Genomic DNA, 111,197 nt, shown 5'->3' on the forward strand with positions numbered 1-111,197 from the left:
AATCGATGTTGAAATGCTGGGCTACCTTTCGAAAACCATCACTGCCCTCTAGATAGGCAGTGATGGCTGCCAGCTTGAACTGTTCGGTGTACTTCATAACTCCCCCAAGGGTTGGATTAGTCTCCAATTTCTTGGGGGCAGTCCAGGGACCGTGTCGACAGGACCTTTTCAGATCCCGCCGGGCGAATCCAGCACCTGGCGAATCTTGCGCGCCAGGTCATGGGGCAGGTACGGCTTGGAAATCACCTCGAATTCCGACCCGCCGATATCCGTGCGCTCGATGGAGTTCTCGGCATAGCCGGTGGTCAGCAGCACCTTGATCGCCGGGTGACTGCGCCGCACCTCCCGGGCCAGCATCACGCCGTTCATGCCCCCGGGCATGATCAGGTCGGTGAACAGCAGGTCATAGCGCTCGCCACCTTCGAAACGCTTCAGCGCCTCGCGGGCGTTGAGTACCAGGTCGGCCTGGTAGCCGTAGTCCTCCAGCACCATCTTCGCCAGTTCGGCGACATCCGGGCGGTCTTCGACGATGAGTACGCGCTCGTGCCCGTTCTTCGCCTCGGCGGTCTGGCGCCGCTCCAGCGGCAGCACGGCGCCGCTGTCCATCGGGAAGTACAGGCGCAGGGTGGTGCCGATACCTTCCTCGGTATAGATCCGCGCCGTGCCCCCGGATTGCTTGGCAAAGCCATAGACCATCGATAGCCCGAGCCCGGACCCCTTGCCTTCTTCCTTGGTGGTGAAAAAGGGGTCCATGACCCGGTCGCGGATGCTCGCCGGCATGCCGATACCGTTGTCGGTGATCGCCAGGCTGACGTAATGCCCCGGCAGCAGCCCGTCGTAGGAGGTAGTGGCGAGGTCGCGCACGGTGACGTTGCGGGTTTCGATGAAGATTCGCGGCTTTTCCCGGCCGATCAAGGCATCCCGCGAGTTGATGAAGATGTTCAGCAGGGCGACTTCCGCCTGGGTCGGGTCGATGCGGCAGTTCTTCAGGCTGTGTTCGAGGTCGTATTCCACCTGCACGCCAGCGCCGAAGGTGCGGGTGACCAGCGGGCGCACGGTGTCCACCAGCTGGTTGAGGTTGAGCACCCGGCCTTGCAGCTTCTGCTTGCGCGAGAACGCCAGCAATTGCTTGGTCAGGGTGCTGGCCTTGTCAACTGCCGAGCGGGCGTGGAAGGTGCTGCGGCGGATGCGCTCCATGTCCGGCGCGGGCTTTTCCGCGGCGGTGCGGATCAGGTCGATATAGCCGCCCATGACCTGCAGCAGATTGTTGAAATCATGGGCGATGCCGCCGGTCAACTGGCCCAGGGCTTCCATCTTCTGCGACTGGTGCAGCGCGTCCTCGGCATCCCGGCGGCGGCTGACATCCAGTTGCGAGGCGAAGAAATAGATCAGTTCGCCTTTCTCGTTGAAGATCGGCGAGATGAACAGCGCGTTCCAGAACGAGCTGCCGTCCTTGCGGTAATTGAGGATCTCGGTGGAAAAATCGTAGCGTCCCTCGACGGCGTCGCGGATGGCATCGACCACTTCCGGATCGGTGTCCGGCCCCTGGAGAAAGCGGCAATTGCGCCCGACGATCTCTGCCGAGACATAGCCGGTCATGTCGAGGAAGGCCTGGTTGGCGAAGATGATCGGATTGTCCGGAGCATTGGGGTCGGTGACGATCATCGGCATGCGCGTGGTTTCCACCGCTGCGAAGAAGATGTCCTTGGGATGGCCGGAGATGTCTGCGGTCGAGGAATCGTCGACGCGGGTGGGGGTGTTGGGCACGGGGTGGTCCTTGTGTAAGCCTGCTCTTGAATGCAGACAGCGGCGATGGCGCTTTGGTTGCTTGCTGGTGTCGGACTTGTTGTGCACAGGTGCGCAATGGCCATTTCCAGCCATCCCCAGGTCCGTCCCAACCGGTCTGTCTCGCGGCTTCTACGCTAGAATCGCGCTCTTTTTGCCAAGGAAACCTCCATGACTGTCATCGGCCCCCGGGCCGCCACCGCCTGTGGCCTGCTTGCCATCCTGCTGTGGAGCACCGCCTCCGGCCTGATCCGCAGCATCAGCCAGATGTTCGGCCCGCTGGGTGGCGCGGCCCTGATCTATTCCTTGGGCACCGTGTTACTGGTCCTGTTGCTGGGGCGTCCGCGCCTGCGTTCAGTGCCGCGGCTGTACCTGTGGCTCGGCACTGCGCTGTTCGTCGCCTACGAAATCTGCCTGTCCCTGGCCCTGGGGTTTGCCAGCGACGCCAACCAGGCCATTGAAGTGGGCATGCTCAACTACCTGTGGCCCTGCCTGACCGTTGTTCTGGCGATCTTCATGAACGGCCAGCGCGCACGCTGGCTGATCGTGCCGGGCAGCGTGCTGGCCTTGACCGGGGTGGTCTGGGTGGTCAGCGGCAATGGTCTCTCCGTGGCGCGAATCCTCGCCAATGTCGGCAGCAACCCGTTGAGTTATGGCCTGGCCCTGAGCTGCGCGATCACCTTCGCCCTGTACTGCAACATCACCCGCCGCTATGCCAACGGGCAGAACCTGGTGGTGCTGTTCTTCTTCCTGACGGCCTGCCTGCTGTGGATCAAGTACGCCTTCAGCAGCGAGCATCTGCCGGCGTTCACGCTCGGCAACAGCGTCGAGCTGTTCGCTGCCGGCGTGGCCATGGCCGGTGGCTATGCGTTGTGGAACCTGGGCATCCTGCGCGGCAACCTGACCTTGCTGGCCACCGCGTCGTACTTCTCCCCGGTGCTGTCCTCGGCTTTTGCCGCCGTGTGGCTGGGGGCGCAACTGAGCGGGCAGTTCTGGCAGGGCGCGGTGCTGGTGGTGATCGGCTCGCTGCTGTGCTGGCAGGCGACGCGGCAGGTACACTGAGGGTCCTTTTTCCTGGTTGTTGCCCGCCATGCTCCGTACCGTCACCGACCTTGATCTGCGCCTGCTGCGCATCTTCACCACCGTGGTGCGCTGCGGCGGTTTCACCGCAGCACAGGCCGAGCTGAACATGAGCCAGTCGAATATCAGCATGCAGATCGGCAGCCTGGAGCAGCGCCTGGGTTATCGCCTGTGCGAACGCGGCAAGGGCGGCTTTCGCCTGACGGCCAAGGGCAAGCGCATCCTCGAGGCGTCGCAGACCATGTTCGAGGCCATCGGGCTGTTTCGCGACGAGGCCCAGGGGCTGTCGGGCAACCTGGTGGGGGATCTGTACGTGGGCATGGCGGACAACGTCGCGACCTTGCCCGAGGCACGCTTCGGCGAAGCATTGGCGCGCTTTCACGGGCGTGAGCAGGACGTGCAGTTGAACCTGTACGTCAACTCGCCGACCGAGCTGGAGCTGGCGGTGATCGACGGGCAACTGGACCTGGCGGTGTCCTATTTCAGTCGCTCGCGGCCGAGCCTGGAGTACCTGCCGCTGTATACCGAGGAGATCGGGGTGTTCTGTGGTGACCGGCATCCACTGTTCAACGAGGCCGAGCCGGACCTGCAACGGATCGCCGCGTGCAACTGGATCAGCCACGGCTTCCTGCCGGAAAGCCAGGAACTGCCGCTGCGCCCCGAACGCAGCCGGGCCACGGCCTTCCATATGGAGGCGGTGGCCCATGCGGTGCTGGCGGGGACGCACCTGGGCTATCTGCCGACCCACTATGCGCAGATCTGGATCGAACGCGGGCGGATGCGCGCGTTGCAGCCGCAGCGGCTGAAGTATGAGGTGGTGCACAGCATGATCACCTACAACGGCCGGCCCAGGAGCGAGGCGGCGCGGGCGTTTGTCGAGGATCTGCTGGCGGTGCATGGAGTAGAAGGATAAGGAGGGAAGTTCTTCAGCGTTTTCCCGGGCCTCATCGCTGGCAAGCCAGCTCCCACAGGTACAGCGGTGCTCTCAAGAACACTGGTGAACCTGTGGGAGCTGGCTTGCCAGCGATGAGGCCGGTAGCAGCACTGCAAATCTATTTTAGAAACCCACCCACCGCATTCCGATAGATCCGCGCATAGTCCGAAGCCCCCAGCGCCAGCGCATTGGTCTCCGACGACGAGATATCCGCCACCGCCAGCTCACCTATCAACGCTGCATCCTCGCCACTCAACCCCAGCTCGGCCAAAGTCGCCGGAATCCCCACCCGCGCCCGCAACTCCAGCACCCAGGCCAGCAATCCATCGAAGCTGCTGTCCTCAAGCTCCAGATACCGCGCCAGCCGCGCTGCATCCGCTTCGATGGCACTGCGATTGGCCACCAGCACATACGGGAGCAACACCGCATTCAGAAGCCCGTGATGCAGGTGATGCCGCGCCCCCAGCGGATGGGCGAGGGCATGCACGCCTCCCAGGCCTTTCTGGAAAGCCACGGCCGCACTGGCCGAGGCAATTAGCATGCCTTCCCGGGCAACCAGGTCATTGCCATCACGCACGGCATTCTCCAGATGCAAGCGAACCAGCCGCACACCTTCCACCGCAATCCCCGCCGACATCGGATGGCACAGCGGCGAGAACAGCGCTTCAAGGTGGTGGGTGAGGGCGTCCATGCCGGTGGCCGCGGTAAGTTTCGCCGGCAGGCCAGCGGTCAGGCGCGGGTCGAGGATCACGCTACGGGCCAGCAATTCGCGGTGCCCGATCACCTTCTTCACGCCTTGCGCGGTATCGGTCAGGACCGCCTCGCGGCCCAGCTCCGAGCCGGTACCGGCAGTGGTGGGAATGGCGATCAGCGGCGGCAGGTCCAGGGCCGGGTAATCGGCCAGGGTCGGATAATGCTCCAGCATCTGCGCCCATTCGAAACGCTCGAGCCCCTGCGGATCGCGGCTGAGCAGGTCGATACCCTTGGCCGCGTCGAGGGCGCTGCCGCCCCCCAGGGCAATCAGCGAGTCATGCTTGCCCGCCGCGAAAACCTCGGCCCCGGCGCGGACTTGCTCCAGGCTCGGGTTGCCCGACAACCCATGGAACAGCGCGTAATCGACGCCCGCTGCCTGCAGATGCTCACGCACCGCCCGCAGCGGTGGCAGCTCCAGCATGCCGGGATCGGTCACCAGCAACGGCCGGCGCATCCCGGCCAGGGCGCAACGCTCGGCCAGCACGCTCAGCGCATCGACGCCGCAGAAGATTTCGGTGGGGTAGTTCCAGTAGTGAATCATGCTCAATTCCTGTTTTCAGGCATGCCTCGTCCCGCCGGCCAGCACACCGGTGACGGGACAAGGAAGGGAAGGGGATCAGTCGACGGCGCGACCGGCAAAGCTGAGGCTGGTGGCGATCCGCCGATGAGGCTTGGCGATTGCCAGGTAGCCCAGGCCGAACAGGGCCAGCGCCGAGAACACCAGCACCACCGCCCAGACCTGGAACCACGGCGCGCCGGGCGGCGCCAGCAATTCCCGCGGCCAGGCCACGTTGATCGCTTCGAAGAGCAGCCAGACCACAGCGAAACAGTTGATCGCCAGGCCCTTGCGCCCCAACTGCAAGGCGCCCTTGGCCGGATCCCAGCGCCCGCTGAGACGGGCATACAGGGCGCTGACGGTAACGATCAGGAAGACGAAGAAGAAGCCGCCGCTGCCAAAGGCGATCAGGGTGCCCACTGCGGTGGCGTTCAGGCCAAGGGCCAGGCCGAGACTGGCCAGCAGGGTGCTGCCGATCATCGCGGCCATCGGTACCTTGCGCTTGTCGACCCGGCGCAGCAGCCCCGACGCCGGCAGGATGCCGTCCCGGGCCATGCCGAAGATCGCCCGGCCGATATAGGTCTGTACCGAGACCACGCAGGCGACGAAGGCGATCAGCACGATGGCGACGAAAGGCCGCTCGGCCCAGGCGCCGAAGGCATCGGTCACTGCCGGAGTGACCGGGTCGATGATCTGCCCGCTGACCACGGCGGCCGGGTCCTTGAACGACAGGGTCACGGCAAACGCGGTGAGCATCACGGTCAGGCCCACCACCAGCATCGAGCGCAGGATCGCCCGTGGTGTGGACACCCGGGCATCGGTGGTTTCTTCGGACAGTTGCGAGCAGGCATCGAAGCCGAGGAAGGCCCAGCCGCACACGGCCATGGCGGTCAGCAACCCGCTGAAATACGAGCCCCCGGAGGCACTTTCCGCGCCCATGCTGGTGAACAGCAGCTCGAACGAGTGATTGCGGAAGAACAGCAGCAACAGCACGCCGATGCCGATGGAGGCGATGGCCTCGGCGAAGATCCCGGCGTTGACGAAGTACTTCAGCGGGTTGATGCCCAGCAGGTTCACCCCCAGGCCCAGCGCCAGCAACGCCGCCCCGCAGGCCACCTGGGCATTGGCCGAGGGCGGTTCGTCGAACAGCAGCAGGCCGAGCCAGAAGCCGCCGAGGTAGGCCACGGTGGTCAGCGAGGCCAGCGCCGCTGCCAGGTAGAGGAAACCGGTGAACCAGGCCAGGCGGTCACCCACCAGGCGGCGCACCCACTGGTAGCAGCCGCCGGCCAGGGGAAACTGCGAGGACAGCTCGGCATACACCAGGGCCACGCTCAGTTGCAGCAGCAGGCACAGCGGCACGATCCACACCCAGGACGGCCCGACGCTGATGGCGCCGAGGGACATCACCGAATAGATGCCGACAACGGGGGAGATGGTGGCGAAGCCCACGGAAAACGACGACCACAGGCTCAGGCCGCGATCCAGCTCCTGGCGGTAGCCATGGCTGGCGAGCAGGTGCTCGTCGGGATTGGACGGAACGGACATGGGGGATCCTCGGCAGGTATTGGAATTGTTATCGAGATCCGGTGCCTCTGGGGGCACTCGAGGTTCCGGCACAGGGTATGCCGGGCTTGGGTCAGGAAAAATTCATGATTGCTGCGGCCAGCATCAAGGTTTCTTGATGTTCTGCAGATGACGACTAAAGGCTGGCGGCTGTCGTTCGTGCTACTGGGAGGGACGCTGCAGCCCGGCAATACCGGGAGTCTCAGCTAACCTTTGAACTGTTCGTCGATGGCGGGCCTCGAAACCTTCGTCCCGCCGTCGAGCCATGCGCCTTGCGTGCACAAGGGCGGGCAGTCGGTCCAACGGGCAGGGAACTCAAGCCAATCACACCGAGGCTCGCCTCGTGGGAGAAGAGATGAATAACGGGATCAAATGGCGAGGTGCGCTGGTCGGCTTCGCGCTGGCATGCAGCTTCACCAGCGTCCAGGCCGCCGAGCCAAAGAAAGTCGATGTATTGCTGGTGGGCGGCGGGATCATGAGCTCGACCCTGGCCATCTGGCTCAACGAGCTGGAGCCGGGCTGGTCGATGGAAATGGTCGAGCGCCTGGACAAGGTCGCCGAGGAAAGCTCCAACGGCTGGAACAACGCCGGTACCGGGCACTCGGCCCTGGCCGAACTGAACTACACCCCGGAGAAGGACGGCAAGATCGACATCACCAAGGCGGTGGAGATCAACGAGTCGTTCCAGATCACCCGCCAGTTCCTCGCCTGGCAGGTGAAGAACGGCGTGCTCAACAACCCGCGCTCGTTCATCAACACCACGCCGCACATGAGCTTCGTCTGGGGCGATGACAACATCAGCTTCCTCAAGCGCCGCTACGAAGCCCTGCAGAAGAGCCCGCTGTTCCGCCCCATGCAGTATTCGGAAGACCCGGCGCAGATCGCCAAATGGGTACCGCTGATGATGGAAGGCCGCGATCCGCAGCAGAAGCTGGCGGTGACCTGGACGCCGATCGGCACCGACGTCAACTTCGGCGAGATCACCCGGCAATACGTGGGCTACCTGCAGAAACAGCAGAACTTCAGCCTCAAGCTCAACAGCGAGGTCGAGGACATCACCCGCAACGCCGACGGCTCCTGGCGGGTCGAGTACAAGAACCTCAAGGACGGCAGCAAGACCAGCACCGACGCCAAGTTCCTGTTCATCGGCGCCGGTGGTGCGGCCTTGCCGCTGCTGCAGAAATCCGGCATTCCCGAGGCCAAGGACTATGCCGGCTTCCCGGTGGGCGGCTCGTTCCTGGTCACCGACAACCAGGACATCGCCCTCAAGCACATGGCCAAGGCCTACGGCATCGCCTCCACCGGTGCGCCGCCCATGTCGGTGCCGCACCTGGACACCCGGGTGCTGGATGGCAAGCGGGTGATCCTGTTCGGGCCGTTCGCCACCTTCTCTACCAAGTTCCTCAAGGAGGGCTCGCTGCTCGACCTGTTCGCCAGCATGTCGCTGCATAACACCTGGCCGATGGTGCGGGTCGGGGTGCGCGAGTTCGACCTGGTCAAGTACCTGATCGGCCAGCTGATGCAGAGCGACGACGACCGCTTCGCCGCCTTGCAGACCTACTTCCCTCATGCGAAGAAGGAAGACTGGCGCCTGTGGCAGGCCGGGCAGCGGGTGCAGATCATCAAGAAGGATGAGCAACTGGGTGGCGTCCTCAAGCTCGGTACCGAGGTGGTGACTTCCAAGGACGGCACTATTGCTGGCCTGCTCGGCGCCTCGCCAGGTGCCTCGACCGCGCCGCCGATCATGCTCGACCTGATGCAGAAGGTCTTCAAGGACCGGCTGGCGTCGTCGGCCTGGCAGGAAAAGCTCAAGCAGATCATTCCCAGCTACGGCACGCACCTGAACGACGATCCGGCGGCGGTGGAGCGGGAATGGGCCTATACCAGCGAAGTGCTGCAACTGGCCCCGGCGCCGGGTATCGACCAGCGCCAGGACCCGGGCAATCCGCAGAACATCGACCCGCTCGGGCAGAAGAGCGGCAATGCCGATCCGGATATCAACCCGGACGGGGAGGAGTAGAGGGACAACCGAAGGCCGCTGATGCGGCCTTCGGGCTTTTTGGGGATCAGATATTGCTTGTCACCGACTGGCATGGGTATCTACATATCTTTTCCGACGATCAGTGCTGACCCCGGGTCGTTTGTCGAGAGACCGCATGATGGCCACAAGGCGCAAGCCGACAGATCTCCAGCGTTCTCCAGATCGAGCGCCGCCCGCGCGGCGCATCGCCGGCAACGCCGGCTCCCACATTTGTTGCAACGCGCCATGGCCTGTGAGATCTCCTTTGCCAGCCTTTGGATGTTCGGCGATGTATCGCGGGGAGGCTGTTGGGTACGACGCGGTATCGCGTCGTACAAACAAGGCGATCACTATGGCCTGTCAGGCATAGGTACGTTGCAACAAATGTGGGAGCCGGCGTTGCCGGCGATGCGCCGCGCGGGCGGCGCTCGATCTCAAGGGCGCTGGAAAAGTCATGACAAGCACCTGTCAGCCCTGATGCAGTCTACTGAAGGGCCTTCTCGCATCAAAAGATGTGTAGATACCCATACACCGATAGGGCTCTGGAATGCGGCTGTGAAAGACTTTCGGGGCCTAAGCTAATGACCGCTTCGGGTGTCCGCCTGTCGCCCGGATTGAACAGCGGGGACCTTTCGCTCATCAGTGTTCAGGTAGACCTTTGGAGTAACGCGCAACCTCCGGCCAACGAGGACACGCATGCAATCAGGGAAGACATCCACCCCCGCAAGCCGCAGCCGCTTGACCCGGCAACTGATCTTCGGTTTTTCCGGAGCCATCCTGCTGATCCTCGCCGTCGGCCTGGCGTCTCTGTACCGCATCGTGGTCTCCCTCGACGAGCGCGAGGCGTTGCGCAGTGCCTTTCTCGCCAGCTCGGTCCAGCAGAGCCTGGAAAAATCGCAGAACAGCTACCTGCTCTCCAACGCCTTCTGGCAGGCGGCCTACGACGAGCTGGGCGTCGGCAACAACCACCAGTGGGCCTACGCCGAGGACAATGTCGGCCCGACGCTGTACAGCAACGATGGCTTCGCCGGGGTCTTCGTCATCGACGAGAACACCACCAGCTACGCCATGCTCGACGGCCAGCTCAGTGATCAGCCGCTGGAGGCCCTCAGCCCGGCCAGGCAACGGATCCTCGGCGAAGCGCGCAAGGCGCTGCGCGATGATAAGGCCGCTTCAGGCTATATCCGTTTTCGCGATGCCCCCGCGTTGTTCAGCGCCGCCGTCATTCGTCCCCCACAGTTGCCCCATCACGTGCCCGGCCCGCAGCGGGTACTGGTGTTCATCCGCCCGCTGACGCCGGCAGTGCTGGAACCCATGGCCGCCAGCGTCGGCCTGGCCTCGTTCGCGGTCACTTCGCGGGGTGACGACCTGCCCGGGCAAGGCCGCATGCGCATGGACGACAGCGGCTATTGGCTGGCCTGGCCGGTGGAGCGTCCCGGCAGCGAGCTGGCGCTGACCGTGATGCCCCCGCTGGCCCTGGCGACCCTGTTGATTCTCCTGGCCATGGTCGCCTTCGCTCGTCAGGCCCTCAACGTCAGCGCGCGCAACGACCGCAATTACCACGAGCTGGTGGAGTCCCGCGAAGCCCTGCAGATCAGCAAGGAGCGCTTCAAGGCCGTGGCTGAAGCTGCCTCGGACTGGATCTGGGAAACCGATTCGCGGCTGAAGCTCACCTACCTGTCCGGGCGTTTTGCCGAGTTGACCGGTTATCCGGTGGAAGACTGGCTGGGCCGGCCCTTCACCCATCTGATGAGCTGTGACACCGGGCATCTGGAGCACTGGCTGGCGCAACTGGCGAACACCAACGGCACCGGTAGCCTGCGCTGCCAGTACCGTGATCATCTCGGCCAGCAGCGCATCTGCCGGCTTTCCGCGCGGCCGGTGTTTCATCACGACCAGCTCCAGGGCTATCGCGGCACCAGTTTCGATATCACCGACGAGGTCGCGGCCCACGCGCGCATCCAGCACCTGTCCCAGCACGACGCCCTGACCGGCCTGCCCAACCGCAACAAGCTGTTCGCCTTTCTCGAACAGACATTGCTGGACGGTGCGACGGAACTGGCGGTGCTGCTCCTCGACCTCGACAATTTCAAGCCGATCAACGACCACCTTGGCCATCCGGCCGGTGACGCGGTACTGATCGAAGTCGGCCGGCGCCTGGGGCGCATCACCCGGGACAGCGACCTGGTGGCCCGGCTCGGGGGTGACGAGTTCGTCCTGGTGGTCGCGCGGCCGGGCGCGCGGGAGGAGGTGGATGCCCTGTGCGAGCGGATCGTCGAGGCCCTGCGCCGCCCCATCGAGCATGATGGTCAGCACCTGCATATCGACGCCAGCCTGGGCGTGGTGCTGTCCCGCGAGCACGGCGGACAGCCCACGGACCTGATCAAGTACGCCGACATCGCCCTGTACAACGCCAAGGCCGCCGGCAAGGGCACCTGGCTGTATTTCTCGGCGCAGATGAATGATGCCTTGCAGGGCAAGCGCACCCTGGAGCGGGAGCTGGCCGTGGGTATCGAACGGGGGCAACTGGTCCTGCATTTCCAGCCGCGCTTCCTGATCGACGGGGTCACCGTGGCCTCGGTGGAAGCGTTGGTGCGCTGGCAGCATCCGCAGCGTGGGCTGCTGGCGCCGGACGAATTCATCCCGCTGGCGGAGGAGTCGGGGCTGATCGTGCAACTGGGCAACTGGGTCCTGCGCGAGGCTTGCAGCACGGCCAAGCGCTGGCCGCAGCCGGTGATGGTCTCGGTGAACATGTCGCCGGTCCAGTTCACCCGCAGCAACGTGGTCCGCGATGTGCGCGAGGCCTTGCTCGACAGCGGCCTGCCGGCCCATCGGCTGGAGCTGGAGATCACCGAGAACGTGATGCTCAACGATATCGAGAATGCCCTGGCGACGATGACGGCGCTCAAGGAACTGGGCGTGCGCCTGAACATGGATGACTTCGGCACGGGTTATTCATCGCTGGGGTATCTGCGCACCTACCCGTTCGACAGCATCAAGATCGACAAGCGCTTCGTCCAGGCCCTGGGCAAGAGCGACAGCGACCGCAGCGTGGTGCAGGCGATCATCAACCTGGGCAACGCCATGGGCATGACGGTCACGGCGGAAGGGGTGGAAACCGAGCGGCAACTGGATCTGCTGAGTGCCGACCAGTGTCATGAGGTGCAGGGGTATCTGCTGAGCCGGCCGGTGGAGAATGGGGTATTGGTGGGGATGATGAAGACCGAATGAGGGCATCCAGACTTGCACAGACCCTGTGGGAGCTGGCTTGCCAGCGATGAGGCCGGCTTGGGCAATGATGTTGCCAGGTAGGGCCAAATCGCTGGCAAGCCAGCTCCCACAGGGGTTTGTGCAAGCCGCAGATGCTCATAGACTGACCGCCCTCGTTTGCACTTCAGCCAGTGGCACCGCCCGCCCCGGCATATCCTCCAGCAACCGCCGCGTATACTCGCTCCCCGGCCGCCCGAACACCTCTTCGGTGGCCCCCTGATCCACCAGCCGACCCTGGCTCATCACCAGCACCTGGTCACTGATCCCGCGCACCGTCGCCAGGTCATGGGAGATGAACAGGTAGGTCAGCCCCAGCTCCCGCTGCAAGCGCTGCAACAAGTCCAGCACCTGGGCCTGCACCGGCGCATCCAGTGCCGACAGCGGTTCATCCAGCACCAGCAACTCCGGCTCCACCGCCAGCGCCCGGGCGATTGCCACCCGCTGTCGTTGCCCGCCAGAGAGCTGGGCAGGGCGCCGGTGCAGCAACTCCGCCGGCAAGCCGACCCGCTCCAGCAACGCCAGCACCCGCGCCCGGTCATCCTGCCGCTGACCTATGCCGAACGCTTGCAACGGCTCGCTGACGATCGCCAGCAGATCCAGCCGGGGATCCAGCGCCGCATAGGGATTCTGGTAAACCAGCTGCACCCGCCGCCGATAGCCGCGCAGATCGCGCCGGCTGGCCCCCAGCACCTCCAGTCCGTCGAAACGCACGCTGCCGGCACTGGCCTGCTCCAGCGCGAGAATGATCCGCGCCGTAGTGGATTTACCCGAGCCCGATTCACCCACTAGGCTGGTGGTCGTGCCTCGTTGCAGGCTGAAACTGACGTCATCCACCGCCGCCGGCCCTTGCCTGTCGAAGCGCCGGTGCAGGCTGGTGACCTGCAACAGCGGCAGCTCCCGGCTCACCGCTGGCGCCACCCGACGCTGCTGCAAACGGGCCAGCGGCGACGCCTGGAGCAACTGGCGGGTGTAGGGATGCTCCGGCGTATGCCACAGCTGCGCCGCGGTGCCGCTTTCCAGTAGGCGACCATGGCGCATCACCAGGATCCGGTCGGCACGGTCCAGCGCCACCGCCAGATCATGGGTGATCAGCAACAGGCTGCTGCCACGCTCGCGCACCAGTTGCTGCAAGCGATCGAGGATCTGCCGCTGCACGCTGACGTCCAGCGCGCTGGTCGGTTCGTCGGCGATCAGCAGCGGCGGGTCGTTGGCCAGGGCGATGGCGATCAACACCCGCTGGCACATGCCGCCAGACAGTTGATGAGGGTAGCGGCTGAGCAGGGTTTGCGCTGCCTTCAGGCCGACTTCCCGCAGCAGTTTCAACGCCCGCGGACGGGCTTCGGCCAAGGGCACACCATGCACGGTCATGGCCTCGACCACTTGCGCGCCGATGGTCTTCACCGGGTCCAGCGATGTTCCCGGGTCCTGCGGCACGAAGCCCACCAGCCGACCCCGGCGCTGGCGCCAGGCGCGTTCGTCGAGGCTGTCCAGGGCCTGGCCCTGCAACCACAGCTGTCCTTGCTGACGTGCCGACTCCGGCAGCAACCCGGCCAGCGCCGCCGCCGTGGTCGACTTGCCGGAACCGGACTCACCGACCAGGCAGACGATCTCGCCCGCCGCGATCTCCAGGTCCAGCTCTGCCACAGCGGGTTGTGTCGCCCCCGGATACTCGACGCCAAACTGACGGATACGAACCAGCGGCGCACTCATGAGCGTTCTCCCTGAAGACGTTGCAGACCGCGGCCAAGCTGCTGGGTCGCCAGCACCACGCCCGCCACCACCAGGCCCGGCAGGGTGGTGTACCACCAGGCGGCGACCATGTAGTTGCGCCCCTCGGCGATCAGCAGGCCCCATTCCGGTTGCGGCGGCGGTGCACCGAAGCCGAGGAAGCTCAGGGCCGATACCGCCAGAACCGCACTGGCGAACTCCAGCGCCGCCAGCGCCAGCAGGGGGCCGACCGCATGGGGCAGGACATGCCGGCAGAGGTTGGTCCAGGGCCCGACGCCCACCACCTGCGCCGCCTCGACGAACACCCGGCTGCGCCAGCGCAGGACTTCGCCGCGGGCCAGCCGGGCGAACACCGCGACGGAGGACAGGCCGACGGCGATGGCAATCTCCAGCGTGCCGAAACCCAGGGCCGTGACGATCGCCATCGCCAACAGCAGCGCCGGAATCGCCATCAAGACTTCCACCAGCACCGCCAGGACCCGATCAGCGACACCGCCAAACCAGCCGGCGATACCGCCGAGCAGGGTGCCGGCCACCAGGGCGATCAGCACCGCGATGGCGGTTGCCTGCAACGACAGCGCAGCCCCATGCACGCAGCGCGCATACAGGTCGCGGCCCAGGTGATCGGTCCCGAACCAGTGCTGTGCCGAGGGCGCGCGCAGGGTCTGGGTCGGGTCGGCGAGCAGCGGGTCGGCGCTGCTTAACAGCGCCGGGAAGAACGCCCAGCCCAGCAGGACAAGGAACAGCAGCAGGCTCAGCGCCACTGGAAAGCCGGGCCAGTAGCGCAGTGAAACCGACGGCGAAAGGGCAGGTTGCAGGATCATGGTCGGCTCCCTTGGCGAATGCGTGGGTCGAGCAGCGGATAGAGCAGGTCGGTGAGCAGGTTGGTCAGCACATAGAGGGTCGCCGCCAGCAGCACCACGCCCTGGACCACGGCGATGTCCTGGCTGGCCACCGCCGCCTGGGCCAGGCGGCCCACGCCATCGCGGGAGAACACCGTCTCGGTGACCACCGCCCCGGCCAGCAGGTTGCCCAGCAGGGTGCCGGTCAGGCTCAGCAGGGGAATCGAAGCGTTGTGCAGAATATGCCGCCACAACAGTTGCCAGCGGCCCACGCCCTTGCTGCGCAAGGCCTGGACGAAGGGCTGCTGGCTGACGCTGGCAATCGAGCGCCCGAGCACCTGGGCGATCATCGCCGCGCAGGGCAGGGCCAGGGTGACGGCCGGCAGCACCAGGCTGGCGATACCGTGCTCGCCCATGGCCGGCAGCCAGTGCAGGTGGAAGGAGAACAGTTGCAGCAACAGCAGGCCGACCCAGAAGGTCGGCAGCGACACCACCAGCGCCGGGGCATTGTGCAGCGCTGCCTGTACTGGGCGACGACGCACTTGATGGGCCGCCAGTGCCACGCCGATCCCCAGCGGCACAGCGATCAGCAGGGCGGAAAAGGCCAGGGCCAGGGTCGCCGGGAGCGCCGCGGCCAGGGCCGCCGCGACCGGCTTGCCGGTCTGCAACGATACGCCGAGGTCCAGCTGCAACAACCGCCACAGCGCACCGCCGTACTGCTGCCAGAGGCTGCCGTCGAGGTGATAGCGGGCGCGTAGCTCGGCTACCTGCGCCGGGTCCACCGCACCCGGCTCGCCGCTCTGGGCCAGGAGGATCGCCACCGGATCGCCCGGCAGCGCGTAGAGAATGGCGAACGACAGGCTGAAGGCCGCCCACAGCACCAGCAGGGCCTGACCCAGGCGCCAGAATGGAGAGCTGTTCATGGTTGCACCAGCCAGGTGTCATAGAACTGCAGGCGGGTCGAGGCCTCGTAATGCAGGCCGCGCACTGCGTCGCGGAAGGCGGTCACCGTTGCCGCCTCCACCAGCGGGATCACATGGCCCTGGTCCAGCAACTCGGCGCTGGCTTGCTGGATCAGCGTGCCACGCTTCTGCGCATCGAGGCTGGCGGCGGAGTCCAGCAGTAACCGGTCCAGCGGCAGCGGCCCGCGGACATTGACGTTGCGCCCGGAAGACAGGAACACCGTGCGCAGCACATCCGGGTCGGCGCGGGTCAGGTTGAAGAACCACAGGCTGTAGTCGAGGGACGTCTGTTGCAGGCTGACCTGGCCGATGGTGGATTTGTTCAGGCGCAGCTCGACGCCGACCTTGCGCAGTTGCTGCTGCACCAGTTCCAGCACCGGGGTGGTGGCCTGCCAGTAGTCAAGAGCGAAGCCCAGGCGCTTGCCGTGGCGCTGGCGCCAGCCATCGGCGCCCTTGTGCCAGCCGGCATCGTCCAGCAGCTTTTCCGCGCCCTGCGGGTCGTAGGCGAGGTGGCTGCTGAGGTCCTGGTAATACGGCGTGCTGGTCGCCAGCACCGAGGAGGCCGGCTTCTGGTAACGGGAAATCACCCCCTGGAACTGGCTGCGGTCGATGGCCTTGTTCAGCGCCTGGCGCACGGCCAGTTCATCCAGCGGCGCCCGCGAGACATTCGGCGTCAGGCTGAAGACGATGCCCGGGTTGGGCCGGTTGATCGATGGCACGCCCTGGGCTTCCAGTACGGCTTCGTCCTGCACCGGCACGCTGGTGTTCACGTCGATCTGCCCGGACAGCAGGCTGCCCAGGCGCACGCCGGATTCGGGGAGGATGTGGAATTCGATTGCATCGAGCCAGGCGCGACCCTGGTGCCCGGCGATGGACGAAGGCCAGTTGTAGTCCGGGCGGGCCTCGATCCTTACCAGCTTGTTGTGCTCGAAGCGTTTTACGGTAAACGGCCCGGAGCCTACCAGCGCGCCCTGGCAGCGCTCCTCGGCGCTGCGCTTGAGGGTGTCGAGGGAAAACAGCCCGAGGCTCATGGTGGAACTGGCCTGGAGGAACTGGGCGTTGGCCTGCCTGAAGGTGATGCGCACGCTCAAGGGGCCGGTGACCTCCACCGATTCCAGCCCGGCGAGATAGGTCCCGGCCAGTTGCGCCCGGGCCCCGAGGGCGACGATCGCCTCGAAGTTGGCCTTCACCGCCGCCGCATCCAGCGGGCTGCCATCGGCGAAGGTCACGCCTTCGCGCAAATGGAAGCTGAACTGCCGCGAATCCTCGCTGACTTCCCAGCGTTCGGCCAGCCAGGGCAGGATCTCGGCGCTTTGCGGGTCCTGGTCGGTGAGCGAGTCCACCAGTTGCCGGCCAACGTTGAGCGCGGTGTTGTTGCCGGCCTGCTGCGGATCGATGCAGTTGGGGTCGCCGTCGAAGGCTACGCGCAACACGCCGCCCGTCTGCGGTTGTGCCGGGGCGCCGGTGGCGGCCTGCTGCTCGGGCTTGCCGTCGCAGCCGGCCAGGGCCACGGCGATGGCCAGGATTGCCAGGGGTCGAAACATGGACGCTCCTTAGAAGAACCGGTTTTTGCGATAGGGCAGGCCGAGGTTTTCCCGCAGCGTGGTGCCGGCGTATTCGCGCTGGAACAGGCCACGGCGTTGCAGCTCGGGGACCACGCCGTCGACGAAGTCATCGATGGCCGAGTGCAGGCCGCTGAACATGATGTTGAAACCGTCGGCGGCACCGGCTTCATGCCAGGCCTGCAAGTCGTCGGCGATGCTTTCGGGGGTGCCGATGAGGATGCGATGACCACCGGAGGTGAGCTGGTTGAACAACTGGCGCACCGTCGGGCGCTCGCGGCGGATCAGGTCGAAGATCAGCTTCTGCCGGCTCTGGTGGGTGTTGGTGGTGAACGTCTCGGGTGGCAGCGGCACCACCTCGTCGAAGGGCAGCTCGGAGAGGTCGTAGCCGAGGCTGACGAACTTCGAGATGGAACTGAGGAAGGCCTTGGGCTCCAGCAATTCCTGCTGCCGGTCGTACTTGGCCTGGGCTTCGGCGAGGGTCTTGCCGACTACGGGAGAGACGCCAGGCAGTATTTTCAACGCGTTCGCGCCACGCCCGAAGCCGGCCGCCGCCGTCTTGGTCTCCGCATAGAACGCCCGGCCCTGCTCGATGGTGTGCTGGGCGGTGAAGATCAGCTCGCCAACCCGCGCCGCGAGACGTTTCCCGGCTACCGAAGCACCGGCCTGGGCCACCACCGGATGACCCTGCGGCGAGCGCGAGACGTTGAGCGGGCCACGCACCTGGAAGTGCTCGCCCTGGTGATCCAGCACATGCAGCTTGTCGATATCCAGCCAGGTGCCGCTGGCCTTGTCCTGGACGAAGGCGTCGTCGGCCCAGCTGTCCCACAGGCCGCTGACCACGTCGTAGAACTCCTCGGCGCGGGCATAGCGGTCGTCATGCTCGACATGCTCCTGGCGGTTGAAGTTCTCGCCGCCGCCGAGGGAGGTGACCAGGTTCCAGCCGGCGCGGCCGCCGCTCAGGTGGTCCAGGGCCGCGTACTTGCGCGCCACGTTGTAGGGCTCGTTGTAGGTGCTGCTGGCGGTGGCGATCAGGCCGATATGGCGGGTGCTGGCGGCCAGCGCCGGGGCCAGGATCAGCGGGTCCCAGCGCACGCTGTTGGGCCCGCGTTGCAGGGCCAGGTCGAGCTTGACGTCGAGGGTGTCGTTGAAGAACAGCGAGTGGAAGCGCCCGGCCTCCAGCTTGCGGGCGATGTACTGGTAGTGCTCGAGGCTGCGGAAGGTGTCCAGCGGTGCCTCCGGCAGGCGCCAGGCGCTGCCGCTGAGGGTCCCGGGAATAAAGGCGCCGAGTACGAACTGGCCTTGGCTCATGAAGGTTCTCCTGGCGCCCGCCGAACAGCGCGGGCGCTTGTTCGGTGGGGTCAGAAGTTGTAGGCGATGCGGGTGTACCAGAAGCCGCCGTACGGGTCGAAGGGCGAGATCGAGCCGAATTTCGGGAAGCCGTTGACGTCGCCGGCCGGGAAGGCGTTGTTATCGGCGCGCACGTCGAACAGGTTGTTGGCGCCCACGGCGACGTCGAAGTTGTCGGTGACCGCATAGGCCACTTCCAGGTCGGTCAGCCATTTGGCGCCGTAGGTCACGTCATAGTTGGGGTTGGCGTCGCGGGCCACGACCTTGTCGTAGCGGGTCACTGCAGCATTCACGGTGAAGCGCTCGATCTGCCAGTTGGCGCTGAGGATCAGCTTGGTCTTGGGGTTGGCCACGGTCAGGTAGCCCTGGGCGACCCGGTCGAACAGTTCCAGGTTGTTGCCGGCGGCCTTGAGCGAGGCCGGGGTTTGCTTGATGTCGTCGATCTCGGTCTTGTTGTAGTTGGCGCCGATACCGTATTTCACCCGGCCGAACTGGCCATAGTCGACCCGGTAGTCGGCCACCAGGTCGACGCCGCGGGTGGTGGTGTCGGCGGCGTTGGTGAAGTACTTGATGCGGTAGCCGGGCTTGTAGCCGTTGTCGGCGAGGATCTGGTCGACGCCATTGCCGTAGAGGAAGCCGGTCAGGGCGATGCGGTCGCGGATCTCGATCTGGTAGGCATCCAGGGTCACGCTGGCCTGGGCCAGTGGCTGCCAGGTCAGGCCGAGGCTGATATTGCGCGACTTCTCCGGGCTCAGGTCCTCGGCGCCGAGGGCCCTGGCCAGGGCCGAATCGACCCGGGCGGTCTTGGCCTCGACGAACTGCGAGACGCCATTGACCGTGGTGTACTGGTTGGCGGTCTGGGCGTAGATCGACTGGGACAGCGACGGCGCGCGGAAACCATTGCTCAGCGTGCCGCGCACGGCGAAGGTCGGGGTGAAGTCATAGCGCGCGGTGAGCTTGCCGCTGCGGGTGTTGCCACTGCTGTCGTCGTATTTTTCGAAGCGTGCGGCGGCGCCCAGGTAGAGCTTCTCGGTAGGGTTGATGCCCAGGTCGACATAGCTGGCGTAGCTGTTGCGGCTGGCCTGGCCTTCGTCTTCCGGGGTCAGGGTGATCGCGCCCTGGGCCCCCACCGAGCCGGGCTGCCCGGCCAGCGGACCGCTGGGGTAGATATAGCCGCCGTTGATCCACGAGAGCGGGTCGTCCGACTCGGTCTTGTAGCGCTCATGACGGTGTTCCAGGCCCCAGGAGACTTGCAGCGGCTTGCTCAGGCCGACCTCGAAGGCGCGGGTCAGGTCGAGGTTGTTGGTCCACTGGTCGAAGGTGTTGCTGTAGGTATCGAAGTGGGTCGGGCTACTTGGGCCCAGGGAGGCGTTGAGGGTTTCGTCGGCCCCGGCCTGGCTCTTGGCGCGGCCGAAGGTGGAGCTGAGGTCCCAGTGCCAGTCGGCGATCTGGCCCTTGCCGCCGGCAGCAGCCTGGTAGTCGGTTTCCTTGAGGGTATAGAAGGGCGCGGTGCCGTCCGGGTAGATCTCCGGAATGATGTTGGTGGAGTTGGGCCGCCGGTAGTTCTGTCCGCCCTTGGCGTCGCGCTGGCTAATGGTGGAGAAGGAATACAGGGTCAGGTCGTCGCTGACCGGCAGCTCGGCGTTGTACGACAGGTTGATCGCCTTGATCTTCGGCAGGCCGTTCTTCTGCACTTCGCGATCGGCGGTGGCGTTGCGCGGGTCGCCGGCGAAATACAGGTTGCCGGTGGCCTCGCGGGAGCGGGTCGCGGTCTGTACCGACTTGGCGTCCAGGGCATAGTTGAAGAAGCCGCCGTTATCACCGAGGACCAGGCCCTGGTTGAGGGTCTGGCGCAGGTTGCCGCCGTCGCCGTCCTCGTAGTACTGGCCATATTGGGTGCTGGCCGAGCCACCGTTGTCGTGCTGCTTGAGGATGATATTGATCACCCCGGCGATGGCATCGGAGCCGTACTGCGCCGAGGCGCCGTCGCGCAGGACCTCGATATGGTCGATGGCGCTGACCGGGATCATGTCCAGGTCCACCGGGTTGGTGCCGTAGGCGGCGGTGGAGTCGAGGTTGATCACCGAGCTGTTGTGGCGGCGCTTGCCGTTGACCAGCACCAGCACGTTGGAGCCGTTCAGGCCGCGCAGGCTGTAGGGGCGGGCGACGCTGTCGTTGGAGGTGCCGGAGGGGCGCTGGGAGAAGGACGGCAGGGTCTTCTGCAGGGCTTCGCGCAGGCTGCTGGAGCCGGTCTGTTCGAGCTGCTTGCTGTCGATCACATCGATCGGTGCCGGGCTGCTGGTGACGGTGCGCACTTCGCTGCCGCGCGAGCCGGTGACGATCACCGTGCCGAGCGCGGTATCGCTGTCGGCGGCCAGCGCCAGGGGGCTGAGCAGGTAGCCGGCGAACAGCGCCGGGGCCATGGACAAAGGGGTGAGTACGGACTTCATGACGGTTCCTAAGGGTTCGATTGGCAGTCAGGCCCTGGATGTGCGATCGAACGGGCTCTCATAGGTTGTTTCAGGTTTTCCAGGCATGGCCGGGCCCGCGGGAGGTCCATTGCTCCCGTGGTGTGGCGTGCCTGTGTCTCGTCCGGCGCGCGCCGGTACGCTTATGCCGCGGCGGATCCCTGGCCGCTGAGCAAGGAAGTGAAGCGCCGGTCCCAGAACTCGCGGACCGTCAGCGGCTGGCGCAGCAGACCGCTGTCGTGGAACAGGTCGGCGATGCGCTGCTGCGCGGCGATGTCCTCATCGCTCACCGGTAGCAGGCGGCACGGGTGCTGGCGCTGGTTGAACTGTTGCAGGTAAAGCTCGCGGGAGATCCCGGTCAGGGCTTCGTTGCGCGCGGCCCAGGCCTCGGGGTGGCGTTCCACCCAGTCCCAGGTGGCGCGCTCGCGCTCCAGGAAGTCGGCGATCTGTGCCTGCTTGCCCGGTTGTGCGAGCACCTTGGCGCTGGTGGCGATCAGGTAGTTGCCGCACTGGTAGCGGCTTGCGTCGGCCAGCCACTCACCGTCCATTTGCGTCAGCGCCTGCAGGGCCCCGATCCCGCCCGCGACGATGGCGTCGAGATGACCGTTCTGGAAGGCGATCAGCGCATCCCGCGCCGGCATTGGCCGGGCCTGGATATCGGCAAGGGTCAGGCCGGTGTCGCGCAGCAGGTTGAGCACCAGGTAGTGGGTGTCGGTGGCGCGCACGAAGCTGATGCGCTTGCCCTTCAGGTCGGCGATCGAGCGGATGCCGCTGCCGCGCTTGACGATCAGGCCACTGCGGTTCTGCTCGCCCTGGTAACTGGCGATCAGCACCAGCGGATTGCCGGCGGCGCTGGCGAACAGGGGCAGCACCGGGCTCATGAAGGCGTAGTCCAGGCTGGCACTGGCGAAGGCTTCGAGGACCATGGCTCCGCCCGGAATATCCACCCATTCCACGGGGTAGGGCGTGGCGGCCTGGCCGGCATCGCCGAGAAAGCTGGCGGCCTGGCCCTTGTAGCGCCACACCCGCAGCGCTTGCGCAGTGCTCGCCAGTGCCGGTGCCATGCCCGCCGCCAGGCCGAGCAGGGCGCTGTGGCTGAGGAAGCGGCGGCGGTGGAGGTCGATGTTCATGGCTCAGTCCAGCAGGTCGGGTTGTTGCTGGACGATGCGGTCCCACAGCGGCAGGAAGTTCAGCCAGCCGAACAGCTCGCGCTGGGCCGGGTTGAAGCTGTCCTCGCCCAGTTCCGGAACCCGTGGCTGGCCGGCGGAGTACGCCAGCAGATGGGCGCGGGCGGTGTCATCGGCGAGGATAAAGCGCCACGCCGCACTCTCCACCGTCTGCCCGGTGGTCCACAGGCCGTGGTTCTGCCAGACCAGCAGGTTGTTGTCGGCGAAGGTCTCGACGAAGGCGTGGGCCACCAGGTCGCGATCGTTGGTGTGCAGGGCGTGACGGTCGAACAGCACCTGCTCACCGACAAAGGCCGAGGACTCGGCGGTGATTGGCTGGAACAGCTGGCCCAGGGACGACCAGACCCGGCCATGAAACCCGTGCAGATGGGCAATGCCGACCACCTCCGGACGGGCTTTCTGCAACTCGTAGTGCAGTTCCAGGGCGCTGGTATTGAGCAGGCCATCGCCTTCCACTACTTCCCCCTGGCCGTTAACCCGCAGCAGATGGCTGGTGCGGATCTGCGAGAACGGCACGCCCAGTGGGTTGATCCAGTAATGCTCGGTCTCGATCGGGTCGCGGGCGGTGAAATGCCCGGCCAGGCCGACCTCGAAGCCCAGTTCGGCGAACAGGCGGTAGGACGCGGCGAGACGTTGCTTGCGGTGCAGGCGTTCGGCGTGGAGATTGGCGTGGGTGGTCGGGGCGCTCAGTTGCAGGCGATGGTTGTGGTTCGGCAGGCGGGTAATGCTGTGGCTCATCGGGGCGTACTCGCAGGTGGATGAATCGGGCGCCTCCACCGTGCGAGGGGTCGGGTCTGGAGGGACTGTAACAAGGGGGGAGGGAGGGGCAGAAATACTGTTTTGATCTATTTTTATTATTATTTTTAGGAATTAAAAATTGATTGAATATTTAAGTATTGCATTTTGCTCGAGGGCCTCATCGCCGGCAACGCCGGCTCCCACAGGTATCGTGTACACCGCTGACCTTGTGGGAGCCGGCGTTGCCGGCGATGCGCCGCGCGGGCGGCGCTCGATCTAAAGGGCGCTAGAGAAGTCGTGCCAAGCACCTGTCAGCCCTGATGCGATCTACTGACGGGCTTTCTCGCCTCAAAAGATGTGTAGATACCCATGCAGCGATAGGGCCCTGATAAACAACATAAACAGAAAAGGTCGGACTCCGATCCGGCCCAACGGACCAGCCATGCACAACAAAAACAAGATCCTGCCTGCTCTTACCCTGCTGCCCCTGTCCCTCCAGGTCCATGCCGCCGGCTTCCTGGACGACAGCCAGGCCACCCTGAAGGCCCAGAATTTCTACCTCAACCGCGACTTCCGCGAAGATGCCGGGATCTCCAAGCGCGAGGAATGGGCCCAGGGTTTCATCCTCGATTTCCGCTCCGGCTACACCCTGGGCACCCTGGGCTTCGGCGGCGATGCCATCGGCATGCTCCGCCTCAAGCTCGACTCCTCGGCCGGTCGCAGCGGTACCGGTCTGCTGCCGGTAGGCGACGACGGCCGGGTGTCCGACGAGTACAGCAAATTCGGCGTCGCCGGCAAGGTTCGCCTGTCGAAGACCGAGCTGAAGATCGGCACCCAGTTGCTCAAGTACCCGACCATCGCTTCCAGCACCGGGCGCATCCTGCCGCAGACCTTCCAGGGCGGCGTGCTGACCTCGAAGGAACTGGACAACCTGACCTTCACCTACGCCCAGATCAACCGCACCACCAAACGCGACTACTCCCACAGCGAGGCCTGGTCAACAAGAACCGGCGCTTCAGCGGCACCCCGGAGGCTGACGACTTCCGCATGGGCGGCGTGGATTACGCGCTCAGTCCGGACCTGGTGCTCAGCTACCAGTATGGCGAGCTGGACCAGGTCTACGGCCAGCATTACCTCGGCCTGCTTGGCAGCCGCAAGGTCGGGCCGGGCAAGCTGGCCCTGGATGCGCGCTATTTCATCAGTGATGACACCGGCCAGGCGCGGGCGGGCAGGGTGGATAACCGCACACTCAATGTGCTGCTCAGGGCGACAAGGACGCGGCTGATGCTGGTCTGGCAGCTCGCCTGCGCCAGGCTCGCAAGCCACGGCAGCAGGACCAGCAGCAGGCTCAGGACAACAAGCCGCATGGGCGGCAGGCAATCCGTGGCAGTAAGTGGAAGATGCGCGAATTCGACACGCGATAGTGGCCTTCGACCATCGCCAGAATCAGGTATAGCGCTGCCACGCCCCGGTGTGAAATTACCTAGTTTCAGTGATAGCCAGTGGCCAATACCTTCACGTCCAATAGCGTTTTGCCAGGCCTGCTGGTCAGCACGCGCCTGCGCCTTGATCGCTAAAGGGAGCCCCCATGAACCGCACTTATGCCCTCGTCTGGAACCCAAACCTCGGCGACTGGAGCGTTGCCGATGAACATGCCCGGCGACGGGGCAAGGGCGCTGGCGCAGTGCTGGCGGCGATCCTGCTGCTGCCGGCACTGGCCAATGCTGCCGATCTACCGACTGGCGGCCAGGTGACGGCGGGGCAGGGGCAGATCGGCTTGCCGGCGAATAACCAGATGGTTATCGACCAGGCCAGCAACAAGCTCGCCATCGACTGGCAGAGCTTCGATATCGCCGCCGGCAACAAGGTGACCTTCAACCAGCCCGGCCGCGATTCGGTTGCGCTGAACCGGGTTCTGGGCGCCGATGGCTCGAAGATCATGGGCCAGCTCGATGCCAATGGCCGGGTGTTCATCGTCAACCCCAACGGCGTACTGTTCGGCAAGGACGCCCAGGTCAATGTCGGCGGCCTGGTGGCCTCGACCCTGGACATCAGCAACCGCGACTTCGAGGCCGGCAACTACGCGTTCAAGGGCAACGGCAAGAACGCTGCGGTGGTCAACAACGGCAAGATCAGCGCCACCGATGGCGGCAGCGTCGCCCTGCTCGGCGGCACGGTCAGCAACAACGGGGTGATCGTCGCCAACCAGGGCAGCGTGGCCCTGGCGGCGGGCAATGCGGTGACCCTGGACTTTGCCGGCGACGGTCTGCTCAACGTGCAGGTGGACGAGGCGGTGGTCGATGCGCTGGTGGAAAACCACCAGCTGATCAAGGCCGATGGCGGCCAGGTATTGCTCACTGCCAATGCCGGTGACGTGCTGATCAACACCGTGGTCAACAACACCGGCACCATCGAAGCGCAGACGGTTGGCGAGAAGAACGGCAAGATCGTCCTGCTTGGCAGCTTCGATGGCGGCAGCGTACAGGTGGCCGGCACCCTCGACGCCAGTGCGGCGAGCGGCGGCAACGGCGGTTTTGTCGAAACCTCGGGTGCTCACGTCAAGGTGGCGGACAGCGCCAAGGTCACCACCCTGGCCCAGAATGGCAAGACCGGTACCTGGCTGATCGACCCTACCGACTTCACCGTCAGCGCGGGCGGTACAGCCAAGACTGACAGTGGCATGGGCGCCGACACGCTCTCCATCAACCTGGCGAGCACCGACGTCACCCTGCAAACCGTCGCCACCAATACCGGCGCCGAACCGGGCGATATCCACGTCAACGCCGCCGTGACTTGGAATGCGGGCACCCCGCTCACTCTCAGCGCCCATAACAACATCAATATCAACGCCGCCATTACTGCCCGGCACGCCAATGGCAAGGTCGCGCTGAAGTACGGCCAGGCCAGCATCAGTGGTGGCACGGCGGACTACAACCTCAAGGCGCCGATCAATCTGCAAAGCGGGCTGAACTTCAGCACGCAGAAAGGCCTGGCCGGCAACACGTTCACCTACAACGTGGTCAACGATGCCCAGGCGCTGCAAGCCATAAACGACAACCGACACGGCAACTACGCCGTGGGTAGCTATATCGACCTGGGCAGCATCAGTAACTGGGTGCCGGTGGGGACCTGGAATGAAGCGTTCGTTGGCCGACTGGTCGGGTTGGGTCATACCCTCTCCAACCTCACTATCGACCGTAGCGGGACCGACAATGTCGGTCTGGTCGGTTACGCCGACAGCGGCAGCGTGATCCGCGATATTGGCCTGGTCGGTGGTAGCGTCACAGGCGGGAACACAGTTGGTGGGCTGATCGGAGTCAACCAGGCAACAGTCAGCAACGTCTTTAGCACTGCCACAGTCAATGGCCAGGCGGGCGTCGGAGGGCTGGTCGGGATCAACGACGGCCCCATCACCAACGCCTATGCCGCTGGCAGCGTCACGGGTCAAAATTCCGTCGGAGGGCTGGTCGGGGTCAACAGGGGCATCATCAACAACGCCTATGCCACTGGCAACGTCACGGGCCAGGTAGAGGTCGGCGGGCTGGTCGGAAGCAACGAAATGACCGTCAGGTTCGCCTATGCCACCGGTCTAGTCCAGTCGGGAGATGTTTTCTTCGGTGGTCTGGTCGGAAGCAACACCGTCTTCGGCTTTGTAGGCGAGTCCAACTGGGACAGCGACAGCACTGGCAGCGCCAAACCCAACTTTTCCGACTTCTTCAATGGCGTAAACGTGAGCGCCGTCACCTCCAGCAACCGCTACAACCACAGCAGCTATGGCAACCTTGGCACCTGGAGCCTCGTCGCCGGCACTGGCAACGTCTACACCACAGGTGCGAATGGCTGGATCATGATCGAGGGCCAGACGCGCCCCTTCCTCGCCAGCGAATACAGCACCAGCGTCGGCAACGACCACCAGTTGCAATTGATGGCCTACAGCCTCGGTGCCAGCTACACCCTGGCACGCGATATCGATGCCAGCGCTACCGCGGGCAGCAATGCCAGCGGCATGTGGAGCACGGCAGGCTTCGTTTCGGTGGGCGACACCGGCAACCGTTTCACCGGGCAATTGGACGGCGGCAGCCATGCCGTGACAGGGCTCACCATCAACCGCACGGGCACCGACTCCGTCGGCCTGTTTGGCTACACCAACGTCGGGAGTGTGATTCGCAATATCGGTCTGGTGGGCGCCACTGTCGTGGGCAATAACGACGTCGGCGGCCTGGTTGGCAGAAGTTACAGCGCCCTCAGTAATGTCTATGTCACGGGCAGCGTGACGGGCAATAGCAACGTCGGCGGTTTGGTGGGTAGCAGTGGCGGGCTGATCAATAGTGCTTATGCCGCTGTCGCGGTGAACGGCAACTCTAGTGTTGGCGGCCTGGCTGGCTACAGCGAGCAAAACGTAATCAACACCTATGCCTCCGGCAACGTGACAGGAGGCGCCTATGTTGGCGGTCTGATCGGCTTCAATGGCGCCCGGATCGATGACTCATTCGCAACCGGTAGCGTGAGTGGCACTGGTGCACTCGGTGGTCTGGCTGGACTGAACAATGGCGGCGGCGTCGTGGCGCGCAGCTTCTACGCCACCACCGACGCCAATGGCGCGGAAATCAACAACGGCGGCGCCAATACGGGATTATTCAGCGGCAACTCGCTCGGCACTGGAAAAAACCGGAATCAGCTGACCCAGGCTTCCACCTTCACTGGCTGGAGCATCGCCACTACCGGCGGTTCGAACGCTGCCTGGCGAATCTATGACGGCTATTCTGGCCCGCTGCTGCGCAGTCTTCTCAAGTCAGTGACTGTCACGGTCGACGATGTTACCGGCAAGACTTATGACGGCACGAGCGGCACGGTCGCAGGGGTAAGCCACAGCCTCTCCGACAGCAGTGCCAACCTGCAGGGCAGCGCCAGCTACTCCAGTGTTTCCACGCGCAATGCAGGCACTTATGGCCTGGGGCTGACCGGTTTGTATTCCGATCAGCAGGGCTATGACATCGAGGTTGTCGAGGGCAGCTATGTCATCGGCAAGGCCAGCATCAGTGCCGTGACCGGTATTACCGCGCAAAACCGCACTTATGACGGCACTACCGATGTCAGCCTCAACACGGGTAGCGCCGGCTTCACCGGTCGTTTCGGCAATGACACGTTGAGCGTGACCTCGGCCAGCGCTGCCTTTGCCGACAAGAGCGCTGGTGACGGCAAGACGGTCGACATCACCGGAATCGTCCTCGGCGGTGCCGATGCCGGTAACTACACCCTGGCTGACAACACCGCCAGCACAACCGCCGATATCGCCAAGGCCAGCATCAGTGGCGTGACCGGAATCACCGCGCAGAACCGCACTTATGACGGCACCACCGATGCCACTGTGAACACCGGCGCCGCCGCGTTCACTGGTCGTTTCGGCAATGACGAACTGAGCGTGGCCTCGGCCAGCGGCGCCTTTACCGACAAGAACGCCGGCGACGGCAAGACCGTCAACATCGACAATATCGTCCTCGGCGGTGCCGATGCCGGTAACTACACCCTGGCTGACAGCACCGCCAGCACGACCGCCGATATCGCCAAGGCCAGCATCAGTGGCGTGACCGGCATCACCGCGCAGAACCGCACCTACGACGGCACCACCGCTGCAGGACTGAACACCGGCGCTGCCGCGTTCACCGGTCGTTTCGGCAATGACGAGTTGAGCGTGAGCTCGGCCAGTGGCACCTTCGCCGACAAGAACGCCGGCAACGGCAAGGCGGTCGATATCACCGGAATCGTCCTGGGCGGCGCCGACGCCGGCAACTACACGCTGGCTGACAACACCGCCACCAGCAGCGCCGATATCGCGAAGGCCAGCATCAGTGGCGTAACTGGCATCACCGCACAGAACCGTACTTATGACGGCACCGCCGATACCACGTTGAACACCGGCGCCGCCGCGTTCACCGGTCGTTTCGGCAACGACGAGCTGAGCGTGGCCTCGGCCAGCGGTGCCTTTACCGACAAGAACGCCGGCGACGGCAAGACCGTCAACATCGACAATGTCGTCCTCGGCGGTGCCGATGCCGGTAACTACACCCTGGCTGACAGCACCGCCAGCACGACCGCCGATATCGCCAAGGCCAGCATCAGTGGCGTGACTGGAATCACCGCGCAGAACCGCACCTACGACGGCACCACCGCTGCAGGACTGAACACCGGAACCGCCGCGTTCACCGGTCGTTTCGGCAACGACGAGCTGAGCGTGACCTCGGCCGGCGGTGCCTTTATCGACAAGAACGCTGGCGACGGCAAGACCGTCAACATCGACAATATCGTCCTCGGTGGTGCCGATGCCGGCAACTACTCCCTGGCTGACAGCACCGCCAGCACGACCGCCGATATCGCCAAGGCCAGCATCAGTGGCGTGACCGGCATCACCGCGCAGAACCGCACCTACGACGGCACCACTGCTGCTGGACTGAACACCGGCGCTGCCGCGTTCACTGGTCGTTTCGGCAACGACGAGCTGAGCGTGGCCTCGGCCAGCGGTGCCTTTACCGACAAGAACGCTGGCGACGGCAAGACCGTCAACATCGACAATATCGTCCTCGGTGGTGCCGATGCCGGTAACTACACCCTGGCCGACAACACCGCCAGCACGACCGCCGATATCGCCAAGGCCAGCATCAGTGGTGTGACCGGCATCACCGCGCAGAACCGCACCTACGACGGCACCACTGCTGCTGGACTGAACACCGGCGCCGCCGCGTTCACTGGTCGTTTCGGCAATGACGAGTTGAGCGTGGCCTCGGCCAGCGGTGCCTTTACCGACAAGAACGCTGGCGACGGCAAGACCGTCAACATCGACAATATCGTCCTCGGTGGTGCCGATGCCGGTAACTACACCCTGGCCGACAACACCGCCACCAGCAGCGCCGATATCGCCAAGGCCAGCATCAGTGGTGTGACCGGCATCACCGCGCAGAACCGCACCTACGACGGCACCACCGCTGCTGGACTGAACACCGGCGCTGCCGCGTTCACTGGTCGTTTCGGCAATGACGAGTTGAGCGTGAGCTCGGCCAGTGGCACTTTCGCCGACAAGAACGCCGGCAACGGCAAGACGGTCGATATCACCGGAATCGTCCTGGGCGGTGCCGATGCCGGTAACTACACCCTGGCCGACAACACCGCCACCAGCAGCGCCGATATCGCCAAGGCCAGCATCAGTGGCGTGACCGGAATCACCGCGCAGAACCGCACTTATGACGGCACCACCGATGCCACTGTGAACACCGGCGCCGCCGCGTTCACCGGTCGTTTCGGCAACGACGAGCTGAGCGTGGCCTCGGCTAGCGGCGCCTTCGCCGACAAGAATGCCGGCGCCGCCAAATCGGTCGCCATTATCGGGATCACCCTCGGCGGTGCCGATGCCGGCAACTACGTCCTGGCCAGCGATACCAGCAGCACCCAGGCCGCTATCGCCAGGGCGGCACTGACCATTGCCGCCGATGACGCTGCCAAGATTGCCGGGCAGAGCATCGTCCTGAACGGCTACAGCAGCCGCGGCCTGGTCGCCGGCGACAGCGTGGCGTCGGTCAGCCTCGCCAGCAGCGGCGAAGCGGCCAGTGCCGCCGCCGGCTCCCACGCCATCGTGGCCAGCGCTGCCACCGGTGCTGACTTAAGCAACTACACCATTCGGTACGAGAACGGCATCTTGTTCGTGCTCCCTGCACTGAGCGAGCCGAGCCTGCCGGTGATGGGTCAGGATTACCTCGGCGTACAGGCCTCCAACGGCCAGATCGTATCGAGCCAGGCCACACAAGAGGCTAGCGAACCTCAGGGCCTGAGCCACGACCTGCTGATCACCAACCCGTCCGACGAGCGCCTCAACCTGCACGTCGTCAACCAAGGCATCCGCCTGCCAGAAGGAATCTGATTCATGCGTTTCGTTCGTTCTTTGATCGGCGGTGGCCTGTCCCTGCTGTCGCTGTCCGTGATGGCGGCCACCTTGCCGGACGCCGGCCAGTCGCAACAGAACATCGACCAGCTCCCGCTGCAACTGCCTGGCAAGCAGCGACTGGAGCTGAACCTGCCCGATACGCCGTCGGCCGCAGTGACGGCCAAGGGTCCCAGCCTGCAGGTCAACGGCTTCACCCTGGAGGGCAACGGCGCCATCGGCAGTAACGAGCTGCTGCCCCTGCTTGGCGACCTGCAAGGCCGCACGGTATCCCTGGGCGAACTGCAGGCTGGCGCCAACCGCATCACCCGGCTGTACCGCGAGCGCGGTTACCCGCTGGCCCGAGCCTACGTTCCGGCGCAGGAGATCGACGGCGGCGTGGTGCGCATTGCCGTGATGGAAGGCCGCTTCGGCGAGGTCGGCGTGAACAACACCTCGCGGGTCTCGGATAAGGCGCTGACGCCGCTCACGGCGCTGAAAAGCGGCGACGCCGTGCGCTCGGCCGAGCTGGAACGCAGCCTGCTGTTGCTGTCCGATACGCCAGGGGTGGAGGTGAAATCCACGCTCAAGCCGGGTGCTTCGGTAGGTGCTACCGATCTGTTGGTGGATGTCACGCCGGGCCCGCTGCTGTCCGGTTCGGTGGATGCCGACAACTACGGCAACCGTTTCACCGGCGAATACCGCCTGGGCGGCACGCTCAACGTCAACAGCCCGCTGGGTTTGGGCGACCGCTTGACCCTGCGGGCCATGGGCTCGGACGAAGACCAGCAGTACGGGCGCATCGCCTACCAGTTGCCGATCGGCCCCTGGGCCACCCAGGTCGGTGTGGCCTATTCGGACATGGACTACCAGCTGGCCAAGGACTTCGACGACCTCAAGGCCCACGGCAATGCCCGGATCGGCAGCCTTTACGCGATCCAGCCGCTGGTGCGCAGCCGTGACTTTTCCCTCTACGCGCAAGTGCAGTTCGACGACAAGCGCCTGAAGGACGATATCGACCTGTTCGGCAGCAAGAGCGACAAGCGCTCCCGCGTGGTCATCGCCACCCTCAACGGCAACAGCCGCGACACCCTGCTCGGCGGTGGCGTAAACAGTTTCGCCCTGGCCTGGAGCCAGGGCAGCCTGAATATCGACGGCCAGTTGAACCAGACCATCGACGACCTGACCGCTGGCACGCAAGGCCGCTTCCACAAGCTCAACCCCAGTCTGGTGCGCCTGCAACGCTTGACCGAGCGCTTCAGCCTGTATGGCCAACTGCAAGGCCAGTGGGCCGATGGCAACCTCGATAGCTCGGAAAAGATCAGCCTCGGCGGCGCCTACGGCGTGCGTGCCTATCCGCAGGGCGAGGCGTCTGGCGACCAGGGCTGGCTGGCCAACCTCGAATTGCGCTACGCCCTGACCGACGCCTGGCAGTTGAGTACCTTCGTCGACCACGGCGAAGTGCGCCTGAACAAGGACACCTGGAGCAATGGCGAAAACCACCGCCGCCTGTCGGCGGCGGGTGTTGGCGCAAGCTGGGCTGCGTATGGCTGGCAAGTCAATGCGGTGGCCGCCTGGAAGCTGGGCAATGATGACCCGCAGAGCGATGTCGACCGCAGCCCGCGGGTGTGGGCGCAAGTAGTGAGGTTCTTCTAGGCTCTGTACGAAAAGCATCCGAGCTCGTCCATGCTGCGTTAAAAACGGGCTCGGAATGCTCATTTACATCAATAAACCCCACTTCCCCGCCTGTTTTTGCCTCGCCGGGCCTTCGCTAAAGGGCTTGTGCTGAAGTGGCACATGGTCGTTGGCTGGCCAGTGCCGAGCTGCGTTACGCCCTGACCGATAGCTGGCGCCTGGTTACCTTCGCCGACCATGGCGAAGCGCCTGAATGCACCGGCCCTGAGCATCGATACCGCGCCCCGTCGGCTGTCTGCCGCCGGCCTGGGAGCGGGCCGGTCGACCCGGGTGTGGAGCTTCAGTGCGCTGGCAGGCTGGAAGCTGGGTGAGCAACTGGGTGCGGCTGCCAGCGAACGCCAGCCACGCCTGTGGTGGCAGTTGGCGCACTTTTTCTAGGCTATGGCTTCTGCCGGTTCCACTTGATACCGGTTGACCGGCACCTCCAGCCCCAGATGGCCCCTCAGGGTCGTGTCGGCATAGTCCTTCCTGAACAGACCCCGCGCCCGCAGGATCGGCAGCACTTCCTCGGTAAACCGGGCAAACGCCGCCGGTGCACCGACATGCACATTGAATCCGTCCACCGCGCCATCCCTGAACCAACGCTCAATCTCGTCAGCCACCGTCCGTGCCGACCCGGCAAACCCGGTAAACGGCCTGGCGAACCTGAGCGCGGTCTCGCGCAAGGTCAGCCCCTGTTCCTGCGCCACCCGCTTGATCTTCTCGGCATGTCCGCGATAGCCATTGCTGCCCAGGTCACCCAGCTCCGGGAACGGCTCATCCAGCGGGTACTGGCTGAAATCGTGGTAGTTGAACGGCCGCCCCAGTTGCACCAGCGCCTTGCCCAGATCCAGCTCGCCATGCCGCGCCTTGAGGATCGCCTGCGCCTCTTCATCGGTGTCGGCAATGATCGGCGTGATCCCCGGGAACACCAGCACCTGCGCCGGATCGCGCCCGGCCTCCGCCGCCCGGCGCTTGATATCGGCGTAGTACTCGCGGGCATCATCGAAATTGTCGACCCCGGCGAAGATCCCTTCGGCGATCCGCGCTGCCAGCCCGCGTCCGGACTCTGAAACGCCGGCCTGGAAAATCACCGGCTGGCCCTGTTCCGAGCGGGAGATGTTCAGCGGGCCGGTGACCGAGAAGAACTCGCCGCGATGATCCAGCCGATGCTGCTTTGCCGGATCGAGGAAACGCTTGCTTGCCCGGTCACGGGGGAAGGCGTCGTCCTCGTAGGAATCCCACAGCCCCTGGACCACCGCCACATGCTCGTGGGCCCGGCGATAGCGCTCGCCATGGTCGATATGCTGCTCGCGACCGAAGTTGCCAGCGGCGCCTTCCAGGCCGGTAGTATCCACGTTCCACCCGGCGCGACCATGGCTGATCTGGTCCAGCGAGGCGAACTGGCGGGCGACGTTGAAGGGTTCGGTGTAGGAGGTGGTCAGGGTCGCCACCAGGCCGATCCTGTCCGTGGCACCGGCCAGCGCGGACAGCAGGGTCAGCGGCTCCAGGCGGTTGAGGAAGTGCGGCGCCGAATCCGGGGTGATGTAGGGGCTGTCGACGATGAAGACGAAGTCGAACTTCGCCGCTTCCGCCGCCTGGGCCTGCTGCTTGTACCAGTCGATATCGATGCTCGCGTTGCCGGGGATGCCCGGGTCCAGCCATTCCTGCTGGTCGGTGCCGACGCCGGTAAGGATGGCGCCAAGGTGCAAGTGCCGTGTGCTCATGCTGCAACTCCTGTCGTGCGGAAAAGGGATGGGCTCAGGCCCAGGCGTGGCGGACTTGCAGGCTGTCGGCATCGAGGGCGGCGTCCACCGCATCGATGATCGGCTGGGCCTCGCTGCGCACCAGCCAGTCCGGGCTGACCTGGGCGAAGTGCACCCGGCGATCGCGACCGATCACCACCACCGTGGGCTGCGGCAGTTCCCAGGTCCCGGTGCCGGTCACTTCACCAATGCCGTTGCCTTTGGCCAATGCGGCCTGGCGCGAGGCTTCGTCGAAGCTGTAGAGCACGCCGAAGCGACGGCCGAGCTGGTTGTCCGTGTCGCTGGCGACCTGCAGGGTCAGTTGGTGCTTGTCGCGGATCTCGATCAGGCGTTCCGGCACCTGCGGGCTGATCGCTACCAGCGGTACGCCGCGGCGCTGCAAGGCCGGTTGCAGGTTCCGCTGGTAATAGGGGATGGCGATATTGCAGGCCGGGCAGCCGGCGAAGCGGAAGAACACCAGCACGGCGGGGCCGTTGTCGAGCAACTGGTCGAGGTCCAGGGTACCGCCTTCGACCTTGAGCAGTTCGAACGGCTCGACGAGGTCCCCGGCCTTGATGAAGCGCTGCGGGTCGGCCTCGTCCACCAGGCGCTGGCGCTGGTCGATATTGACCTTGAGGGCTTCCGGCGCCCAGGTGCGCACGCGCTCGGCGTGCAGTTCGGCAAGCAGTTGATTGAGGGATTCACTCATGACGGGATCCTGTGTCAGGGGAAGGAGAAGAGGTGGTCAGTTCGCGGGCCAGGGCGAAGATGTGTTCCATGCGCCAGTGCTGGTTTTCATAGCGCGGGTCCGTGGCGAACTCGTCCCAGCCGGAGTCGCGGCGGTACTGGCCGGGGAGGTTGCTGGCGAGGATCTGCGCCGGGTCGAGGCTGACCGGCCGCTCGCAGTCGGGGTGCACGTAGAGCGCATCGCTGGCGCAATAGAGCTCGCACATGAAGCAGGTCTGGCAGGCAGCCTGGTCGGCGATGCGCGGCTTGCCGTCGTCGCCGAGGGCGAGGACGTCGGTGGGACAGACGCTGATGCAGTGGGTGCAGCCGCTGCAGCGGTCGTTGAAGATCAGTTCGATCATGCCGGGACCTCCTCGGCTTGCGGGACCGGGTCATGACGGACCCAGGGCGTGTCCAGTCCGCCGCTGCGCAGGTGGGCGTCGAAGCGGCGGTGCTGGCCAGGAGCATCCTCGCGCTGGTGGATGCCGCGGCTTTCCTTGCGCGCCAGGGCGCTCGCGTAGCACCAGCGGGCGCTGGCCAGCAGGGCTTCGGTTTCGCGCCAGCGCAGCAGGATGGTGGGGTCGCCATGGGTTGAGCGGGTGTGCAGGCGGTCGCGGTGGTTGTCCAGTACGTGCAGGGAGCGCTGCAATTGGGCGCCCGTGCGGAACAGGTTCTTGTCGTAAGGGTGCAGCTCGTTCTGCACGGCCTGGATCGTCTCGCGGTAATCGGCATTGGAAGGGGAAAATGGAATTTCTGCGTATCGTGCCACGTTACGTATCACGGTACGATTGCGTCTTGCGTACTGTGCGGCGCCGGTTCCGGCCCATTGTCCGCTGGACAGCGCCCATGACGAGTTCACTGCGCCGCCGCCGGAGATTGCCCCGGTTACCGCCTCTCGGCTGGCGGCGTCGCCGGCGGTGAACAGGCCGGGGACGGTGGTCTGGCAGTGGTCATCGGTCACCCGCAGGCCGCCGACGCCGCGAATGGTGCCTTCGCCGTGCAGGGTCACCGGGAACTTGTCGCGGTAGGGGTCGATGCCGAGGCGGTCGAAGGGCAGCATCAGGTTGGGTTGCACATAGGGCAGGCGTGCACGGACATCGGCCGGGATCCGGTCCAGGCGGCAGAACACCGGACCTTGCAGCAGATGGCGGGCGAGGGCGTTGTTGAAGTCCGGGCCCTGGGGGATCTCCAGTTCGCGCCCGGCGGCATCGAAATAGCGGCCGAAGGTGTAGACCATCGAGCGGGTCATGGTGCTGCCGGCCGGGGCGATGCAGTAATAGGCGGAAAACTCCATCCCCGACAGCTCGGCGCCGGCTTCCACGCCCAGCAGGTAGCCGTCGCCGGTGTTGGTATGGCTGCCCAGCAGGCGCGACATGAACCCGCAGCCGCCGGTGGCCAGCACCGTGGCCGGGGCCTTGACCTGCCATTCGCGCTTGACCTGGCGCTGCCAGCCGCGGGCGCCGGCCAGTTCGCCGGTCTCGTTGCGCAGCAGTTCAAGGGCCGGGCTCTGGTCCAGCAGGGTGACGCGGTGTTCCAGGGCCAGTTGGCGCATGGCGCGCATATATTCTGGGCCGCGCAGGGCGCGGTATTGCTTGCGGCCCTGGTCGTCGGTGGGGAAGTGGTAGAGGCGCTCCAGTTGCGGCAGGGAGTGCCAGGTGCTGTCGAGGATCCGCGCCATCCAGCGTGGGTCGCCGAGTCCGGCGGCGCTGTCGATGCGTTTGGCGATCGCGGATTGACGTTGTTCCGGTGGCACCCACCAATGGCCCGGTCCGGCGGTGGCAGTCACGCCGCTGCTGCCGCACCAGCCTTTCTCGGCCAGTACCACCTTTGCGCCTTCACGGGCAGCGGCGACGGCAGCCCAGGTGCCCGCGAGGCCACCGCCGATCACCAACACATCGGCATCGAGCTGGAGCGGGGCGGGGGCGTTGTGAAACAGGGGGATCATGGGTGCGGTTACTCCGGTTGAGGTCGTTGGGGACGGCCTCCGCCGGGAGTGGGGTCGGGTCTTGGGGTAGAACGATAGGCGCGGGAGCGGGTTGGTGGGAAAGGCTTTTTGGTTCTAAGCTAATTATGCGAGTTATGTATTTATTGGCTTCTCAAAATCAGGAATAGGTATTTATTGAGTGACGCCACGGTCCCTCCTATGGCTGGTGTCTTTTTGCTATCATTTGCCCACAAATCAAATCCAGCGCTCCCTGCGAGCGAGTTGTACTAAGGATCCCGAGTCCCATGGCGTTATTCCTGCAGAAACCGGTGTTCTGGAACACCAACCACTACATCGCCCCGTCCGGTGGTTTCGCCACCAGTGGCTACGCCAGGGAAAACGGCTACGGCCACGAAGAGTGGAACAACTCGCCGCGCCTGCTCCTGCGCCAGGGCAATCAGCGTTACCGGGTCTTCCACACCGACGGCGCCGGCAACGCGCCGCTGGTGGAAAATGCCGGCCAGACCTTCGTCTTCATGACCGCCGCGCACAACGGCATCCTGCAATTGGTGGGCATCGCCGGTAATGCCGTTGGCCTGTTCGACGAGCGCCTGTTGCCGCAGCGCCAGCAGATCGTCGAGAAGCTGGCCCTGCAGGACCTCTGGGAAGAAGCCTGGTCGGTGACCAAGGTGCGGCGCATCCACGAGGATGACCGTCACCACTTCATCAGGAACTGGAAGCAGAACCTGCACCGCATTCCGAGCTGGATCTGCCCTGAAGAGTACTTCTGGTGGTTCGACGAGCCGGTGACCCTGGATCCGCGTGTCCTCAATGGAGCGGACAAACTGGCGTCCGCTGGCACTAGCGAGCTGGATCTGGCCCTGGTCGGGCGGATCATGGATGCCGTTCCGCAGGCGCAAAGGGGCGAGCGTTGGGCGCGCTTGATCGATGCCATCCACTGCGCGCCGACCGAGCCGGTGGTGGCGTCGGACCGGGATGCGTTGCTTGAAGGCAGCGAGCCGGTGACCGAGCAACTGACCAACCTTCAAGCCCGCCGTGGGCGCGGGAAATTTCGCCAGGACCTGCTGGCAAACTGGGGCGGGGCCTGTGCGGTGACCGGGCTGGCGTGCAGCGAGGTGCTGCGGGCTTCACATATCAAGCCGTGGGCGGTGGCGACGGCGGCCGAGCGGCTGGATCCGAACAATGGCCTGTTGTTGTCGGCGAACCTGGATGTGCTGTTCTACCGCGGGTTGATCTCGTTCGATGAGCAGGGGCAGATGCTGGTGTCGCACTGGATGAGCGACGTGCATCGGGTGGCGTTGGGGTTGCCGAGGTCCTTGCGTTGGATGACGGATGCCCTGGCGGTCTACTTGGCCTATCACCGTAGCGAGGTGTTTCAGCACTGACAGAATGGTGAAAGGGGGCAAAAGCCGTTCCGGTATGATGGCTTTTTGCTTTGGTATCGAGAGTGCCGGATGTTCGTTGTCGAGTCGTTAGAGCTGTTGGTGAGTTACGAATTCGTTGCATCGCTGTTTATCATGCCGATCGGCTTGGCCTTTTGCGGTTATGCGTTGTGGCTGGTGTGGGCCAAGCGCAACGGCCGGGACCTGATCAAGTGTCTGGATTGCCCTTGGCACGTTCGGGTGTTGCAGGTGTTCAATATCCGGCTGGTCCGGCTGCTGTTGCTGATGAGCGTGGTGCCCTCGGTGGTGGTGTTCTTCCAGTTGGCATTCCAATTGCTCGCAGTCGGGATGTACGAATACGACACGCTGGACGCGATTCCCGCCAAGGACTTCTTTCCTGTCCTGCTGTTGGTGGCCGCTGCCGTTTTAGGCTCGTTGATGTATCTGGGATTGGGCTTCAAGGGTTTTTGCCTGCCGGTTGGCGACAAACAGTCCCTCAGCTTCGATCGCAAGTCGACGATCTCGATCCACATCGACGACCCCAGACCGGACATTGCCAAGGAGGGCGACAAGCTAATCCCGTTGATCAGCAGACTGAGGGCCATGGGTATTCAGCGGAGCATCACGGTGCATAGCTGGCTGTGTGTCACCCGTCCCCAGTCTGCCGATGCCAGTGTCATCGGGGTCAGGTGCATTTTTCGGCGCATGTCGGATATTACCTTGTGACCGGCTGGGCGCCTGCCGTGGTTAGCCCGCCAGCTCCGCCCGGTCAAGCCAGGCAACGGCAGTTGGGCTAACCGCTTGCTCAATCCCCTGCGCTGGGGGGGGCGCCTGCTGCTGAGCCTGATTTACATACCCCTAGCGAGCCCGCTTGCCTGGTGGCGGATCAGGCGGGTCCCCACCCCGCGAATCATGGCAACCACGCGTGAAATCATGGATGAAATCCAAACAGCCTTGGGAGAGCCGGTCTCGGCGATTGAGCCGACCCCGGTTCCGCTTTCGCTGTTCATCGCCATGAGCCAAGGACTTGCCCATATCCATCCGAAGTTTGCCGGTTGGCACGGAGGATTTACTGTAGGTCAGGCGGTAGGCCGGCCGGGTTTATGGCAAAGGTTGCGGACCCAGCGCCGATAGCGCCGTGCCTGCCACAGGTTGCCAATCTGTTGGACAAGCAACGCCCAAGCTGGCGCGACCTGCGGCCGGGGCTGCCGGCTCCGGCTCAGGCGCCGCAATTGAAACTTCACCGCCGCCATGTTCGCCATCGACGCCAGGACCTTGTTCTTCCAGGTGATCGGACGCAGGGCCGGGGCGCTGTCCTGGCCCTGCTGCCATTGGCGGGGCAGGTCCGGGGCGATGGCCAGGGCCGTGCCGATCCCGGCCATGGCCACGCCGGAGGCGACCACCTGTTCCGCCACCGGGCGGCGACGGATGCCGCCGGTGACCATCAGCGGCATCTTCGCCACGTTTTGCAGCGCCTTGGCGAACTCGATGAAGTAGGCCTCCCGGGCCAGGGTCCGGCCGTCGCGGGCGTCGCCCTGCATGGCTGGCGCCTCGTAGCTGCCGCCGGACAGCTCCACCAGGTCCACGGGCAGGTCATTCAGGCGCAGGACCACCTCACGGGCGTCCTCGGCACTGAAGCCGCCGCGCTGGAAGTCCGCGGAGTTGAGTTTGACTGCCACGGTGAAGTCTCTCGACACCACGGCGCGCACCGCCTTCACCACTTCGATAAGCAGGCGGGCGCGGTTGTCCAGCGAGCCGCCCCATTGGTCGTTGCGCTGGTTGCTCAGGGGCGAAAGAAACTGGCTGAGCAGATAGCCGTGGGCGGCATGGATCTGCACGCCGTTGAAACCGGCCTGCTCGGCAAGGCGCGCGCTGTTGGCGAAGCGCCAGATCACCTCGGCGATCTTCGCTTCGTCCATGGCTTGCGGTTCGGTGAAGTGGCGGGACATGTTGCCCAGGGCCAAGGGCACGGCGGAGGGCGCCCAGGTCGGCTGGCCGAGATTGGCCGGCATCTGCCGCCCGGGATGGTTGAGCTGCAGCCAGAACTGCGCGCCCTGTGCCTGGCCGGTCCGGGCCCAGTGGCGGAAGCGGTCGAGCTGGCGGTCGTCTTCCAGCACTACGCCGCCGGGCCCGGTCATGGCGCGGCCATCGATCATCACATTGCCGCTGATCAGCAGTCCGGCACCGCCTTCGGCCCAGGCCTGGTACAGGCGCAGCAGTTCGGCGGACGGGGCGTGATCGGCGTCGGCCATGTTTTCTTCCATGGCGGCCTTGGCCAGGCGGTTGGGAATCACGGCGCCGTTGGGCAGGGTCAGGGGCGTGAACAGGTTCATGAAGGGACACCTCGGTTGGTCGTGGTATCACCTTAGGTTTAAAGTGAACTTTAAGGTCAAGCACTTTGCTGCGAGGTGGTGGATGAAAATCGGTGAACTGGCGAAGCGCAGCGGGCTGTCGGCGTCGCGCATCCGTTTCTATGAGGCCAGCGGGTTGTTGAATGCCGTGGAGCGGACGGGCAATGGCTATCGCAGCTACGGGGCGGACGCGGTGTGGATACTGGAGCTGATCACTGGCGCGCAGCGTGCCGGGTTTTCCCTGGAGGAGATCCGCAGCCTGCTGCCGATGTCCAGCGGCGGCTGGCAGCATGATGAACTGCTGGCGGGGTTGAGGCGCAAGGTGGCGGAGATCGAGGTGCTGCAGGAGCGCCTGGCGCGGAACAAGGCGCAGTTGCTGGTGGCGATCGACGGGATCGAAAGCCGGCCGGAGGGGCGCGATTGCGTGGAGAACGCACAGCAGGTGCTGGAGCGGTTGCGCCGCTAGTCCTCGGTGCGGGTGTTGCGGGGTCGGTCCCGTTCGAAATGCTTGATCCCGGGAAACGCCGGCAACCAGGATTCCCGGCGGATCACCCAAAGCTCATAGGTCGGCTTGAACTGGTCCGGCGCATCCAGAGCGCCGAGGTTCAGCTCGACTTCATCGCCGCTGCGGGAGAACACCGGGGAGCCGCATTTCGGGCAGAAGTGGCGGTTCTGGTAGCTGCCGGTCTGGCCGGTGACCTTGACGGCGGTGTCGGGGTAGATCGCCGAGGCGTTGAGCAGCGAGCCATGGTGCTTGCGGCAGTCGAGGCAGTGGCAGAGGCCGACGCGGTAGGGCTCGCCGCTGGCCTGGAAGCGGACCTGGCCGCAGAGGCAGCCGCCTGTGATGGGGGGCATGACCAGCACCTTTGTTGTGAGGGTAATGGTGTTGGGACTCTTGCAGGTTTGTGTTGTTCAGTCGGGCCTCATCGCTGGCAAGCCAGCTCCCACAGGATTTTGTGTTGACCACAGGACTCATGATCGACGCGGACACTGTGGGAGCTGGCTTGCCAGCGATGAGGCCCGAAAGAACACGGCAGAGGTCAGCCCGCCAGCGTACCGTTATCGATCACGAACCGATACTTCACATCCCCCTTCAACATCCGCTCGTAGCTCTCGTTGATCTGCTCCGCGCGGATCAGCTCGATATCCGAGACGATCCCGTGCTCGGCGCAGAAATCCAGCATTTCCTGGGTCTCCGGAATCCCGCCGATCATCGAGCCGGCGATAGAGCGGCGCTTGAAGATCAGGTTGAACACGTTCGGCGACGGGTGGTTGCTCGCCGGGGCACCGACCAGGGTCAGGGTGCCGTCGCGCTTGAGCAGGACCAGGAAGGCATCCAGGTCATGGGGCGCGGCCACGGTATTGAGGATCAGGTCGAAGGATTTGGCATGCGCCGCCATCTCCGCCGGATTGCGCGAGACCACCACTTCATCCGCGCCCAGCTCCAATGCCGCCTCGCGCTTGGATTCCGAGGTGGTGAAGGCCACCACATGGGCGCCCATGGCATGGGCCAGCTTGATGCCCATATGCCCGAGGCCACCGATGCCGACCACGCCGACCTTCTTGCCCGGCCCGGCACCCCAGGTGCGCAGCGGCGAGTAGGTGGTGATCCCGGCACACAGCAGCGGGGCGACTGCGGCCAGTTGCGCTTCAGGGTGGCGAATGCGCAGGACATAGCGCTCATGCACGACGATCTGCTCGGAGTACCCACCCAAGGTCCAGCCCGGGGCATCCGGGGTCGGGAAGTTGTAGGTGCCGATCATCCCGTCGCAGTAGTTCTCCAGGCCTTCGTCGCAGTCGGCGCAGTGCTTGCAACTGTCGACGATACAGCCGACGCCCACCAGGTCGCCGACCTTGAAACCGCTGACATGGCCGCCGACGCTGGCGACCCGGCCGACGATCTCGTGGCCCGGCACGCAGGGGTACTGGGTGCCTTCCCATTCCGAGCGCACCTGGTGCAGGTCGGAGTGGCAGATGCCGCAGTAGGCGATTTCGATGCGCACATCGTGGGCGCCGACGTCGCGGCGGGTGATGGTCAGCGGCTCCAGCGGCTGGTGGCCGGCGTGGGCGCCATAGGCGATGACTTGCATGCGCTGCTCCTTGGTAGGGATAGGTGACCGTTGCATCTTCCGCGTCGCACGGGGCCGGCCGGTAACCCGATTCGACCGGGTTCTTGCCTAATCCTTCAGCGCCGCTTCGATCCCGGCGATATCGATCTTGCCCATCTGCATCATGGCTTCGAACGCACGCCTGGCCTTGGCCGGGTCGTGGTGGGTGATGGCCTCGGTGAGCACCCGCGGGGTGATCTGCCAGGAAATGCCCCATTTGTCCTTGCACCAGCCGCAGACATTGGCTTCGCCGCCGTTGTCGACAATGGCGTTCCAGTAGCGGTCGGTCTCGGCCTGGTCGTCGGTGGCGACCTGGAAGGAAAAGGCTTCGCTGTGCTTGAACATCGGGCCGCCGTTGAGGCCCAGGCACGGCAGGCCCAGGACGGTGAACTGCACGGTGATGATGTCGCCCTGCTTGCCGGAGGGGTAGTCGCCGGGGGCGGGGTGGGCGGCGATCACCTGGCTGTCGGGGAAGGTCGCGGCGTAGAAGGTGGCGGCGTCGAGGGCGTCGCCGTTGAACCACAGGCAGAGGGTGTTTTTCGGGGTCATGACGGCAGCTCCGGGGTGGGGTGGCTGGTTGAGTCTAGACCCTGAGGGCCTCATCGCTGGCAAGCCAGCTCCCACAGGTCTCGCGTGCACCGCTGGACCTGTGGGAGCTGGCTTGCCAGCGATAGGGCCCTCAAGAACACTATCAGTGCTCCTGCATATAACTCAGAGTCATCCGGCTCAAAGCCCGGATCCCGACCTCCAGCGCCCCGTCATCTACCTGGAACCCCGGCGAATGGGTCGGCCACACCGGCGTGTCCGCCAGTTCCTTCGGCGTCACCCCCATGCGCATGAAGATCCCGGGAATCTGCCGCGCATACTCGGCGAAGTCATCCGCACCATAGGTCCCGCTGTCCACCTTCACCGGCACCGTCGATACCTGCTCCAGCACAGGCAACAAACGGTCCACCAACGCCGTGTCGTTATACCCGGCGCGATAGTTGCCCGGCAGGTACGCCACTTCGGCACTGGCCCCGGACGCCTCGGCGATCTTCTCTGCCGTGCGGCGCATCCGTTCCAGCACATCCTCGCGCTGCTCGTCGCTGACCGTCCTGATCGAGCCTTCCAGGCGCACTTCGGCGGGGATGATGTTGTGTCGGTCACCCGCCTCGATCCGCCCCACGGAAATCACCGGAGCCGGCAATACGCTGAGGTTCGACTGGCGGCTGGGGATGGTCTGCCAGGCGAGGATCGTCTGCGCCGCCACCGGCACCGGATCGATCCCGGTCCAGGGAAATGCGGCATGGGTCTGCCGGCCCTTGATCCGGGCGACGAAGGTGTCCGCCGCCGCCGTGGTGCGGGTGCGACTCAGGGTGAAGCCACCGGAGGTCCCGGCAGTGACGTGAATCCCGAAGATCACCGCCGGTGCCGGGTTCTGCAGCACGCCTTCCTCGATCATCAGCTTCGCCCCGCCCGACTCGCCCAGGGGCGGGCCTTCCTCGGCCGGCTGGAAGATCAGCTTCAACGTCCCCGGCAACTCGTCGCGCCGCGCCGCCAGCACTTCGGCCACACCCAGGGCCATGGCCATGTGCGCGTCATGCCCGCAGGCATGCATCACCCCGACTTCCTTGCCACGGGTACGGAAATCACCCCCTTCGTCCTTGGTACGGACGCTGGAGGCATAGGGCAGGCCGGTCTGTTCGGTCAGCGGCAGGGCGTCCAGTTCGGCACGGATCGCCACCACCGGCCCCGGCTTGCCGCCGCGCAGGATGCCGACCACGCCGGTATGGGCGACCCCGGTCTGCACCTCCAGCCCCAGCTCGCGCAGGCGCCGGGCAATACGTTCGGCGGTCTGCACTTCGCGATTGCCCAGTTCCGGGTGCTGGTGGATCTGGTGGCGGATCTCGATTACCCCGGGCAAGGCCCTGGCGATCCGTGCATCCAGATCAGCCCAGTCCTCGGCGGCAACGCTCCCGGACACCAACAAGAGTGCAATCCCCGCAAGACGAAACGGCAGCATCCCGGCTCCTCAGTAGGTAAAGGCGATCGGCGGATAGTTGCCGTTCACCAGGTAGTCGCCGATGGCCTTGTACTTGTAGGCCACGGCATCGTGGGTGGTGTGGGTACGGGCGTTGCGCCAGTGGCGGTCGAAGTTGTAGCGCGACTGGGTGGTGGCCGCGCCGCCGACTTCGTAGAGCCGCTCGCAGACATGCAGGGCGGCGCGGGTCGAGGCGATCTTGGCTTCGGCCACGGCGATGGAGGAGCGGGCGAGCAGGGCGTCCAGTTCCTCACCTTCCAGCAAGCCCTGCAACTGGGTACGGGCAGCGAGATCGACGGTGAATGCGGCTTTCTCCACCAGCGCCTCGGCACCATGGATCGCAGCGGCAAGATCCCCTACGGTATGCAGGATGTACGGATCGTTGCGCGCCTGATCGACACCGCTTTCCCGCACCGGCCGCGCCCCGGTTCGCGACCACTCCACGGCATCGTCAAGCGCCGCCAGGCCGATGCCGATATCGATGGCGCAGTGGATCAGCTGGGCGCTGGCACCGATGTAGTTGCGGCGCTGGTACCACTGGGCGAGGGGAATGACCTGCTCGGGCAGCACTGGCACGTCCTTGAGCAGGGTGGTGCCGCTGGCGGTGATGCGCTGGCCCATGCCGTCCCAGTCGTCCAGCAGGGTGATGCCGGGGGTCTCGGCCGGGAGCATGACGTACACCGCGTTGCCGGCCTCGTCCACCGCCTGGATCTTCAGCAGGTCGGCGAACAGGCAGCCGGTGCTGTAGAACTTGCTGCCGTTGAGCACCAGGCGATCACCATCGCGCTCCAGGCGGGTATGGATCTCGCCGCGAAACTTGCCGCTGCGCTCGGCAATCGCGCCCGAGGACAACTGACGCTCGGCGAAGGCGCCCAGGTAGCGGCGCTGTTGGTCGTCATTGGCGATCAGGCGCAGGTGCTCCACCGTGGCGAAGTGCGGAAACAGCGCCTGGGCCACGCTCGGGTCGGCCTTGGCCAGGGTGATGAAGATCCGCGCGACGTCGAGCTGGCTGACATCGCCACCACCCAGGTCGACAGGGACGCGGGCGGCACCGAGGCCCGACTCGCGGATCAGGTCAAGCTGCTCATGGGGCAGGATGCGCCGGGCGTCGCGCTCGGCAGCGCCGGGTTGGAGTTGGGTGGCCAGTTCATTGGCCAGTGCCAGGTAATCGGTCATGGGCATGTCTCGAAAAAGGGATCAGGGTGCATCGCGCAAGGCCTGGCGCGGAACGCCGAGCAAAAGGATCAGGGTGCCGCAGGTGACAAGCCCCGCGACGATGTACAGTGCCAGGCTGATATCGCCCGTGTTGGTCTTGATGCTGCCGATCATGATCGGCGTCAGCAGGCTGCTGACCTGCCCGCAGCAGTTGACCAGCGCCAGGCCGGCGGCCCGGGCGCGGTCGGAGAGGTAATAGGTGGGGATGGTCCAGAACACCGCGGTGGCCACCAGGTAGCCGCTGGTCATCAGGGTCAGCAGGGCGATGGCCGACCAGGGCCCGGCGATCAGGTTCGGCAGCAGGGTCATGGCCAGCGCCGCCGTCAGGCCGCCCAGGGCGAAGTGCCAACGGCGTTCCTGGCGCAGGTCGGAATGCCGGCAGGCCCAGAGCATCACGCCGACCCCGACCACATAGGGCAGGGCCGAGAACAGGCCGAGCTGGCCGAGGTTGCTCACCCCCGAATCGCGGATGATCGACGGCGCCCAGATATTGGTGACGTTGCCGGTGCACATGATGGTCAGGCAGTAGGCCAGGGTGATGAACCAGACTTTGCGGTCCTTCAGTGCTTCGACGAAGCGCTGGTGGCCGCCGGGTTTGCGCTTGGTCTTCTCGTCCGCCAGGGCCTGTTCGATGGCCTGCTTCTCGGCGTCGCTCAGCCATTTCGCCTTGGCCGGCTTGTCGTCCAGCCAGTACCAGGCGAACAGCCCGGCCAGCACCGGCGGGATGCCGGTGACCACGAACAGCCACTGCCAGCCGCTGAACCCGCCGATGCCGCCGAAGTGCCCCATGATCCAGGTCGACAACGGCCCGCCGACGATGCCGCAGACGGCGATGGCCATGATGAAGCGCGAGGTGATGCGCGCCCGGTAGGCCGCCGGGAACCAGTAGGTCAGGTACAGGATCACCCCCGGGAAGAACCCGGCCTCGGCCGCCCCGAGCAGCACCCGCAGCACATAGAACTGTGCCGGGGTCTGGGCGAAGGCGGTGGCGATGGTGACCAGGCCCCAGAGGATCATGATCCGGGTCATGGTCTTCTTCGCCCCGAACTTCTCCAGCAGCAGGTTGCTGGGGATCTCGAACAGCAGATAGCCGATGGAGAACACCCCGACGATGATGCCGAAGGTGGCGTCGCTGATGTTCAGGTCGGCCTTGAACTGCAGGTGGGCGAAGCTGATGTTGACCCGGTCCAGCCAGTTGAGCACGAAGCACAAAAACAGGAACGGCATGATGCGCCAGGCCAGCTTGCGGTACAGGCGCTGGTCGAAGACGACGACGGAGGCGGCGGACAGGCTGCTCATGGTGGGTTACCAGCTCACGTCGACTTTGCCGAAGAAGTACGCGCCTTCCAGCCCGTACGGCGAGTACCAGCTGTAGGTCGGGTCGTCGGTGGGGAAGAAGTAGTAGCGCTTGGCTTCGGCGTTGAGCTGTTGCGGCCGGCGGTCGAAGATGTTTTCCCCGCCGACGGTGACCTTCACCGCGTCGCTCAGCCAGTAGCCCAGGCTCAGGTCGGTGATGAAGGCCGGGCGGATTTCCTCGTCGCGGCTGGCGGAGATCTGGTTGCGCCCGGTGACCTTGGAGTAGCGGGTGCCCTTGAGGGTGACGTCGAAGTCGCCCAGTTGCCACGCTGCGGTCAGCGAGGTGACGTTCTTCGGATAGGCCGTGGTCAGGTTGCCCTGGCGGTCGCGGCCGACGGCGGTCACGCCGGTGCCGGCGAGGGCATCGGGCTCCTTGATCTTCTCGATGGTCTGCAGGCTCTGGTTGCTCAGCAGGGTCCATTTGGTCTTGCCGTATTCGCCGAGGTCGTAGCGGTAGTCGGCGACCAGGTCGATGCCGCGGGTGCGGGTGTCGGCCAGGTTGCCGAAGTAGGAGACGATCTGGTTCGGGTCCAGGCCGTTGGCGGCGAGGATGTTGGAGACGGCGGTGCCTTGCAGGTTGCTGGTCTGCAGGATGCGGTCCTTGATATCGATCTGGTACAGGTCGACGGTGACGTTGAGGTTCTCGGTCGGCGTGGCGACGAAGCCGAGGCTGTAGTTCATGGATTTTTCCGGCTTCAGGTCCTTGGCACCCAAGGCCCGGCCGGCAGCGTCATCCACGGTGACATAGCGCGTGGTGGCCTGTTCCAGCACCCCGGTCAGCGGGCTGGTGCGCCAGGCAGTCAGCGACGACGAGTAGTACTGCTGTTGCAGCGACGGTGCGCGGAAGCCGTTGCTGATAGTGCCGCGCACGGCAAACTGCGGGGTGAAGGCGTAGCGGGTGGACAACTTGCCACTGGCGGTGTCGCCGAAGTCGCTGTAGTGCTCGAAGCGTCCGGCCAGGCTCACGTCCCATTGCTCGGTAAGGCTCTGGCTCAGGTCGATATAGCCGGCGGTATTGGTCCGCGAATAGTTGTGCGCATCGGCCGGGGTGAAGCCTACCAGGCCCGGGGCACCCGGGTTCGGGCGCTGGCCCGCGAGCGGGTGGCCGGCCGGGAACACATAGCCACCGTCGGCATAGGAGGCGTATTCACCATCCTCGATCTCGAAGCCGTCGCGGCGGAATTCCAGGCCAGTGGAGACGTTCAGTGGCTTGGCGAACAGCCCGGTGTCGAAGGCGCGGGTCAGGTCGAGGTTGTTGGTCCACTGGCTGGCGATCAGGTGCCCGCCGTCCATGTTGCGCGGGCTGTCCGGGCCGAGGGACGGGTTCAGCGACTTCTCGTTGCGGGTGTTGGCGTCGTTGTAGCCGTAGCTGGTGCTCAGGTCCAGCTTCCAGCCCAGCACATCCTCGTGGCGCAGGCCGACCACGGTCTGGAAGTCATCCTCTTCCACCACGAAGCGCGGCGAGAAACCGTCCGGGTACACCGAGACGATGTTCTGCGGCGAGTTGGCGGTGCGGTAGGTGCCCCAGCTGGTGGAGTTGCGGTGGCTGAGGGTGGAGAAGGAATACAGGCTGAGCTGGTCGTTCAGCGGCAGCTCGGCGTTGTAGCCGAAGTTGTAGGTTTGCGAGCGGGGCTGGCCGAGTTGCTGGCGGTAGCGGCTTTCGCCGTTCTCGCGTGGGTCGGCGGCGCCATTGACCGGGAAATAGATGCGCGTGCGGTCCGGCACGGCGCCGGCGACGTTGGAGCTTTCCTGGATGCCGATGTCGGCGCTGAGGCTGAAGAAGCCGTCGTTGGGCAGCTCGAAGCCCTGGTTTATCTGGCCCTGGCCCCGGGCACCGAAGTTGCCCTTGCCGCCGATGCGGTTCTCGTACTGGCCGTACAGGGCGCTGGCGCTGCCACCGGAATCGTTCTGCTTGAGGATGATGTTGATCACCCCGGCGATGGCGTCCGAGCCGTACTGGGCCGCAGCGCCGTCGCGCAGGACTTCCACATGGTCCACGGCGCTGATCGGAATCAGGTCGAGGTCAGCCGGGGACTGGCCACTGGAACTGGCGGCGGTCTGCACGAAGATCAGCGAGGTGTTGTGCCGGCGCTTGCCGTTGACCAGCACCAGCACATGGTTGCCGCCCAGGCCGCGCAGGGTCGCGGACTTCACTGACAGCCCGGTGCCGCCGGTAAAGCCAGCGGCGTTGGTGTAGGAGGGCACGCTGGCGGCGAGCGCGTCGCGCAGGTTCTGCTTGCCGGAGCGGGCCAGGTCGTCGGCGCTGATCACATCGATCGGCGCCAGGCTCTTGGCCACGGTGCGGCCGCTGTCACGGGCGCCGGTGACCACGACGGTCTGCAGGGCGGTGTCGGTGCTGCTGGTATCGGCGGCGCTGGCCAGGGGCGCGACGCACAGGCCGAGGATGCCTGCGGTCAGCAGGTTGAGCCTGGGCTGGAAAAGGGTGGGGCGAGACATGGTGAGGCTCCGGGATCGGGGGCCGCTATCCATTCCTGGTGGTGGGTGTTCCTGACAGTACTGGCGAGGCGTTTAAGTGTTGGGCTTGTAGTTATCGGTACAGCATGACGTCCTGTCGGGCCTGGTCGACCAGCGCCATGTGTTGTTGCAGGCGCCGTTTGCGGTCGGCCAGCAGCAGGGTCTTGCTCCATTCCATGGCCTTGGCCGAATGGCCGGCCAGTTGCGTCGCCAGCTCGATGGCGGCGCTGTGCGAGTCCTCCGCAATACAGTTGATCAGGCCCAGGGCCAGGGCCTCTTCGGCATCGAAGCTGCGGGCACTGAGCATGATGTCCAGGGCCGCCGCTTCGCCGATCAGGCTGGGCAGGGTGATCGCGCTGAAGCCGGAGAGCATGCCGTGGCGCACCTCCGGGAAGCTGAAGCGGGTGTCCGGGCGGGCGATGCGGAAATCGCAATGGATCGCCAGGCTGATGCCCAGGCCCAGGGTATGACCGTGCAAGGCGGCGACCACCGGCTTGTTCAGGTCGAGGCCGACATCCGGCAGGGCGCGGGCGAGCAGGGCGCTGGCCACGGCCTCGCCGGTGGCCTGGATTTCCTTGAGGTCGGAGCCGGCGCAGAACGCCTTGTCGCCAGCGCCGCGCAGGACGATGGCGCGGGCTTCGCGGTCTGCGGCGGCACGTGCCCAGGCCTCGGCCAGCTCGCGCTTGGCCTGGCCGTCCAGGGCATTGAGACGCTCGGGGCGGTTCAGGGTGATCTGCACCACGCCATCGCCAAGGGATTGATAGTCGACTGTCATCACGGGTTTTCGCTGCGGGTGAAAGAAAGACGTTTTGCCTCTTGCGGCATCGCGTCGAAGTGGGGAAAACTTAATGGATGTTCATAATGCAAACAACATGTTTGTTATACGAACATGTTTTGTGTTCCTCACTATTGGTTATAAAAAATGAAAGCGATAGTACTGAAAGCCTTCGGCGGACCGGAGCAACTGCAACTGGAGGAGGTGCCCACGCCGCAGGCCGGGCCGGGTGAAGTGCTGGTGCGGGTGCGTGCCGCCGGGGTCTGTCATCACGATCTGCTGCACCGGGCCGGGCAGTTGCCGGGGGCCCATACCGGCGTCGTGCTGGGGCATGAGGTAGCCGGGGATGTGGTCGAGGTGGGTGCTGGCGTGTTGCAGCTCAAGGTCGGGTCGCGGGTGGTGGTCTATCAGCGGCGCTTCTGCGGGCAGTGCCGGGATTGCCTGCGCGGGCGCCAGGATCTGTGCCGGGCGCTGGGGTTGCCGTCGGTGGATACCGAGGGGGCTTATGCCGAGTACCTGCGGATTCCGGCGATTTCCGCCGTCGAACTGCCCGAGGGGCTGGATTACAGCCTGGCGGCGCTGGCGTCCTGCCCGATCGCTACCAGCGTTCGCGCCCTGTATGGCGAGGCCGGATTGCAGCCGGGGGAAACGGTGCTGATCAATGGCGCCAGTGGCGGGCTGGGGGCGCATCAGATCCAGCTGGCCCGGGCCCTGGGCGCGCGGGTGATCGCGGTGACCGGCAGTGACGCCAAGCGCGGGTTCCTGCATGAGCTCGGGGCCCATGAGGTGGTGGTCGCTGCCGGCAGCTATAGCGCCGAGGTGTGGAAGCTCACGGGCAAGCGTGGCGTCGATGTGGCCATGGAAAACCTCGGGCATACGCTTGAAGACACCTTGCGCAGCATGACCCTGGGCGGTCGCGTGGTGGTGCTGGGCAATGTCGAGCCGGGCAGCGTGCCGGTCAATCCGGGGCTGCTGATCGGGCGCAGGCTGAAGCTGCAAGGCTCGGGCAGTGCGACCCTGGAGCAGTTGCGCACGGCGCTGGCGCTGATCCATGGCGGGCAGGTGCGGCCGTTGATCGATCGGGTGATGGCGTTCCCGCAGGCGGGCGAGGCCCATGCCTTGCTGGAGTCGCGGCAGGTCAGCGGACGTATCGTCCTGAGCGGGTGGTGAGCATGGATATCAGTACCCTGCTGGGCCAGGCGGCGCGCAAATGGCCGCAGGCGTCGGCGCTGCACGAGCCGGCGACCGGGCGGCGCTTGTCCTTTGCGCAACTGGATCAGGCGCTGACGGCCTTCGGCCTGGCGCTGGATGAGCTGGGTGTCGAGCCAGGCGCGCGGGTGGCGCTGTTGGCCGATGCCAGTGTCGATTACCTGATCGCCGATTATGGCTGCATGGCCAACGGGCGGGTACGGGTGCCGCTGGATCCGGCGCTGTCCCAGGGTGAGTTGCTGGCCCAATTGCGCGATGCCGGGGCTGCGTTGCTGCTGTTTTCCTCGGCGTATGCGGAAATGGCCGAGGTGCTGCGGGGGGAGGGTATCGAGTGTCGGCACCTGGCTTCGCTGACGGTTGGCTCCGTACACCCGTTGCCTGTTCGGACCGCGCAGCCGGCGCAGTCTCTGGCTTCGCTCAACTATACCGGCGGCACAACCGGCGTGCCCAAGGCTGTGATGCATCGGCATGCCAGTCTCTGTGCGGTATTGCAGAACGTGGTCATGGGCCGTGGTGCGCTGCCGGGGGATGTCCTGCTGAACGTGCGGCCGCTATGGCCGATCGCGGCGGTGGCAGTGCTGGCGCATCTGCTGGCCGGTGGTGAGGTGGTGCTGGGAGGACGGTTCGACAGCAAGCTGTTCCTGGATTCGTTGCGTGAGTACCGGGTGGCGTTCAGTTCGCTGGTGCCGACCCAGTTGCTGCGGTTGTTGCGCGAGAGCGCAAGTGCACCGGCGGATCTGCCCTGGTTCAAGAGTCTTGATATCGGGGCTGCTGCCTTGACGGGTGAGGTGCTGGAAGGCTCGTTCAGCCTGTTCGGCGGGCGGATTGCGGTGCTCTATGGCATGACCGAGGCGCCGTGGAGTTGCTATCTGTCCGCCGGGCAGATGGCTGCATTACGCGGGACCGGAGAGAGCGCTGAAGGTGTGGTCGGGCGCTCGCTGTTTTCGGCGGCGGTGAAGATCGACCGGGTGGATGAACGGGGAATTGGCGAGATCTTGCTGGCCGGGCCGCAGTTGATGGCCGGTTATTGGCAGCAGCCGGAGCTGACCGGTGAGGTGCTGGTGGACGGTTGGTTGCGCAGTGGCGATCTCGGGCGGATTCGGTCTGACGGGCTGCTGGAAGTGCTCGGGCGCTGCAAGGACATCATCCGCAGCGGCGGCAAGTCGGTGCAGCCGGGGGAAGTGGAGCAGGCGTTGCTCGGACATGCGGCGGTGCGGGAGGTCCATGTGTTCGGCAGGGCGGATCTGGAGTGGGGAGAGCAGGTGTGTGCGGCGCTGGTTCTGGAGCCTGGGTGATGCCGCGCGCGAAAAATCCTAGCTGGGAGGCGAGATAAATGACCTCCCAAGTTTTTGCACCAGCTGCAATGGAATATCAGGAATCGTCGGTCAGCCATGCTGGAGCCACCGGCCTTTCGGTCTGATCTGGGAACTCAGTTGATTGCGGCCAGTCGCGTAGCGCTTGCATGTAGGCCAACAACTCCAGGAACTTGCTTGACGTCAGGGTCGTCGTCATTTGCAGGTCCTGCTCGTCACGATGGCGCTCGCGCAACCATTTGATGTCCTCAATCCTTCTGTCACGCCATGCTCGCTCCAACGCGGCCTGATCGATAACGACCAGAGGAATGTCCTTTATTACCAGGCCGTTGTCGTCGATCTTCCAGACGCCATCCAGCTCTTGAATTGTACGATTCCAGAGTTCGTCAGTAACAGGTACTGCCCCAACCGGGATGGTGTGAATGCCTTCAAGCAGCCGGGCCTCCAAAGCGCCCGACTCGTCAAACACGATGTATTTCTTCATCTCAGCTCCCAATTGCGATCCAACGGCCCGCCACGCTCTGGTCATTACGCGTGTTTTCAAGCGACACGACAAAGCCTGACTCATCAAATCCGTTCGCCAACGCGGCGCTACTGAGGGCGCTCGTCGTCCCTTCATGCACTACAAATACGTTGAAGGCACCTGTTGGAAACTGGATGGGAAAGGTAATCCGTGTAGTCAGCGTGCCTATTGTGTTGATTAGATAGGTAGGGGTAACCCCCCACTGCAGCGTTAACCCTCCAAGCCAACGCGGAAAGACGATGAATCCGTTGCGGCCAAACAAAGCCTGGAAGCCGAACCGTAGTTTCTTCGGCGTGATGGCTACAGAATCGTCTGCGCCAGCATTCGTCTGGTCCTGATTAGCAAGCTTCATCAAACCGGAAACGCTTTCACTGGCCTGCCGTACAAGCTTGTTGATGGCTTGGGAAACGCGAAGTGCAGTCATTGGCTTCACATTATCGGTACCCGTTTCAGCATCAGCTTGGGTTGCCGCCGATATTCCGTGCTCAGATAGCGTGGCAGGTAGATCTCGCAGCAGCGCGAACGGCACGAAGTTAACCCCGTACTCCGGCAGTGTCCTAGGTAGGCCTGAGAGTGTTGAGAACGGTACCGAGGATGCGGCATCGAGTGTGGCTATCATCGGTCCCGTTACACGTACGGCTTCGGGAGTGACTCGCACTCCGTTCCCCGTCGCCCACGCGGTGGGCCCGAGCCCGAGGTAAGCAGACCGCATGGTCTTGTGGTTCCCCCAAAAGCCCAGACTCGCAAACACGGTCCCATCGGGATCGGCTACGTGAACTCCTGCGGCCCAGCTTTCGGAATTACCTGGAGTAACAGCAACACTCCAGCCCGGATCAAGATACAGGTTGCCACGCAACGTCCCCCCGGTAATCGGCAGAGGGTCAACAGCCAGCGCCAGATTGATTTCCGCATCTGCGCTGCCATCAAAGGTGGCACTGCCCGTTGCTGCGCCTTTGATCCTAAGGGTTCTGGCCGTGGTCAGTTGCGTTGCTTTTCCGACACTGATGACGCCGGCTGCGATCTTCTGAAGTTGATCACGCAGCCACCGGGTGCGGTTCGAAAGCTGTTTAGCCTGCAAGTTATCGATACCGTCTGACCCGCCCAACACAGGGTCAGAGGTCTCGATCTGATAAATTTCGGGGGACCACTCATCTTTTTCAGGTAACGCTGCCATTAGCTGCTCCCATGGTTATATTGGCCGTCACGGCGAGCGACCCCGTTGTGACGGATGGCGACTGTCGTGTAATCGAGGGAAACAAGGCGGCAGCGAGCGGGGGCGACTGAAAGGAGTAGTCTGCGTACCAACGCCGCCTGGTCATTCGTGATGGGACGCTCAAGGAATACGCGATAGCGAGCCCACGCTGTCGGGTCACCATGCACATACTCACCGTCGCGATAGATCGCCCCATCGTGAGTCTTATTGCTCAAGCCTTCCTGCAGGCCGACTTCACCGAACCCCAAGAGCCGGATCACTTCTCGAATAGCCCACGGCGTACCTTTGAAACGGTGTAGCGCCGCTGCATTTTTGATGAGGTCGCGCCTGGCACCAGAAGACTCCGCAAGTAACCAGGCAGCCTCATCAAGCATCGAGAACTGGTCAGCGAGAAACGGCAGCAACTTCGGTTTAACCAGGTCAATCAGGTAAACAAGCATGACGCCGAGATCAGCCTCAGACAGGCTCTCGTCGAGAAGCTCATGCAACCATGCGAAACGCTCGTCACCGGTCAGCGCAGGCGGTAGCTGCTGCTTAGCCATACGCGACTCCTTCGGGTATCAGCTCGATGGCGGTGCAATTGGCCCACTCATTACCCTTCAGCTCGCGCATCGCGGCAGGTAACTCCAGATCGGCGCGGTATACGCCAGTCACCTGCAGGGCGGCGGTCAGCTGTTCGCGCACCAGGTCGAGGCCGAGTTTGCCTCGCCGCTCGGCGGCATAGGCCTCGGCAGCCTGCTGGGCAGCGGACAGCGTGTCGGACTGCTCGGCGGTGGCATAGAAGGTCAACCGGGCTTTGATGGTGTAGGTGACTTCAGTGCAAGCAAGGGCATGTACGGTGTCACACAAAGGGCGGACCTTTTCCGCGCTTAACCGGACCTTGACCTCATTTAGGATCGACTCGGACGGCAGACCGGTGCTGGTCAGAATAAAAAGTGCAACATGGCCGTCCAGTTGCCCCTCGTCAGGGCCATGTACCGCAACGTCGATGATCGACTGATGTACCGCCAAGGCGTGATAACGGTAGGCCCCCCGGCTGCCTGCGTTGCTGAAGGCCTCAGGCGCTAGAATGATCCGTTCTCGATAGCGGTCGTCGCCTTCATCCTCGGCACCCTCGGCAGTCTCATTTACATTCGTCGCAACGAGCGTCGGCAACGGGCTGTTGCTGATAACGATGATCTGACCTGGCGCCCAGCCGTTACCCAGAGTGCCCGCCGTAACGCAGGTAGCGCTCACTGTGATCTGGGTCTGTCCTGGGATGATCTGGACGTCATAGTCCGTGACGAATGTCAGCTTTCCGTCTTGGGTGCTGACTCGCGTGCCTGCCGGGATCAGCAGCGCGAGAGAGCGGGCGGACGGCATGCTGAAGCGCAGTAGGCACGTGGCCGGTTTTGCCAGCAGCCTGGGCGTGGCCACCAGTTCGCCGAGGTAGTCCAGAATCGGACCAGTGGAAAACCGTACCAGGAGCTGTTCGCCGGCATTCTGAATTGCCATGTCCAGCCGCGAGCGTGTGTACGCGATCAGATCGATGAACAGGCGCTCGATCTGTGCGGGGTATAGGGTCTTGCCAGACTTCGCTTCATAGCGGGCGATCAGATCGGCCTCTACACCTGCCGGATCGATCTTGACGAATTCGGGCTTAGGTAGCTCGCGCATAGGGCACCTCGGTGATCTGGGTGACACCATCTGCAACGCGCCAGACCGCACGCAGAGTAATACGCTCGGCGTCCAACTGGACGTCTACACGCACTACGGACACGCGGGTTTCCCAGCGGCGGATGGCTTCGATGGTTTCGCGCACCAGATACGGGGTGACCTGATGGCTTGGCCAGTCGATATAAAGGTGCAGGTCGCTGCCGAACTCCGGGCGGTGGGGGTCACTGCCCTTGGGGGTTGCCAAGATAATGCGGATAGCTTGATCAATGTCACGCAGCCCCTGGACCACCTCGCCGGAACTACCTAGGGCGGGTTGCCAATGGCTAGCGGTGATGGGTAGATAGGAGGTCGTGGTCATGACCTCATGCTGCAGTACAGCTCATGAAGTAGCTTTTAATCGAGTTCAAACAGGCTGACGGCTTGTTTCCATTCCGGCGGAACGTCAATATCAGAGATGTCTGCCGCCCAGCGAGGTTACTATGGAATTGCTCAAGCTTTTGAAGGATGAATGGAGCGTGATCTCACAGGCTCCGTACGTGTTTTTCGTCTTCGGTGTAATGTGCTTTGCGTTGGGCTATGCGGCGGCAAAGTGGTTCTATGCCTCGGTCATTGCATCACTCAATGGAAGAATCGAGCTCAAGCAAGACCAAGCTGAAACTTACAAAGAGGAAGCCCTACGAAACGCTGAGAAAGCTCGCGAGTTTGCAACCGCCAAGCCTCCTGAGCTGCGGCAAAAGACCTTGGATTTCGTGAAACGCTTGAAGGACTTCCTAGATCGGCATGAGCGCATGCAGCAGACCGAGATGGCGTATAGGCAACAAGACATGCGCCTGGCTGGTAGTGATAAGGACGAGATGATAAGAAGATTTGACCACCATGCCCAAAAGTCGCAGCAGTCGCACTCAGAGAAAATGGCTGCGTATGACAGAGAGTTCAAAACGGATGCGATTATTCTTCGAGACGAGCTACGGAGCAGGCTGAAAGACTATCAACCCGAGACGAATGGTCTACAGCGCTCCTACGAGAACGCGGTCAATGATTTCGGCTTGAGATATGTCGCCAACGATCTGGAAAAAATGGCAAAGCTGATCCAGTAGCACTCCTAATGCTTGTGATTACTGGAATTACCCGTAGTGTCCATGATTGCGCCGCCTGCATGAATATCTCCTGTAACTCGCAGATTTCCTTTGACAGTGACCAATGGAATTTCGATCGTTGCTACTGGGGCCTTGATTACAACGGACTGAGTGGACTCGACTACAAGACCTCGGACGCATTTGAGTAAGGTGTCCCCTACGCAATCTACGGTCATGACGCTTAGAGCCCGGTTATAGCTGACAACCGTCCCATCGCTGTATCGTACGTAGTCGGTATCTTGATCAACTACGGGCGGCGGCTCGGCGGTCGAGTAGATGCCGCCCAGGCAAACACCACCCACCCCATCAGCGTCGAGCAGCACCGCCACCTGTTCCCCGATCTCTGGCATCAATGGGCGCCCTTTGGTCCCCTGTGAATTCCGCTGCGGCACATTGAGCCAGTAGCTCTCGACCCCGTCCCGGTCATCCAGACGCACACGGATACGACACGTCATGTAGTCCACAGCACTGACCTCGCCGTATTCAAGCTCCACACTCATCAGGCCACTACCTCGCGCTGCGGACCATAACTGGAAAGCGTCAGGTCCGGCTTGATGCTGTCCTTGTTCAAAGAGATCGACGCGGCGCCCACTCGGCACGTCTCCTGATCGACCGTGTAACCGCCACTACGGGTGATCCTATGATGAGCAGCCGTGATCAGGTAGTCGCCGCCGAGCTTGCCGGCAGCGATCAGCGTCACCACGTTGCCGCTCACCAGATCAGGCCGCCCCATGGTCGTCCAGGTACCGGTTGTGCGTTCACGGTTGGACTTGGCCAGGTCTGCTTTGGCCTTCGCCTTGGCCAACTCTTCAGACGCAGCACGGCTGCGTTGCTTCTTGGTGTCCGCACTGGTGGTCGCCTTGCTCGAACTGCTTGGCACGGCCACGGTTTCTCCGTTGACGATGTCATAGGCGATCAGCTTCTTCTGCGCCGGTTCCTTGTGCTTGACCGCAACCTTCTGCGGCACGACGGTGATCTGATCCCGCACCCGGACGCTTGCCAGGTCACCGAGCGCAAAGCTCGCTACTGGTTTGCCCCTGGCCAGGTCGCTGATTGCGTGGAAGACCATTCGCTTGCCGGTGACCTTGAAGGCGTAGTCGTACTCACCCGCGAGGTTACGCAGGAAGGTCAAGTCAGACTCTTGCTGAGTCAGCCGGTCGAGCTTTATTGGTTCGATACGCCCGACCAGCTCAAGCCCCTGCCGCGATGCGATCTGCTTGGCAACAGCATCGAGCGTGGTGTTTTCATAAGCACGGTGTTCAGTGGTGCGCAAGGCGGACTGGATGCCGGCGCCGAGGGCCCGGATGTTCACCGTCGAAGGTGGTGCATTCAGCTCGACCTCATCGATCTCAAAGTTGCCCAGGATCCGCAGCGGCTTTCCTTGCCATCCGATGGACAAGGTCAGCATGTCGCCATGTCCTGGATACCAGGCATCGGTCCACTTGCCCCCGGCGTCCTCCAGCTCGATGTCCAGGCTATCGGCCTGGCCTGTCAGGAAGTCGGAATAGGCCAGCGATATGAGATGAACGCTGATGTCGTGAGTAATGTTGCGGTGCATGTAGCTCAGCACGAAGCGAGCGTCAGGCACCTGATTTGGCGTCAACGCATCCACGGTGGCAGATCCTCGGTAGCGGTTTGTTGTTCAAGCATCGGGATGGCAAGTACCAGTCCGGCGGGCAAGGCGGCATCGAGCGGTACATGCGGGTTCGCCTGGACAATGGGGTGGTAGCGGTGGGCATCGCCGTAATAACGCCAGGCCAGAGCATCCCAGCGCTCGCCCTCGGTAGTGACATGCTCGATAAACATGGTCAGACCTTCCTAGTGATGACTTGAGCGGCCAGACCTGCCAGCCGAGTGCGTGCGCTGTCCATGGTCGTCAGCGCCTGATCGAGCGAGTCCCGCGATGCCGAGAAGCGCTCGACGATGTTCCCGAGATCCACGGGGTTCAAGCTGGCCCGGGCGCCCATCACACTGCCCAATACGTCGTCCCCCAGCTTCACCAGGTCTGCACCGTCAGTGAGAAGTCCCGCAGCACCGGCGAGCCCTTTTAGTGGCTCAATCGCTCGTGCAGTGACCCCGAGCAACTGTGGTACCTGTCCCAGAATCATTGAGGCGTTACCAGCTTTCACCTGGTCGTAGAGGTTCTTGCCTGCCTGCAGCACGTTCGCCGCAGTCTTCGCGTGACCGATCACCGCCTGGATCGTGCTGGGCGATGGCATGAACTTCGACAGCAGACCAGGCGTGCCAGCTGCAGCGGCGGGAGTGCCGCTGACTGCAGGACTGATCAATCCGGGTGTGGGTCGCACTTTGCGGGTAAAGGCACCGGTGTATTCGCGCAAGCTCAATTGCACGGTCGCAGATGCAAGCTGTCCTGTCGGGGACATGCGGTGATGAACCAGGTTCAGTTCAGAGATCACTTGCGGGCCAAGGTAATCACCGTTGCCCAGCACCAGGGCGAGCGGCTCGTGTTTTGCCTTGGCATCGCGCAGCGCTTTCCAGCGGGCTGCGGGGTCGCCAAGCTGCGGGCGAAGCTCGATGCTCAGGCTCGTCTCATCCAGTCCCTCGCCGATCCATTCGAGCAGTGGCTTGCCCTTGATTCGGGCGTGCTCGGCCCATTCCGCGGCGCTGCGCAGCTCCATCCCAACAATGCCACCTGCCACCGTGAACTCAATGTCTCCCAAGATGGCGAACATCAGGCTAACCCTCCGTTATCAGGGCCGTAGCTGCGACGGCGCCGGTCATGCTGGAAGCGCTCCATAAAGCGCACGAACTCGTCGTAGCCACCCTTCAGCGCCTGGTTGATTTCCTGGGCGTTCGCACCAGGAGGCAGCTCGATCTTCGGGGAGTAGTGAACGACCATGGCGCTCTCGCCCTGTGCCGGTGACATCGCACCAGGAGCACCAATGCGGCTAGCCATTGACACCTGATCAGGAGAAGGCGGTGTCCTTGTCAGGGACGGAGCATCAGGTTGTCCGATCCGTGGCGCGGCCAGATCAACTGCCGTCATGCCCGAAAGGCCTAGAGCCGCCTGGTGGACAAGCCCGGCCTGGCCAGTGATACCGATTGCCGCGCCTTCGCTGATGTTCGCTCCGTAACCAATGAACACACGACTCGGCGACTGAATGCCAAGCGTCTCGGTGAACCAGCCTTTGATCGAAGTGCCAACACCGACAATCGAATCCTTCGCCGCGCTCAGCGCGTTGCCGATGCCGTTCACCAGGCCCGTGATAATCATGCCGCCGAATTCGCTGAACTTCGCCGGCAGCTCAATTCCGAAGTAACCCATGACCCCGCTGAATGCCCGGTAGAACAGCCCCATGGGGGAGAAGTTGACGATCAAGCCGGCGATGCCTGCCAGGCCGCCGTTGAACCCGGCTTTGATCTCCGTCCACAGCCCGCTGAAGAACCCCTTGATCGGCTCCCAGTAGCGGTAGATCAGATACGCGCCAACCGCGATCCCGGTGATCGCCAGGCCAATTGGGTTCATCAACAGGGCTCGTCCAAGCCAGAGCACCGCCTGTCCGGCCAGCTTGAGGCCGAAAAGCAAGGTGCCCCCCAGGACCTTGCCCAAGGCGAGGACGCCCCGGGTGGCCATCATCAACGGCGCGCCGAAAGCCGTAGCTATACCGCGCAGGAACAGCCCACTGAAGCGCAACACCGTGCCGATGCCTGAGCCCACGCGCCTGAGTCCGCTGATCACTGGGGCGAACTTGCCCATTTGCCACATGGCCCGCAGGAGCGTCCATTTTGCGGATAGGCCGGTGATGGTGGTGCGCATGGCAACGAAAGGCGACAGCACCAGGTTCGCGCCGTAGGCCAAGCCGATGAATGCCAGCTTGCCGGCCAGCAAACCGGCGACCAGGCCGACAACCCCCTTGATGATCCCTGGATTCTCGCTTGCCCAGGCGGAGAATGATTGCATCACCGGGACCACCGCCTGGGTGACATCTACCAAGGCAGGAATTAATGCACTACCAATGGAAATACCTATGTCTGCCAAATTGACCCCAAGCTGCTTAAGTTGCTCTTTGGGGCTCTCCATTCGCTTTTTCCAATCCGCATCACCAACGCCCTTGTCGGCGTCATCAATGCTGCTCTGCTGAATTCCAGCTAGATCCTTTCGGTTTGCCAGCGCCGGTCGTACAAAGGACAGCACCTGCATATCAGCAAACAACTCGCCCAGCTTGTATGCCTCATTCAGGCGCTTAAGAGCCGTTTCCCGCTCGGCGTCGTCTTTAATCTCCATCGCCTTCTGAAACTCGCCAGCTGCCTTTGGTCCCTTACTCCCGACGTACTGAGTAATGATTTCCAGCATCGCCTGGACGGGCGTAAGACCTTTGCCGACTAGGCTTCCCATGGACTTCTGAAGGTCTATACCCGCGCCTTCAAACGACTTGAGCGTGTCCTTGGCCGTTAGCTTCGATAGGAAGTTCTTGAAGTTGTTCGCCGCTTCGTCGTTGGTACCCGCACCGCGTCGGGCGATTTGCAGAGAGGCCCCGATTTCGGCGACCGCTCTTTCGCCTGTAATGCCTAGTGCCGCGAACTGCGGGGTCAACTGCGGTAACCATCTGGCCATATCCGCCAGTTCGAATTGCCCGCTTTTGCCCGCCGAGGCCAACATGTTCATAGACCGCTCAAATCCGGCAGCACTGATACCAAGGTTGTCATTCAGGGCAATCGCCACCGAACCAAGGTCATCCATACTGGCTCGCGTTGCAGTCGCGAACTTGGCCATCAGGGGTGAATAGGCCGCTAGCTCTTTCGCGTCCGATATACCGCCTGCGATAAGCACGGCTGCACCTTTTGCGACTTCAGTTTGAGTCTGGTTCCACCTCAAGGCGGCGCCGCGCATGACATTGCTCAGACGCTCCTCTTCCGCTCCGTCAAAGCCACCCGTAATTGCGATGTCGTTGGTCTGGTCCTTGAAGTCCATGGCTGTACGCATCGACTGGATTATTGGGGCTCCTAAGACAGCAGCGGTTCCGACCGTCTCCATTGCCTGCCCACGAAGGTCCGCACGGGCGTTCTTCAGGGTTTCGCCGCGCGCGATGCTGGTGTTGAGCCGCTCCTGCTTAAGCTTGAGCTGGTCGATGCTTCTCCCGATCTGATCGTACTGGCGACGCATTCGACCCAAGCCGGTACCACCACTTGCCAAAGCGGCAGACAACTCTGCACCCAGGGTCTTGTGTTTGGCAGTCAGGCCATCGGTGGCCCGGCCAAGCTGCTGTACCGTGGACTTGGCTGTACCGAACGCTGCATGCAGGCTGCCCGAGACGGCTGCGCCGATCTTCAATCCAACCAGGACTTCATTGGCCATAGTTTGCTACGCTGCTGGAATGTTCGAAAAAGTTGCCGTGATCACTGCCAAGACCCTCTATGCACTCGCCATCGGCGCCGGTGTGATCTGGCTTGCCTGGCTGTGCATTGCGCATCTGCCGTTTTGGCTGGCGGTGCTGATGTTCTGCCTTGGCCTGCCGGTGCTGGCCCTGGCGGCCACCCCCATTGCGGCAGGTGGCGCCCTGATTGGCGGGCTGGTCGCTGGGGCGATCGCGCTCATTGCCTCAGTTGCTCGGCGGCCTCAACGCGGCGGTTGATCTCCCGCTCGCACACCTCGCACCAGCGCCAATAGTCATCCATTGTCAGCTTGCGGATTTCCGATGGCTGCATCCTGAGCACCAGGAGCAGCGCCTCGTCCCAAGACAACAGCGATGTCTCCGCCGCCAGCCATTTCCCGAAACACGTCAGTGACGACCCGCGAATCGGCGATGTCCAGTTCGCCCAAGTCCTCCACGGTAAGGCCGGTCATCTTGGCGAACAGGAAGTCTTCCTGGGCGGCTTCGTCTTTTGGCGAGAAGTTGTGCGCTGCAGCCAGGTCCTTGCGCTTCAGGCGCTTGATCGGCAGCGACTCGACACGGGTGCCGGCGGCAGTGTTGAAGGGGAACTTGAGGGGGATGCTGAATTGGTCGGCCACGAGATGCTCCAAGGTTGATCGATCTGATCAGTTGCTCTGAAAGAGCCTTGAGCATCGCATCTAGACGTGATGCTGACTTTTGATCTGGTTTAAAGACAAAGCCCCGCTAGTGGGGGCCTTGTTGGTTTAGCAGGTACGGCAGCAATTACAGCGGGGCTTCATCTGATAACGCCCCGTCGCCAGTGACAGGCTTAACGCTTCCACCAAAACCTCTCTGGGGGTTTCCTCCAAGGTCTTCTGCCAGTAATGTCGCGCTCTCACCAGGTCGCAATCCCGGCGAACCTGCATATCAATGAACCGCATGATGCATTCACTGCTCTGTGTGTTTGCGTTTTCTTGCTCAGGAGTCAAGGACATGACCGCCTCCAATATTCAACAGTTTGATGAGATCACGGGCCAGGTACTTGGCTTGCTATACGAAAAGTTTCCAGTCCCTCACAGCCTAATGATCCGAGAGATAGCTCCTAACGGCCTCGCGATGGATGACTTCTTGTGCGCTGAAGTACCCAATGAAGTTGGCAAGTTCTTTCTTGCCAGCGTTGAGTGGCTGGCCGGCGCGGGTTACCTCAACGTGGGAGACGTTGCCTACAACGCCGGGTTCCTAGATGTTGTGCTCACCGCTAAAGGCCTTGAGGTACTCAAAGCAACACCAGCCAGCCTGCAGACAGGCCCATCCTTCGGCGAAAAACTGGCGGACGCCTCTAAGGGCGGGGCCAAGGAAATTCTTCGCGGTGTGGTCAGCGAAGTTTTATCCCTTGGCGCTCGACTCGGATCGGCCCAACTCGGTCTGCCGAGCTAATCAAGCCTGCCCAATGTTCTTCCGATACTTGGCCAACTGATCCTCACCATTGACCTTGAAGATGTTGGCCAGGTAGTCGAGCAACACCACCTCGCTCCCGTTGAGCACCTGCCGAACGTAGATCGACGAGAACGGCGACTCGAACTTGGTCGGATCACGCGGCTTGTACGTCCCCAGCTGATACTCCTTGAACATCACGGTCATCAGCGTGACAAGCGGCTGCTCGTCCACCAGACCGGCGCTGTTGAAGACCTGAACGTTCGACCGAAGCTGCAACTGCACCGTCTTGAACGGCGTGGCGAACCGCTTGGCCGCGTCGTGGTAGAGACTGTTCCAGACAATCTTGCCCTCCAGCTTGTCGATGCCATCCGGTAGCTCGATTAGGCCGACCATACCCAGCCCCTGGAAGTCGCTCATGACGGATTTCACCGTGCCGAGGTCAACTTCCTCCACCCTTCCGAAGAAGCTATTGCCGTCCAGGTAGAGGGAAGCGTTGGTGATGCGGTGTGCGCTGAACCCTGCCATTACTCAGCTCCCAGGTTGACCAGGTACTCCCCGGTGATTTCGGTTTCGAAGGTGCCCCGTTCGAACGGCAGCGGCACGGTGAGTTTGTAGTTGAACAGCATATGGCCCAGTTCCAGTTCGGTCTGCGGGTTACGGGCCGGGTCATACCAGCACTCGCCACCGATCAGCGCCTGGTCACCGATCAGCTTGCGCATGAACTGGTTGACGCTCTCGGTGATGCTCTCGATCAGCGAGTCAGTGATCGGCTGGTCAACGAACTGGAGCGAGCTGTAGCGGATCGACTCGTCGATGATGTCTTTCGTGCGCCGGACGTTTTCGAAGTTACGCATGTGGGTCACGGTCGGCCAGGCAGCCGTGCGGTTGCCCCATAGGCGCAGGCCCGTACCGAACGAGTTGAACACGGTGGTGATGCCGTTCTCGTTGAGCAGGTTAACTTCGCTGCCGGCATCGTCGATGCGTGCCGTCAGCGGACGCTCCAGGCCGATTACCCCGAGCAGCTCCTTGTTGGAGCTGCTCCACCAGTAGCCGTTGTCGTTGTCCACCTTCGCCCGCAAGCCAGCGGCCCGAATCGACAGAGGCTGCAGCCGTTCACCGTTCGCCGCGTCGTAGACCTTCACATGCGGGTAGCACAGACGAACCCGGTCACTGCTGGTGTTGAAGTTGATCGCGCCGGCCGGCCCGCGCCCGGCGATCACTTGTTGAACGGTGGTCCCGATGGGCGCATCGATGTAGGCAACGCCACCGATCTTGGTCGCCGAGGCGATCAGCTCGACGCTGACGGAGTTGAGCGTACTGAAACCCGGTGCGATGAAGATCTTCGGGAAAAAACCGAACTCGCTATAGCTGTCTTGGAACGCCAGCAACCCGGTGCGCTGACCTGCGACTGAAACCGCACCGATGATGTCCGCTGGCGTGACCTTGGTGGGGTCGGCGTGGGTGTAATCGATCTTCACCTGACCATTGACCGGGATCGAGCCGGAACTGAGCCGCGTGACCAGGCCGCTCAGCATGTCAGCGCTGTAGTCGATGTCCAGGTCATAGGTGGTAGAGCCGTCCTCGCTCTTCACGGCCAAGACTTGCAAGGCACCGTGGTCGAGTTGCAGCCGGTCGTTGTCGGCGAACTCGCCCGTTGCGCCAGCCACGTTGCTCCGGTGTACGGCGGGATCGAGCACGTTGTAAACCAGGACCGTGCCTGCGCCGAAGTCGTAGATGCCATCCAGCGCTTCGGGAATGCTGAAGCCTGGCAGGTGGCCGCCGAATTGGGCGCCGTCGATGTCGTTGAGCGACAGCGTCAGCTTCTTCACCGGTCCGGTCGGCGCGGTGCCGATCAGCGCGATTACCGCCGATTTGACCACACGGATCGCGCGCGGGCCGCGTTCGACTTCGGTCGTTTCGATGCCGTGTAGGTAGTTAGCTGCCATTGGCTTGACCTCCTTCATCCTTCGCGGCTGCCCTTGGCGTCGCGGGCTTTCTGGTGGCTGGTTCTGGTTCCAGGTGTTTCAACTCCAGCAGGACTTTCGTGTAGTCATGGTCGGCAGGCAGCTCGACCGGCTGACCTGGTAGCAGCTGGACGTCGAGCAGCCCACTGCCAACGCGCAGGCAGGCTGCGCTCTGTGGACCGCTGTAGCGGTAGCGAGTGAGATTCATTGGAAACCCTCATGTTCGAAGTCGGCGCGGGTAAGGAGCGGATCGCTGCGTGGGGCTACGACCTGGATCTGCGTTGCGCCAGTGGTAATGTCCAGGGCGTACTGCCAGACGCCCTGGGCGTGTCCCAGGAACTGCTCCATCAGTGGCTGGCATGCACGGTCGCAGTGTGGTGGGTACCAGCCGGTCAGCACCTCGCGGATGCGGTCCAGGTAACTGGTGACGCCGTCCTTGCCATTGAGCTGGCGGAACACCAGGGTCAGACGGAAGATCAATTGGCGCTCCTGGAAGGCCGCATCGGTTGCCTCGGTGTTGTTGAACTTGCTACGCCCGTATGCCACCAGGATGGCGCCACAGGAGTGGTTCAGGCGGTACTGTCCTGGTGCTTCCGGGAACAACTCCACCGATAGCTCCCGAGTGAAGTGCTCCTGCAGGCGAGCCAGTAGAGCGTCCTGCAGTACCGTGGTTTGAGTCTTCGGCGCCATCAGTAGCCCCTCCAGACATCATCGCCAAACTGCTGACGACGAGAGCGGACACGGATTTCGCCAGGCTCGGGGGCTGCTTGACCGGTGGGCATGCCCAGGGTGACGACACCATCACGGATGCTTTCCAGCAGCTTGATGGTGTCCTTGCGACTGTCCTTGACCGCATCCGGCATCGCGCCTTCTGGCCGGCGCTGGTAGAGCCAGTGCCGGGCCAGCAGTACGACTGCATCCCGCAACACAGTCGGTACTGGATCAATCGGCAACTCGTAGCGTCCGCGCAGATAGCCGTCTACAAGCTCCTCGGCCTGGCGGACACCATCCTCGATCACGCGCTCGTCCGGCAGATCAGCAGCAGGATCATCGTTGGAGAGCTGAACAAGCGTCAGCTCAGGGATCGCCCGACCTACGTCGTCGCGGTTGCAGTAGCGCATGGTCAGATCCCGCGCACGATACGGATGATGTCGCCCGCTGCCGTCGCAGCGTCCAGCGCAGTCCCATTGCTGACACCTTCCGCGCGAACAACGGCACGGCCATTGGCGTCCGATTCGACTTCGGCGCCTGCAGCGATAGCCCCGCCCGCAGAAACCAGGCAAATACCGAGGACATCGACGGGAGCGGTGTTATCCGCTTCGGTATCCGCCGCAACCGGGCCCAAGGACTTGGCGCCTGCAGCGCACAGGCCGCCGTCCAGGCCGGCGAAGCGGTGACGTGGTAGATCGACCAGGGCCAGCAACGAGGTAGTGAGTACAGTCTGTTTGGTCTTCATTCGGAGTCGTCCTCGGGTTCGATACAGCAGCTTCTCAGCAGGGGCCGTGCGACGGTATCGGTCAGCAGAAGCTCGTCACCTTCGGTGTACAGCTGGCCGTTGTGCAGCACATCACTGCGGGAAGTAACGCGGTAGCGGCGTGTTTCGGGTTCTGGCTCTGGCGCTCGGCTGGCATCGACAATGACCGAGGCTTGCGGGTCGGTGATCGGCGTATCGGGGCCCTTGCCTGCTTGAGCTGCCTGATCCTTGGCAACCTCGGGCTTCTGCTCTTTGTCTTGTGGCGTAGATTTCTCAGCCATGGTCCACCTCAGCCGTTGATGTCGGAAATCAGGTAGCCGGCATCGGCGCCGACGACGACGGGCTTGTAGATGTCGGTGTTGCGCACGAAGTGGAGCTTGCCGCCCGCGCCGTCGTAGGTGTCGATTTCGGGCATGCCTTTGCGGCGCAGGGTGTAGCCAAAGCTGGGGTCTTCGTAGTTGGTCTGGGAGCCAGCCTGTGGCTTGGCGACATAGGCCAGCTGCAGGGTGTCGGTCCAGATGTCGCCTACCGAGTTGGTATTGGCGAGCGCTTCACCGATGTAGATCTCATTGATACCGAACAGCACCTTGAGGTGCTCGAGGGTGATGAGTTTGCGCTCATTGCTGCCCAGGGCTTCCTGCAACTTCGGATGGAACTTGAGCGATGCGTAGGCCGAAGCACCCATCGTGATGGTATTGGGCCGGACACCGATGCGGCTGCGGATCACTTCCTTGCCACGCTCAACATCCTGAATGGGATCACCGCCGCCATTGCTCCATTGGCTGTTGCCAGCCAGGGTGACCTTCGCGCCCGCCAAGTAGGTGCCGGGGTTCTGTGCAAGCTTCGCGCAGGCGACCTCGCGGCGCAGGTCAATGACATCGACGACACGACGCGAAGCGCGTGCCTGGGCATCGAACATGGCCTCGTTCTGTTCCCGGTAATCGACCGGGTAAGCGATGTCATGCTCACGCAGCACTACGTCCAGTCCATCAACATCGTCAGGGTTCATGATGTTGGACTGCGCCCGGATCGCACGTTCCGTGTCGTAAAGCTCGAACGCTTCTTTGCCGAACAGCGGGATAGTGCCGGCCTCCTTGTCCATCAGCGCAATCGGGAACAGCGCTTCGCCGATGAATTGGGCGTTGCGGTACCCCCGTGCAAGGTTGGTCAGTACCGGATCTACAACCCGGACTTGCTTCAAACGATCTGCCATGGTGGCTCCTGGATCAGATGAGCTGGCGGACAGCCTGCTCGTAGGAAATGTTTTTCTCGGCGGCCAGGGCGGTTGCACGCTGGTGCAAGTCCAGGCGGTCGGGGTCGGTGTTCTTCTCGGCGAACTCCAGGTCGGCCTTCACCGAGCCACCGCCGTGGCGCTCCTTGCTGGCCTTCTCGGCGAAGTCGATCTGCTTGGGCAGGTCGCTGAAGATTGCCTTGAGGCCAGTGGTAACCGGCTGACGTTCTTCGCCTTCGCCAAACTCCAAGGGCTTGTCGTTGGACTCGGCGAAGTCCAGGGCTGCGATCAACGCGGGGGCATGCTTGGGCAGCAGGCGACCTTCGCTGACCAGGCCTTCGGCGAATGCGACGTGGCTTTGATGGATGCCGTCCAGGCGGGCTTTACGGCTCTGTTCCTGGTGCTGCTTGACCTGGCCTTTGAGGCGGTCGTTTTCCGCCTGCATGGCGGCGATCTCTTCGGGCGTCACAGTGGATTCCTCGGTGATGGGTGGGGCGGATTCAGAAAAGCACGGGCGCGGGTCTTGTTCACGCGCAGCCTCGGCGAGGCTGTTGATCTGCCAGTCAGGGATCACCTGGTCGGCGACCTCCAGGCCGCGATCACCGATCAGGAAGTCACGCAGCCGGCGCCACAGGGACGCGCTGGTTTCGTGACCGAAGTCGCCGAACTCGATGACACCTTCTTCGCCATCGGCCAGCTCGATGGGCCGCAGGCCTTTTACTGCAGGCGGCTGTGCGCCCAGGAAACCGACGTGGCGCAGGTAGTACACGCCGGGGACGGGGTTGTTCGGGGAGTCCGGGTGATAGAAGGAAGCGGAGATTTTCTTGAAGCTACCTTTGCCCACCAGGTCAGCGAACGCCGGGTCAACCTGCGTGGGGGTGGCGATCAACCCTTCGTTGCTGGCACTGAGCGATTGAACCCAGCCCGCCGCTGGTGCGTCGTGCTTGGGGTGACCGATCACCAGGGGCGCTTCATGTCTGGCAGGATCGTAGGCCAGGACTGTGGCCGTCAGGTCCGATTCGCTGAAGCTGAAGCTGTCACCGCTCATGGCGACGTGCTTGCCGGGCTTGAAAATGTGCAGTGGTTTCATGAGCTGTGCGCTGCGTTTGATGACGATGCGCACAGCCTGACCTGCCGATGCCGACCTGACTTTTAATCGGGTTTAAAGAGTGCCGATGCTGGGGATTGGCGAGAAGTGAGAAACGAAGCGCCGGACAGCATGCGGACTAGGTTTTATAAAGCGCTGTAAAGCAGGAAACAGCGTTGCAACGCGATTGCCGGATGAACCGGAGCGCCTGAACAGCTTCGGCGCTCCAGAGGCCGCTACCGGCGAGCGGCCTTTTCCAGATGTGCAAGGGCGAGATCCAGGATCGACTCTGCTGCCTCGGGTTGCAGCTTGCTGTCTTCGTCCATCGGCAAGTAGGGGCGCGCAGGAATGTCGCCCCACAGGTTCGGAAACTCCTGTTTCTCTCCTCCGAAATGCATCATCGCCGCATACACCTTGTTGCTGCCCACCAGGGCGCTGCTACTATCGGCGTGCGTGGTGATCGATGCTGCCAGCCCGCCCGCAGAGATCTGGAGCATCTGACCTGGCCAGGTGCCGGAGGCTTCCCGGATAGCGGTGGTGACCTCGGACAATGTTGGCCAGGCATTGCCCGACTGGCCTTCGTCCTCCAGGTTCTCCTCGGTGATGCTGGCGAACTCGGCGGCGATGCCGCGCATCAGTGGCGCCAGTTCACCGACCGCCCATTCGACCTTGGAGAGTGCTTTCTGAATCTCCTGGTGATCCAGGTCAAGCGTGATCATGCAGCCCCCTTCGCTTTCAGTACGTCGGCCAGGCCTTCACCTGGACTGTGATTGAATCCAGGATCAGTGCGGAACTGGCGGACTTTGCCGTCCGAGCCAGTAACCCTAACCACTGTAACCTCGGCGGTCCTGACTTCTCCGGTACGCTTGTTCACTCCGACTTCGACAGTTTCCTGGCGCACAGTCTCGGCGCTGTATACGAGCGTCAGCTTGCGACGTTTCATGGCGGCTTCGGACAGCGCGGTCACGCGGCAGCGGCAGTTGAAGCCGTTCGGTGGATAGATCGCAGACCACACCGGATCGTCGTGGCGGTACACCACACCATTGAGCGCAGCATGGCTTGGCCGGGTCTTGCCATCCATGATCGCAACGTATCGCCAGTACGGGTGGGTTTCCGTCGCGTCTTCCATGGCCGCCTTGCGACCGGCCATGTAAGCGCTCTGCAGGTTGGTCTGGTAGATGGTCTTGAGCCGGTACGGGCTACCGAGCTGTACCAGCTCGGCTTCGCCCTGACTATCGACTATCACCTGCTTGCCCCACCAACCCTGTTTCTCCAGGATCGGCTGAAGCTCGGCGGTGAACTGCTTCAGGGTTCGACCTTCCTGCAGCGCACTCTCCAGCGATTCGCGGATGTCCGACAGCAGGTCCAGGCGCATGGCCTTGGCCACGGTGAATGCCTGGTCATGGGCGGCATCGAGCATGTCCTGCCAGTCCCAGGTGATCGCATACCCCTTGCTCTTGAGGTAAGTGATCGCGGCAGCAGGCTCTAGCCCGAAGATCGCCTTGAGGTCAACCGGGTTAACGGACTTGGCCATGCTCAGTCCTCCAGGTCTGCCGAGGCGCTGAGGCGGCCCCAGGTATCTGCGATGAACATCAGACGCGCGAGGTTCTCCTGCAGGGCGATGGCGTCCAGGTCTACCGAGATCTCTGCAAGCATTCCCAGTGCCTTGGACTCATCGTTCTCTTGCTGCAGCGCCTCGATCACGGGGAGCAACGCTTGCTCGGCCTGCTGCTGCAGTTCGGTGGCGGCCAGGCCCTCAATCGCCTGGTCGAGCGCGTATTGATCCAGGACTGGGCGTACAGCAGGCGCCTCGGCAAATTCGGGCTGAGCGGTCGAAGAGACCTCTTCGATATCGCCGGGCTGGAGGTTGTAGGTTCTCTGCCAGTAGGCGGCAGTGAATTTCACACCCGACTCGGTCAGGGATCGGTCGCGCTCGGCCAGGGTCTTGTCGATCTGCTCCTGTTCCCACAGCTCGTACACGGGGGCATCGACGTGCTCGCCGAAGTTGAGATCGACCACGAGACGGATCGCTGCATTGAGCGTTGCCGCGACGATACTGGCATCACCGTCACGGATGTCCTCGGTTACGTCCAGCCCGGCCATCGCACTGGCGCGGTTCGAGGTCGCTTCTGTGGTCTGGTTCTGGCCAAGCAACGCGACGTTGATCTCGCTGCGGCAGTACATCAGCAGTTCTCGGTACACATCAGCACTACCGGCCTTGCCTGCGGCTTCCTTGATCTCGACGCTGGAATCATTGGGGATGACCGCGACGGCGTCCTGGACCATCTGCTCCAGGCTGTCCAACAGATCGTCGGTTTCCTTGGTCGCCGCACCACGCGGGTGCTTGCCGATCAGCCACGGGCTGCCGTACTTCTCTGTGAACTGCACCCAGAACTTCAGCCCGCCCTTCATGAATACCACCGGCCAGAAACACATGGACAGGTCGGCAAACCCGTAGGGGTTGTTATAGGTCGCATCCTGCCGGGCGACGATGAATCGCTGCGGGTCGCACAGTTCGCCCTGGATGCCGGCATCGCGGGCACGGAAGCGCAGCTGGTTGTCCTGGTCGAACAGGAACCACTCGGCGGGCTTGCCCAGCAGGTCGTCGGGTATCAGGTGCAAGCCTACCGATTTCCACATCAGTTCTACCGGTTGATAGCCGAACAGCGCAGCATCGATCAGCTCGCGGATAATGCGGTCCAGGTCAAGATCAGCCAGCCAGTCGCGGACGAACCGCTCTACGCGAACCGGAGCCTGGCGGCGCTTCAGATCACGCTCCAGCGCGAGCACAGACGACTTGCGGCGACGGATGTTGCCGCCGACCAAGGCCGCGCTGCGCAGGTCCCGGTAGACCTTGATGTCCTTGCCCTGTGCCTTGAGGATCGGGTCCGGGTTGGGCAGGTACATGCCCAGCGCCTGGGCGTCGAAGCTGCGGCCACGGCTGGCGACATGATCGGTGAGGCTTTTGTCGCGCCGTGCTTCGGCGAAGGTGACGAACTCGGTGGGGCTGACCCACACGCCCTGGCTGCTCATGCGTACCCCTGGAAGATCTGAGATGCCGCACGACTGCGGCGGGATTTAACTTGGACTGGAGCAGACGCGCTGTCCAGGGTGGCGAAGTTGGCCAGCACACCAGCCCCGGCGAAGTCGCCGTGGCGGTACAGCTCCGGGTCTTTTAGGTCTTGCTGGCGGGCTTTGACGATCATCGGGATGCCATCCACGGTTTCGATTGCACGGATGTCCTGTTGCAGCGAGTCATCCTTGGGCAGCGTGATCGTGCCGTCTTCGAACAGGCCGACGAAGCGTGGCATCCAGGCGCCGTACCAGGCACGCGATAGCTTCACCTGGTGAATACGCTCATGACCGAACTCGTCTGCAGTGTCCTCGGCCAGTGTCTCGCCGTTGCCCGAGGCATCCAGGGCGGCGCTGATGAAATTGGGAAGCCCGCGCAGGATGGTGAACAGGATTTGCTGCTGCTGCCGGGTCGGCACCTTATGCATCTCGATCACGAACGGCACGTCACGATGGCGTTGCTGATCGACAGACATCGGGCAGATGACCGAGAAGTCGCGGTGTCGGGCGTAGTCCATGCCGAGATACCAGCGCAGCTCAGGGTCGAGCTGCTTAAACAACGGCAGTAGGTTCGGCTCCATCCAGGTATCGATGTAGGCCTCACGACGATAGACCGCCTGCTGGGTGAAGCTCTCGTCCAGGGCAAGCCGAAGTACCTGCCGATCTGGACGCATGGCGTCCTCGATCCACACACCAGGTACGCACACGCCGTTACCGTCGCGGGGGATTGCATCCAGCTCTTCCCGCATCTGCGCCTTACGCGGGCCGTATGCGTTACGGATGCTCTTGTACCAGGCTTCCTTGCCTTCGGCGGTCGGCTCCTCGCCACGCATCATGCAGCGGCGCTCAAACAGACCATTGGCGACAGCGTCATCAAAGGTCGCTTTGTAGACTACCGCGGCATCACCGTAGCGGCCTTCCTGGATGTCCTTGATCATGCCGTTGAAGGCATTGGCCTTGCCGTTGTGAGTGCTGATGATGACGATACGACCGCCCCAGATCAGCAATGCGGTCGCGGCATCGAGCACCGCAGACACATTCCGGTGATAGGCGGCCTCGTCGATGATCACCTTGCCCTGCAGGCCACGCAGGTTGGCCGGGTTGCTCGACAGCGCAACGATCTTGAAGCCCGAGGCATAGCGGATGCGGTAGGCATTGATCTGGCGGGTGTTGCCTGATTCGTCCTGGTCTTCGAACAAGAATTCTTCGATCTCGCTGACACCCGACGCCTGGGCTTCGGCAATGACGCGGGAGAACTTCGCGCAGTAGCCGATGAACTCCAACCCCTTTTCCTTGGTGTCGCCGACGTAGAACACGTCCATGCCGTGCGCGCTTTTGCGCGAGGCTGCGGTGATCACCGAGTCCAGAGCCTCAGCAAAGGTGATGCCGGTACGACGGCCTTTCTCGCACAGCTTGATCTGGGCGTCGATAGCCAGCCAGTCGGCCTGGTGGGTCATCAGCAGGCCTTCGGTGATGGGGTTGTAGCCTTGAGGGATCGACCGAACGGAGTCCGGCAGCTCGTCCCATTCAACGACACGCAGGGTGCTGGTGCTTGGTTTTACCGCTGGGGCGCTCATACCTTCACGCCCAGGAATTTCTGGCGCCAGAACAAGGCCTGTTCTTCGTCCATTCCACCGCTACGGACCTCTTTGTCCAGCTCAGCGGCCTGCTCCTGCAGGAGACGTTCGCGGGCAGCGCGTTCGATAAACTGGCGCTCTTTCACGCTGAGGGTTCGGGCTTCCATGGTCGCCTTCGCCGCACGGGCCAGGGTGGCCACCTCCTTGATGGTTACCTCGTCTTTTTCATGCGCGCCCATCGCAGCCTGGTAGGTGAGCGTTGAAATGGCCTCAACCAGCAGTGCGCCGGTCTTGTCGCTGGAGTCTTCACCCAGCGCACCAACGAACGCTTCAGCCTGCTCGCGATGCTGGCGGGCTTTCTCGGTGAGCTGTTCAAAACCAACCTTGAAACGCCCCAGGGCTGATCGGCTGGGCACCCTCTCGTTGGGGAAGCGGCGGCGCAGATCCTCGATCATCTCGTCGAGCGTCATCCGGTCTTCACGCAACAGCTTCTGCAAGTACGCCTTGACCACCGGCGGCAGGCGGCTGACTGACGATTTACCCGCCATTCAGGCCCCCGGACGCTTGATGCCAGGCACTCGGGCCCGGCCAGCTGCGATGTCCTGCCCGCGTTCTGTGAGGCAGGCAACCAGAACAGGGCCGATGTCCTCCAGGGCCACAGCCCCTTGCTCGGAAAGCCAGTGGAGTTCGGTCTTCACCTGGTCACGGCTGACGCTGTGGCCGTAGTTGTCCAGGGCGGCGTTGAGCACAGAACTGTTAGCCCGGTACGCAGGCATTTCAGCAAGCAAACGCAGGATCACAAGGCGCATGTCTTGGCGCAGGAATTCGGCGTATTGGGTCATGGTTTTTCTCGTAGCAGGTAGTCATTGATCCGGTCCACGGCACGGGAGATGGACTGCATTCCTGCCAGCTCAGCCCGCACGGCTTTCATGTCGCCGAGCAGCTCGGCAATGGCAGCCTGGTCGGGCAAATGGCGCACGCGCTCTTCCAGGGCGACGATGCGTGTACGCAGCTCCAGCAGCTCTTGACCGCTGGCGGCCTGGCGTTTTGTCAGCCAGGTGTAGATCCCAAGCACGGTCAGGATCAGCCACTGCACGGTTTGGAAACCGAAGTTGAGTTCGTTCAGGTTCATCGCAGCCCTCGCTTGGCCAAGTGTTCCAGGGAGCTCTTGCACTCGATGCAGTGCTCGGTACCAGGTTCGGCCTGGCGGCGCTCTTCAGGGATCGCATCACCGCACTCCTCGCAGCGATAGGCGGACGGTCCCGAGCGGCGTTGCAGACCGCTGCGATGAGCCAGCAGCGCGGCCTCAGTGAAGTCGTTGTCCTGCGCTTGATCAGCTACATCCATACACGGTCAGTCCTTTTGTTCTTGAAGGTCGAGCAAGGCGTTGAGCTGCGCCAGGTTGTTGCGAGCCCACATCCCGTAGTCCTGGGCGTGGGCCAGGATGTCTGCGGGAGTGACGCCGCTTTCCAGTAGCTCGGCGTCAGTGCCGGGGGCGGGCTTGGCCGCTGCTTCAGCGTTGCCGGCAGCGGTGCCTTTGGTGTTGGCTGGCACACCGAGGGCGGCGTTGTAGTCGCGCAGCCAGCCAGCAGTGAACACGCAACGAGGAATGGCCACAGGCTTTGCCGCAGGCGCTGGCAGGTAGACGGTCGTGACATTGGGGATTCGCTCCTGGAGCTGCTCCAGCTCGGTTTGGTGTTGGGTCTTAGCCGCCAAGAGCTGGGCTTCCGCGTCGTTGGCGCGGCGCATCTCGCTCAAGAGGTCGTCTAGGTTCCGCTGCCCGCTGGCCAACGCCCGCTCTGCGTGCTCTCGCTTCAGGTCGGCCAGGTCTGCCGCTCCTGCAGCAGTGGCCTGGCGATCTCCGAGTCCATACCCGACAGAGCCCGCTGCAGTTGCACTCAGGGCGCAGGCGGCGACCGCCCAAGCCAAGCTGCTCGGCAGGGACAAGAAATCAAGCGCGGCCATGTTTGTATCTCCAGCGATTGCGCATCTTTCGAGGTCGCCGGGTGGCGCAGGTCAACCAGGTACCAGCGGCGGTGGGTGGAAGACAAAGCCAGGTGAGAGGCAACGGCAACAACAGCCGCAGCTTCACGATGGCGTGTCCTGGTCGGGGCCCTGTTTCACGAGGCGGGCGAGGAACAGCAGAAGGGCCAGTGCGCTGTTGAGCACCGCGTAGGCTCGGTCCGAGAGCTGCGCTTCCCACATAGGCAGGATGCTGACCTGGAGGAACCCGAACAGCGCGATCAGCAGCCCGAGCTGGATGCTGTACAAGCGATAGCAGCGGCGCCAATTCGCGATCAGCTTCATACCGGTTCCCCGTGGTAGGCACCGGGAACGATACCGGCGAGTTGCAAGCCTTCGTTGATCAGCGCTTCGCCGTACCAAACGCCGCCAGGGAGTGGCCCGGCGCCGTTTTCATGCCCGATGATCCCCAACACCAGAACCAACATGGTCTTGAATTCATACACATCGATACGCCCGTCAGGCGAAACGCCCATGCGGTTAGCCACACTGCGGATGTAGCTTTCGGTATTGTTCTCGGTGGGTGGGGCCCACCGCCCGATGATCAGACGAGGGGTACGCAGACCATGTTTGTCTTGATACGTGATAAGGGTGCGCGCGATAGCGCGGATGCCCCACTGGGCGCCAGTGAACTGGACGAAGTCGGCGTCGCTCTGGTTCGCCGACATACCTTGCCAGCGAGTGCCTTTGACGTGTCGGATGTTTCCGGGGTTGTGATTGCGGATACCGCGCGGGGTGTTGACGGGTCGCATGACGCCTCCTGCAGGTAAGGCGCCAGGGCGGCGCCGAAACGAACACGCCGCCATGATCGGCGGCGTGGGCAGGAAGCGCTTTTAATCGGGTTTAAAGAGATCAGCCGTTCGTTTCGGTACCTTGGCTGAACATACCGAGACACTCTCTTTTCTGCGAAAGATACTGGTCTTCAGCACTTTGTATCTGTCCTGGAGTTGCTTCGCTCCCTCGGAGAGTTGCACTAACCTTGGCTTGCCACAAAGTGCGAGCAAACGTCCCTGTCACGCCACATCTCCCCAGGGGCGCAAACACTGTTTCACCAAATAGAGCTTTTCCTTGCTCCGTCAATTCACTAAGCCGCCTACTATGCTGGCCCAGTACTGTCGGATCCGTTGTTGCTAGCAATGGTTCGCCATCAGCCAAAGCTTGATCCACCTCTGACAGGTACTGCTGGGCACTGGCCAATGATTGACTGTTTGGCTGTGTATACGTAGCTGCTGGAGCGGTAACGGCTGATGAAGCTTCAGCCGGCTCAATGCTTGTCGTGGGGGCATCGTGCTTGCTGGGCCAAAAGACATAGGCCACCACTGCAACGATGGCGACCCAGCCTACCAAGACGGCTTTTCGCTCTCCTGACGTCATGTCTTTCCAGGGTTTTGCTTGTTTTTTTGTCACGTTGGCTTCCTTTCTTATCGTGTCTGCTGGCTTACCGATGTGCCTGGAGTATCAGGAAAGCTAGTCCCCCTGCGGCTACGGTCACTCCAATAGCCCAACTGCGCCACGACTCCGGCAAATAATCCTTGATTAAAAAACTGGTCGCCGCGATGGCGGCAAAGACTCCAAATGCCTTCAGCAGATACCGGTCGGTTTCGGATTTGCGGATCTTCGCTTCCTCTTCGGCGACGAGTTCATCATGACGGTGCATATCGTAGTCGCAATGCATGCAGTGTTTTGTATACCGCCAAGCTGGCTGGCCGCATTGCGGGCACTCGCGTTCTCGATCGCTGCCACGAGGTGGGGGTTGCTTCCCTGAGTGAATCTCAAAATTTTGAGTTCCCAGGTTGATGTTCCCGTAGTCACCTTTGATCTTGACGATCAACTCGTGATCGCGACCATCGGCAGGGAGATTCTTGATCTCCTCCGTGAGCCTGACCGACAACTTTGCCACCAGTTCATCATCGCTACGCATAACGCTCCTTGCTACTTCAGCGATTCACCACCAGCTTCAAGACCCTCTCGACCTGAGGCTCGTCCAGTGTTCGATCCCCGCCCAGCACGTTGTAAACCTCGGCTGCCACCGCTGCGAGTTTCGTGGCAGGCCAACGCTTACCGGCTAGACGGGCTGCGCTCTCCAACATCTCAGTGATGCGCTCCAAACGCCGTACATCAATCTGCTCGGGCTCCCCGTTGCTCTGTTGGCTAGAGCGATGTCCGGTCAGTACGAACTGAATATCAGCGCCAGCCTGGGCAAAGGAGAACAAAACTTCTCCGCCGGGAACGGCAGCGCCACGTTCGTAGCGCCCCCAAATCTCACGCGATACCCCGCATAGCTCAGCAGCTGATGCCTGTTTCAAGCCCAGCCGCACGCGCTCTTCCTTCATCCGATCAGCAGAAAGAGAAGAAAAGGTCACATAAACCCCTTGCTTAAGAGAACTTTGGTTCTCATAATCATCTACACAAACCTAAATCATCTTTGCATCACAGGAGCCACTGCCATGGCCACCCATGCCAAAGCCCTAAGCGCCGAGCAAGTGAAAGAAAACTTTCGTCGCGCCGGTAAAACGATCACTGAATGGGCCACCGAGAACGGGTACACCCGCAACGAGGTGTACCGCGTGCTGAATGGTCAAGCCAAGGCCCACTACGGGAAGGCTCATGACATCGCCGTCAAGCTGGGCCTGAAAGCCAAGCCGGCGTTGGCCGCATGAGGTCCATCATGACGCTCATACATCCCGTCTCGAACAATACCGATAATCAGCCAAAAGCTGCTCGGCCATTTCATCCAACGTACAGGCCACAGTGCCTTCCAACCCTAGGCCTGCGATCCGCAGATCGGCTTGTAGCTTCAGCTCACTCAAGCATCCCGCACGTTGGAGTGACCCAGCCAGGACCATCACACAGCGAGCAAGCCCCTCAATACGGCCTGCCAATTCTTCGAAATCTCGCACGTCCATCGGTGACCTCGGCTGTCAATTTACAGCAAAAGATTGCACGCACCGAAATCATTTTGCCTACCTGCAAAGCCCGGGTTTGTTTGGAAAGGTTTCCTCGGGGAGGCTTCCAATGAGCCGCCGTCGTTGGAAATCCCTGCGTCCGACCTCTCTGCGCCACGCCCTTGAGCTATGCAAAGATCACGCACGGGAGAACCTCAACAAAGGGGTCGAAAGGATCGCTGACGAGATGGGCCTGGCAGATCACTGGGCGCTGTACAAGTGGCTGCAAAGCGGTCGCATGCCTGCGAACTTGATCCGGCCTTATGAGCAGGCTTGCGGTTGTGACTTCGTCACCCGCTGGATCGCCGCCAGCGCAGGCCGGCTGACCATCGATATGCCGACCGGTCGCACTTGCACCGCTCAGGATATGCAGGCGCTGCAGGAACTACTCACCACTGCCGCAGGCAAGTTGCTGTCCTTCTACACCAAGCGCGTCGATGCAGACGACACACTCGCGGCTATCCAGTCCGCTATGGAAGGACTGGCTTGGCACAAAGGCAACGTCAAGCAAAGCGAACAACCACAACTTGAACTGGAGGGGCAGCCATGAGCCGCACCGTCTCTGCTGCTGCGCGCGTGCTGCGCGTACTGAAGGCTCTCAAGGGGCACACCGTAACGGGCCTGAGCAACACCGAGCTGGCTCAACTGACGGGTGACAGCCCCAGCAATATCACCCGTGCGATGCAGACCCTTATCGAAGAGGGCTTGGCCGTGAAGCTGGACAACGGGCGCTTCGCCCATTCGGTAGGCGTACTTCAGATAGCCCAGGCACACGCGGAACACATGGCTCGGCTGCAAAGCCGGATGCAGGAAATCAATCAGCGCATTGCCGCTGGCTCGATGAATTGAGGGGAACATCATGGCACGCAGCAAAGCTAAACCCGCAGAGCAGGAACAACTGCCCGCACTGAACGGTGAGGTTCTCACTGCTACGCAGAATGCGATGGCGGCCACACTGGCCTCGCATAGCGACGAACGCGACCTGCTGAATCAGCTCCTTGGCCAAGCTCAGATGGCAGGTGCCTTTGAAGAGTTTTCCCGAACCGTTCGGACTTCCAAGCTTGCCTACGTCAAGGAAAACAAGCTCTACAAGGCCATTGCAGGTAAGAAAACTCCGAACGGTTCGGAACTTTCCGGCACCTGGGAAGAGTTCTGCTCAATGCTTGGTATCTCGGTGGACAAAGCCGACATGGACATTACTAACTTGCGAGCCTTCGGTGAGGAGGCCCTTGAGTCTATGTCCCGCATGGGCATCGGCTACCGCGAAATGCGCCAGTACCGCCGGCTCCCCGACGATCAGAAAGCCGCCCTGATCGAAGTTGCTCAGACCGGCGACAAAGAAGCCTTCGTTGATCTGGCCGAAGAGATCATCGCCAAGCACGCCAAGGAAAAGCAGGAGTTGACCCAGCGCCTCGACGACGTGAACGCCGATTATGAGGCTCAATCCGAGGTCATGGCCAAGAAGACCGACGACCTGGACAAGACCAGGCAGGAACTGGAGAAGCTGCGCAAGCGCATCCAGGCACTGCCAGCCAGTGAGGCGGTATCGGAGTTGCGCCTGGAAACCACTGCAGTTGCTTTCGAGGCCGAGGCCAAGATCCGTGGTGCACTGCGCGAGGGGTTCTCGAAACTCGCAGAACTGGGCAGCGCTGGGGGCGATGACCAGCGTGTGTTCGCTGCCGGGCTGATCCGCCAGCTGGAGATCACTTTGGCTGAGGTGCGCAGCGAGTTTCACTTGCCCGCCGAGCTGGACGGTACTCCCGCTTGGATGGGGCAGGACTGAGCCATGACGCCCATCGAGATCCAGCTTCTGAGCCAGATTGCGGAGCGTGCTGCGAAGGCACCGCATGGTCAGCGTACCGCCGTGTACAAAGCCGGTGCAGCAGAGCTGGGCGTATCGGTTCAGACCCTTCAGCGCAAGCTCAAGGAGGTGTCCGTGAGGAATCAGCGCAAGCGCCGGAGCGATGCAGGGAATAGCGCGCTTCCCCTGGAGGAAGCCCGCTTGATTTCCGCCGTGCTCCTGGAGTCTATCCGGGCCAACAACAAGCAGCTCTCGACCATCGAACGTGCCGTTGAACGCCTGCGCAGCAACAACATGATCCTGGCCGGACGGGCTGACGAAACGACCGGCGAGTTCAAATCCCTTAGCAACGGTGCCATCGCCCGCGCTTTGCGAGCCTACAAGCTGCACCCGGAGCAACTGCTGCACGACGCCCCGGCGGTATCGCTGGCGAGCAAGCACCCGAACCACGTCTGGCAGATCGACGCCTCGATCTCGACCCAGTTTTACCTAGCGGATGACGGTGCCAAGGCTATGGACAAGGCCGAGTTCTACGACGGCAAGCCGGGCAACCTGAAGAAGATCGAACGCCAGCGCTTGTGGCGGTACGTGGTCACAGACCATACCAGCGGCACGCTGTACCTGGAGTACGTGCTGGGTGCCGAGTCAGCCGAGAACCTGTGCAGCGTGCTGATCAACGCGATGCAGAAGCGCCACGAAGCGGACCCGTTCCACGGCGTACCGTGGATGCTGATGACCGACCCCGGTGCCGCTATGACAAGCGGGTTGTTCCGCAATCTATGCCGGGCGATGAGCATCGAGTTGATCATCAACCAGGCAGGCAATGCGCGAGCGAAAGGCCAGGTCGAACAGGCTCACAACATTGTCGAACGCGAGTTCGAGAGTGCTTTGAGATTCCAGTCCGCTGGAAGCCTAGAGCAGATCAACGAGTGGGCCGGAAAGTGGATGCGCTACTACAACGCGACCTCGATCCACACCAGGACTCGTCGCACGCGGTACGGAGTCTGGCAGTTGATCACCGCTGACCAGTTGCGCCTCGCGCCGTCTGTTGAGGTCTGCCGCGACCTGGCCGTCAGCACGCCGGAAGAGCGCAAGGTCAGCAACATGCTGCGGGTGTCGTTCCGTGGTGCTCAGTTCGATGTCCGCTCGGTGCCGGGTGTGATGGTCGGCGAGAAGCTGCTGATCACCCGCAACTGCTGGCGCGACCAGGACTCTGCGATTGCTGTCCTGGTCGGCGAAGACGGTCGGGAGCAGTACCACGTCATTGACCGGATTGGAGCTGACCAGTTCGGCTTCGCGCAGACCTCGGCAATCATCGGTGAGCAGTACAAGCGCCATGCTGAGACGCCAGCCCAGCTGTCGCGCAAAGTCCTTGAGCAGCTAGCGACCGGGACCACCAGCGAGGAAGAGGCTCAAGCTGCACGCAAGGCGAAGGCCATCCCGTTTGGTGGCAGGATCGATCCGCACAAGCATGTCACCGACACCGTGCTGCCGGCCTATCTGCCGCGTCGCGGGACCAGCCTTGACGTCAATGCGCCTGATATCGAACTCAAGCCATACAGCCACGTTGAGGCCGCCAAGATCCTGCGGCCTCGGCTCGGCGCTCTCTGGTCATCCGAAACCTTCGGGTGGCTGCAACAGCGGTACCCACAAGGAGTACCTCAAGACCAGCTGGACGCTATCGAGTCCGAGCTGAAACGACCTGTAGAGGTCGCCCGCGCACCGCTGACCCTTGTCCGGGCGGCGGCAGGAGGTGAGTGATGTTGAAGTTGAAGCAAGTGCTGATCGACGTGGGCAAGCGCCAGTCGGCCTTGGCCGAGTCGCTCAGGCTGAGTTCGGCGACGGTCGCCCAGTTGGTGAACCACAACCAATGGCCTCGCAGCCTGGATCAGGCCGAGTTGAAAGCTCGGATCGCGGTATTCCTGGGTGCTGCCGGTGTCAACGACGCCGATATCGCCAACGCCTTTGAAGAAGTTGAAAAAGTGGATCTGCCGTGCGCCAACACAGCAGATCCGGCCCTTTCGCAAGAGCCGTCCGGGGAGGACGAACCTATGTTACTGCCAAAGCAAACCCTGCTGCCAACCACCCGCAAGGCCTTCGGGCTGTTCCGCGATCCGTTCGACGAGTTGCAGAGTGCAGCGGATATGTGGGTTAGCCCTGATATCCGTTATGTGCGGGAGGTGATGTATCAGACCGCGCGGCACGGCGGCTTCCTGGCCATTGAGGGCGAGTCCGGGGCCGGCAAAAGCACGCTGCGACGGGACCTGGTGAACCGCATCAACGAGAACAACGACCCGGTGATCATCATCGAGCCCTATGTCCTGGCCTCGGAAGACAACGACACCAGGGGCAAGACGCTGAAAAGCACGCACATTGCCGAAGCGATGATGGCGGCGGTCGCTCCCCTGGAGAAGCCAAAGAGCAGTCCGGAGGCGCGCTTCGCACAACTGCACCGCGCGTTGAAGGAGTCCCATGCTGCCGGTTATCGGCACTGCTTGGTGATCGAAGAGGCACACAGCCTGCCGATCCCTACGCTCAAGCATCTCAAACGCATCCTGGAGCTGGAGGTCGGGTTCACCAAGCTGGTCAGCATCATCATGATCGGCCAGCCCGAGCTGGGGGTGAAGTTGAGTGAGCGCAATGCTGATGTGCGGGAAGTTGTGCAACGGTGCGAGCGGGTCACCTTGGGGCCGGTGGAAGGCAACCGCGTGGAAGAGTTCCTCGCGTTTCGCCTCAAGAGCGCGGGTAAGGCATTGGCCGAAGTGATCGACGAATCCGGTATCAGCGCCATCGCTTCACGTCTTTCTCAGCCCGTCCGAACGGGTGGGCGTGAGCAGAAAGTTTCGCTGCTGTACCCGCTGGCGATCGGCAACCTGATGACCGCAGCGTTGAACCTTGCGGCCCAACTGGGCGTACCGGTCGTGACCGCTGATGTAGTGACGGGGGTGTGAGATGACCAGCATTAACCCAACCAATTCTGCGCGGCGGTTACGGCTTGTTCCCAGCACTGCCATCGAACCGGCCTTACCGGCCTGCAACACACTGACGCCGGAACTCGCCGAGAAGCTCGCAGCGGTCAACTCAGTGTCCCGTGGGCTGCGCACCGCAGGCGTGCGCATTGAGGCCACCGTTGTCCTGGACCTGACCATTTTCATCAAGGCAGAAAGCGCCGACTCGCTTGCTGCTGCCTTTCGGCAGCAGTGGCAAGGCGTCTGCTGGAGGACGGTCGGTAAACAGACCAGGAACACCGTCACCATTCATGGCGTGCGCGTCGTGTGGTTCACCCCCGTGAAGGAGCAAGACCAATGAGTACCACTACCCAATCAGTGAGTGCTGTGGAAATTCCAGCTGGCTTTGTAATGAATGCGGCGGGCCACCTGGTGCCTGAGACCCAGGTGCGTGACCACGACAAACTGCGTGATAGCGTTGCCCGCGATCTTGGCAATGCCGCTGAGCAGCTCAGTGCGGCGTTGGCCAACTTCAAGAAGCAAGCGCTGGCGGATATCGCTGACCTGATCACGGTGTCCTCGGAGCGCTATGGCGTGACGCTTGGTGGCCAGAAAGGCAATGTTTCGATCACCACCTATGACGGGCAGTACAAGATCGAGCGCGCCTTCGCTGACCGTATTGTCTTCACCGAAGAGATCCTGGCGGCGCGCGAACTGATCAACAAGTGCATCAGCGCCTGGTCGGAGGGCGCCAACAGTCACCTGCGGGTGTTGGTTGACCGAGCGTTCCGAGCCAACAAACAGGGACAACTCATGGTCAAGGACGTGCTCAGCCTGCTGCGGGTCGAAATCAACGATGTCGTCTGGAAGACCGCAATGCAGGCCCTGAAGGACTCCATCCAAGTGAACGGTACCGCTGTTTACATTCGGGTTTACAAGCGCCATGGCAATACCGACCAGTACCTGCCGATCAACCTGACGTTGGCGGGGGTGTGAGATGGACCAGGACCGCATCCTCGACAAGATCAAGAAGTGTCTGGAAATGGCCAAGGGCAAGGGTTCTAACCCGAACGAAGCAGAGATCGCCCTGCGCCAGGCCCACAAGCTGATGGAGGCTTACAACCTAGAGATGGGTGACGTGCTGGCAAGCATGGCTGGAGAGGCAAAGGTTGCAGCAGGGTCAGAGGGTGAGCCCCCGGCGTGGCGTGTGCGACTGGCCCGAGTCTGCGCTGAAGCCTTCGGTTCGACCTTCATCATCAACGCGCCCTGGTTCGAAGAAGCCTCATTTATCTACATCGGGTGCGGCGCATCGCCAGAGCTGGCTTGCTATGCGTACCAGGTGCTGGAGCGCCAGTTGCAGAAAGCGCGGCGGGACTACCTTGCAACGCAGAAACGTTGCAAACGCTCCACCAAGGTTGCGCGGGGGGACGCATTCGCTCACGGCTGGATCGACGCGGTGCAGGCCAAGGTCGAGCAGTTTGCGGGCGTCGAAGACAACATTGCCGAAGCGATACAGGCCTACATGGACAAGAAGTACCCGGATCTCGCCCCGGCCAAGATGAAGCGCCGCAAGCTCAAGGCGCGCGACGAGGTGGCGGGTGACGCCGGGTACAAGGCTGGCCGTTCGGCTCAACTGCATCACGCGGTTGGCCACCAACCCGTCGCGCGATTGACCCAGGGGGTGTGATATGTCGCAAGCCAACCCCTTTATTCCACCAGGCCGGGAGTATGGTGCGGTTGATACTGAAAACCGCTTGCGCGCCTTGGAAGGTTTCGATCTGGTGCAGTGCCGCGCCGCGCTTGCTGTTCCGCATCTGCAAAAGGCGGTCGAGAAGAAACTGCTCAGCCGCATTCGTCAGTTGGAGAAGCTTTCAGCTACAGAGTATCCCTGCGGCATCACGGTGAAATTGAAGTATCACAGCGATGATGAATGCATCGGGTGGGCTCACCGTGGCGACAATGGTGCATTACTGAGCGCCTACGGTCGTACGCCTCTTGATCCAGATGCCTGGATTATCGTGAGCGAACAGGAGGGCAGCCTGTGAGTACAGTTCAGTCCAATGCCAACCGTCTGCGTCTGATCAAGACGATCCATGTTGCTCGCCGCGAACTCCAGATGGATGACGACACTTATCGGCTCATGCTGTCGGGAATGCCTGCGCTGGAAGGCTGCACATCCACAGCAGACCTGAGCGTTCCAAAGCTGATGCAGGTTTTGGAACAGCTCAAACTGAAGGGCTTCAAGGTTCGTCCAACCGCTGGCAGCAAGCGACCAAGGGCGAAGGACGGCCAGTCTAGGAAGATCCGCTCGCTGTGGCTGTCACTACGGGATGCCGGTGCGCTTCGCGATCCGTCAGAGGAATCCCTGGTGAAGTTCGTCAAAGGCGTTACGGGTGTGGCTGCGCTGCAATGGCTGACCGCTGCCCAGGCCAGCCTGGTCATCGAGCAACTCAAACAGTGGCTGCAACGGGCTCAACAGGAGGCGGTATGAAAGAGTCGAGCACTGCCGGCGACTTGCTCCAGGCGCTCGCCGACCACGTCACGAAATCAGCGAAGGAGACACTGCACGTCAGCGATGAGGTTGCCGAGGCTCACGGCGTAGAGGTCGCGATGCAGATGGCGGCAGTCTGGGGCGGGCAGCAACTGTACATCCCGAAGGGCATCCATCTGCAAGCGTCCAAGCTGCATCAGCAGATCTTCGACGAATGGACCGGACGCAACCATCGCGAGATCGCAATGAAGCACGGCATCTCGCTGGCGTTTGTCTACAAGGTCGTAAAGCGCATGCGGCTGGCCGTGATCGCTCGCAACCAGGGTGATCTATTCCACGCCAACCTGGAGGAATGAGGACCGGGGCAGCGATGCCCCAACCCTTGCATCCTTTGCAACACTATTGCAGCCACCGTCCCACCTTGGCCCATCCCTTACCGGACTATCCCGGATTTATCTCGCCCACTCCCTAGGGTTTATCTCAGTCCCCAACACCTGGGGCTGTCGTGACGGTGGAGGAGTTGCTGGAGCACTGTCGCGGGTTGCTGTCGCGGTACAAGGTGCCGAGGCAGGTGCATTTCATCGAGGAGTTGCCGCGTTCGCATTATGGGAAGGTGCAGCGGAACCGGTTGTTGGCGGTGCTGGAGGCTGGCATTTGCTGATCCGGGTCATGCAGTGATCTTCCGGGCCTCATCGCTGGCAAGCCAGCTCCCACAGGTACAGCGCCGCTCTCAAGGACGGTGGTGAACCTGTGGGGCTTGCCAGCGATGAGCATGGGTATCTACATATCTCTCGCTCGGGCTCGGATTCTGGACTTGCGCTGGATCCGTAGGAGCGTGGCTTGCCCGCGAAGGGCCGCAAAGCGGCCCCAAAACCTGCCACGCCGAGCATCTGGAGTACAGCAGTCGCGCAGGCGCTGAATCCAGAAAGGCGTTCCCCTGCTAGCTCGTGCTGGATGGTTTTGGGGCCGCTTTGCGGCCCTTCGCGGCGGTTCGGCGGTCCGACAAGCCACGCTCCTACCTGAACCGCGTCGGCCATCAACCCGAGGTTGTAGATACCCATGCAGCGATGAGGCCATCAGAATCGACGGGAAACTAAACGGGTTGACTACCCCGGCTTGCTGCGTTTTCTCTGGTTTCGGAATGGGGAACAGGTTTGGGGCAGCCAGTGCTGAGACTATTTGCCCAGTCCTGCACGAGGCGTTGGTCAACAACCTGGCCAGTATCTACATCTGCCAAAGCCTCACGGGTTTTATCATCGCTATTCATTCGATGTACTCCTGATCAGTAAGGCGGGGCTAGAGATTCCCCAACTGCGCCGCAATCCCCTCACAAGCCCGCCGCACATGCGCTGCCAGTGCCGACCCCGGATGGGTCTCTTCCTCCATATCCAGCCCGGCCACCACCACCGCACCCAACGCCTGCCCACCTGCGACCCGGATCGGAAACGCCACCGACGACAACCCAGGCTTGAACTCCCCATGCCCAAAGGCGAAATCCCGCTCGCTGCGGATCAGTTGCAACCCCGGCAGTGCCTTGGCATAGCGCTCTTCCCCCAGCACCCCCAGCGCCAGCGCCTCGCTGTACGTCGCCAGCACCGCGCGCCCGCTGGGGCTGCCCTCGATGGGAAACTGATCCGCCAGGTCCACGATCACATTCAATGGTGTGGCCGGCGTCCACATCCGTTCGATCAGTACCACCTGGTCCCCCACCGGTACCGACAGCGAGACGATCGCCGGCCGCTCGCCGATCACCCGCTGCAGTTCGATGGCATAGGGCAGGGCCAGGCGGCGCAGGTTCAGGCGGTTCAGGTAGGCGGCGGAGTAGATCAGGCTTTCCGGGCCGATATGGTAGGTCGCCCCGCGGGACTCGATCAGGCCCCAGTACGTGAGGGTCTTGAGCAGGCGGTGGATGGTGGAACGCTCGATACCGGTCTGCCGCGCCAGGTCGAGGGCGCTGGCGCCGTGCTTGAGGTTGGCCAGGGCACGCAGCAGAACGATCGAGCGGTCGATGACCTGGACGCGTCCGCCGGCGTTGTCCTTGCCGTTGGTCGCAGGTTGAGGGGCAGAGATTTCCATCGTGACAGGGGATTCCAAAAGACCGGTCGCCAAGGTTAGCCGTGATCCGCCACCGGGTGAAGAGCCGGTGCCGGCGATTATTTCGCGACGGCTTAGATCGAATACGCATGCCGGTTATGAGCATGGATCTTTCGGCGATATCCGTTGCGTCGTTTTCGAGGCCATAGAGAACGAGGATTTCGGGATAGCGTTAAAACCGTTGCTATTGCATGAACCGCCATTGCCAAGGCCGTTCACTGGCCTGTGATCACGACCACGAGCGCTGCTTTCCCGCCATCTTGCCGCTGCGCCGGCGATCCCTAGAATCCGCCCCCATCTCCTCTCGTCACCTTGAACAAGGACTTCACCATGATGAACGCAATGCAGATGCCGATGATGAACAGCGCCATGCCGATGATGCCCATGACCGGCATGCCGATGATGATGGCGACCATGACCTGCAAGATGCTCGACGACGGCATGCTGTGCACTATGAAGCCTGCCGCCGGCATGGAGATGGCGATGTTCCGCAACAGCGCGGAAATGATGCAGATGATGATGAACTGCGGCATGCCGATGATGATGCAGTGCGGCAACCTGATGCTGATGGGCTGCAATCAGATGACCATGGGCATGCCCATGAACGGCATGATGATGCCGATGATGAAATGCATGATGGAATGCACCGTTATGGCCGACGGCATGACCTGCAAGATGATGCCGATGGCCGGCATGAGCATGGAGATGATGAACAGCTGCTGCATGCTCATGATGAAGATGATGAACGACTGCAGCATGCCGATGATGATGAGCTGCAACGGCATGCCGATGATGTGCTGCACCTGCTGACGCTTGGGTGACTCAGTCCCGGCTTTCGGGATGGGTCACCACCAGGTACGCCACCGCTTCGCTGTCCACCGGATTGCGATAGCGGTGGGGCTGGTCGGCGTAGAAGACGATTGAGTCGCCGGTCGACAGCAGGAAGCGCTCGTCGTTGACGCTGATCTCCAGCGCCCCCTGGGCCACCACCAGGTTCTCCCGTACCCCCGGACCATGTCCGGCGGAGTGCTCCTCACCCAGCGGGCTGATCCGCAATTCGTAGAACTCCGTCTGCTGCGGCGCATCCACCGGATACAGCGCACGGCTGACGAAGGTCCCCGCCGCACTGACCAGACGCTTGCTGTCGCGCTTGGGCAATAGCGTCACCCCGGCACATTCGTGCTGATCGAGAAAAGCCGCTACCGATACCTTCAAGCCCTTGGCGATCTTGCACAGCACGCGGATCGAAGGAACGCTGCGCGCGGATTCGACCTGCGCCAGCATGGCCCGGCTGACCCCGCTGGCACGGGCCAGGGCATCGAGGGACAACTGGCGCTTGGCGCGCAGGCGCTGGAGGTTGCTGGCGACCCGCTGGCCGATACCGTCGTCTTCCTGGGTGACGGCTTCGGGCAGGGTGAAGGGCGGTTCGTCGGCGGTGACCAGGAAGCGGTTCGGTGTGTTCATGCCTGCGGTACGGCCAGCCCGGCCTGCTGCACGTACATCGCCCAGAGCAGGCGGCCACGTTGCTGGGCCAGCTTGCGTTTGCGGTGCAGGGTGAAGTCGATGACGGTGGCGGCTTGGCTCATGGGGGGATTCCTTGTCTGGAGCAGGGGGCCATGAGGGGAGACTACTGGTTTGTTTTTAGAACCAGAAATACTGAATTTGCATTGGTTAATTCCATTTTGATATTGGTTCTGAAGGCCTCATCGCTGGCAAGTCAGCTCCCACAGGGATCGCGTGCACCGCTGAACCTGTGGGAGCTGGCTTGCCAGCGATGAGGCCCGAAAGGTCAAGGAAATCTGTTGATCTCACCCACTACCTGCCCACCCACCTCAGTCTCCACCTGCAGCACACCCCCCGAATCCGGCGCACTGCCCAGCACCTCCAGCTTCAACTCCTGCCGCGCACTGGTGATGAACAAGGTGCGCATCCCATCCCCGCCAAAACACAGGTCCGTAGGGCAGGGCACCGGCAACCCGATCATCCGCTCCAGGTTCCCCTCGGCATCGAAGCGCGCCAGGCTCCAGCCATCACGCTGGGTCGTCCAGACCCCGCCCTGCGCATCCAGCGCCAGGCCGCTGAGACTGCCGCCGCCCCGAGGTAGCGACGCCAGCCGCCGCACCGCCGTGCTCCCCGGCTGCAAGCGCAGGATATCCCCGGTCTCCGGCGCGATCGCATATACCGCGCTGCCGCTGGCATCCCAGCGAAACCCGCTGATCTGCTCGCTCAGCGCCCAGCCATGACGCAACTCGCCCTCGCTGCTCATCTCGCCGATCAGGCAACCGCTCGCCGTACGCGCACAGGCCCACAGGGTGCCCGACGGATGCCCGGCCAACGCCAGCAAGCGACTGCCCAGCACATCCTGCATCGGATGCTCGTTGCCTTCCCAGTCCACCAATGACCAGCCCCCGGCCTGGGCCACCAGCAAGCCGTCGCGGTGCAGCTCCATGGCCCGCACCGGCATGTCCAGGCGGGTGAGCAGGCGGCTGGTGTGCCCGTCCCAGCAATGGATCGCCGGGGCCAGGGTGTCGGCCCAGTACAAGAGGCCGCTCGCCGCATGCCAGCGCGGGAACGCCCCATGGAACGACCAGGGCGCCGGCAGCACATGCAAGGCTCCCGACGGCCGCTGCGTGGTCTCCGGTCGCAACTGCTCGCCCACCCGCCGTGCCGCATCCGCCAGCTCCGGGCCGAGCAGGGTCAGGCGCTCCAGGGTCAGGCGATAGGCCGGTCCGGCCACGCTCAAGGCGCCGCGCACCACGCCCTGCTTGTCGATGATCGGCGCCGCCACGCAGCACACGCCGAGGCGGATTTCCTCGTCGTCGAGGGCATAGCCGCGGGTGCGGGTGATCTGCAGTTCGGCCAGCAAGCGGCGGCGGTCGGTGATGGTCAGCGGGGTCAGCGGTTCCAGCACCACGCCCTTGAGGATCTCGTCCCGCGCCGCTGCCGACAGCGCCGAAAGGATCGCCTTGCCCTGGCCGGTGCAGTACACCGGCTTGCCCTGGCCAAGACTGGCCGCCGAACGCTGGGTATGGGCGCCATCACAGCGCTCCAGGGACAGCACCTGGTTGCCGTCGAGCACCGCCAGGTACGAGGTCTCCCCGGTCAGGTCGCGCAGGGCGCGCAGCTCCTCGCTGGCCGCCGCCACCAGGTCCGGCTCCAGGTAGGCGTTGCGGACCATCTCCAAGTAGTTGAAGCCCAGGCGGTAGACCTTGCGCGTCGGGTCGCGGCGGATCATCCCGCGCTCCACCAGGGTGGCGAGGATGCGGTACAGGGTGGTGCGCGGCAGCGGCACCTGGTCGGCCAGCTGTGCCTGGCTGATGCCGCTGGGCATGGCGCCCACGGCCTGGAGCACGTCAAGGGCCTTTTCGAGGGCGGCGGTACCTTCACCTGGTTTCATCGGTTATTCCCATCAGTTGGAACGGAACGGCTGTGGCACCGATTCTGCCCCTTTTCGCCGGGACTTTCCCCCATAGAATCGGCCTCAACGGGGGTTGAAGCCGGCGCTTGTTCCACATGGTGGGAATTGGCGTCGACCACCCATCGGATGAATCCCGCCTGGAGAACCTATAAGAATGTCCGTCATCCATACCTATGCCGATGCCCACGAAAGCACCTCGGGCAAGCGCGTCGAAGTCAGCGACGCCACCCTCGCCAAGCTGGCTGCCTGCAGCAGCGGTTCGCTGACCACCCAGCTGTTCAAGCGTGGCTTCCGCCAGCCAGCCCTGGTCGGCCTGCGCGCCATGACCCGCGATACCAAGCCGTTCGCCGGGCGCGCCTTCACCATGCGCTTCATTCCTGCCCGTGAAGACATCGACACCTACCAGACCATGACCACCAAGCCCAACGACGACAACCTGCAATGGGTCGGCGTGGAGCAGGTGCAGGCCGGCGACGTGCTGGTGATCGACAGCCGCAACGACCCGGCCGCAGCGTCCGCCGGCAATATCCTGGTAACCCGCCTGCTGGCCCGTGGCGCCAAGGCCATCGTTACCGACGGCGCCCTGCGCGACGGCAGCGAGATCGCTGCGATGAACCTGCCGGCCTATGCCCGCGAGATCACCGCCACCACGCGCATCTCCTACCACCACGTCGCCGACCTGCAGGTGCCGATCGGCTGTGCCGGCGTCGCCGTGTACCCGGGCGACATCATCGTCGGCGATGCCGACGGCCTGACCGTGGTCCCCGCGCACCTGGCCGAGGAACTGGCCGAAGTGTGTGGCGTGCAGGACGACATCGAGAACTACCTGGCCATGCGCATCGCCTCGGGCGAGCCGCTGTGGGGCGTCTACCCGCCGAGCCCGACTTCGGTCTCCGACTACCACGCCTGGGTCGCCAGCGGCCGCCCGGCGATCCCCTCGATCATCGACAAGAAGGAGGACTGAACCGTGGCCGAGCACAAGCACGCGCAACTGATCCGCCGTTACTTCGACGCCTGCAACGAGGGCGACTACGACAAGCTGGTGTCCTGCTTCACCCCGGACGCCGTGCATTACTTTCCCGCCGGCCTGCCGGAAGTGCCCTGGCGCACGGCCGACACCATCGCCCGCAAGTGGGTGTGGTGCGTGGAAAACCTGGGCTCGCAGTGGACCATCGAGAAGATCCTGGTCAGCCACGACAGCCATGAAGCGGTGATCGAGTGGACCCACTGGAAAAGCAAGCTGGGCACCGCCCTGCGCGGTGACGAGTGGTACATCTTCGACGAGGAAAGCGGCCTGATCCGCGAGATCCGCGCCTACTACGCCTCGCCGGCGGACAAGGAGGTGGCGATCAACGAGCTGGTGGCCTTCGACTACACCGGCCGCGGCTACCACCTCGAACCCAAAGCCCGCTGAAGGAAGCGTTCAATGAGCATTCAACAAGATCCGTCCCTGGCGCTGATCGACCAGGTCGTCGCCAAGGCCGTTGCCGCCGCTGATTTCTGGGCCGAGTCCCCGGCCGCCGTGCGCGCCGCGCTGCTCAATGGCCTGGCTACCGCACTGGAAGAGCAGCAGGCCGAACTGGTTGCCATTGCCGACCGTGAAAGCGGCCTGGGCGAAGGCCGCCTGAACGGCGAAGTGGCCCGTACCGCCTTCCAGCTGCGCGGTTTCGCCAGTGAAGTGGAAGCCGGCGTGCCGTATCGCCAGGTGGTCAGCGATGCCGTGGCCGGCGCGCCGCCTGCCGGGCGTCCGGCGCTGGTGCGGGTGCAGCGCGCACTCGGTCCGGTCGCCATGTTCTCGGCGAGCAACTTCCCGTTCGCCTTCTCGGTGCTGGGGGGCGATACCGCCTCGGCCCTGGCCGCCGGTTGCCCGGTGGTGGTCAAGGCGCATTCCGGTCACCCGGAGCTGTCCCGCGCCGTGTACGAGCTGGCGGCCGGCGTGGTTCGCCAGCAGGGCCTGCCGGAAGGCGTGCTGACCCTGGTCGAGGCCACGTCCCGCGCTGGCGGTACCTACCTGGTGCAGCATCCGGGTATTGCCGCGGTAGCCTTCACCGGCTCCTACCAGGGCGGCAAGGCGCTGTGGCAGGCGGCCAATGACCGTCCGCGCCCGGTGCCGTTCTTCGGCGAGCTGGGGTCGATCAACCCGCTGGTGGCCCTGCCTGCCGCCCTGGAAAAAGACAGCGAAGGCCTGGCGAAGACCCTGGCGGGCTCGATCACCCTCGGCTGCGGTCAGTTCTGCACCAGCCCCGGCCTGATCGTGCTGCTGGACTCGGCCCACAGCGAGCGTTTCGTCGCCCAGCTGGCCGAGGCCATTGCGCCGATCGCCACGCACCGTATGCTCACCGCCGGCATGCGCCAGGGCTTCGACAGTGCTGCGGCCACCGTGGCCGCGAATGCCGCTGCCGTGTTCACCCCGGCGGCCGATGGTGCCGGTCCGGCGCCGCGCCTGTTCAGCACCGATGCGGCGGCGTTCATCGCCAATGCCCATCTGCGCGAGGAGATGTTCGGCCCGGCGGCGCTGCTGGTGCGTGCCGCTTCGGTTGTCGAAGTCGTGGCCGTGCTGGAAGCGGTCGGCGGCACCCTGACCACCACCCTGTGGGGTGCCGAGCAGGCCAGCGAGGACAATCGCCAACTGGTTCGCGCTGCGCAGAAGGTCTCCGGTCGCGTGCTGTTCGGCGGTGTGCCGACTGGCGTCGCGGTCTGCCACGCCCAGCAGCATGGCGGTCCATGGCCGTCGTCCACCACCCCGCAAACCACCTCGGTCGGCTATGCCGCGCTGGAGCGCTTCCTGCGCCCGGTCGCGCTGCAGGACGCGCCGGCGTGGACCCTGGGCTAAGGGGAGGGCGGCACAATGATGCGTCATGTCGTGATGTTCCGCCGCCTCGCCCATGTCGAGCGGCAGCCGGAACTGGAGCAACGCCTGGTCGCGCGCATGCGTGACCTCGATCAGGAGATCGATTTCATCCGTGACTGGACCGTCGCCGCCAACGAGCTGGATCGCCCCATCTGCTGGGACTACATCCTCGACTCGGGCTTCGACGATGCCGCCGCGGTAGAGCGGTACCTGCCACACCCCGCGCACCAGGCCCTGGTCGCGGACCTCAAGCAGTATTTCGAGTGGGTGGCAGTGGATTACAGCGTCTAGACCCGACAGGCTGCCGGACCCTGCCTGGGGTCCGGCGCTATAACAACAAGATCCGGTTTGCTACTGGCGCCGGACGGAGACGTACATGAACAAGAAAAAGAATTACCGCTGGACGATCCTGACGATGCTGTTCATCGCCATGATCATCAACTATGTCGATCGGGCCGCACTGTCCATCGCCATGCCCTTCATCACCCAGGAATACCATCTGACCCCTGCCGAAAAAGGCATGATCTTCAGTAGTTTCTTCTTCGGCTACGCACTGTTCTGCTTTGTCGGCGGCTACCTGGCCGACCGCTTCGGGCCGAAGAAGGTGCTAACCTGGTCCATGAGTTTCTGGTCGGTGCTCTGCGGTTCCACCGCGCTGGCCTTCAACTTCTGGTCGCTGCTGATCGTCCGTGCCCTGTTCGGCGTGGGTGAGGGTCCGGTCTCGACCACCGCGAACAAGACCGTCAACAGCTGGTTCCCGATCAAGGAACGCGCCCGCGCCATCGGCATCAACCAGGCCGGCGGCCCGCTGGGCGGTGCCCTGGCCGGCCCGATCGTCGGTTTCCTCGCCCTGTGGCTGGGCTGGCGCGTGGCCTTTGTGGTGATCGCCGTGGTCGGCGTGCTCTGGGCCATCGCCTGGTACCGCCTGGCGACCTCGACCCCGCAGGAGCACGCTAAGGTCTCGCCGGAAGAACTGGCCGAGATCAACGAAGGCCGGGTCGCCCCGGTGATGACCGCCGAACAGGCCCCGCGCACCCCGGTGCTGCAGATCATCCTGCAACGCTCGGTGCTGGTCACTGGTGTCTCGCTGTTCTGTTACAACTACATCCTGTACTTCTTCATGACCTGGTTCCCCAGCTACCTGATCGACGCCAAGGGCATCGACCTCAAGGCCATGAGCATCGTCACCGCGCTGCCGTGGCTGGTGGGTACGGTCGGCTTCGTCTGCGGCGGCCTGCTGATCGACTGGGTGTTCAAGCGCACCGGCAAGCAGCTGTTCTCGCGCAAGGTGGTGCTGGTCACCTGCCTGCTGGTGGCGGCGGTGTGCATCGTCCTGACCGGCCGGGTCGAAAGCGTGACCGCTACCGTCGCGGTGATGACCGTGGCTATCGGCTTCCTGATGTTGACCGCACCGGCCTATTGGTCGCTGATCCAGGACGCGGTGCCGGATCACCAGGTGGGCACTGCCGGCGGCTTCATGCACGGCCTGGCCAACCTGTCCGGCATCGTCGCGCCGACCGTGACCGGCTTTATCATCCAGGCCACCGGCACCTACGGCAGCGGCTTCGCCCTGGCCGGAGGCCTGGGTGTGCTGGGTGCGCTGATCGTGGCGTTCTTCGTCGGCAAGGCGCCGTCCAGGCGCGACGCCGTGGTCGCGGCGGCCTGACAGTAAACGCGGCCTGCGGGCCGCAACCCGCTTGTGCAATTACCAGGATTTCAGGAATTCGCTATGCCTACGCTTCTTGTCACCGGCGCCGCCGGTATCGTCGGGACCGCCCTGCGGCCCTTCCTGCGCCAGCGCTACAACCTGCGCCTGCTCGATCGCAAGGCGGTCGCGGACCTGCACGAAGGCGAGACCGCACTGGTCGGCGACCTCACCGACCCGGCCTGCGTGCAGCGCGCGGTGGACGGGGTCGATGGCATCCTCCACCTGGCCTGTGCCCATGGCACCGACATCCACTTCAACAGCACCGTCGAGCCCAACTACCACGGCACCCTGTACCTGCTGGAAGCGGCGCAGCGCCATGGCGTGAAGCGCTTCGTCTTCGCCAGCAGCCACCATGTGCTGGGCCAGTACCGCAGCGACCTGGCCGAGTTTTTCGATGACATGCCGGTGGCCCCGGACAGCTACTACGCCCTGAGCAAGGTGTTCGGCGAAGCGGCCTGCACCACCTTCTCCCTGCGCAGCGACGTGGCGACCTTTATCGTGCGGATCGGCAATGCCGACCCCAAGGTCTCCGACGCCCGCCGCCTGCGCATGTGGACCAGCGCCCGCGACCTGGCCCAACTGATGCTGATCGGCCTGGAGCATCCCGAGGTGCGCAACGAGATCGTCTATGGCGTCTCGGAAAGCCCCAACCCGCTGTTCCACAACAACCGCGCCCGCGCCCTCGGCTACAAGCCGCAGGACAATGCCGGCGAGCATCTGGCCGACAATTACCTGCCTTATGAAGCCATGGCCGCGGAAGGCTCGGGCCGCGACCATGTCGGCGGCGCCTACGCCGGCGTGCCCCTGGCTTCGCTGCTGGAGAACCTGCAATGAAGATCGTCCGCATCGACACGCAGATCGTGGAAATCCCGTTCCATGATGGCGGCAAGGGCCAGGGCATCACCCCGACCACCTGGAACACCCTGGAAAACGTGCTGATCCGCATCGAGGACGAGCAGGGCAATGTCGGCTGGGGCGAGGCCTTCGGCTACTTCGTCGCCAATGCCACCAAGGCCCTGATCGACCGTTTGATCACGCCGCTGCTGCTGAACCGCGAGATCATCGATATCGCCGCGTTCAACCAGGAGCTGCAATTGCGCCTGCACCTGTTCGGGCGCTATGGCGTAACGATGTTCGCCATCTCCGGCATCGATATCGCCATGTGGGACCTGGCGGCACGCCGGCGCAACCTGCCGCTGCACCGGCTGCTGGGCGAGGCGGTGCGCGAGAGCGTGCCGGCCTATGCCAGCCTGGTCCGTTACGCGGACAACGAGGTGGCCCCGGCCATCTGCGAAAAGGCCCTGGAAATGGGCTTCCGCGATATCAAACTGCATGAAGTCACGGTCGACGAGATCGCCGCCTGCCGCCGCGCCATCGGCGACGACGTGCCGCTGGCCACCGACGTCAACTGCGGCTGGAAGGTCAGCGATACCCGCGACTGGCTGCCAGCGCTGCGCGATCTGAAGCTGGCCTGGCTGGAAGAGCCGATCTTCCCGCCGGAAGACTTCGCCACCCTGGCCAGCCTGCGCGGGCAGGGTGTGCCGCTGTCGGCGGGGGAGAACTGGTGCACCGCGGTGCAGTTCGAGCAGGCCCTGGTGACGGGCGCGGTGGATTCGATCCAGCCCAGCGTGACCAAGGTCGGCGGTATTTCCGAATGCCTGCGCATCGGCGAACTGGCGCGCCAGCGTGATGCCGTGGTGTTGCCGCACTGTCCGTACTTCGGCCCCGGCCTGATCGCCACCCTGCACCTGGCGGCGGTCCAGCCGTGGGTGCCGCAGGTGGAGTACCTGTTCGTCGAGCCGGCGGACTGGCTGTATCCGGTGGAGTCGCTGCGCAGCGGCAACCAGTTGCAGATCCCGCAAGGCGCGGGCCTGGGCCTGGACATCGATCAGCAGGTGATCGAGCGCTTCCGCCGCCACTGAGGTTTCTTCGTCCTTTGGCTTTCAACCTCCGCCACGCTCTGGCGTGGCGGCAGGGGCTTGTCGTGCCCGCTTTCGGGTAACGGAGGGTCTTATGCAACGTCTCGAACTGAACAATGCAACCTGGAAGCTGGCCCTGCTGCCGGCCTGGGGCGGGCGTATCGCCGCGCTCAGCGCCGAAGGGCTGGAAGTGCTGCTGCCGATCACCAGCGAGTCCTTCGACCCGCTGGACTGGCCGCGGGCCGGGGGGTATCCGCTGTTTCCGTATTCGAACCGGATTCGTGATGCGCGCCTGGCATTCAATGGTGTCGAGCATCGTCTGCCGGCGCATCACGCGGCCTTGCCGCATACCCTGCATGGGGTCAGTCATACCCAGCCGTGGCAGGTGGTCAGCGTCGGAGCCGAAAGGGCGCTGATCCGCTGCGATTACCAGGGCGAGCACTGGCCCTGGGCGTTTCGTGCCGAGCAGGAATTCGTGCTGGAGGGCAATCGTCTGCGGGTCACCCTGCGCCTGGTCAACCAGGGTGATACGCCGATGCCGGCCGGGCTCGGCCTGCATCCGTACTTCCAGCGTCATCCGGGGATGCGCGTCGAGTACCGGGTCGGGCGCGAATGGCAGATCGATGCCGACTACCTCGCCACCGGCGACTACCAGGACGCGCCGAACACCCTGCGCATCGCTGCCGACAACGGCGAGTCGGTCGCCCATTACCAGTCCCGCTGGGACGGCAAGGTGCGGGTGGACTATCCGCAGGGTTCGCTGGAGTTGCACAGCGACCTGACCCACATGGTCGCCTTCGCTCCCGCGGGCCTGGGCTACCTGTGCCTGGAACCCGTTTCCCATCTGGCCGACGCCTTCAACCGCCCCAGAGCGGAGTGGGCCGAGGTCGGTACTCATGAACTGGCCCCGGAAGAGGCCCTGGAAACCACCTTGGAGTTCATCTGGCGGGGCCGCTGAGCCGCGTCGCGCGTTACTGATCCACCATCCCTAAAAAAGAGAACAACAACAATGAAATCATCCTCGTATGGGGCGGGCTTCGCTCGCTCGGCAAAACCCCTGGCACTGCTGCTGGGCCTGGCGCCGCTGGGCGCCCATGCGGCGTTTTTCGAAGACGCCAAGGCCAACCTGACCCTGCGCAACTTCTACTACAACCACGACCTGCGCGACTCCACCAAGCCGGCGCAATCCAAGCTGGAGGAGTGGGCCCAGGGCTTCATTCTCAAGGGTGAGTCGGGTTACACCGAAGGCACCATCGGCGTGGGCGTGGACTTCTATGCCGGCCTGGGCCTGAAGCTGGATTCGTCGCCATCGCGCAGTGGCACGGCCTTGCTGCCGGGTGCCTACGACCGTGCCGGCGGCCCACGCAATGCCGATCCGCGCTCGGTGGATCAGTTCTCCGAAGCCACGGCTGCGCTCAAGTTCAAGTACTCGAAAAGCGAGCTGAAGGTGGGCGGGCTGTTCCCGAAGATCCCCTTGGTCAGCTCCGGTGATGCACGCCTGCTGCCGCAGTTCTTCGAAGGCGCGATGCTCGATGTGAAGGAGATCGACAACCTCGACCTCAGCGTCGGCCAGATGCGCCAGGTCAACCAGCGTGAATTCGCCGGGGCCCGGGATATCCAGGTGGGCAACTACTACAGCGTGTTCAGCGACCGCTTCAACTACCTCGGCGGCACCTGGCGCATCACCCCGCAATGGTCGGCGGGGCTGTGGGGCGGGCGGCTGGAGGATGTCTACCAACAGAACCTCGCGACCGTCACCCACACGCAGAAGCTCGGCGACTGGAACCTCTCCGGCACGCTCAACTACCTCGATACCGGGGAATCCGGCGCCGAGAAGGCCGGCAAGCTGGACAGCCGCATGACCTCGGGGATGCTCAGCGCCAATCTCGGGCCGCAGACCTTCCGCGTCGGCTACCAGTACAACGCCGGTGACAGCGCGCTGCCGTTCATTCACGACACCGATCTGCCAGCGGCGGCCAATGCCGTGCAGGTGCTGCGTTTCGACCGCGCCCAGGAGCGTTCGTGGCAGGCGCGCTACGACCTCGACTTCGCCTCGCTGGGTGTGCCGGGGCTGGTGGCCTTCGCCCGTTACGTCAAGGGCGACAACTTCAAGGTGGCGGGTGAGGACGGCAGCGAGTGGGAGCGCAATATCGACATCACCTACACCGTGCAGGACGGGCCGCTGAAGAACCTCGCCCTGCGCCTGCGCAACGTCCAGTTGCAAGGCGATGCCACCGGGCGCCGGGATGAGAACCGGGTGATCCTGGCGTACACCTTGCCGTTGTTCTGATCCTTGTCTTGAACCCTGCCGCTGCCCTGGAACGGGCGGCGGCTTTTGCGTTTTTGGAGTGTTGTCATGAGTTATCGCCTTGATCCGGAAATCCAGGCCTATGTCGAGGCTTGCCAGCGGTTCGTGCCTGTCGATGAGAGTATCGAGGCGCGGCGGGATGCTTTCCTGCGGGCTTGTCGGGCGTGTACGCCGGAGGCGCCGGAAGGTTGGTCTATCGCTGACCGGGTGTTGGATGGCGTGAATCTGCGGGTCTACAAACCGGCGGGAGCGGTGCCGGAGGGCGGCTGGCCAACGCTGTTGTATCTGCATGGCGGTGGGTGGAATCAGGGCAATCTGGATACCCATGACTGGTTTGCCCATGCCCTTGGGCGGCGGGTATCGGTAGCGATCGTGGCGGTGGAATACCGGCTGGCGCCGGAGCACAGCTATCCGGCGCCGCTGGAGGATTGCCTGGGGGCATGGAATGGCTTGCGCGAAGGGCGGGTCGATGCGCAGCTGAGTCGCGAGCGGCTGATCGTCGGGGGTGACAGTGCTGGCGGGACATTGGCTGCCGGGTTGTGCATGGCCTTGCGTCGGGAGGGTTTGCCGCAGCCGTTGGGGCAATTGCTGGTCTATCCGGTGCTGACGACGCGGGAGGATTTGCCGTCGATGAGCGAACATGCCGAGGCGCCGTTGATGACGGTGACGGGGTTGCGGCGGTCGCTGGCGGGGTTTCTGCCGAAGCAGGGTGATTGGCGGGATCCTTGTGCGATGCCGTTGGAGGCCGGGGATTTTAGCGGGCTGGCGCCGGCCTTTATCGCGGTGGCCGGGGTGGATCCGTTGCGGGATCACGGGGTGGCTTATGCGGCGGCGCTTGTGGGGGCGGGAGGCGAAGCCAAGGTCGAGGTGGTAGCGGGCTTGGTTCACTCCGGATTGCGCGCCTTCGGCGTGCAACGGGTAGAGCAGTTATGGAACCGCCTGGGCGCGATGGCCTTGCACTATCTAGCCTGACGACACGGACCCTGTGGGAGCTGGCTTGCCAGCGATAGCGACGGTGAATTCACTGACGTAATCGCTGGCAAGCCAGCTCCCACAGGGTCCGTGTCGAATTAGCTGGCTCAGCCAGACGCTTGCTCCGCGATCCCTCTCATCATCGACTCCGCCAACGCCCGGGACGCTTCGAGTGTGTGCTGGGTCGCCCAGAGAATTCCGGCCAGATGCTCCTGCTTGACCACGTCGCAGGCCTGGAGATTGGTTTCATAGGCAGAGCGCAACAGCACGATGAGATGGATCAGTGCTTCGTCGACATCGGCACCGGCGCACACGGCGAACAGCGGGGGATGGTGGCCGTCGCAGGCGGAAAAGCGGGTATGGACGGTGACGGCACGGGGTGGATCGGGGACGATCTTTTTCATTGCAACCCTCTATTGGTTATCCGGGCTGGCACTGATTTGCTGTCAAACAAATGGGTGGCAGCTGTACGTGGGTTGACAGACCGAGAATAGAGGAACCCGGCGCGCAACGAGTGCGCCCCACGCACAGCCGCCATAGCCAATGCACGGAAAGCTCCGGCAAAGGGTGTGGTGCTGAGGATCCAACTATTGATCGGCCTGTCAAAGCCGGTCGCCAGACATCAACGACGGCAGCAAGACTAGGCAGCGTTTCCCCAGCACGCAACAGCTAATAAGCCGCGGGAGTATGCTTGGGAAATTGCCTACAAGAAAGTCGGAAATCGGTGAAGTTTCGTTGCCTGATATGGCGGGAAACCGGCCTGACGACGCGGACCCTGTGGGAGCTGGCTTGCCAGCGATAGCGGTGGTGAATTCACCGACGTCATCGCTGGCAAGCCAGCTCCCACAGGGGCCGCGGCGAATCAAGCAAAGGGTGGCAACTTCACCCCCTCAGGTCGCAACCCGCGAAGTCGAACCGATCACCGCCTCCAGCACCCTGAAATCAATCCACTCCCGCACATCGAAGTGCCGCGGAATGAATTCCCACCGATACAGGAAATCGGTGAAGTCCTGCAGGGCACTGATCGACCGACTGTCGAGGGTAGTCCGCAAGCGCCGATGAGCATCCTCGCCATAGGCCGCCGCCACCCAGTACTCGCTGGTATTCAGCTCCCGCGCGAGATAGCGCCGGGTCTCATCCGGATTGGCCCAGGCCCATTGCTCGGTCCGCAACAGCACATCGACGATGCGCTTGCAGGCGCCGAAGTGGTTGTCCAGCAGATGGGTGTCCACGGTCAGCGTCCGCGGCGTGCCGTTGTTGGCGCGAATCAGCGGGTCGGGGTGCGAGCCGGTGTCGATCACCACATGCAGGCCCAGCTCGTAGGCTAGCTGCAACGCGGTGGCGCCCTTGAGGAAGATCGCGTCGATATCCCCGCGCAGCAGGCCGATCAGTTCGTTGTTGCGCCGGCTGATCCGGGCGCCGCTGAGGTAGACGGCGGCACCATGCACATGGGTGACCTGCTCGTCGCTGTGGGTCCCGCCATAGGGATAATCCACCAGCTCCACATCTCCCACGTTCAGGCCTTCCAGGCGCAGCGCATTTTCCAGCCCGCGCAAGGCCTGGGCGCGGGTGAAGTCGATTTGCACATTGGCCCACTTGGGCAGGCCGAAACGTCGGTTCTTCAAGTCGCGGACGGTTTTCACCCCGCTTTCGGCGGTGGTCAGGATCAACTGCACTTCATCCGCCCAGCTCAAGCCCAGCACCCGGGTTTCAACCCCGGCGGAGTAGGCCCAGATCGCCGGGATATTGCCGCCATGACGGACCGAGTTGGGCAGGTGGTGGTCGTAGTGCGCCTCGCGCACTTCCCGTTCGCTGGATTCGCGCAGGGACTGGATCGAGGTGCCCAGCGGGGCGAAGGCTTCGGCAAGGCGCCCGGTCTGCACGGCGATGCCGAGGCCGGTGGGCACCGGGCTGTGGGTGTACCAGAGGGTGTCGAGGGGCGTACTCATGAGGCGATCGAATCCTTGATGGCCGGAAGGGCAGGTTGGCGCAGCAACGGCAGGACTTCCTGGCCGATGCGCAGGGCTTCTTCCAGGTGCGGGTTGCCGGCGAGGATGAAGGTGGAGAAGCCAGCGTCGCGGTATTCGGCGAGGCGCTCGGCGATATTCTGGTGGCTGCCCACCAGGCCCACGGTCGGGCCCGGCTTGGCCTTGGCGAAACCGGCCCAGAGGTTGGGGCCCAGTATCAGGTCGTCGAAGTCCTGGATGTTCTGGTGATAGGCCGTCTGCCGCGCGCCGCCGACCGAGTCGCTGGCCCGGGTGAAGGCGCTGGAGACTGTGCTGGGCTTGCCTTCCAGGCGTTCGAACTGGCGGCGCAGGTCACGCCAGGCAGCGTCCTCGGTTTCCCGGGCGAAGAGGTCGACGCGCAGGCCGAAGCGCACGCTGCGCCCTTGCTTGTCGGCCAGTTCGCGGACCCGCTCGATATGCGGCCTGAGCTTGTCCACCGGCTCGGCCCAGTTCAGGTAGACGTCGGCATGCCGGGCGGCCACGTCCAGGGCCGGGTCGGAGAAGCCGGAGAAGTACACCGCCGGCTTGCGCTCGTTGCCCAGGCCCGGTGGCAGGGCGCCGTTCTCCAGGCGGTAGATCTCGCCCTCGTAGCTGAAGCGCTCGTTGTTCCACAGGCCGTCGATGATGTCGAGGAACTCGCCGGTACGCTGGTAGCGCTGGTCATGGTCGAGGAAGTCGCCCTGGGCGCGCTGGCTGGCCGGGTTGCCGCCGGTGATGATGTTCCAGTCGAGGCGGCCGTGGCTCAGGTGCTGGAGGATCGCCGCTTGCTGCGCGGCATAGGCGGGCAGGGTCCAGGTGGCCTGGAAGGCCACGAGGAAGCGCAGACGCCGGGTTTCCCGGGCCAGGGCGGCGGCGACGATCCACGGCTCCGGGCCGGTGGGCAGCAGGGCGCCTTCGAAGCCGGCCAGTTCGGCGGCCTTGGCCACCTGGGCGATGTAGTCGATGTAGGTGAAGCCGTCAGGGCTGCCGTCGGCGAGCAGGCCGGGGGCGATATGGCCGTGCCGGGCGGCGAAGCTGCCGCGGTTGTGTTGGTCGGTGGTGAGTTGCGGGCCGTCGGTGCCGAGGGGCAGGCGCCAGAAGAATTCGGTGGTCATGGCGGGTCCTTTGGTGAATTGAAGAGGGGTGGTGCAACCTGTGTGCCACGGTGTTCTCAGGGGCCCCATCGCTGGCAAGCCAGCTCCCACAGGTACTGTGTTCGCCGGACCTGTGGAAGCTGGCTTGCCAGCGATGAGGCCCGGAAGAGCGCCGCAGGGTGCTGCCTGGGCAGCACCCCGCAAGCAATCACTGTTCATGCACGGCCAGCTGGTCATGGCTGCGATACAGCGCCGCATAGGCCCCGTCCGCCGCCAGCAGTTGCCCGTGGCTGCCTTGTTCCTGCACCCGGCCCTGGCGGATCACCACGATGCGGTCGGCATCGCGGATGGTCGCCAGGCGGTGGGCGATGATGATCGCGGTGCGGCCTTCGCACAGCCGGCGCAAGGCCCGCTGGATGCGCCGTTCGGTATGTACGTCCACCGCCGAGGTGGCCTCGTCCAGCACCAGCACCGCCGGGTTGGCGAGGTAGGCACGCACCAGGCACACCAGCTGCCGCTGGCCATGGCTGAGATGGCTGCCAAGGCTGCCGACCTGGGTCGCGTACTGGTGCGGCAAGCGCTCCAGCACCTCGTCCGCCCCCAGCTCCCGCGCCGCGGCGATCAGGCTGGCGTCGTCGGCCCCGGGGGCCGCCAGGCGCAGGTTGTCGAGGATGCTCCCGGCGAACAGCACGTTGTCCTGCAGCACCACGCCGATATGCCGGCGCAACTGGGCCTGGCTGACCTGGCGGATATCCACGCCATCCAGCCGCACGGCACCGTCGTTGACTTCATAGAAACGGGTCAGCAATTGCACCAGGGTGCTCTTGCCATGCCCGGACGGACCGACGATGGCCAGCACTTCACCGGCACGAATGCGCAGGTCCAGGTCATCGATCACCGGCCGCCCGGCATCAGGCTGATAGGCAAAGCGCACTTTGTCGAAATGCACCTCGCCCCGGACCCGTGGCAACGGCAAGGGCCGCTCCGGGTCGCGGATTTCCGGCGCGGTATCCAGCAGCAGGAAGATCCGCTGCGCCGAGGCCGAGCCCGTGGCATAGCGTTCGAACAGATCGGTCAGCTCCTGCAAGGGCCCGAGGAACAGCATCACGTAGAACAGGCTTTCACCGACCTGGCCCACGGTCACCGTACCCTGCGCCAGCGCGTAGCCACCGACCAGCACCAGCACCGCCATGCCTCCAGCCGCAAGCAGAGCAGTAAATGGCGCGAACCAGCCGGAACGCAGGCTGCCGGTGATCAGCGCGCCATTGAACTCGTCCAGCAGCCGGCGATAGCGCCGCTGGTTGTCCGCTTGCCGCCCGCTCTGCTGCAACAGGCGCACGCCGCCGACGCTTTCCACCAGGTGCGCGGTAAAGCGGCTGCGCTGCTCGGCGACTTTCGCCCAGTTGCGCTGGGCCACGCGCTTGAACGCCCAGGTAGCGAGGAACAGCAGCGGCACGCTGCCGATCAGGGCAAAGAAGAACAGCGGGGTGATCAGCCACAGCATCAGCGCCGCCAGGGTGCAGCGCAGCAGGGCACCGAGCAGTTCAGGCGGGCCCTGGATCAGCAGCGGTTCGAGGGCGTCGACGTCGCGGTCGGCGCGGGACAGGATGCGCCCGGCGCGGGTCCGGTCGAAGTAGCCGATGCTCAGCGCCTGGACATGGGCGAAGACCCGCACGCGCAGTTGGTTGAGCACGGCGATGGCAGCGCTGCCGGCGATGTACTGCGATAGCCCACCGAGCAGGATCCGTCCCAGCCAGCTCGCCGCTAGCCCGGCGCCAAGCCACAGCACCAGCGGCAGATCCAGCAGCCAGGCATTGCCATCGTGGACCAGCCCGTGATCCAGCAACTCGCGGACGAACCACGGGCGCAGGAAGACGGTGAACACCAGCACCAGTTCCAGCACGATCACCCAGGCCACTTGCCCACGTACCGGTTTCAGCAGCGGCAGCAGGCGTTGCAGCATGCTGCGGTCGAGGGCCTTTTTCGCCAGGCGTTCCTCGATCTCGATATCGCTCATGGCGGTATTACCGGCGTTCTTGCTCATTGGTCGATCCCCAGCAGGTCGCGGTAGGCGGCATTGCGTTCGAGCAACTCGGCGTGGGGGCCGCTGTCGACGATGCGGCCCTGGTCCAGCAGCAACACGCGGTCGGCGCGCTCCACGGTGCTGGCCTTGCTGGCGATCAGCAGCAAGGTCGGGCCGCCGGGGCTGCGCAGGTGGTCGAGCACATGCCGTTCGCTGATGGCGTCGAGGGCGCTGGTGGCGTCGTCCAGGCACAGCAGGTCCGGCGCGGCGAGCAGGGCGCGGGCCAGGCACAGGCGCTGGCGCTGGCCGCCGGAAAGGGTCACGCCGCGATCGCCCAGCGGGCTGTCGAGGCCATGGGGCAGGCGCTCGAGAATATCGTCGGCGGCGGCGCGGTGCAGGGCGTCGAGCAGTTCGGCGTCACTGGCATTTGGCGCGCCGAGGCGCAGGTTGGCGGCGAGGCTGTCGGCGAACAGGAAGCTTTCCTGGGGCAGTACATGCACGCGCTGGCGCAGGTCTTTCAAATCAACGGCGCGCACGTCCTGCCAGCCGCCTTCATGATTACCCACCAGCACCCGGCCGCTGTCGGCATCGGTCAGGCGTGGCAGCAGGCTGGCCAGCAGGCTCTTGCCGGTGCCGGTGGCGCCGACCAGTGCGACCACCTCGCCGGGCGCCAGCAGCAGCGAGCACTGGCGCAGGATGTCGCGCTCGCTGCCGGGGGCGCTGACATTCACTTCTTCCAGTTGCAGGCCCAGCGGACCCGGTGGCAGCAGGCGCGGGCCGCTTTCGATCCGGGTCGGCGCGTCCAGCAACTGCCAGATCCGCCCGGCGCTGGCGCGGGCATCGGCGAAGGTCTGCATCACCCGGCCAATGCCTTCGATGCGGAACACCAGGGTGGTGGCGATCAGCAGCGAGGTGACCAGCTCGCCAATCCCGATTTTCCCGGCGGCCACCAGTTGCGCGCCGATGATCAGGATCCACACATGCCCCAGCGCCACCAGGGCCTGGGGCAGGGGAATCCGCGAACTGGCCCAGGCCAGGGCCTGCCGCGCCAGCCCGGTGAACTGCCGGACCTGTTCACTGAAACCATCGATACGCTGCTGTTGCAGGCCGAACGACTTGATCACTCGCACTGCGCCGATGCCTTCGGCGAGATCCTGGTTGACCCGGTCATAGGCCGCACCCACGGCGCGGTCCAGTTCGACCAGGCGGTCGGTCTGCAGCACGAACAGATACAGCCCGAGCAGGGTCAGCAGCAGCGGCCCGAGGGCCAGCAGCGGGTGATACCAGCCCAGCAGACCGACCGTGGCCAGCACCACCAGCGGGGTTTCCACCAACTGGCGCCAGAAGCTCACCAGCGCATCACGGACCTTGTCGGCATCGCGGGTGGTGCGGGTAACGATCTCGCCGATGCCGTGTTGCCAGTGGTAGCCCAGGTGCAGGCGCAGCACCTGTTCGAGAATGCGCTCGCGCAGGCGGGTCAGCAGTTCCTGGCCGAGGATCAGCGAACCGAGGGAGGCGGCGTACTGCAACACGGCGCGACCGAAGGCGACGGCCAGGATGGCCCAGAACCAGTGCCAGGCCACGCTGCCGTCAAGGCCTCCGTCATCGAGGCGGCGCACCGCAACCCCGGCGGTCACGTCGTTGAGGGCATGGCCGATCAGCCATTGCTGCCAGACCAGGCCCAGGTTGATAAGAACGAACAACCCGGCGACCAGGGCGAAACGCCAGGGCATCTCGCGGTAGATCGCCAGGCTGCGCAGCAGCGGATGTCGATGGCTCATGAAGAACTCGAAACAGGACGTGGAAACGCGCGGGTCGGCCCGCGCGATGGGATTCAGCGACTGGCACCGATCTTCTGCTTGGCCGCCAGGATCGCGGTGTACTCGCCCGGGTCGACGCCATTGAGGTAGTAGTTGCCGACGTGGTGCAGGCGCCAGCGGATCGGGTCGTGGGTGGTGTGCACCCGGGCATTGCGCCAGAAGCGGTCGAGGTTCCATTTGCTCAGGGACGAACTGGCGCCGAGCAGGGAGAAGATATCGCTGGAGATCTTCAGCGAGGCGCCATCGGAGTGGGCGCGGGCGGTGGCCACGGACAGGATCAGTTCGTCCTGCAGTTCCTTGTTCTCCGGGTCGCGCTCGTGGGCATCGAAGACCCGCGCGGCATCGCGCAGCAGCGATTCAGCGGCACGCAGCGCCACGGCGTATTCGCCGATCTGGCGGATGATATGCGGCTCGTCGCTGGCCCGTTCCACCTCGCTCTCGACCCAGGGCCGGGCGTGCTGGTTGAGGTAGTCGATCCCGGCCTGCAGGGCGCCGGCGGCGATGCCGGTGTCGATGGCGGCGTGGAGGATCTGCGGGAAGGTCAGGCCGGTGCGCTTCATCGGGCCCTGGCGGCGCAGCACGTAGCGCTCGTCCAGCTCGATATTGTCGAATTGCACGGTGCCGCTGACCGAGTTGTTCTGGCCGAAGGCGTCCCAGTCGTCGACCAGGGTCAGGCCGGGGGTATCGCGGTGCAGCAGCACCCCGGCGCCGCCGTCGTCGCTGGCTGCGGTGAGGGAGATCCATTCGGCGAGGTACGAACCGGTGGAGTAGAACTTGCTGCCGTTGAGCACCAGTACGCCGTCCTCGCGGCGCTCGACCCGGGTCTTCAAGGCGAACTTGTTCTTGCCGCCGACCTCGGCCAGGGCATTGCCCAGGCGCTTGCCGGCCAGCACATCGTCGATCAGGCGCTGGCGCACCTCCTCGGGATAGCCATTGAGCACGCCGCGCAGCATCACGTTGTGGATCTGCAGCAACTGGCCGACGCCGCCATCGGCGCGGGAAATGATCCGCACCGTCTCGACGATGGTTTCCACCGAGGCACCGAGGCCGCCATCGGCCTTGGGCACGCCGATGGCGGTGATGCCGCTGGCGGACAGCAATTCGGCCTGGCGCCGGGGCAGGCTGCGGTTGTACTGCGGGTCGGCGGCGAGGGCGGCGATCTCGCCGGCAATCTCATGGGCGGCGGTGATGGCCTGGGCTTCGCTTTCCAGGCGGCGGGGCAGGTTGGACACGATAAGACTTCCTTGGATGAACAGGTGCCAGCTCAAGAGCAGGTTCTGTGCCATCGGTCTGGAGGCCTTGCGGGCCGTGGCTTGCAGCAATTTTCACAGGCGCTGTTGCTGCTCCAGCAGCAACGCAAGGCCGGTTGTTGCTCAGGCAGCAGCAGTCCCGCTGGGGGAGTGTTGGCAGATCAGCAGTCGCTCACTGTCGAATGGCATAAAAACCAATAAAATCAATGACCTGATGAGTTGGCACGAGCGCTGCAATAGCCCTTGGCAAAGGCCGCCCGGCCCGTTCGATCCCCTGATGGAGCCTACTCATGTCACTTGCCGCTACCTTGCCGCTGCCTGCCGCAGCGCCCCTGGAGCAACTCTGGTTCACCCGTTGCCCGGTCCCGACCGCCTCCGGCATCGCCTACACCCTCGGCTGGCTTGGCGAGGAATTCGCCGCCGACGGCCTGCCGGTCCTGACCCTTCAGGAAGCCCGCCAGCTCGGTCACCACCACTACGATCACCAGTTGCCCGGGCTGTTTCGCGAGGGCGGCAATGTCCCGGCCCTGGCCGCCCGCGCCGCCGGTTCGCCGAGCCGCCTGATCGGCCTGACCTGGATCGAGGAATGGCAGACCATCCTCGTCCGTCCCGGCTCCGGCATCCGCAGCGCCGCCGACCTCAAGGGCAAGCGCCTGGCCCTGCCGGCCTGGGGTGCCAATCGTCCCGGCAGCATCGCCCGGGCCATGAGCCTGCATGGCTACAAGGGCGCCTTGAGCTCGGCCGGATTGAGCTTCGATGACGTCACCCTGGTCGAGGTGCCGCTGCACGACCAGGAACAGGCGCCAAACCCGCAGGAAGGCTTGCAGCGCCTGTGGTCCGG

109 protein-coding genes and 1 pseudogene (1 of these 110 running past the window's edge) are annotated in these 111,197 nt (G+C 63.7%); 42 read left to right on the plus strand and 68 right to left on the minus strand.

Annotated elements, in window-relative coordinates; translation table 11 throughout:
- Positions 1 to 168: 168 nt before the first annotated feature.
- Entirely contained in the window at positions 169 to 1,767 is a 1,599-nt protein-coding gene (locus tag PSEMO_RS06385) for a hybrid sensor histidine kinase/response regulator (RefSeq protein ID WP_075802302.1), read from the minus strand.
- A 189-nt stretch (positions 1,768 to 1,956) separates the two neighbouring features.
- Here PSEMO_RS06385 and yddG point away from each other — a divergent pair, with 189 nt between their 5' ends.
- Positions 1,957 to 2,847, plus strand: coding sequence for an aromatic amino acid DMT transporter YddG (gene yddG / locus PSEMO_RS06390; protein WP_075802303.1), 891 nt, complete (start codon positions 1,957 to 1,959; stop codon positions 2,845 to 2,847).
- 28 nt (positions 2,848 to 2,875) lie between these two features.
- The gene (locus tag PSEMO_RS06395) at positions 2,876 to 3,778 is read left to right on the plus strand and encodes a LysR family transcriptional regulator (protein WP_075802304.1); all 903 of its coding nucleotides are present in this window, start codon (positions 2,876 to 2,878) and stop codon (positions 3,776 to 3,778) included.
- A 139-nt stretch (positions 3,779 to 3,917) separates the two neighbouring features.
- On the opposite strand, the gene PSEMO_RS06400 is transcribed toward PSEMO_RS06395, so the two are convergent.
- On the minus strand, positions 3,918 to 5,099 hold the full coding sequence (locus tag PSEMO_RS06400; protein WP_081430208.1) for an iron-containing alcohol dehydrogenase: 1,182 nt from the start codon (positions 5,097 to 5,099) through the stop codon (positions 3,918 to 3,920).
- Between the two features lie 69 nt (positions 5,100 to 5,168).
- Positions 5,169 to 6,653: an APC family permease gene (locus PSEMO_RS06405; RefSeq protein WP_075802306.1), complete on the minus strand. Its 1,485-nt coding sequence runs from the start codon at positions 6,651 to 6,653 to the stop codon at positions 5,169 to 5,171.
- A 373-nt stretch (positions 6,654 to 7,026) separates the two neighbouring features.
- Between PSEMO_RS06405 and mqo the strand changes: the two genes are divergently transcribed.
- Positions 7,027 to 8,691 carry a malate dehydrogenase (quinone) gene (gene mqo / locus PSEMO_RS06410; RefSeq protein WP_075802307.1) on the plus strand — a complete coding sequence of 555 codons (1,665 nt, stop codon included), beginning with the start codon at positions 7,027 to 7,029 and terminating at the stop codon, positions 8,689 to 8,691.
- 696 nt (positions 8,692 to 9,387) lie between these two features.
- Positions 9,388 to 11,922: a bifunctional diguanylate cyclase/phosphodiesterase gene (locus PSEMO_RS06415; protein ID WP_075802308.1), complete on the plus strand. Its 2,535-nt coding sequence runs from the start codon at positions 9,388 to 9,390 to the stop codon at positions 11,920 to 11,922.
- 135 nt (positions 11,923 to 12,057) lie between these two features.
- Here the strand turns inward: PSEMO_RS06415 and PSEMO_RS06420 are convergent, their stop codons facing one another.
- The 8 genes from PSEMO_RS06420 to PSEMO_RS06455 all read right to left on the minus strand — a co-directional run bounded on the left by PSEMO_RS06420 (position 12,058) and on the right by PSEMO_RS06455 (position 22,798).
- The gene (locus tag PSEMO_RS06420; protein ID WP_075802309.1) at positions 12,058 to 13,671 is read right to left on the minus strand and encodes a dipeptide ABC transporter ATP-binding protein; all 1,614 of its coding nucleotides are present in this window, start codon (positions 13,669 to 13,671) and stop codon (positions 12,058 to 12,060) included.
- Positions 13,668 to 14,513, minus strand: coding sequence for an ABC transporter permease (locus tag PSEMO_RS06425; RefSeq protein WP_075802310.1), 846 nt, complete (start codon positions 14,511 to 14,513; stop codon positions 13,668 to 13,670). The genes PSEMO_RS06420 and PSEMO_RS06425 overlap by 4 nt, the downstream gene beginning before the upstream one ends.
- Complete coding sequence (locus tag PSEMO_RS06430; protein WP_075802311.1) at positions 14,510 to 15,454, minus strand: ABC transporter permease; 945 nt, start codon at positions 15,452 to 15,454, stop codon at positions 14,510 to 14,512. Before PSEMO_RS06430 ends, PSEMO_RS06425 begins: the two co-directional genes overlap by 4 nt.
- Positions 15,451 to 17,037 (minus strand): ABC transporter substrate-binding protein, encoded by a 1,587-nt coding sequence (locus PSEMO_RS06435; protein ID WP_075802312.1) that lies wholly within the window; start codon positions 17,035 to 17,037, stop codon positions 15,451 to 15,453. Before PSEMO_RS06435 ends, PSEMO_RS06430 begins: the two co-directional genes overlap by 4 nt.
- 9 nt (positions 17,038 to 17,046) lie before the next feature.
- Complete coding sequence (locus tag PSEMO_RS06440) at positions 17,047 to 18,366, minus strand: LLM class flavin-dependent oxidoreductase (protein ID WP_075802313.1); 1,320 nt, start codon at positions 18,364 to 18,366, stop codon at positions 17,047 to 17,049.
- A 50-nt stretch (positions 18,367 to 18,416) separates the two neighbouring features.
- The gene (locus PSEMO_RS06445) at positions 18,417 to 20,855 is read right to left on the minus strand and encodes a TonB-dependent receptor plug domain-containing protein (RefSeq protein ID WP_075802314.1); all 2,439 of its coding nucleotides are present in this window, start codon (positions 20,853 to 20,855) and stop codon (positions 18,417 to 18,419) included.
- Between the two features lie 161 nt (positions 20,856 to 21,016).
- Positions 21,017 to 22,003, minus strand: a complete 987-nt coding sequence (locus PSEMO_RS06450; RefSeq protein WP_075802315.1) for an ABC transporter substrate-binding protein — start codon at positions 22,001 to 22,003, stop codon at positions 21,017 to 21,019.
- A 3-nt stretch (positions 22,004 to 22,006) separates the two neighbouring features.
- A complete protein-coding gene (locus tag PSEMO_RS06455) occupies positions 22,007 to 22,798 on the minus strand; it encodes a class II aldolase/adducin family protein (protein ID WP_075802316.1) in 792 nt (263 codons plus the stop codon).
- Between the two features lie 442 nt (positions 22,799 to 23,240).
- On the opposite strand from PSEMO_RS06455, the pseudogene PSEMO_RS34170 reads away from it, so the two are divergent.
- From PSEMO_RS34170 to PSEMO_RS06480, 5 genes and pseudogenes are all read left to right on the plus strand, one after another.
- Positions 23,241 to 23,750, plus strand: a pseudogene (locus PSEMO_RS34170) (OprD family outer membrane porin); the annotation flags it as partial.
- 95 nt (positions 23,751 to 23,845) lie between these two features.
- On the plus strand, positions 23,846 to 24,448 hold the full coding sequence (locus tag PSEMO_RS34175) for an OprD family outer membrane porin (protein WP_075802318.1): 603 nt from the start codon (positions 23,846 to 23,848) through the stop codon (positions 24,446 to 24,448).
- Positions 24,387 to 30,707 (plus strand): YDG domain-containing protein, encoded by a 6,321-nt coding sequence (locus PSEMO_RS06470; RefSeq protein ID WP_081430209.1) that lies wholly within the window; start codon positions 24,387 to 24,389, stop codon positions 30,705 to 30,707. The genes PSEMO_RS34175 and PSEMO_RS06470 overlap by 62 nt, the downstream gene beginning before the upstream one ends.
- Before the next feature lie 3 nt (positions 30,708 to 30,710).
- A complete protein-coding gene (locus PSEMO_RS06475) occupies positions 30,711 to 32,363 on the plus strand; it encodes a ShlB/FhaC/HecB family hemolysin secretion/activation protein (protein ID WP_075802320.1) in 1,653 nt (550 codons plus the stop codon).
- A gap of 216 nt (positions 32,364 to 32,579) precedes the next feature.
- Positions 32,580 to 32,780 carry a hypothetical protein gene (locus PSEMO_RS06480; protein WP_075802321.1) on the plus strand — a complete coding sequence of 67 codons (201 nt, stop codon included), beginning with the start codon at positions 32,580 to 32,582 and terminating at the stop codon, positions 32,778 to 32,780.
- Here the strand turns inward: PSEMO_RS06480 and PSEMO_RS06485 are convergent.
- Genes PSEMO_RS06485 through PSEMO_RS06500 form a run of 4 tightly spaced genes read right to left on the minus strand, consistent with a single transcriptional unit; the run spans position 32,777 to position 36,797 of the window.
- Entirely contained in the window at positions 32,777 to 34,108 is a 1,332-nt protein-coding gene (locus PSEMO_RS06485) for an LLM class flavin-dependent oxidoreductase (protein WP_075802322.1), read from the minus strand. The genes PSEMO_RS06480 and PSEMO_RS06485 overlap by 4 nt on opposite strands.
- 34 nt (positions 34,109 to 34,142) lie before the next feature.
- On the minus strand, positions 34,143 to 34,835 hold the full coding sequence (locus PSEMO_RS06490; protein WP_075802323.1) for a peroxiredoxin-like family protein: 693 nt from the start codon (positions 34,833 to 34,835) through the stop codon (positions 34,143 to 34,145).
- The gene (locus tag PSEMO_RS06495) at positions 34,828 to 35,214 is read right to left on the minus strand and encodes a 4Fe-4S dicluster domain-containing protein (protein WP_075802324.1); all 387 of its coding nucleotides are present in this window, start codon (positions 35,212 to 35,214) and stop codon (positions 34,828 to 34,830) included. Before PSEMO_RS06495 ends, PSEMO_RS06490 begins: the two co-directional genes overlap by 8 nt.
- Positions 35,211 to 36,797: an FAD-dependent oxidoreductase gene (locus tag PSEMO_RS06500; RefSeq protein ID WP_075802325.1), complete on the minus strand. Its 1,587-nt coding sequence runs from the start codon at positions 36,795 to 36,797 to the stop codon at positions 35,211 to 35,213. Before PSEMO_RS06500 ends, PSEMO_RS06495 begins: the two co-directional genes overlap by 4 nt.
- A gap of 284 nt (positions 36,798 to 37,081) precedes the next feature.
- Here PSEMO_RS06500 and PSEMO_RS06505 point away from each other — a divergent pair, with 284 nt between their 5' ends.
- Both PSEMO_RS06505 and PSEMO_RS06510 read left to right on the plus strand, forming a co-directional pair.
- Positions 37,082 to 38,182 carry an HNH endonuclease gene (locus tag PSEMO_RS06505; RefSeq protein WP_075802326.1) on the plus strand — a complete coding sequence of 367 codons (1,101 nt, stop codon included), beginning with the start codon at positions 37,082 to 37,084 and terminating at the stop codon, positions 38,180 to 38,182.
- Positions 38,183 to 38,251: 69 nt separating this feature from the next.
- Positions 38,252 to 38,905 (plus strand): hypothetical protein, encoded by a 654-nt coding sequence (locus PSEMO_RS06510; RefSeq protein WP_075802327.1) that lies wholly within the window; start codon positions 38,252 to 38,254, stop codon positions 38,903 to 38,905.
- 353 nt (positions 38,906 to 39,258) lie between these two features.
- On the opposite strand, the gene PSEMO_RS06515 is transcribed toward PSEMO_RS06510, so the two are convergent.
- Entirely contained in the window at positions 39,259 to 40,512 is a 1,254-nt protein-coding gene (locus tag PSEMO_RS06515) for an NADH:flavin oxidoreductase/NADH oxidase family protein (RefSeq protein WP_075802328.1), read from the minus strand.
- Positions 40,513 to 40,594: 82 nt separating this feature from the next.
- Between PSEMO_RS06515 and PSEMO_RS06520 the strand changes: the two genes are divergently transcribed.
- Positions 40,595 to 40,996 (plus strand): MerR family transcriptional regulator, encoded by a 402-nt coding sequence (locus PSEMO_RS06520; protein WP_075802329.1) that lies wholly within the window; start codon positions 40,595 to 40,597, stop codon positions 40,994 to 40,996.
- Here PSEMO_RS06520 and PSEMO_RS06525 read toward each other — a convergent pair.
- From PSEMO_RS06525 to PSEMO_RS06560, 8 genes are all read right to left on the minus strand, one after another.
- On the minus strand, positions 40,993 to 41,385 hold the full coding sequence (locus PSEMO_RS06525) for a GFA family protein (RefSeq protein WP_075802330.1): 393 nt from the start codon (positions 41,383 to 41,385) through the stop codon (positions 40,993 to 40,995). The genes PSEMO_RS06520 and PSEMO_RS06525 overlap by 4 nt on opposite strands.
- A 185-nt stretch (positions 41,386 to 41,570) precedes the next feature.
- A complete protein-coding gene (locus PSEMO_RS06530; RefSeq protein WP_075802331.1) occupies positions 41,571 to 42,620 on the minus strand; it encodes an NAD(P)-dependent alcohol dehydrogenase in 1,050 nt (349 codons plus the stop codon).
- Between the two features lie 87 nt (positions 42,621 to 42,707).
- A complete protein-coding gene (locus PSEMO_RS06535; RefSeq protein WP_075802332.1) occupies positions 42,708 to 43,187 on the minus strand; it encodes a VOC family protein in 480 nt (159 codons plus the stop codon).
- 142 nt (positions 43,188 to 43,329) lie between these two features.
- Entirely contained in the window at positions 43,330 to 44,643 is a 1,314-nt protein-coding gene (locus PSEMO_RS06540) for an amidohydrolase (RefSeq protein ID WP_075802333.1), read from the minus strand.
- A gap of 9 nt (positions 44,644 to 44,652) precedes the next feature.
- Entirely contained in the window at positions 44,653 to 45,837 is a 1,185-nt protein-coding gene (locus tag PSEMO_RS06545) for an acyl-CoA dehydrogenase family protein (RefSeq protein WP_075802334.1), read from the minus strand.
- 21 nt (positions 45,838 to 45,858) lie between these two features.
- On the minus strand, positions 45,859 to 47,175 hold the full coding sequence (locus PSEMO_RS06550) for an MFS transporter (RefSeq protein ID WP_075802335.1): 1,317 nt from the start codon (positions 47,173 to 47,175) through the stop codon (positions 45,859 to 45,861).
- Between the two features lie 6 nt (positions 47,176 to 47,181).
- Complete coding sequence (locus PSEMO_RS06555) at positions 47,182 to 49,689, minus strand: TonB-dependent receptor plug domain-containing protein (protein ID WP_075802336.1); 2,508 nt, start codon at positions 49,687 to 49,689, stop codon at positions 47,182 to 47,184.
- A gap of 91 nt (positions 49,690 to 49,780) precedes the next feature.
- The gene (locus PSEMO_RS06560; RefSeq protein WP_075802337.1) at positions 49,781 to 50,482 is read right to left on the minus strand and encodes an enoyl-CoA hydratase/isomerase family protein; all 702 of its coding nucleotides are present in this window, start codon (positions 50,480 to 50,482) and stop codon (positions 49,781 to 49,783) included.
- A 147-nt stretch (positions 50,483 to 50,629) separates the two neighbouring features.
- Between PSEMO_RS06560 and PSEMO_RS06565 the strand changes: the two genes are divergently transcribed.
- Positions 50,630 to 51,652 (plus strand): alcohol dehydrogenase catalytic domain-containing protein, encoded by a 1,023-nt coding sequence (locus tag PSEMO_RS06565; RefSeq protein WP_075802338.1) that lies wholly within the window; start codon positions 50,630 to 50,632, stop codon positions 51,650 to 51,652.
- 2 nt (positions 51,653 to 51,654) lie between these two features.
- Positions 51,655 to 52,986: a class I adenylate-forming enzyme family protein gene (locus PSEMO_RS06570; RefSeq protein WP_256721015.1), complete on the plus strand. Its 1,332-nt coding sequence runs from the start codon at positions 51,655 to 51,657 to the stop codon at positions 52,984 to 52,986.
- A 76-nt stretch (positions 52,987 to 53,062) separates the two neighbouring features.
- Here PSEMO_RS06570 and PSEMO_RS06575 read toward each other — a convergent pair whose 3' ends face one another.
- The 5 genes from PSEMO_RS06575 to PSEMO_RS06595 are packed head-to-tail and all read right to left on the minus strand — an operon-like array spanning position 53,063 to position 56,754.
- The gene (locus PSEMO_RS06575; RefSeq protein WP_075802339.1) at positions 53,063 to 53,488 is read right to left on the minus strand and encodes a phage tail assembly chaperone; all 426 of its coding nucleotides are present in this window, start codon (positions 53,486 to 53,488) and stop codon (positions 53,063 to 53,065) included.
- A 1-nt stretch (position 53,489) separates the two neighbouring features.
- The gene (locus PSEMO_RS06580) at positions 53,490 to 54,701 is read right to left on the minus strand and encodes a gp53-like domain-containing protein (protein ID WP_075802340.1); all 1,212 of its coding nucleotides are present in this window, start codon (positions 54,699 to 54,701) and stop codon (positions 53,490 to 53,492) included.
- Positions 54,701 to 55,282, minus strand: coding sequence for a phage tail protein (locus PSEMO_RS06585; protein ID WP_075802341.1), 582 nt, complete (start codon positions 55,280 to 55,282; stop codon positions 54,701 to 54,703). The genes PSEMO_RS06580 and PSEMO_RS06585 overlap by 1 nt, the downstream gene beginning before the upstream one ends.
- Positions 55,275 to 56,396, minus strand: a complete 1,122-nt coding sequence (locus tag PSEMO_RS06590; protein ID WP_075802342.1) for a baseplate assembly protein — start codon at positions 56,394 to 56,396, stop codon at positions 55,275 to 55,277. Before PSEMO_RS06590 ends, PSEMO_RS06585 begins: the two co-directional genes overlap by 8 nt.
- Positions 56,380 to 56,754, minus strand: coding sequence for a GPW/gp25 family protein (locus PSEMO_RS06595; RefSeq protein ID WP_075802343.1), 375 nt, complete (start codon positions 56,752 to 56,754; stop codon positions 56,380 to 56,382). The genes PSEMO_RS06590 and PSEMO_RS06595 overlap by 17 nt, the downstream gene beginning before the upstream one ends.
- A 121-nt stretch (positions 56,755 to 56,875) precedes the next feature.
- On the opposite strand from PSEMO_RS06595, the gene PSEMO_RS06600 reads away from it, so the two are divergent.
- Complete coding sequence (locus PSEMO_RS06600; protein ID WP_075802344.1) at positions 56,876 to 57,493, plus strand: hypothetical protein; 618 nt, start codon at positions 56,876 to 56,878, stop codon at positions 57,491 to 57,493.
- Between the two features lie 5 nt (positions 57,494 to 57,498).
- On the opposite strand, the gene PSEMO_RS06605 is transcribed toward PSEMO_RS06600, so the two are convergent.
- Genes PSEMO_RS06605 through PSEMO_RS06625 form a run of 5 tightly spaced genes read right to left on the minus strand, consistent with a single transcriptional unit; the run spans position 57,499 to position 62,849 of the window.
- A complete protein-coding gene (locus PSEMO_RS06605; RefSeq protein WP_075802345.1) occupies positions 57,499 to 58,032 on the minus strand; it encodes a phage baseplate assembly protein V in 534 nt (177 codons plus the stop codon).
- The gene (locus PSEMO_RS06610; RefSeq protein WP_075802346.1) at positions 58,032 to 59,144 is read right to left on the minus strand and encodes a phage late control D family protein; all 1,113 of its coding nucleotides are present in this window, start codon (positions 59,142 to 59,144) and stop codon (positions 58,032 to 58,034) included. The genes PSEMO_RS06605 and PSEMO_RS06610 overlap by 1 nt, the downstream gene beginning before the upstream one ends.
- Positions 59,132 to 59,338, minus strand: coding sequence for a tail protein X (locus PSEMO_RS06615; RefSeq protein ID WP_075802347.1), 207 nt, complete (start codon positions 59,336 to 59,338; stop codon positions 59,132 to 59,134). The genes PSEMO_RS06610 and PSEMO_RS06615 overlap by 13 nt, the downstream gene beginning before the upstream one ends.
- Before the next feature lie 2 nt (positions 59,339 to 59,340).
- A complete protein-coding gene (locus PSEMO_RS06620; RefSeq protein ID WP_075802348.1) occupies positions 59,341 to 60,225 on the minus strand; it encodes a phage tail protein in 885 nt (294 codons plus the stop codon).
- Positions 60,225 to 62,849: a phage tail tape measure protein gene (locus PSEMO_RS06625; RefSeq protein ID WP_075802349.1), complete on the minus strand. Its 2,625-nt coding sequence runs from the start codon at positions 62,847 to 62,849 to the stop codon at positions 60,225 to 60,227. Before PSEMO_RS06625 ends, PSEMO_RS06620 begins: the two co-directional genes overlap by 1 nt.
- A gap of 19 nt (positions 62,850 to 62,868) precedes the next feature.
- On the opposite strand from PSEMO_RS06625, the gene PSEMO_RS06630 reads away from it, so the two are divergent.
- Entirely contained in the window at positions 62,869 to 63,126 is a 258-nt protein-coding gene (locus PSEMO_RS06630; RefSeq protein ID WP_075802350.1) for a hypothetical protein, read from the plus strand.
- 35 nt (positions 63,127 to 63,161) lie between these two features.
- Here the strand turns inward: PSEMO_RS06630 and PSEMO_RS06635 are convergent, their stop codons facing one another.
- A complete protein-coding gene (locus tag PSEMO_RS06635) occupies positions 63,162 to 63,503 on the minus strand; it encodes a phage tail assembly protein (RefSeq protein WP_075802351.1) in 342 nt (113 codons plus the stop codon).
- Positions 63,504 to 63,858: 355 nt separating this feature from the next.
- Between PSEMO_RS06635 and PSEMO_RS06645 the strand changes: the two genes are divergently transcribed.
- The gene (locus PSEMO_RS06645; RefSeq protein WP_075802353.1) at positions 63,859 to 64,302 is read left to right on the plus strand and encodes a hypothetical protein; all 444 of its coding nucleotides are present in this window, start codon (positions 63,859 to 63,861) and stop codon (positions 64,300 to 64,302) included.
- On the opposite strand, the gene PSEMO_RS06650 is transcribed toward PSEMO_RS06645, so the two are convergent.
- The 23 genes from PSEMO_RS06650 to PSEMO_RS06755 form a co-directional block, all read right to left on the minus strand.
- Positions 64,303 to 64,827, minus strand: coding sequence for a phage major tail tube protein (locus tag PSEMO_RS06650; RefSeq protein WP_075802354.1), 525 nt, complete (start codon positions 64,825 to 64,827; stop codon positions 64,303 to 64,305).
- The gene (locus PSEMO_RS06655; RefSeq protein ID WP_075802355.1) at positions 64,827 to 66,248 is read right to left on the minus strand and encodes a phage tail sheath subtilisin-like domain-containing protein; all 1,422 of its coding nucleotides are present in this window, start codon (positions 66,246 to 66,248) and stop codon (positions 64,827 to 64,829) included. Before PSEMO_RS06655 ends, PSEMO_RS06650 begins: the two co-directional genes overlap by 1 nt.
- Entirely contained in the window at positions 66,238 to 66,474 is a 237-nt protein-coding gene (locus PSEMO_RS06660) for a hypothetical protein (RefSeq protein WP_075802356.1), read from the minus strand. The genes PSEMO_RS06655 and PSEMO_RS06660 overlap by 11 nt, the downstream gene beginning before the upstream one ends.
- Complete coding sequence (locus tag PSEMO_RS06665) at positions 66,471 to 66,956, minus strand: Gp37 family protein (RefSeq protein WP_075802357.1); 486 nt, start codon at positions 66,954 to 66,956, stop codon at positions 66,471 to 66,473. The genes PSEMO_RS06660 and PSEMO_RS06665 overlap by 4 nt, the downstream gene beginning before the upstream one ends.
- Positions 66,956 to 67,387: a gp436 family protein gene (locus PSEMO_RS06670; protein ID WP_075802358.1), complete on the minus strand. Its 432-nt coding sequence runs from the start codon at positions 67,385 to 67,387 to the stop codon at positions 66,956 to 66,958. Before PSEMO_RS06670 ends, PSEMO_RS06665 begins: the two co-directional genes overlap by 1 nt.
- A 2-nt stretch (positions 67,388 to 67,389) precedes the next feature.
- Positions 67,390 to 67,722, minus strand: coding sequence for a capsid cement protein (locus PSEMO_RS06675; protein WP_075802359.1), 333 nt, complete (start codon positions 67,720 to 67,722; stop codon positions 67,390 to 67,392).
- A complete protein-coding gene (locus tag PSEMO_RS06680; RefSeq protein ID WP_075802360.1) occupies positions 67,719 to 68,021 on the minus strand; it encodes a hypothetical protein in 303 nt (100 codons plus the stop codon). Before PSEMO_RS06680 ends, PSEMO_RS06675 begins: the two co-directional genes overlap by 4 nt.
- 8 nt (positions 68,022 to 68,029) lie before the next feature.
- A complete protein-coding gene (locus tag PSEMO_RS06685) occupies positions 68,030 to 68,953 on the minus strand; it encodes a major capsid protein (RefSeq protein ID WP_075802361.1) in 924 nt (307 codons plus the stop codon).
- A 13-nt stretch (positions 68,954 to 68,966) separates the two neighbouring features.
- Positions 68,967 to 70,061, minus strand: a complete 1,095-nt coding sequence (locus tag PSEMO_RS06690) for a peptidase (protein ID WP_075802414.1) — start codon at positions 70,059 to 70,061, stop codon at positions 68,967 to 68,969.
- Between the two features lie 233 nt (positions 70,062 to 70,294).
- A complete protein-coding gene (locus PSEMO_RS06695) occupies positions 70,295 to 70,777 on the minus strand; it encodes a phage virion morphogenesis protein (RefSeq protein WP_075802362.1) in 483 nt (160 codons plus the stop codon).
- Entirely contained in the window at positions 70,774 to 71,592 is an 819-nt protein-coding gene (locus PSEMO_RS06700; protein WP_075802363.1) for a phage head morphogenesis protein, read from the minus strand. Before PSEMO_RS06700 ends, PSEMO_RS06695 begins: the two co-directional genes overlap by 4 nt.
- A 2-nt stretch (positions 71,593 to 71,594) precedes the next feature.
- Entirely contained in the window at positions 71,595 to 73,091 is a 1,497-nt protein-coding gene (locus tag PSEMO_RS06705; RefSeq protein WP_075802364.1) for a phage portal protein family protein, read from the minus strand.
- Positions 73,088 to 74,707 (minus strand): hypothetical protein, encoded by a 1,620-nt coding sequence (locus PSEMO_RS06710; protein WP_075802365.1) that lies wholly within the window; start codon positions 74,705 to 74,707, stop codon positions 73,088 to 73,090. Before PSEMO_RS06710 ends, PSEMO_RS06705 begins: the two co-directional genes overlap by 4 nt.
- A complete protein-coding gene (locus tag PSEMO_RS06715; RefSeq protein WP_075802366.1) occupies positions 74,704 to 75,255 on the minus strand; it encodes a phage protein Gp27 family protein in 552 nt (183 codons plus the stop codon). Before PSEMO_RS06715 ends, PSEMO_RS06710 begins: the two co-directional genes overlap by 4 nt.
- Entirely contained in the window at positions 75,256 to 75,549 is a 294-nt protein-coding gene (locus tag PSEMO_RS06720) for a VpaChn25_0724 family phage protein (protein ID WP_009405512.1), read from the minus strand.
- On the minus strand, positions 75,546 to 75,839 hold the full coding sequence (locus PSEMO_RS06725) for a DUF2730 family protein (RefSeq protein ID WP_009405510.1): 294 nt from the start codon (positions 75,837 to 75,839) through the stop codon (positions 75,546 to 75,548). Before PSEMO_RS06725 ends, PSEMO_RS06720 begins: the two co-directional genes overlap by 4 nt.
- Complete coding sequence (locus PSEMO_RS06730; protein WP_009405508.1) at positions 75,836 to 76,054, minus strand: TraR/DksA C4-type zinc finger protein; 219 nt, start codon at positions 76,052 to 76,054, stop codon at positions 75,836 to 75,838. The genes PSEMO_RS06725 and PSEMO_RS06730 overlap by 4 nt, the downstream gene beginning before the upstream one ends.
- 6 nt (positions 76,055 to 76,060) lie before the next feature.
- On the minus strand, positions 76,061 to 76,672 hold the full coding sequence (locus PSEMO_RS06735) for a lysis protein (RefSeq protein WP_075802367.1): 612 nt from the start codon (positions 76,670 to 76,672) through the stop codon (positions 76,061 to 76,063).
- Positions 76,673 to 76,795: 123 nt separating this feature from the next.
- Entirely contained in the window at positions 76,796 to 77,014 is a 219-nt protein-coding gene (locus PSEMO_RS06740) for a DUF7940 domain-containing protein (RefSeq protein ID WP_009405504.1), read from the minus strand.
- Entirely contained in the window at positions 77,011 to 77,481 is a 471-nt protein-coding gene (locus PSEMO_RS06745) for a structural protein (RefSeq protein WP_075802368.1), read from the minus strand. The genes PSEMO_RS06740 and PSEMO_RS06745 overlap by 4 nt, the downstream gene beginning before the upstream one ends.
- 100 nt (positions 77,482 to 77,581) lie before the next feature.
- The gene (locus PSEMO_RS32770) at positions 77,582 to 78,136 is read right to left on the minus strand and encodes a hypothetical protein (RefSeq protein ID WP_144443549.1); all 555 of its coding nucleotides are present in this window, start codon (positions 78,134 to 78,136) and stop codon (positions 77,582 to 77,584) included.
- Between the two features lie 31 nt (positions 78,137 to 78,167).
- Positions 78,168 to 78,650, minus strand: a complete 483-nt coding sequence (locus PSEMO_RS06750) for a hypothetical protein (RefSeq protein WP_009405500.1) — start codon at positions 78,648 to 78,650, stop codon at positions 78,168 to 78,170.
- A 16-nt stretch (positions 78,651 to 78,666) separates the two neighbouring features.
- Positions 78,667 to 79,092: a helix-turn-helix domain-containing protein gene (locus PSEMO_RS06755; RefSeq protein ID WP_205346236.1), complete on the minus strand. Its 426-nt coding sequence runs from the start codon at positions 79,090 to 79,092 to the stop codon at positions 78,667 to 78,669.
- Between the two features lie 84 nt (positions 79,093 to 79,176).
- On the opposite strand from PSEMO_RS06755, the gene PSEMO_RS06760 reads away from it, so the two are divergent.
- The 13 genes from PSEMO_RS06760 to PSEMO_RS06820 all read left to right on the plus strand — a co-directional run bounded on the left by PSEMO_RS06760 (position 79,177) and on the right by PSEMO_RS06820 (position 87,575).
- Positions 79,177 to 79,389, plus strand: coding sequence for a DNA-binding protein (locus PSEMO_RS06760; RefSeq protein ID WP_009405496.1), 213 nt, complete (start codon positions 79,177 to 79,179; stop codon positions 79,387 to 79,389).
- Positions 79,390 to 79,744: 355 nt separating this feature from the next.
- Positions 79,745 to 80,224 (plus strand): hypothetical protein, encoded by a 480-nt coding sequence (locus tag PSEMO_RS06765; RefSeq protein ID WP_075802370.1) that lies wholly within the window; start codon positions 79,745 to 79,747, stop codon positions 80,222 to 80,224.
- Complete coding sequence (locus PSEMO_RS06770) at positions 80,221 to 80,523, plus strand: helix-turn-helix domain-containing protein (protein WP_009405493.1); 303 nt, start codon at positions 80,221 to 80,223, stop codon at positions 80,521 to 80,523. Before PSEMO_RS06765 ends, PSEMO_RS06770 begins: the two co-directional genes overlap by 4 nt.
- Positions 80,524 to 80,533: 10 nt before the next feature.
- A complete protein-coding gene (locus PSEMO_RS06775) occupies positions 80,534 to 81,457 on the plus strand; it encodes a hypothetical protein (RefSeq protein ID WP_037061979.1) in 924 nt (307 codons plus the stop codon).
- A 3-nt stretch (positions 81,458 to 81,460) separates the two neighbouring features.
- Positions 81,461 to 83,236 (plus strand): DDE-type integrase/transposase/recombinase, encoded by a 1,776-nt coding sequence (locus PSEMO_RS06780; protein WP_075802371.1) that lies wholly within the window; start codon positions 81,461 to 81,463, stop codon positions 83,234 to 83,236.
- The gene (locus PSEMO_RS06785; protein WP_075802372.1) at positions 83,236 to 84,426 is read left to right on the plus strand and encodes an ExeA family protein; all 1,191 of its coding nucleotides are present in this window, start codon (positions 83,236 to 83,238) and stop codon (positions 84,424 to 84,426) included. The genes PSEMO_RS06780 and PSEMO_RS06785 overlap by 1 nt, the downstream gene beginning before the upstream one ends.
- A gap of 1 nt (position 84,427) precedes the next feature.
- On the plus strand, positions 84,428 to 84,784 hold the full coding sequence (locus tag PSEMO_RS06790) for a hypothetical protein (RefSeq protein WP_009405484.1): 357 nt from the start codon (positions 84,428 to 84,430) through the stop codon (positions 84,782 to 84,784).
- Positions 84,781 to 85,419, plus strand: coding sequence for a DUF3164 family protein (locus tag PSEMO_RS06795; RefSeq protein ID WP_075802373.1), 639 nt, complete (start codon positions 84,781 to 84,783; stop codon positions 85,417 to 85,419). The genes PSEMO_RS06790 and PSEMO_RS06795 overlap by 4 nt, the downstream gene beginning before the upstream one ends.
- Before the next feature lies 1 nt (position 85,420).
- Positions 85,421 to 86,110: a DUF2786 domain-containing protein gene (locus PSEMO_RS06800; protein ID WP_075802374.1), complete on the plus strand. Its 690-nt coding sequence runs from the start codon at positions 85,421 to 85,423 to the stop codon at positions 86,108 to 86,110.
- Between the two features lies 1 nt (position 86,111).
- Positions 86,112 to 86,468, plus strand: a complete 357-nt coding sequence (locus PSEMO_RS33435) for a hypothetical protein (RefSeq protein ID WP_178391972.1) — start codon at positions 86,112 to 86,114, stop codon at positions 86,466 to 86,468.
- Positions 86,465 to 86,914, plus strand: a complete 450-nt coding sequence (locus PSEMO_RS06810) for a gp16 family protein (RefSeq protein ID WP_009405476.1) — start codon at positions 86,465 to 86,467, stop codon at positions 86,912 to 86,914. Before PSEMO_RS33435 ends, PSEMO_RS06810 begins: the two co-directional genes overlap by 4 nt.
- Positions 86,911 to 87,270 carry a Mor transcription activator family protein gene (locus PSEMO_RS06815; protein WP_009405474.1) on the plus strand — a complete coding sequence of 120 codons (360 nt, stop codon included), beginning with the start codon at positions 86,911 to 86,913 and terminating at the stop codon, positions 87,268 to 87,270. The genes PSEMO_RS06810 and PSEMO_RS06815 overlap by 4 nt, the downstream gene beginning before the upstream one ends.
- A 155-nt stretch (positions 87,271 to 87,425) precedes the next feature.
- Positions 87,426 to 87,575, plus strand: coding sequence for an AMP-binding enzyme (locus tag PSEMO_RS06820; RefSeq protein WP_256721025.1), 150 nt, complete (start codon positions 87,426 to 87,428; stop codon positions 87,573 to 87,575).
- 635 nt (positions 87,576 to 88,210) lie between these two features.
- On the opposite strand, the gene PSEMO_RS06825 is transcribed toward PSEMO_RS06820, so the two are convergent.
- Positions 88,211 to 88,990, minus strand: a complete 780-nt coding sequence (locus tag PSEMO_RS06825) for an IclR family transcriptional regulator (RefSeq protein ID WP_075802375.1) — start codon at positions 88,988 to 88,990, stop codon at positions 88,211 to 88,213.
- 348 nt (positions 88,991 to 89,338) lie between these two features.
- Between PSEMO_RS06825 and PSEMO_RS06830 the strand changes: the two genes are divergently transcribed.
- The gene (locus PSEMO_RS06830) at positions 89,339 to 89,818 is read left to right on the plus strand and encodes a hypothetical protein (protein WP_075802376.1); all 480 of its coding nucleotides are present in this window, start codon (positions 89,339 to 89,341) and stop codon (positions 89,816 to 89,818) included.
- Positions 89,819 to 89,830: 12 nt separating this feature from the next.
- On the opposite strand, the gene PSEMO_RS06835 is transcribed toward PSEMO_RS06830, so the two are convergent.
- The 3 genes from PSEMO_RS06835 to PSEMO_RS06840 form a co-directional block, all read right to left on the minus strand.
- On the minus strand, positions 89,831 to 90,472 hold the full coding sequence (locus PSEMO_RS06835) for a helix-turn-helix domain-containing protein (RefSeq protein ID WP_075802377.1): 642 nt from the start codon (positions 90,470 to 90,472) through the stop codon (positions 89,831 to 89,833).
- Positions 90,469 to 90,594 (minus strand): hypothetical protein, encoded by a 126-nt coding sequence (locus tag PSEMO_RS33755; RefSeq protein WP_256721019.1) that lies wholly within the window; start codon positions 90,592 to 90,594, stop codon positions 90,469 to 90,471. The genes PSEMO_RS06835 and PSEMO_RS33755 overlap by 4 nt, the downstream gene beginning before the upstream one ends.
- A gap of 203 nt (positions 90,595 to 90,797) precedes the next feature.
- Positions 90,798 to 92,405, minus strand: coding sequence for an IclR family transcriptional regulator domain-containing protein (locus tag PSEMO_RS06840; protein WP_075802378.1), 1,608 nt, complete (start codon positions 92,403 to 92,405; stop codon positions 90,798 to 90,800).
- A 175-nt stretch (positions 92,406 to 92,580) separates the two neighbouring features.
- Here PSEMO_RS06840 and PSEMO_RS06845 point away from each other — a divergent pair, with 175 nt between their 5' ends.
- The 10 genes from PSEMO_RS06845 to PSEMO_RS06890 all read left to right on the plus strand — a co-directional run bounded on the left by PSEMO_RS06845 (position 92,581) and on the right by PSEMO_RS06890 (position 102,184).
- Positions 92,581 to 93,390, plus strand: a complete 810-nt coding sequence (locus PSEMO_RS06845) for a ribonuclease activity regulator RraA (RefSeq protein WP_075802379.1) — start codon at positions 92,581 to 92,583, stop codon at positions 93,388 to 93,390.
- A 3-nt stretch (positions 93,391 to 93,393) separates the two neighbouring features.
- Positions 93,394 to 93,840, plus strand: coding sequence for a nuclear transport factor 2 family protein (locus tag PSEMO_RS06850; protein WP_075802380.1), 447 nt, complete (start codon positions 93,394 to 93,396; stop codon positions 93,838 to 93,840).
- A 12-nt stretch (positions 93,841 to 93,852) separates the two neighbouring features.
- The gene (locus PSEMO_RS06855) at positions 93,853 to 95,259 is read left to right on the plus strand and encodes an aldehyde dehydrogenase (NADP(+)) (RefSeq protein WP_075802381.1); all 1,407 of its coding nucleotides are present in this window, start codon (positions 93,853 to 93,855) and stop codon (positions 95,257 to 95,259) included.
- A gap of 15 nt (positions 95,260 to 95,274) precedes the next feature.
- Positions 95,275 to 95,568 carry a Dabb family protein gene (locus PSEMO_RS06860; RefSeq protein WP_075802382.1) on the plus strand — a complete coding sequence of 98 codons (294 nt, stop codon included), beginning with the start codon at positions 95,275 to 95,277 and terminating at the stop codon, positions 95,566 to 95,568.
- An 85-nt stretch (positions 95,569 to 95,653) separates the two neighbouring features.
- The gene (locus PSEMO_RS06865) at positions 95,654 to 96,943 is read left to right on the plus strand and encodes an MFS transporter (RefSeq protein WP_075802383.1); all 1,290 of its coding nucleotides are present in this window, start codon (positions 95,654 to 95,656) and stop codon (positions 96,941 to 96,943) included.
- Between the two features lie 63 nt (positions 96,944 to 97,006).
- A complete protein-coding gene (locus PSEMO_RS06870; RefSeq protein WP_075802384.1) occupies positions 97,007 to 97,819 on the plus strand; it encodes an NAD-dependent epimerase/dehydratase family protein in 813 nt (270 codons plus the stop codon).
- Positions 97,816 to 98,907 carry a mandelate racemase/muconate lactonizing enzyme family protein gene (locus PSEMO_RS06875; RefSeq protein ID WP_075802385.1) on the plus strand — a complete coding sequence of 364 codons (1,092 nt, stop codon included), beginning with the start codon at positions 97,816 to 97,818 and terminating at the stop codon, positions 98,905 to 98,907. The genes PSEMO_RS06870 and PSEMO_RS06875 overlap by 4 nt, the downstream gene beginning before the upstream one ends.
- Positions 98,908 to 98,998: 91 nt before the next feature.
- A complete protein-coding gene (locus tag PSEMO_RS06880; protein ID WP_075802386.1) occupies positions 98,999 to 99,862 on the plus strand; it encodes an aldose 1-epimerase in 864 nt (287 codons plus the stop codon).
- A 51-nt stretch (positions 99,863 to 99,913) separates the two neighbouring features.
- Positions 99,914 to 101,194: an OprD family porin gene (locus PSEMO_RS06885; protein WP_075802387.1), complete on the plus strand. Its 1,281-nt coding sequence runs from the start codon at positions 99,914 to 99,916 to the stop codon at positions 101,192 to 101,194.
- 66 nt (positions 101,195 to 101,260) lie between these two features.
- Entirely contained in the window at positions 101,261 to 102,184 is a 924-nt protein-coding gene (locus tag PSEMO_RS06890; RefSeq protein WP_075802388.1) for an alpha/beta hydrolase, read from the plus strand.
- A gap of 107 nt (positions 102,185 to 102,291) precedes the next feature.
- Here PSEMO_RS06890 and PSEMO_RS06895 read toward each other — a convergent pair whose 3' ends face one another.
- From PSEMO_RS06895 to PSEMO_RS06920, 6 genes are all read right to left on the minus strand, one after another.
- On the minus strand, positions 102,292 to 102,588 hold the full coding sequence (locus PSEMO_RS06895) for a hypothetical protein (RefSeq protein ID WP_075802389.1): 297 nt from the start codon (positions 102,586 to 102,588) through the stop codon (positions 102,292 to 102,294).
- A 486-nt stretch (positions 102,589 to 103,074) separates the two neighbouring features.
- Positions 103,075 to 104,133 carry an ABC transporter substrate-binding protein gene (locus PSEMO_RS06900; protein ID WP_075802390.1) on the minus strand — a complete coding sequence of 353 codons (1,059 nt, stop codon included), beginning with the start codon at positions 104,131 to 104,133 and terminating at the stop codon, positions 103,075 to 103,077.
- Entirely contained in the window at positions 104,130 to 105,284 is a 1,155-nt protein-coding gene (locus tag PSEMO_RS06905; protein ID WP_075802391.1) for an LLM class flavin-dependent oxidoreductase, read from the minus strand. Before PSEMO_RS06905 ends, PSEMO_RS06900 begins: the two co-directional genes overlap by 4 nt.
- Positions 105,285 to 105,471: 187 nt before the next feature.
- Positions 105,472 to 107,307: an ABC transporter ATP-binding protein gene (locus PSEMO_RS06910; RefSeq protein WP_075802392.1), complete on the minus strand. Its 1,836-nt coding sequence runs from the start codon at positions 107,305 to 107,307 to the stop codon at positions 105,472 to 105,474.
- The gene (locus tag PSEMO_RS06915; protein WP_075802393.1) at positions 107,304 to 109,067 is read right to left on the minus strand and encodes an ABC transporter ATP-binding protein; all 1,764 of its coding nucleotides are present in this window, start codon (positions 109,065 to 109,067) and stop codon (positions 107,304 to 107,306) included. Before PSEMO_RS06915 ends, PSEMO_RS06910 begins: the two co-directional genes overlap by 4 nt.
- 53 nt (positions 109,068 to 109,120) lie before the next feature.
- Positions 109,121 to 110,338 (minus strand): acyl-CoA dehydrogenase family protein, encoded by a 1,218-nt coding sequence (locus tag PSEMO_RS06920; RefSeq protein WP_075802416.1) that lies wholly within the window; start codon positions 110,336 to 110,338, stop codon positions 109,121 to 109,123.
- A gap of 308 nt (positions 110,339 to 110,646) precedes the next feature.
- Here PSEMO_RS06920 and PSEMO_RS06925 point away from each other — a divergent pair, with 308 nt between their 5' ends.
- Positions 110,647 to 111,197 carry the 5' portion of an ABC transporter substrate-binding protein gene (locus PSEMO_RS06925; RefSeq protein ID WP_075802394.1) on the plus strand. It continues 514 nt past the right edge of the window, so the window shows 551 of its 1,065 coding nt (coding positions 1-551); the start codon lies at positions 110,647 to 110,649; the stop codon falls past the right edge of the window.

The organism is Pseudomonas putida (assembly GCF_001941965.1).
GTDB lineage: Bacteria > Pseudomonadota > Gammaproteobacteria > Pseudomonadales > Pseudomonadaceae > Aquipseudomonas > Aquipseudomonas putida_L.

What these genes read in the sequence shown, in the direction of transcription:
- yddG (WP_075802303.1), top strand. Translation starts at nt 1,957, where the DNA reads ATGACTGTCATCGGCCCCCGGGCCGCCACCGCCTGTGGCCTGCTTGCC.
- PSEMO_RS06395 (WP_075802304.1), top strand. Translation starts at nt 2,876, where the DNA reads ATGCTCCGTACCGTCACCGACCTTGATCTGCGCCTGCTGCGCATCTTC.
- PSEMO_RS06405 (WP_075802306.1), bottom strand. Translation starts at nt 6,653, where the DNA reads ATGTCCGTTCCGTCCAATCCCGACGAGCACCTGCTCGCCAGCCATGGC.
- mqo (WP_075802307.1), top strand. Translation starts at nt 7,027, where the DNA reads ATGAATAACGGGATCAAATGGCGAGGTGCGCTGGTCGGCTTCGCGCTG.
- PSEMO_RS06415 (WP_075802308.1), top strand. Translation starts at nt 9,388, where the DNA reads ATGCAATCAGGGAAGACATCCACCCCCGCAAGCCGCAGCCGCTTGACC.
- PSEMO_RS06420 (WP_075802309.1), bottom strand. Translation starts at nt 13,671, where the DNA reads ATGAGTGCGCCGCTGGTTCGTATCCGTCAGTTTGGCGTCGAGTATCCG.
- PSEMO_RS06425 (WP_075802310.1), bottom strand. Translation starts at nt 14,513, where the DNA reads ATGATCCTGCAACCTGCCCTTTCGCCGTCGGTTTCACTGCGCTACTGG.
- PSEMO_RS06430 (WP_075802311.1), bottom strand. Translation starts at nt 15,454, where the DNA reads ATGAACAGCTCTCCATTCTGGCGCCTGGGTCAGGCCCTGCTGGTGCTG.
- PSEMO_RS06435 (WP_075802312.1), bottom strand. Translation starts at nt 17,037, where the DNA reads ATGTTTCGACCCCTGGCAATCCTGGCCATCGCCGTGGCCCTGGCCGGC.
- PSEMO_RS06440 (WP_075802313.1), bottom strand. Translation starts at nt 18,366, where the DNA reads ATGAGCCAAGGCCAGTTCGTACTCGGCGCCTTTATTCCCGGGACCCTC.
- PSEMO_RS06445 (WP_075802314.1), bottom strand. Translation starts at nt 20,855, where the DNA reads ATGAAGTCCGTACTCACCCCTTTGTCCATGGCCCCGGCGCTGTTCGCC.
- PSEMO_RS06450 (WP_075802315.1), bottom strand. Translation starts at nt 22,003, where the DNA reads ATGAACATCGACCTCCACCGCCGCCGCTTCCTCAGCCACAGCGCCCTG.
- PSEMO_RS06455 (WP_075802316.1), bottom strand. Translation starts at nt 22,798, where the DNA reads ATGAGCCACAGCATTACCCGCCTGCCGAACCACAACCATCGCCTGCAA.
- PSEMO_RS34175 (WP_075802318.1), top strand. Translation starts at nt 23,846, where the DNA reads ATGGGCGGCGTGGATTACGCGCTCAGTCCGGACCTGGTGCTCAGCTAC.
- PSEMO_RS06470 (WP_081430209.1), top strand. Translation starts at nt 24,387, where the DNA reads ATGAACCGCACTTATGCCCTCGTCTGGAACCCAAACCTCGGCGACTGG.
- PSEMO_RS06475 (WP_075802320.1), top strand. Translation starts at nt 30,711, where the DNA reads ATGCGTTTCGTTCGTTCTTTGATCGGCGGTGGCCTGTCCCTGCTGTCG.
- PSEMO_RS06480 (WP_075802321.1), top strand. Translation starts at nt 32,580, where the DNA reads ATGGCGAAGCGCCTGAATGCACCGGCCCTGAGCATCGATACCGCGCCC.
- PSEMO_RS06485 (WP_075802322.1), bottom strand. Translation starts at nt 34,108, where the DNA reads ATGAGCACACGGCACTTGCACCTTGGCGCCATCCTTACCGGCGTCGGC.
- PSEMO_RS06490 (WP_075802323.1), bottom strand. Translation starts at nt 34,835, where the DNA reads ATGAGTGAATCCCTCAATCAACTGCTTGCCGAACTGCACGCCGAGCGC.
- PSEMO_RS06495 (WP_075802324.1), bottom strand. Translation starts at nt 35,214, where the DNA reads ATGATCGAACTGATCTTCAACGACCGCTGCAGCGGCTGCACCCACTGC.
- PSEMO_RS06500 (WP_075802325.1), bottom strand. Translation starts at nt 36,797, where the DNA reads ATGATCCCCCTGTTTCACAACGCCCCCGCCCCGCTCCAGCTCGATGCC.
- PSEMO_RS06505 (WP_075802326.1), top strand. Translation starts at nt 37,082, where the DNA reads ATGGCGTTATTCCTGCAGAAACCGGTGTTCTGGAACACCAACCACTAC.
- PSEMO_RS06510 (WP_075802327.1), top strand. Translation starts at nt 38,252, where the DNA reads ATGTTCGTTGTCGAGTCGTTAGAGCTGTTGGTGAGTTACGAATTCGTT.
- PSEMO_RS06515 (WP_075802328.1), bottom strand. Translation starts at nt 40,512, where the DNA reads ATGAACCTGTTCACGCCCCTGACCCTGCCCAACGGCGCCGTGATTCCC.
- PSEMO_RS06520 (WP_075802329.1), top strand. Translation starts at nt 40,595, where the DNA reads ATGAAAATCGGTGAACTGGCGAAGCGCAGCGGGCTGTCGGCGTCGCGC.
- PSEMO_RS06525 (WP_075802330.1), bottom strand. Translation starts at nt 41,385, where the DNA reads ATGCCCCCCATCACAGGCGGCTGCCTCTGCGGCCAGGTCCGCTTCCAG.
- PSEMO_RS06530 (WP_075802331.1), bottom strand. Translation starts at nt 42,620, where the DNA reads ATGCAAGTCATCGCCTATGGCGCCCACGCCGGCCACCAGCCGCTGGAG.
- PSEMO_RS06535 (WP_075802332.1), bottom strand. Translation starts at nt 43,187, where the DNA reads ATGACCCCGAAAAACACCCTCTGCCTGTGGTTCAACGGCGACGCCCTC.
- PSEMO_RS06540 (WP_075802333.1), bottom strand. Translation starts at nt 44,643, where the DNA reads ATGCTGCCGTTTCGTCTTGCGGGGATTGCACTCTTGTTGGTGTCCGGG.
- PSEMO_RS06545 (WP_075802334.1), bottom strand. Translation starts at nt 45,837, where the DNA reads ATGACCGATTACCTGGCACTGGCCAATGAACTGGCCACCCAACTCCAA.
- PSEMO_RS06550 (WP_075802335.1), bottom strand. Translation starts at nt 47,175, where the DNA reads ATGAGCAGCCTGTCCGCCGCCTCCGTCGTCGTCTTCGACCAGCGCCTG.
- PSEMO_RS06555 (WP_075802336.1), bottom strand. Translation starts at nt 49,689, where the DNA reads ATGTCTCGCCCCACCCTTTTCCAGCCCAGGCTCAACCTGCTGACCGCA.
- PSEMO_RS06560 (WP_075802337.1), bottom strand. Translation starts at nt 50,482, where the DNA reads ATGACAGTCGACTATCAATCCCTTGGCGATGGCGTGGTGCAGATCACC.
- PSEMO_RS06565 (WP_075802338.1), top strand. Translation starts at nt 50,630, where the DNA reads ATGAAAGCGATAGTACTGAAAGCCTTCGGCGGACCGGAGCAACTGCAA.
- PSEMO_RS06570 (WP_256721015.1), top strand. Translation starts at nt 51,655, where the DNA reads ATGGATATCAGTACCCTGCTGGGCCAGGCGGCGCGCAAATGGCCGCAG.
- PSEMO_RS06575 (WP_075802339.1), bottom strand. Translation starts at nt 53,488, where the DNA reads ATGAAGAAATACATCGTGTTTGACGAGTCGGGCGCTTTGGAGGCCCGG.
- PSEMO_RS06580 (WP_075802340.1), bottom strand. Translation starts at nt 54,701, where the DNA reads ATGGCAGCGTTACCTGAAAAAGATGAGTGGTCCCCCGAAATTTATCAG.
- PSEMO_RS06585 (WP_075802341.1), bottom strand. Translation starts at nt 55,282, where the DNA reads ATGGCTAAGCAGCAGCTACCGCCTGCGCTGACCGGTGACGAGCGTTTC.
- PSEMO_RS06590 (WP_075802342.1), bottom strand. Translation starts at nt 56,396, where the DNA reads ATGCGCGAGCTACCTAAGCCCGAATTCGTCAAGATCGATCCGGCAGGT.
- PSEMO_RS06595 (WP_075802343.1), bottom strand. Translation starts at nt 56,754, where the DNA reads ATGACCACGACCTCCTATCTACCCATCACCGCTAGCCATTGGCAACCC.
- PSEMO_RS06600 (WP_075802344.1), top strand. Translation starts at nt 56,876, where the DNA reads ATGGAATTGCTCAAGCTTTTGAAGGATGAATGGAGCGTGATCTCACAG.
- PSEMO_RS06605 (WP_075802345.1), bottom strand. Translation starts at nt 58,032, where the DNA reads ATGAGTGTGGAGCTTGAATACGGCGAGGTCAGTGCTGTGGACTACATG.
- PSEMO_RS06615 (WP_075802347.1), bottom strand. Translation starts at nt 59,338, where the DNA reads ATGTTTATCGAGCATGTCACTACCGAGGGCGAGCGCTGGGATGCTCTG.
- PSEMO_RS06620 (WP_075802348.1), bottom strand. Translation starts at nt 60,225, where the DNA reads ATGTTCGCCATCTTGGGAGACATTGAGTTCACGGTGGCAGGTGGCATT.
- PSEMO_RS06625 (WP_075802349.1), bottom strand. Translation starts at nt 62,849, where the DNA reads ATGGCCAATGAAGTCCTGGTTGGATTGAAGATCGGCGCAGCCGTCTCG.
- PSEMO_RS06630 (WP_075802350.1), top strand. Translation starts at nt 62,869, where the DNA reads ATGTTCGAAAAAGTTGCCGTGATCACTGCCAAGACCCTCTATGCACTC.
- PSEMO_RS06645 (WP_075802353.1), top strand. Translation starts at nt 63,859, where the DNA reads ATGACCGCCTCCAATATTCAACAGTTTGATGAGATCACGGGCCAGGTA.
- PSEMO_RS06650 (WP_075802354.1), bottom strand. Translation starts at nt 64,827, where the DNA reads ATGGCAGGGTTCAGCGCACACCGCATCACCAACGCTTCCCTCTACCTG.
- PSEMO_RS06655 (WP_075802355.1), bottom strand. Translation starts at nt 66,248, where the DNA reads ATGGCAGCTAACTACCTACACGGCATCGAAACGACCGAAGTCGAACGC.
- PSEMO_RS06660 (WP_075802356.1), bottom strand. Translation starts at nt 66,474, where the DNA reads ATGAATCTCACTCGCTACCGCTACAGCGGTCCACAGAGCGCAGCCTGC.
- PSEMO_RS06665 (WP_075802357.1), bottom strand. Translation starts at nt 66,956, where the DNA reads ATGGCGCCGAAGACTCAAACCACGGTACTGCAGGACGCTCTACTGGCT.
- PSEMO_RS06670 (WP_075802358.1), bottom strand. Translation starts at nt 67,387, where the DNA reads ATGCGCTACTGCAACCGCGACGACGTAGGTCGGGCGATCCCTGAGCTG.
- PSEMO_RS06675 (WP_075802359.1), bottom strand. Translation starts at nt 67,722, where the DNA reads ATGAAGACCAAACAGACTGTACTCACTACCTCGTTGCTGGCCCTGGTC.
- PSEMO_RS06680 (WP_075802360.1), bottom strand. Translation starts at nt 68,021, where the DNA reads ATGGCTGAGAAATCTACGCCACAAGACAAAGAGCAGAAGCCCGAGGTT.
- PSEMO_RS06685 (WP_075802361.1), bottom strand. Translation starts at nt 68,953, where the DNA reads ATGGCAGATCGTTTGAAGCAAGTCCGGGTTGTAGATCCGGTACTGACC.
- PSEMO_RS06690 (WP_075802414.1), bottom strand. Translation starts at nt 70,061, where the DNA reads ATGAAACCACTGCACATTTTCAAGCCCGGCAAGCACGTCGCCATGAGC.
- PSEMO_RS06695 (WP_075802362.1), bottom strand. Translation starts at nt 70,777, where the DNA reads ATGATCACGCTTGACCTGGATCACCAGGAGATTCAGAAAGCACTCTCC.
- PSEMO_RS06700 (WP_075802363.1), bottom strand. Translation starts at nt 71,592, where the DNA reads ATGGCCAAGTCCGTTAACCCGGTTGACCTCAAGGCGATCTTCGGGCTA.
- PSEMO_RS06705 (WP_075802364.1), bottom strand. Translation starts at nt 73,091, where the DNA reads ATGAGCAGCCAGGGCGTGTGGGTCAGCCCCACCGAGTTCGTCACCTTC.
- PSEMO_RS06710 (WP_075802365.1), bottom strand. Translation starts at nt 74,707, where the DNA reads ATGAGCGCCCCAGCGGTAAAACCAAGCACCAGCACCCTGCGTGTCGTT.
- PSEMO_RS06715 (WP_075802366.1), bottom strand. Translation starts at nt 75,255, where the DNA reads ATGGCGGGTAAATCGTCAGTCAGCCGCCTGCCGCCGGTGGTCAAGGCG.
- PSEMO_RS06720 (WP_009405512.1), bottom strand. Translation starts at nt 75,549, where the DNA reads ATGACCCAATACGCCGAATTCCTGCGCCAAGACATGCGCCTTGTGATC.
- PSEMO_RS06725 (WP_009405510.1), bottom strand. Translation starts at nt 75,839, where the DNA reads ATGAACCTGAACGAACTCAACTTCGGTTTCCAAACCGTGCAGTGGCTG.
- PSEMO_RS06730 (WP_009405508.1), bottom strand. Translation starts at nt 76,054, where the DNA reads ATGGATGTAGCTGATCAAGCGCAGGACAACGACTTCACTGAGGCCGCG.
- PSEMO_RS06735 (WP_075802367.1), bottom strand. Translation starts at nt 76,672, where the DNA reads ATGGCCGCGCTTGATTTCTTGTCCCTGCCGAGCAGCTTGGCTTGGGCG.
- PSEMO_RS06740 (WP_009405504.1), bottom strand. Translation starts at nt 77,014, where the DNA reads ATGAAGCTGATCGCGAATTGGCGCCGCTGCTATCGCTTGTACAGCATC.
- PSEMO_RS06745 (WP_075802368.1), bottom strand. Translation starts at nt 77,481, where the DNA reads ATGCGACCCGTCAACACCCCGCGCGGTATCCGCAATCACAACCCCGGA.
- PSEMO_RS06750 (WP_009405500.1), bottom strand. Translation starts at nt 78,650, where the DNA reads ATGCGTAGCGATGATGAACTGGTGGCAAAGTTGTCGGTCAGGCTCACG.
- PSEMO_RS06760 (WP_009405496.1), top strand. Translation starts at nt 79,177, where the DNA reads ATGGCCACCCATGCCAAAGCCCTAAGCGCCGAGCAAGTGAAAGAAAAC.
- PSEMO_RS06765 (WP_075802370.1), top strand. Translation starts at nt 79,745, where the DNA reads ATGAGCCGCCGTCGTTGGAAATCCCTGCGTCCGACCTCTCTGCGCCAC.
- PSEMO_RS06770 (WP_009405493.1), top strand. Translation starts at nt 80,221, where the DNA reads ATGAGCCGCACCGTCTCTGCTGCTGCGCGCGTGCTGCGCGTACTGAAG.
- PSEMO_RS06775 (WP_037061979.1), top strand. Translation starts at nt 80,534, where the DNA reads ATGGCACGCAGCAAAGCTAAACCCGCAGAGCAGGAACAACTGCCCGCA.
- PSEMO_RS06780 (WP_075802371.1), top strand. Translation starts at nt 81,461, where the DNA reads ATGACGCCCATCGAGATCCAGCTTCTGAGCCAGATTGCGGAGCGTGCT.
- PSEMO_RS06785 (WP_075802372.1), top strand. Translation starts at nt 83,236, where the DNA reads ATGTTGAAGTTGAAGCAAGTGCTGATCGACGTGGGCAAGCGCCAGTCG.
- PSEMO_RS06790 (WP_009405484.1), top strand. Translation starts at nt 84,428, where the DNA reads ATGACCAGCATTAACCCAACCAATTCTGCGCGGCGGTTACGGCTTGTT.
- PSEMO_RS06795 (WP_075802373.1), top strand. Translation starts at nt 84,781, where the DNA reads ATGAGTACCACTACCCAATCAGTGAGTGCTGTGGAAATTCCAGCTGGC.
- PSEMO_RS06800 (WP_075802374.1), top strand. Translation starts at nt 85,421, where the DNA reads ATGGACCAGGACCGCATCCTCGACAAGATCAAGAAGTGTCTGGAAATG.
- PSEMO_RS33435 (WP_178391972.1), top strand. Translation starts at nt 86,112, where the DNA reads ATGTCGCAAGCCAACCCCTTTATTCCACCAGGCCGGGAGTATGGTGCG.
- PSEMO_RS06815 (WP_009405474.1), top strand. Translation starts at nt 86,911, where the DNA reads ATGAAAGAGTCGAGCACTGCCGGCGACTTGCTCCAGGCGCTCGCCGAC.
- PSEMO_RS06825 (WP_075802375.1), bottom strand. Translation starts at nt 88,990, where the DNA reads ATGGAAATCTCTGCCCCTCAACCTGCGACCAACGGCAAGGACAACGCC.
- PSEMO_RS06830 (WP_075802376.1), top strand. Translation starts at nt 89,339, where the DNA reads ATGATGAACGCAATGCAGATGCCGATGATGAACAGCGCCATGCCGATG.
- PSEMO_RS06835 (WP_075802377.1), bottom strand. Translation starts at nt 90,472, where the DNA reads ATGAACACACCGAACCGCTTCCTGGTCACCGCCGACGAACCGCCCTTC.
- PSEMO_RS33755 (WP_256721019.1), bottom strand. Translation starts at nt 90,594, where the DNA reads ATGAGCCAAGCCGCCACCGTCATCGACTTCACCCTGCACCGCAAACGC.
- PSEMO_RS06840 (WP_075802378.1), bottom strand. Translation starts at nt 92,405, where the DNA reads ATGAAACCAGGTGAAGGTACCGCCGCCCTCGAAAAGGCCCTTGACGTG.
- PSEMO_RS06845 (WP_075802379.1), top strand. Translation starts at nt 92,581, where the DNA reads ATGTCCGTCATCCATACCTATGCCGATGCCCACGAAAGCACCTCGGGC.
- PSEMO_RS06855 (WP_075802381.1), top strand. Translation starts at nt 93,853, where the DNA reads ATGAGCATTCAACAAGATCCGTCCCTGGCGCTGATCGACCAGGTCGTC.
- PSEMO_RS06860 (WP_075802382.1), top strand. Translation starts at nt 95,275, where the DNA reads ATGATGCGTCATGTCGTGATGTTCCGCCGCCTCGCCCATGTCGAGCGG.
- PSEMO_RS06865 (WP_075802383.1), top strand. Translation starts at nt 95,654, where the DNA reads ATGAACAAGAAAAAGAATTACCGCTGGACGATCCTGACGATGCTGTTC.
- PSEMO_RS06870 (WP_075802384.1), top strand. Translation starts at nt 97,007, where the DNA reads ATGCCTACGCTTCTTGTCACCGGCGCCGCCGGTATCGTCGGGACCGCC.
- PSEMO_RS06875 (WP_075802385.1), top strand. Translation starts at nt 97,816, where the DNA reads ATGAAGATCGTCCGCATCGACACGCAGATCGTGGAAATCCCGTTCCAT.
- PSEMO_RS06880 (WP_075802386.1), top strand. Translation starts at nt 98,999, where the DNA reads ATGCAACGTCTCGAACTGAACAATGCAACCTGGAAGCTGGCCCTGCTG.
- PSEMO_RS06885 (WP_075802387.1), top strand. Translation starts at nt 99,914, where the DNA reads ATGAAATCATCCTCGTATGGGGCGGGCTTCGCTCGCTCGGCAAAACCC.
- PSEMO_RS06890 (WP_075802388.1), top strand. Translation starts at nt 101,261, where the DNA reads ATGAGTTATCGCCTTGATCCGGAAATCCAGGCCTATGTCGAGGCTTGC.
- PSEMO_RS06895 (WP_075802389.1), bottom strand. Translation starts at nt 102,588, where the DNA reads ATGAAAAAGATCGTCCCCGATCCACCCCGTGCCGTCACCGTCCATACC.
- PSEMO_RS06900 (WP_075802390.1), bottom strand. Translation starts at nt 104,133, where the DNA reads ATGAGTACGCCCCTCGACACCCTCTGGTACACCCACAGCCCGGTGCCC.
- PSEMO_RS06905 (WP_075802391.1), bottom strand. Translation starts at nt 105,284, where the DNA reads ATGACCACCGAATTCTTCTGGCGCCTGCCCCTCGGCACCGACGGCCCG.
- PSEMO_RS06910 (WP_075802392.1), bottom strand. Translation starts at nt 107,307, where the DNA reads ATGAGCAAGAACGCCGGTAATACCGCCATGAGCGATATCGAGATCGAG.
- PSEMO_RS06915 (WP_075802393.1), bottom strand. Translation starts at nt 109,067, where the DNA reads ATGAGCCATCGACATCCGCTGCTGCGCAGCCTGGCGATCTACCGCGAG.